At 68.5% G+C, this 112,112-nt stretch carries 107 protein-coding genes (1 of these 107 running past the window's edge); 62 read left to right on the top strand and 45 right to left on the bottom strand.

Going from position 1 to position 112,112, the window contains the following annotated elements:
• The coding region (locus FA743_RS13665) for an EF-Tu C-terminal domain-related protein (protein ID WP_136886666.1) at positions 1–109 on the top strand (109 nt) is incomplete at its 5' end.
• 235 nt (positions 110–344) lie between these two features.
• Here FA743_RS13665 and FA743_RS13670 read toward each other — a convergent pair.
• Positions 345–845 carry a ferritin-like domain-containing protein gene (locus FA743_RS13670; RefSeq protein WP_136886667.1) on the bottom strand — a complete coding sequence of 167 codons (501 nt, stop codon included), beginning with the start codon at positions 843–845 and terminating at the stop codon, positions 345–347.
• A gap of 175 nt (positions 846–1,020) precedes the next feature.
• Here FA743_RS13670 and FA743_RS13675 point away from each other — a divergent pair, with 175 nt between their 5' ends.
• Positions 1,021–2,883 (top strand): ABC transporter ATP-binding protein, encoded by a 1,863-nt coding sequence (locus FA743_RS13675; RefSeq protein WP_136886668.1) that lies wholly within the window; start codon positions 1,021–1,023, stop codon positions 2,881–2,883.
• Between the two features lie 52 nt (positions 2,884–2,935).
• Here the strand turns inward: FA743_RS13675 and FA743_RS20805 are convergent, their stop codons facing one another.
• The 6 genes from FA743_RS20805 to FA743_RS13705 form a co-directional block, all read right to left on the bottom strand.
• Entirely contained in the window at positions 2,936–5,359 is a 2,424-nt protein-coding gene (locus FA743_RS20805; RefSeq protein ID WP_281281783.1) for an OmpA family protein, read from the bottom strand.
• Positions 5,360–5,520: 161 nt separating this feature from the next.
• Complete coding sequence (locus tag FA743_RS13685) at positions 5,521–6,351, bottom strand: ferredoxin--NADP reductase (protein WP_136886669.1); 831 nt, start codon at positions 6,349–6,351, stop codon at positions 5,521–5,523.
• 53 nt (positions 6,352–6,404) lie between these two features.
• On the bottom strand, positions 6,405–6,791 hold the full coding sequence (locus tag FA743_RS13690) for a DUF934 domain-containing protein (protein ID WP_136886670.1): 387 nt from the start codon (positions 6,789–6,791) through the stop codon (positions 6,405–6,407).
• Positions 6,788–7,519, bottom strand: coding sequence for a phosphoadenylyl-sulfate reductase (locus FA743_RS13695; protein WP_136886671.1), 732 nt, complete (start codon positions 7,517–7,519; stop codon positions 6,788–6,790). The genes FA743_RS13690 and FA743_RS13695 overlap by 4 nt, the downstream gene beginning before the upstream one ends.
• On the bottom strand, positions 7,512–9,170 hold the full coding sequence (locus FA743_RS13700; protein ID WP_136886672.1) for a nitrite/sulfite reductase: 1,659 nt from the start codon (positions 9,168–9,170) through the stop codon (positions 7,512–7,514). The genes FA743_RS13695 and FA743_RS13700 overlap by 8 nt, the downstream gene beginning before the upstream one ends.
• Positions 9,163–9,510: a DUF2849 domain-containing protein gene (locus tag FA743_RS13705; RefSeq protein WP_136886673.1), complete on the bottom strand. Its 348-nt coding sequence runs from the start codon at positions 9,508–9,510 to the stop codon at positions 9,163–9,165. Before FA743_RS13705 ends, FA743_RS13700 begins: the two co-directional genes overlap by 8 nt.
• Positions 9,511–9,609: 99 nt before the next feature.
• On the opposite strand from FA743_RS13705, the gene FA743_RS13710 reads away from it, so the two are divergent.
• Positions 9,610–10,125: an Lrp/AsnC family transcriptional regulator gene (locus FA743_RS13710; protein WP_136886674.1), complete on the top strand. Its 516-nt coding sequence runs from the start codon at positions 9,610–9,612 to the stop codon at positions 10,123–10,125.
• Between the two features lie 54 nt (positions 10,126–10,179).
• Here FA743_RS13710 and iscR read toward each other — a convergent pair whose 3' ends face one another.
• Positions 10,180–10,638, bottom strand: a complete 459-nt coding sequence (gene iscR / locus FA743_RS13715; protein ID WP_135312083.1) for a Fe-S cluster assembly transcriptional regulator IscR — start codon at positions 10,636–10,638, stop codon at positions 10,180–10,182.
• A 189-nt stretch (positions 10,639–10,827) separates the two neighbouring features.
• Between iscR and FA743_RS13720 the strand changes: the two genes are divergently transcribed.
• The 9 genes from FA743_RS13720 (at position 10,828) to FA743_RS13760 (ending at position 23,392) form a co-directional block, all read left to right on the top strand.
• Positions 10,828–11,490 (top strand): alpha/beta hydrolase, encoded by a 663-nt coding sequence (locus tag FA743_RS13720; RefSeq protein ID WP_135312084.1) that lies wholly within the window; start codon positions 10,828–10,830, stop codon positions 11,488–11,490.
• Between the two features lie 64 nt (positions 11,491–11,554).
• On the top strand, positions 11,555–12,679 hold the full coding sequence (locus tag FA743_RS13725) for an HD domain-containing protein (RefSeq protein WP_246054966.1): 1,125 nt from the start codon (positions 11,555–11,557) through the stop codon (positions 12,677–12,679).
• Between the two features lie 100 nt (positions 12,680–12,779).
• Positions 12,780–13,991, top strand: a complete 1,212-nt coding sequence (locus FA743_RS13730; RefSeq protein WP_136886675.1) for an NADP-dependent isocitrate dehydrogenase — start codon at positions 12,780–12,782, stop codon at positions 13,989–13,991.
• A 207-nt stretch (positions 13,992–14,198) separates the two neighbouring features.
• A complete protein-coding gene (gene purQ / locus FA743_RS13735; RefSeq protein WP_136886676.1) occupies positions 14,199–14,867 on the top strand; it encodes a phosphoribosylformylglycinamidine synthase subunit PurQ in 669 nt (222 codons plus the stop codon).
• A gap of 80 nt (positions 14,868–14,947) precedes the next feature.
• The gene (locus tag FA743_RS13740; RefSeq protein WP_136886767.1) at positions 14,948–16,723 is read left to right on the top strand and encodes a sensor histidine kinase; all 1,776 of its coding nucleotides are present in this window, start codon (positions 14,948–14,950) and stop codon (positions 16,721–16,723) included.
• A 22-nt stretch (positions 16,724–16,745) separates the two neighbouring features.
• Positions 16,746–18,071, top strand: coding sequence for a sigma-54-dependent transcriptional regulator (locus FA743_RS13745; RefSeq protein ID WP_136886677.1), 1,326 nt, complete (start codon positions 16,746–16,748; stop codon positions 18,069–18,071).
• 527 nt (positions 18,072–18,598) lie between these two features.
• Positions 18,599–19,786 carry an O-succinylhomoserine sulfhydrylase gene (metZ, locus tag FA743_RS13750; protein ID WP_136886678.1) on the top strand — a complete coding sequence of 396 codons (1,188 nt, stop codon included), beginning with the start codon at positions 18,599–18,601 and terminating at the stop codon, positions 19,784–19,786.
• Positions 19,787–19,873: 87 nt separating this feature from the next.
• On the top strand, positions 19,874–20,851 hold the full coding sequence (gene folE2, locus FA743_RS13755) for a GTP cyclohydrolase FolE2 (protein ID WP_136886679.1): 978 nt from the start codon (positions 19,874–19,876) through the stop codon (positions 20,849–20,851).
• A gap of 174 nt (positions 20,852–21,025) precedes the next feature.
• A complete protein-coding gene (locus FA743_RS13760) occupies positions 21,026–23,392 on the top strand; it encodes an ATP-dependent helicase (RefSeq protein WP_136886680.1) in 2,367 nt (788 codons plus the stop codon).
• Here the strand turns inward: FA743_RS13760 and FA743_RS13765 are convergent.
• On the bottom strand, positions 23,356–24,183 hold the full coding sequence (locus tag FA743_RS13765) for an EcsC family protein (RefSeq protein ID WP_136886681.1): 828 nt from the start codon (positions 24,181–24,183) through the stop codon (positions 23,356–23,358). The genes FA743_RS13760 and FA743_RS13765 overlap by 37 nt on opposite strands.
• Positions 24,184–24,235: 52 nt before the next feature.
• Complete coding sequence (locus FA743_RS13770) at positions 24,236–25,156, bottom strand: cation diffusion facilitator family transporter (RefSeq protein WP_136886682.1); 921 nt, start codon at positions 25,154–25,156, stop codon at positions 24,236–24,238.
• Between the two features lie 200 nt (positions 25,157–25,356).
• On the opposite strand from FA743_RS13770, the gene FA743_RS13775 reads away from it, so the two are divergent.
• Genes FA743_RS13775 through FA743_RS13790 form a run of 4 tightly spaced genes read left to right on the top strand, consistent with a single transcriptional unit; the run spans position 25,357 to position 29,473 of the window.
• Entirely contained in the window at positions 25,357–25,635 is a 279-nt protein-coding gene (locus FA743_RS13775; protein ID WP_136886683.1) for a hypothetical protein, read from the top strand.
• 13 nt (positions 25,636–25,648) lie between these two features.
• The gene (locus FA743_RS13780; RefSeq protein ID WP_136886684.1) at positions 25,649–26,215 is read left to right on the top strand and encodes a DUF1523 family protein; all 567 of its coding nucleotides are present in this window, start codon (positions 25,649–25,651) and stop codon (positions 26,213–26,215) included.
• Positions 26,212–27,150, top strand: coding sequence for a deoxyribose-phosphate aldolase (deoC, locus tag FA743_RS13785; RefSeq protein WP_136886685.1), 939 nt, complete (start codon positions 26,212–26,214; stop codon positions 27,148–27,150). The genes FA743_RS13780 and deoC overlap by 4 nt, the downstream gene beginning before the upstream one ends.
• 7 nt (positions 27,151–27,157) lie before the next feature.
• Positions 27,158–29,473 (top strand): aldehyde dehydrogenase family protein, encoded by a 2,316-nt coding sequence (locus FA743_RS13790; RefSeq protein ID WP_136886686.1) that lies wholly within the window; start codon positions 27,158–27,160, stop codon positions 29,471–29,473.
• Between the two features lie 148 nt (positions 29,474–29,621).
• On the opposite strand, the gene FA743_RS13795 is transcribed toward FA743_RS13790, so the two are convergent.
• From FA743_RS13795 to FA743_RS13805, 3 genes are all read right to left on the bottom strand, one after another.
• A complete protein-coding gene (locus tag FA743_RS13795; RefSeq protein ID WP_136886687.1) occupies positions 29,622–30,614 on the bottom strand; it encodes an ABC transporter permease in 993 nt (330 codons plus the stop codon).
• A complete protein-coding gene (locus FA743_RS13800) occupies positions 30,607–31,614 on the bottom strand; it encodes an ABC transporter permease (protein WP_136886688.1) in 1,008 nt (335 codons plus the stop codon). The genes FA743_RS13795 and FA743_RS13800 overlap by 8 nt, the downstream gene beginning before the upstream one ends.
• Before the next feature lie 105 nt (positions 31,615–31,719).
• Positions 31,720–33,423 (bottom strand): peptide ABC transporter substrate-binding protein, encoded by a 1,704-nt coding sequence (locus FA743_RS13805; protein ID WP_136886689.1) that lies wholly within the window; start codon positions 33,421–33,423, stop codon positions 31,720–31,722.
• A 258-nt stretch (positions 33,424–33,681) separates the two neighbouring features.
• Between FA743_RS13805 and FA743_RS13810 the strand changes: the two genes are divergently transcribed.
• From FA743_RS13810 to purU, 4 genes are all read left to right on the top strand, one after another.
• Positions 33,682–35,514 carry an ABC transporter ATP-binding protein gene (locus tag FA743_RS13810; RefSeq protein ID WP_136886690.1) on the top strand — a complete coding sequence of 611 codons (1,833 nt, stop codon included), beginning with the start codon at positions 33,682–33,684 and terminating at the stop codon, positions 35,512–35,514.
• Positions 35,511–36,854 (top strand): NAD(P)/FAD-dependent oxidoreductase, encoded by a 1,344-nt coding sequence (locus tag FA743_RS13815; protein WP_136886691.1) that lies wholly within the window; start codon positions 35,511–35,513, stop codon positions 36,852–36,854. The genes FA743_RS13810 and FA743_RS13815 overlap by 4 nt, the downstream gene beginning before the upstream one ends.
• A 64-nt stretch (positions 36,855–36,918) precedes the next feature.
• Positions 36,919–38,085, top strand: coding sequence for a M20 aminoacylase family protein (locus tag FA743_RS13820; protein WP_136886692.1), 1,167 nt, complete (start codon positions 36,919–36,921; stop codon positions 38,083–38,085).
• Positions 38,086–38,208: 123 nt separating this feature from the next.
• Complete coding sequence (gene purU, locus FA743_RS13825; protein ID WP_136886693.1) at positions 38,209–39,093, top strand: formyltetrahydrofolate deformylase; 885 nt, start codon at positions 38,209–38,211, stop codon at positions 39,091–39,093.
• Positions 39,094–39,102: 9 nt separating this feature from the next.
• On the opposite strand, the gene FA743_RS13830 is transcribed toward purU, so the two are convergent.
• From FA743_RS13830 to FA743_RS13850, 5 genes are all read right to left on the bottom strand, one after another.
• Positions 39,103–40,236, bottom strand: coding sequence for a glycosyltransferase (locus FA743_RS13830; protein WP_169308890.1), 1,134 nt, complete (start codon positions 40,234–40,236; stop codon positions 39,103–39,105).
• Positions 40,237–40,336: 100 nt separating this feature from the next.
• A complete protein-coding gene (locus FA743_RS13835; protein ID WP_136886695.1) occupies positions 40,337–41,413 on the bottom strand; it encodes a BMP family ABC transporter substrate-binding protein in 1,077 nt (358 codons plus the stop codon).
• A gap of 30 nt (positions 41,414–41,443) precedes the next feature.
• Positions 41,444–42,334: an ABC transporter permease gene (locus FA743_RS13840; RefSeq protein WP_136886696.1), complete on the bottom strand. Its 891-nt coding sequence runs from the start codon at positions 42,332–42,334 to the stop codon at positions 41,444–41,446.
• The gene (locus FA743_RS13845; RefSeq protein ID WP_136886697.1) at positions 42,331–43,407 is read right to left on the bottom strand and encodes an ABC transporter permease; all 1,077 of its coding nucleotides are present in this window, start codon (positions 43,405–43,407) and stop codon (positions 42,331–42,333) included. Before FA743_RS13845 ends, FA743_RS13840 begins: the two co-directional genes overlap by 4 nt.
• Positions 43,404–44,924 (bottom strand): ABC transporter ATP-binding protein, encoded by a 1,521-nt coding sequence (locus FA743_RS13850; RefSeq protein WP_136886698.1) that lies wholly within the window; start codon positions 44,922–44,924, stop codon positions 43,404–43,406. The genes FA743_RS13845 and FA743_RS13850 overlap by 4 nt, the downstream gene beginning before the upstream one ends.
• A gap of 93 nt (positions 44,925–45,017) precedes the next feature.
• Here FA743_RS13850 and dnaE point away from each other — a divergent pair, with 93 nt between their 5' ends.
• The 18 genes from dnaE to folD all read left to right on the top strand — a co-directional run bounded on the left by dnaE (position 45,018) and on the right by folD (position 64,623).
• On the top strand, positions 45,018–48,503 hold the full coding sequence (gene dnaE, locus FA743_RS13855; RefSeq protein WP_136886699.1) for a DNA polymerase III subunit alpha: 3,486 nt from the start codon (positions 45,018–45,020) through the stop codon (positions 48,501–48,503).
• 162 nt (positions 48,504–48,665) lie between these two features.
• Positions 48,666–49,175: a crossover junction endodeoxyribonuclease RuvC gene (gene ruvC / locus FA743_RS13860; RefSeq protein ID WP_136886700.1), complete on the top strand. Its 510-nt coding sequence runs from the start codon at positions 48,666–48,668 to the stop codon at positions 49,173–49,175.
• Positions 49,172–49,876, top strand: coding sequence for a Holliday junction branch migration protein RuvA (gene ruvA / locus FA743_RS13865; protein WP_136886701.1), 705 nt, complete (start codon positions 49,172–49,174; stop codon positions 49,874–49,876). The genes ruvC and ruvA overlap by 4 nt, the downstream gene beginning before the upstream one ends.
• A 15-nt stretch (positions 49,877–49,891) precedes the next feature.
• Positions 49,892–50,839 carry a zinc metalloprotease HtpX gene (gene htpX / locus FA743_RS13870; protein WP_136886702.1) on the top strand — a complete coding sequence of 316 codons (948 nt, stop codon included), beginning with the start codon at positions 49,892–49,894 and terminating at the stop codon, positions 50,837–50,839.
• On the top strand, positions 50,836–51,867 hold the full coding sequence (gene ruvB, locus FA743_RS13875) for a Holliday junction branch migration DNA helicase RuvB (RefSeq protein WP_136886703.1): 1,032 nt from the start codon (positions 50,836–50,838) through the stop codon (positions 51,865–51,867). The genes htpX and ruvB overlap by 4 nt, the downstream gene beginning before the upstream one ends.
• A gap of 35 nt (positions 51,868–51,902) precedes the next feature.
• Positions 51,903–52,295: a tol-pal system-associated acyl-CoA thioesterase gene (gene ybgC / locus FA743_RS13880; RefSeq protein WP_136886704.1), complete on the top strand. Its 393-nt coding sequence runs from the start codon at positions 51,903–51,905 to the stop codon at positions 52,293–52,295.
• Positions 52,288–53,016 (top strand): sulfotransferase-like domain-containing protein, encoded by a 729-nt coding sequence (locus FA743_RS13885; protein ID WP_246054967.1) that lies wholly within the window; start codon positions 52,288–52,290, stop codon positions 53,014–53,016. The genes ybgC and FA743_RS13885 overlap by 8 nt, the downstream gene beginning before the upstream one ends.
• Before the next feature lie 114 nt (positions 53,017–53,130).
• Positions 53,131–53,823 carry a protein TolQ gene (gene tolQ / locus FA743_RS13890; RefSeq protein ID WP_135312113.1) on the top strand — a complete coding sequence of 231 codons (693 nt, stop codon included), beginning with the start codon at positions 53,131–53,133 and terminating at the stop codon, positions 53,821–53,823.
• Between the two features lie 4 nt (positions 53,824–53,827).
• On the top strand, positions 53,828–54,292 hold the full coding sequence (gene tolR, locus FA743_RS13895) for a protein TolR (RefSeq protein ID WP_136886705.1): 465 nt from the start codon (positions 53,828–53,830) through the stop codon (positions 54,290–54,292).
• 3 nt (positions 54,293–54,295) lie between these two features.
• Positions 54,296–56,410: a hypothetical protein gene (locus tag FA743_RS13900; RefSeq protein WP_136886706.1), complete on the top strand. Its 2,115-nt coding sequence runs from the start codon at positions 54,296–54,298 to the stop codon at positions 56,408–56,410.
• Between the two features lie 59 nt (positions 56,411–56,469).
• A complete protein-coding gene (gene tolB / locus FA743_RS13905; protein ID WP_136886707.1) occupies positions 56,470–57,789 on the top strand; it encodes a Tol-Pal system beta propeller repeat protein TolB in 1,320 nt (439 codons plus the stop codon).
• Positions 57,790–57,796: 7 nt separating this feature from the next.
• A complete protein-coding gene (gene pal, locus FA743_RS13910) occupies positions 57,797–58,510 on the top strand; it encodes a peptidoglycan-associated lipoprotein Pal (RefSeq protein WP_342774398.1) in 714 nt (237 codons plus the stop codon).
• Positions 58,510–59,418, top strand: a complete 909-nt coding sequence (locus tag FA743_RS13915; RefSeq protein ID WP_136886709.1) for a tol-pal system YbgF family protein — start codon at positions 58,510–58,512, stop codon at positions 59,416–59,418. Before pal ends, FA743_RS13915 begins: the two co-directional genes overlap by 1 nt.
• Positions 59,415–60,641 (top strand): tRNA lysidine(34) synthetase TilS, encoded by a 1,227-nt coding sequence (gene tilS / locus FA743_RS13920; protein ID WP_136886710.1) that lies wholly within the window; start codon positions 59,415–59,417, stop codon positions 60,639–60,641. The genes FA743_RS13915 and tilS overlap by 4 nt, the downstream gene beginning before the upstream one ends.
• A gap of 57 nt (positions 60,642–60,698) precedes the next feature.
• Positions 60,699–62,594, top strand: a complete 1,896-nt coding sequence (ftsH, locus tag FA743_RS13925; protein WP_136886711.1) for an ATP-dependent zinc metalloprotease FtsH — start codon at positions 60,699–60,701, stop codon at positions 62,592–62,594.
• A 349-nt stretch (positions 62,595–62,943) separates the two neighbouring features.
• Entirely contained in the window at positions 62,944–63,402 is a 459-nt protein-coding gene (locus tag FA743_RS13930) for a MarR family winged helix-turn-helix transcriptional regulator (RefSeq protein WP_136886712.1), read from the top strand.
• Positions 63,403–63,448: 46 nt separating this feature from the next.
• Positions 63,449–63,751, top strand: coding sequence for a chorismate mutase (locus FA743_RS13935; RefSeq protein WP_136886713.1), 303 nt, complete (start codon positions 63,449–63,451; stop codon positions 63,749–63,751).
• Positions 63,748–64,623, top strand: a complete 876-nt coding sequence (gene folD / locus FA743_RS13940; protein ID WP_136886714.1) for a bifunctional methylenetetrahydrofolate dehydrogenase/methenyltetrahydrofolate cyclohydrolase FolD — start codon at positions 63,748–63,750, stop codon at positions 64,621–64,623. Before FA743_RS13935 ends, folD begins: the two co-directional genes overlap by 4 nt.
• Here folD and FA743_RS13945 read toward each other — a convergent pair.
• From FA743_RS13945 to tldD, 6 genes are all read right to left on the bottom strand, one after another.
• Complete coding sequence (locus tag FA743_RS13945; protein WP_136886715.1) at positions 64,620–65,192, bottom strand: hypothetical protein; 573 nt, start codon at positions 65,190–65,192, stop codon at positions 64,620–64,622. The genes folD and FA743_RS13945 overlap by 4 nt on opposite strands.
• A gap of 101 nt (positions 65,193–65,293) precedes the next feature.
• Positions 65,294–65,917 (bottom strand): CoA transferase subunit B, encoded by a 624-nt coding sequence (locus tag FA743_RS13950; protein WP_136886716.1) that lies wholly within the window; start codon positions 65,915–65,917, stop codon positions 65,294–65,296.
• Positions 65,918–65,920: 3 nt separating this feature from the next.
• The gene (locus FA743_RS13955; RefSeq protein ID WP_136886717.1) at positions 65,921–66,625 is read right to left on the bottom strand and encodes a CoA transferase subunit A; all 705 of its coding nucleotides are present in this window, start codon (positions 66,623–66,625) and stop codon (positions 65,921–65,923) included.
• Between the two features lie 82 nt (positions 66,626–66,707).
• The gene (gene topA / locus FA743_RS13960; RefSeq protein WP_136886718.1) at positions 66,708–69,470 is read right to left on the bottom strand and encodes a type I DNA topoisomerase; all 2,763 of its coding nucleotides are present in this window, start codon (positions 69,468–69,470) and stop codon (positions 66,708–66,710) included.
• Between the two features lie 162 nt (positions 69,471–69,632).
• A complete protein-coding gene (gene dprA / locus FA743_RS13965; RefSeq protein WP_136886719.1) occupies positions 69,633–70,847 on the bottom strand; it encodes a DNA-processing protein DprA in 1,215 nt (404 codons plus the stop codon).
• A 93-nt stretch (positions 70,848–70,940) separates the two neighbouring features.
• On the bottom strand, positions 70,941–72,362 hold the full coding sequence (gene tldD / locus FA743_RS13970) for a metalloprotease TldD (protein ID WP_136886720.1): 1,422 nt from the start codon (positions 72,360–72,362) through the stop codon (positions 70,941–70,943).
• 225 nt (positions 72,363–72,587) lie between these two features.
• Here tldD and coxB point away from each other — a divergent pair, with 225 nt between their 5' ends.
• The 10 genes from coxB to FA743_RS14020 all read left to right on the top strand — a co-directional run bounded on the left by coxB (position 72,588) and on the right by FA743_RS14020 (position 81,500).
• Positions 72,588–73,478 carry a cytochrome c oxidase subunit II gene (gene coxB / locus FA743_RS13975; protein ID WP_246054968.1) on the top strand — a complete coding sequence of 297 codons (891 nt, stop codon included), beginning with the start codon at positions 72,588–72,590 and terminating at the stop codon, positions 73,476–73,478.
• Between the two features lie 63 nt (positions 73,479–73,541).
• A complete protein-coding gene (gene cyoE / locus FA743_RS13980; RefSeq protein ID WP_136886722.1) occupies positions 73,542–74,459 on the top strand; it encodes a heme o synthase in 918 nt (305 codons plus the stop codon).
• Positions 74,459–74,680 (top strand): hypothetical protein, encoded by a 222-nt coding sequence (locus tag FA743_RS13985; RefSeq protein WP_136886723.1) that lies wholly within the window; start codon positions 74,459–74,461, stop codon positions 74,678–74,680. Before cyoE ends, FA743_RS13985 begins: the two co-directional genes overlap by 1 nt.
• Positions 74,677–75,249 (top strand): cytochrome c oxidase assembly protein, encoded by a 573-nt coding sequence (locus tag FA743_RS13990; RefSeq protein WP_136886724.1) that lies wholly within the window; start codon positions 74,677–74,679, stop codon positions 75,247–75,249. Before FA743_RS13985 ends, FA743_RS13990 begins: the two co-directional genes overlap by 4 nt.
• Positions 75,250–75,281: 32 nt before the next feature.
• Complete coding sequence (locus FA743_RS13995) at positions 75,282–76,109, top strand: cytochrome c oxidase subunit 3 (protein WP_136886725.1); 828 nt, start codon at positions 75,282–75,284, stop codon at positions 76,107–76,109.
• A 79-nt stretch (positions 76,110–76,188) separates the two neighbouring features.
• The gene (locus FA743_RS14000; protein ID WP_136886726.1) at positions 76,189–76,860 is read left to right on the top strand and encodes an SURF1 family protein; all 672 of its coding nucleotides are present in this window, start codon (positions 76,189–76,191) and stop codon (positions 76,858–76,860) included.
• Positions 76,861–76,870: 10 nt separating this feature from the next.
• A complete protein-coding gene (thrC, locus tag FA743_RS14005) occupies positions 76,871–78,247 on the top strand; it encodes a threonine synthase (protein WP_136886727.1) in 1,377 nt (458 codons plus the stop codon).
• Positions 78,244–79,518, top strand: coding sequence for a M16 family metallopeptidase (locus tag FA743_RS14010; protein WP_281281784.1), 1,275 nt, complete (start codon positions 78,244–78,246; stop codon positions 79,516–79,518). Before thrC ends, FA743_RS14010 begins: the two co-directional genes overlap by 4 nt.
• Entirely contained in the window at positions 79,518–80,099 is a 582-nt protein-coding gene (locus FA743_RS14015) for a GNAT family N-acetyltransferase (RefSeq protein WP_136886770.1), read from the top strand. The genes FA743_RS14010 and FA743_RS14015 overlap by 1 nt, the downstream gene beginning before the upstream one ends.
• Positions 80,100–80,102: 3 nt before the next feature.
• A complete protein-coding gene (locus FA743_RS14020) occupies positions 80,103–81,500 on the top strand; it encodes an FAD-binding oxidoreductase (RefSeq protein WP_136886728.1) in 1,398 nt (465 codons plus the stop codon).
• Here FA743_RS14020 and FA743_RS14025 read toward each other — a convergent pair.
• Both FA743_RS14025 and FA743_RS14030 read right to left on the bottom strand, forming a co-directional pair.
• Positions 81,497–82,030 (bottom strand): adenine phosphoribosyltransferase, encoded by a 534-nt coding sequence (locus FA743_RS14025; protein ID WP_136886729.1) that lies wholly within the window; start codon positions 82,028–82,030, stop codon positions 81,497–81,499. The two genes, FA743_RS14020 and FA743_RS14025, sit on opposite strands and share 4 nt — an antisense overlap.
• On the bottom strand, positions 82,027–82,629 hold the full coding sequence (locus tag FA743_RS14030) for a flavin reductase family protein (protein WP_136886730.1): 603 nt from the start codon (positions 82,627–82,629) through the stop codon (positions 82,027–82,029). The genes FA743_RS14025 and FA743_RS14030 overlap by 4 nt, the downstream gene beginning before the upstream one ends.
• A 108-nt stretch (positions 82,630–82,737) precedes the next feature.
• On the opposite strand from FA743_RS14030, the gene FA743_RS14035 reads away from it, so the two are divergent.
• Both FA743_RS14035 and FA743_RS14040 read left to right on the top strand, forming a co-directional pair.
• Positions 82,738–83,301, top strand: coding sequence for a GNAT family N-acetyltransferase (locus FA743_RS14035; protein ID WP_136886731.1), 564 nt, complete (start codon positions 82,738–82,740; stop codon positions 83,299–83,301).
• Positions 83,298–84,083 carry an EcsC family protein gene (locus FA743_RS14040; RefSeq protein ID WP_136886732.1) on the top strand — a complete coding sequence of 262 codons (786 nt, stop codon included), beginning with the start codon at positions 83,298–83,300 and terminating at the stop codon, positions 84,081–84,083. The genes FA743_RS14035 and FA743_RS14040 overlap by 4 nt, the downstream gene beginning before the upstream one ends.
• Before the next feature lie 76 nt (positions 84,084–84,159).
• On the opposite strand, the gene FA743_RS14045 is transcribed toward FA743_RS14040, so the two are convergent.
• A complete protein-coding gene (locus FA743_RS14045) occupies positions 84,160–85,692 on the bottom strand; it encodes an ATP-dependent DNA helicase (RefSeq protein WP_136886733.1) in 1,533 nt (510 codons plus the stop codon).
• Between the two features lie 116 nt (positions 85,693–85,808).
• Between FA743_RS14045 and FA743_RS14050 the strand changes: the two genes are divergently transcribed.
• A complete protein-coding gene (locus FA743_RS14050) occupies positions 85,809–86,015 on the top strand; it encodes a hypothetical protein (RefSeq protein WP_136886734.1) in 207 nt (68 codons plus the stop codon).
• Between the two features lie 150 nt (positions 86,016–86,165).
• Positions 86,166–86,372 (top strand): hypothetical protein, encoded by a 207-nt coding sequence (locus tag FA743_RS14055; RefSeq protein ID WP_136886735.1) that lies wholly within the window; start codon positions 86,166–86,168, stop codon positions 86,370–86,372.
• 57 nt (positions 86,373–86,429) lie between these two features.
• Here the strand turns inward: FA743_RS14055 and ccrA are convergent, their stop codons facing one another.
• The gene (gene ccrA, locus FA743_RS14060) at positions 86,430–87,719 is read right to left on the bottom strand and encodes a crotonyl-CoA carboxylase/reductase (RefSeq protein WP_136886736.1); all 1,290 of its coding nucleotides are present in this window, start codon (positions 87,717–87,719) and stop codon (positions 86,430–86,432) included.
• 209 nt (positions 87,720–87,928) lie between these two features.
• Between ccrA and FA743_RS14065 the strand changes: the two genes are divergently transcribed.
• Together FA743_RS14065 and FA743_RS14070 are read left to right on the top strand one after the other, a co-directional pair.
• On the top strand, positions 87,929–89,887 hold the full coding sequence (locus FA743_RS14065; RefSeq protein ID WP_136886737.1) for a protein meaA: 1,959 nt from the start codon (positions 87,929–87,931) through the stop codon (positions 89,885–89,887).
• A gap of 100 nt (positions 89,888–89,987) precedes the next feature.
• Positions 89,988–90,911 carry an acyltransferase family protein gene (locus tag FA743_RS14070; protein ID WP_136886738.1) on the top strand — a complete coding sequence of 308 codons (924 nt, stop codon included), beginning with the start codon at positions 89,988–89,990 and terminating at the stop codon, positions 90,909–90,911.
• 60 nt (positions 90,912–90,971) lie between these two features.
• Here the strand turns inward: FA743_RS14070 and rpmE are convergent, their stop codons facing one another.
• The 9 genes from rpmE to FA743_RS14115 form a co-directional block, all read right to left on the bottom strand.
• Positions 90,972–91,193, bottom strand: coding sequence for a 50S ribosomal protein L31 (rpmE, locus tag FA743_RS14075; protein WP_136886739.1), 222 nt, complete (start codon positions 91,191–91,193; stop codon positions 90,972–90,974).
• 14 nt (positions 91,194–91,207) lie between these two features.
• Positions 91,208–91,591 carry a 50S ribosomal protein L19 gene (gene rplS / locus FA743_RS14080; RefSeq protein WP_135312149.1) on the bottom strand — a complete coding sequence of 128 codons (384 nt, stop codon included), beginning with the start codon at positions 91,589–91,591 and terminating at the stop codon, positions 91,208–91,210.
• A complete protein-coding gene (trmD, locus tag FA743_RS14085) occupies positions 91,588–92,499 on the bottom strand; it encodes a tRNA (guanosine(37)-N1)-methyltransferase TrmD (protein WP_136886740.1) in 912 nt (303 codons plus the stop codon). Before trmD ends, rplS begins: the two co-directional genes overlap by 4 nt.
• Complete coding sequence (gene rimM, locus FA743_RS14090; protein ID WP_136886741.1) at positions 92,496–93,023, bottom strand: ribosome maturation factor RimM; 528 nt, start codon at positions 93,021–93,023, stop codon at positions 92,496–92,498. The genes trmD and rimM overlap by 4 nt, the downstream gene beginning before the upstream one ends.
• 52 nt (positions 93,024–93,075) lie before the next feature.
• Positions 93,076–93,432 carry a 30S ribosomal protein S16 gene (rpsP, locus tag FA743_RS14095; RefSeq protein WP_136886742.1) on the bottom strand — a complete coding sequence of 119 codons (357 nt, stop codon included), beginning with the start codon at positions 93,430–93,432 and terminating at the stop codon, positions 93,076–93,078.
• Positions 93,433–93,462: 30 nt separating this feature from the next.
• The gene (locus FA743_RS14100; protein ID WP_136886743.1) at positions 93,463–93,759 is read right to left on the bottom strand and encodes a chorismate mutase; all 297 of its coding nucleotides are present in this window, start codon (positions 93,757–93,759) and stop codon (positions 93,463–93,465) included.
• The gene (locus FA743_RS14105) at positions 93,756–94,292 is read right to left on the bottom strand and encodes a GNAT family N-acetyltransferase (RefSeq protein ID WP_136886744.1); all 537 of its coding nucleotides are present in this window, start codon (positions 94,290–94,292) and stop codon (positions 93,756–93,758) included. Before FA743_RS14105 ends, FA743_RS14100 begins: the two co-directional genes overlap by 4 nt.
• 121 nt (positions 94,293–94,413) lie before the next feature.
• Positions 94,414–95,910, bottom strand: a complete 1,497-nt coding sequence (gene ffh, locus FA743_RS14110) for a signal recognition particle protein (protein ID WP_136886745.1) — start codon at positions 95,908–95,910, stop codon at positions 94,414–94,416.
• A gap of 204 nt (positions 95,911–96,114) precedes the next feature.
• Positions 96,115–96,699, bottom strand: coding sequence for an FMN-dependent NADH-azoreductase (locus FA743_RS14115; RefSeq protein ID WP_136886746.1), 585 nt, complete (start codon positions 96,697–96,699; stop codon positions 96,115–96,117).
• A 100-nt stretch (positions 96,700–96,799) separates the two neighbouring features.
• Between FA743_RS14115 and FA743_RS14120 the strand changes: the two genes are divergently transcribed.
• Together FA743_RS14120 and FA743_RS14125 are read left to right on the top strand one after the other, a co-directional pair.
• A complete protein-coding gene (locus FA743_RS14120) occupies positions 96,800–97,642 on the top strand; it encodes a LysR family transcriptional regulator (protein ID WP_136886747.1) in 843 nt (280 codons plus the stop codon).
• A gap of 85 nt (positions 97,643–97,727) precedes the next feature.
• Positions 97,728–98,498, top strand: coding sequence for a division plane positioning ATPase MipZ (locus FA743_RS14125; protein WP_136886748.1), 771 nt, complete (start codon positions 97,728–97,730; stop codon positions 98,496–98,498).
• A gap of 49 nt (positions 98,499–98,547) precedes the next feature.
• Here FA743_RS14125 and FA743_RS14130 read toward each other — a convergent pair whose 3' ends face one another.
• The 8 genes from FA743_RS14130 to FA743_RS20655 form a co-directional block, all read right to left on the bottom strand.
• Positions 98,548–98,784: a YnbE family lipoprotein gene (locus FA743_RS14130; RefSeq protein WP_136886749.1), complete on the bottom strand. Its 237-nt coding sequence runs from the start codon at positions 98,782–98,784 to the stop codon at positions 98,548–98,550.
• Between the two features lie 131 nt (positions 98,785–98,915).
• Positions 98,916–100,301: a pyruvate dehydrogenase complex dihydrolipoamide acetyltransferase gene (locus FA743_RS14135; protein WP_136886750.1), complete on the bottom strand. Its 1,386-nt coding sequence runs from the start codon at positions 100,299–100,301 to the stop codon at positions 98,916–98,918.
• 12 nt (positions 100,302–100,313) lie between these two features.
• Positions 100,314–101,726 (bottom strand): pyruvate dehydrogenase complex E1 component subunit beta, encoded by a 1,413-nt coding sequence (locus tag FA743_RS14140; RefSeq protein ID WP_136886751.1) that lies wholly within the window; start codon positions 101,724–101,726, stop codon positions 100,314–100,316.
• Between the two features lie 14 nt (positions 101,727–101,740).
• Positions 101,741–102,775, bottom strand: a complete 1,035-nt coding sequence (gene pdhA / locus FA743_RS14145; RefSeq protein ID WP_136886752.1) for a pyruvate dehydrogenase (acetyl-transferring) E1 component subunit alpha — start codon at positions 102,773–102,775, stop codon at positions 101,741–101,743.
• A gap of 105 nt (positions 102,776–102,880) precedes the next feature.
• On the bottom strand, positions 102,881–103,174 hold the full coding sequence (locus FA743_RS14150; protein ID WP_136886753.1) for an FtsB family cell division protein: 294 nt from the start codon (positions 103,172–103,174) through the stop codon (positions 102,881–102,883).
• A gap of 68 nt (positions 103,175–103,242) precedes the next feature.
• A complete protein-coding gene (gene rlmJ, locus FA743_RS14155) occupies positions 103,243–104,022 on the bottom strand; it encodes a 23S rRNA (adenine(2030)-N(6))-methyltransferase RlmJ (RefSeq protein ID WP_136886754.1) in 780 nt (259 codons plus the stop codon).
• Positions 104,023–104,066: 44 nt separating this feature from the next.
• On the bottom strand, positions 104,067–104,279 hold the full coding sequence (locus FA743_RS14160) for a hypervirulence associated TUDOR domain-containing protein (RefSeq protein ID WP_136886755.1): 213 nt from the start codon (positions 104,277–104,279) through the stop codon (positions 104,067–104,069).
• A gap of 423 nt (positions 104,280–104,702) precedes the next feature.
• On the bottom strand, positions 104,703–105,062 hold the full coding sequence (locus FA743_RS20655) for a DUF1127 domain-containing protein (protein ID WP_246054969.1): 360 nt from the start codon (positions 105,060–105,062) through the stop codon (positions 104,703–104,705).
• A gap of 207 nt (positions 105,063–105,269) precedes the next feature.
• Here FA743_RS20655 and FA743_RS14170 point away from each other — a divergent pair, with 207 nt between their 5' ends.
• The 6 genes from FA743_RS14170 to FA743_RS14195 all read left to right on the top strand — a co-directional run.
• On the top strand, positions 105,270–106,361 hold the full coding sequence (locus FA743_RS14170) for an Mrp/NBP35 family ATP-binding protein (RefSeq protein ID WP_136886756.1): 1,092 nt from the start codon (positions 105,270–105,272) through the stop codon (positions 106,359–106,361).
• A 609-nt stretch (positions 106,362–106,970) separates the two neighbouring features.
• Positions 106,971–107,483, top strand: coding sequence for a division/cell wall cluster transcriptional repressor MraZ (locus tag FA743_RS20355; protein ID WP_169308891.1), 513 nt, complete (start codon positions 106,971–106,973; stop codon positions 107,481–107,483).
• A 3-nt stretch (positions 107,484–107,486) separates the two neighbouring features.
• Positions 107,487–108,455, top strand: coding sequence for a 16S rRNA (cytosine(1402)-N(4))-methyltransferase RsmH (gene rsmH / locus FA743_RS14180; RefSeq protein ID WP_136886758.1), 969 nt, complete (start codon positions 107,487–107,489; stop codon positions 108,453–108,455).
• The gene (gene ftsL, locus FA743_RS14185; RefSeq protein WP_246054970.1) at positions 108,455–108,805 is read left to right on the top strand and encodes a cell division protein FtsL; all 351 of its coding nucleotides are present in this window, start codon (positions 108,455–108,457) and stop codon (positions 108,803–108,805) included. The genes rsmH and ftsL overlap by 1 nt, the downstream gene beginning before the upstream one ends.
• Entirely contained in the window at positions 108,802–110,634 is a 1,833-nt protein-coding gene (locus FA743_RS14190; RefSeq protein WP_136886760.1) for a peptidoglycan D,D-transpeptidase FtsI family protein, read from the top strand. Before ftsL ends, FA743_RS14190 begins: the two co-directional genes overlap by 4 nt.
• Positions 110,631–112,112 carry the 5' portion of a UDP-N-acetylmuramoyl-L-alanyl-D-glutamate--2,6-diaminopimelate ligase gene (locus FA743_RS14195; protein ID WP_211242280.1) on the top strand. The gene runs 18 nt beyond the window's last position, so only the first 1,482 of its 1,500 coding nucleotides appear in the window; it begins with the start codon at positions 110,631–110,633; its stop codon lies beyond the right edge, outside the window. Before FA743_RS14190 ends, FA743_RS14195 begins: the two co-directional genes overlap by 4 nt.

The raw sequence follows: 112,112 nt of genomic DNA on the forward strand, positions 1-112,112 counted from the left end.
CGAGGTCGAGCTGATCGCCCCGATCGCGATGGAAGAGAAGCTGCGCTTCGCCATCCGCGAAGGCGGCCGCACCGTCGGCGCCGGCGTGGTCTCCAAGATCATCAAGTGATCCGCGCCCGAAAGGGCAGGGCCACATGAACCCACGACAGGGGCCGTCCGAAAGGGCGGCCCCTTCGGTTTGCGGGGGGGGGGGCACAAGCTAACGTGGCAGAGAATGCCGCTGTCGGGACCGGTCCGCCGCGCAAGGACATATCTCGTGCAGGCATGAAAACGCCCGGCAGGATCAACCTGCCGGGCGCTTCTGTCTGTCCACTCAATCTGTCGCGTGGCAGATCCTATTCGGATCAGGCCTCGGCTGCGGCCTTGTTCACGCCGCCTTCGGCGATCTTCGTCATGTGGACGTCGCCATGGCGCGTGCTGTCCAGGCATTCCTGCAGCACGGCCCCGTCGCCGTCCAGACCGAGGCGATTGGCGAAGCTGCGCACGCAGCCATAGCCCGCGATCGCGTAATGGGTCAGGCGCTGGTACTGGGTGATGATCGCTGCGTCGCGCACGTCATCGTCGCCGAACTTGGCGTCGATCGCATGCTTCTTGGCCTCGGTCACCAGACCCTCCATGCCCTTGCAATGCTCGCCCGTGGGATCCTCGCCATGGTCGTTGCACAGCTTGGCCAGCGATTCCATGCCGCGGCCGATGCCCTCGTTGCCGGCGATCAGCGCCTCGGCCAGTTCGCGCGAATGGGCGGCGCGGCCCATCTCGGTGACGATCGGCATCGATTGCTTGCAGGCCGAATAGAGGTCCTTCAGCTGGTCGATATAGAGGTCCTTGAGATTGTCGATGTTCATGTCCGTGCCTTTCGGTTCGTGATCTTGTCCCCAAACGATCCTGCCGGGCCCCTGTTCCGAAATGCGCGCCGCGATCAAGCGACCGTGACCGGCGCTTCCTGGCGGCCGCGCCTTGACAAGACCCGCCCGGCCCCACAGCACTGGCGCCGCAGCTGCATCTCCGAAAGGCTGGACCATGTTTGCCTGGTTCGAACGACGCATCGACCCCTATCCCGATCAGCCGCCGGTGATGCCGCCGCCGGGTCTGTGGCGCTTCGTGATCCATTACAGCCGCGGCTCGATGCCCTGGCTGGTGTTGCTGGCCATTGGCTCGGGGCTGATTGCGCTGATCGAGGTCATGCTGTTCGGCTGGCTGGGCGAGCTGATCGACCGCCTGGCCGACACCCCGCGCGAGGTCTTCTGGGCGCAGGAGGGTGGGCGCATCGCGATGATGGCGCTTGTCCTGCTGGTGGCGATGCCGCTGTTGAACCTGGTCAGCTCGATGATCATGCACCAGTCGCTGATGGGCAACTTCCCGCAGCGCATCCGCTGGCAGGCGCATCGCTGGCTGCTGCGCCAGTCGGTCGGCTATTTCCAGGACGAATTCGCGGGCCGCATCGCGCAACGCCTGATGCAGACCGCGCTGGCCGTGCGCGAGGTCGCGATGAAGATCATGGATGTGGGCAGCTATGTGCTGATCTACTTCCTGGGGGCGATGGTGCTGGCGGCGACGCAGGACTGGCGGCTGGCGGTGCCTTTCCTGCTGTGGGCCGCGGCCTATGGCGCGCTTCTGTGGCATATCGTGCCGCGCCTCGGGCGGGTGGCCGAGGCGCAGGCCGATGCGCGCAGCGCCATGACCGGGCGCATCGTCGACAGCTATACCAATATCGCGACGGTCAAGCTGTTCTCGCATTCCGACCGCGAGGAGCGCTGGATGCATGACGGGATGGACCGCTTCCTGCGCACGGTGCATCGTCAGATGCGGCTGTCGGCCCTGCAGGACATCCTGCTGAACCTGCTCAACGTCTGGCTGGTCGCGGCGGTCGCGGGTCTGGGACTGTGGCTGTGGTCCGAGGACCGGGTGGCGGTCGGCGCGGTGGCCGTCGCCGTGCCGCTGGCCTTGCGGCTGAACAACATGTCGCATTGGATCATGTGGGAATTCGCGGCGCTGTTCGAGAATATCGGCACCGTGCGCGACGGCATCACCTCGCTGGCCCTGCCGCGCGAGGTGCGCGATGCCCCCGATGCAGTCCCGCTGCAGCCCGGGCCGGCCGCGATCCGGTTCGATCGGGTGACCTTCCGCTATCAGGGCGCGCCGGGGGCGCCGGCGATGGCGGTGCTGGACGATCTGACCCTGCATCTGCGCCCGGGCGAGCGGGTCGGTCTGGTGGGCCGGTCGGGGGCGGGGAAATCCACGCTGATCAACCTGCTGCTGCGCTTTCACGACATCGACGAGGGGCGCATCACCATCGACGGGCAGGACATCCGCGCGGTGACGCAGGACAGCCTGCGCGCGGCGATCGGGGTGGTGACGCAGGACAGCTCGCTTCTGCACCGCTCGGTCCGTGACAACATCGCCTATGGCCGCCCCGACGCGACCGAGGCGCAGATCCGGGACGCCCTGAGGATGGCCGAGGCGGATGGCTTCGTGCCCGACCTGTCCGACAGTGCCGGGCGGCGGGGGCTGGAGGCGCATGTGGGTGAGCGCGGCGTCAAGCTGTCGGGTGGCCAGCGCCAGCGTATCGCCATCGCCCGGGTGGCGCTGAAGGATGCGCCGATCCTGATCCTGGACGAGGCGACCAGCGCCTTGGACAGCGAGGTCGAGGCCGCGATCCAGTCCCGGCTGGAGGCGCTGATGCAGGGCAAGACGGTCATCGCCATCGCGCATCGCCTGTCCACCATCGCCGTGATGGACCGGCTGGTGGTGATGGATCGCGGCCGCATCATCGAAGAGGGCAGCCATGGCGAACTGCTGGCCGCCGGGGGCCTCTATGCCCGCCTCTGGCAGCGCCAGTCGGGCGGCTTCCTGATCGCCGACGATCCCGAGGGGGGCGCCTGACGCAAAAAGGCCCCGGCGCGATGCCGGGGCCTTTTTAGGGATCGGGCTGGACTTATTGCGCCAGCAGTTCGGTGATCCGGCGCACCGAGGCGCGGCGGTTCTCGCGGATGTCACCCTCGGCCCGGATGCGCAGGAACTGCTCGCCATAGCCCTGGGTGACCAGATTTTCCGGCGCCACGTCGAAATACTCGGTCAGCGCCAGCGCCACGGTCTCGGCCCGGCGGTCGGAGAGGGCCAAATTGGCTGCGTCCGAGCCGACCGTGTCGGTGTGCCCTTCGATCATGAAGATCTCGCGCGGATTGGCGGCGATCTGTTCCTGGATCACCCGGCCCAGACCTTGCAGCTCCTGCGCCTGCTCGGGACGGATCGCGGCGGATCCGGTATCGAAGGTGATGCCGTTGATGTTCACCGGCGCCACCAAAGCCCGCACCTCGGCGATGTTGCGGATCTGGGACAGGGTGAAGCGACGACCGACGTTCGATTCGCGCTGCAGGGCGGCGCGCAACTCGTCCTCGTTCAGCGGCGCGGTGCCGGTCTGGACGGGAGCGGCGGCGGGCAGCTGGCCCACATCGACGGGCTGGACGTCGGTCGTGTCGTCGATCAGCTGCGTCGTCGTGCCATCGGCCGAGACCAGCGTGCGGCGCAGCACCTGCAGGTTGGCGTCGCGGATGGTGACCACCCGGCTGCCATCCTCGCGCGTCACGATGGTGCGCGACGAGCCGTCGTCGAAGTTCTCGGTCGCCACGGTCGCGCCGGGCTGGCGCAGCAAGGCGACCTCGTCCTTGATGACCTCCTGGCTGCCATCGGCGCGGGTGACGACCACCCGGTCCGGGGCGGACAGGGCCACCTGACGGTTGTTGTTCAGATAGCTGCCGACCGCAACGGCGCCCAGACCCAGCAGCAGAGCGTTGCGCAGGGTGTTGTCGTCATCGTCCTCCTCGCGCGCCTCGGGCTGCTGGCCGGTCGCCCCGGCCAAGGCATCGCGCAGGTTGGTCGCGAAATCCTCGGTCGACGACCGGGCGCTGTCCTCGGTCACCTGCTGTTCAGTCACCTCGCCCGCGCCTTCCTCGGCATTCAGGGCCGCTGCCGTCGAGGGCGTGCTGCCTTGGGCCGCCTCGCGCGAGGCTTCGGTCTCGGGCGCATCCTCTTCGGCGGCGCGCGGGACCATCTGGCCGTCGCTGACGCGGTACATCTGCGCGCCGGCGGGCGCCAGACGCAGGGCGCCCGAGCCATTGGGCTCGACCACGACGCCGCGCGGAGTCATGGCGCGGTCGCCATCGGCGCAGGGAAAGCTGCCACCCGACAGGCAGGTCAGCTGCGAGGTCTCGAGGCCCGCCGCGACTTCCTCGTTCAGCACATTCGCCAGGCCGGGCAGGTTGCCCGCCCGCTCGGCCTGCACACCGCCCGTTCCGATCGTCAGCGCCCCCGTGGCCGGCAGGGCCGCATCGGCCTCCGCGACCGCCTCGGGCGCCGCCGTGTCGGCCTCGGGGACGGCATCTGCAGAGGCTTCGGGGGCAGCTTCCGCGTCCGACCCGGCCCGCAGGGCTTCGGTCAGGGCTTCCAGCCCCGTGGCATCCTCGACGGGCGCGGCGGCCTCGTCGGGGCCGGCCTCGGGCTGCGCGCGTTGCGGATTGCGGGCAGGGGCCTGGCTGGCAGGAGCCTCCGGGGTCGGCGCAGCCTCCGGGGCGTCCTCTGCCGGGGCGTCCTCTGCCGGGGCGTCTTCGGCCGGGGTGTCCTCCGCGGCGCCGCGACCTGCCGGGGCCGGGGTGGGCCGAGTCTCGGATGCGCGATCGGGCGCGGGGGCAGGGGCCGTGTCGGCCTGGGCCTCGGGCCGGGGTTCGGGCGCGGTGCCCTCCGGCGTCTCGGGCCGAGGATCGGGCGTGGGCGTCGTCACGGCCCCGGGGCGCGGGACCGGCGGCACGTCGGCAGGCGCCTCGGGCGCGTCCGGGGTTTCCGCCTCGGCGGCGGGCACCTCGGTTTCGACAGGCGCTTCGGGTTCGGCCGGGGCCTCGGCGGCGGGTTCTTCTGCCGGGGCCTCGGCGGGTGCCTCGGGCTCGGCAGGCGCGGGCTCGGGTTCGGCGGGCTCGGGTTCGACGGGCGCGGGGGCCGCCTCCGGTTCGGCGACCGGCGCCGGCTCGGCCTCGGCAGGGGCTTCCTCGGCAGGGGCTTCCTCTGCGGGCGCCTCTTCTGCGGGCGTATCGGCGTCAGCCTCGGGGGCCGTCTCGCCTGCGGCATCCTCCGCAGGGGCCTCGTCGGCGGTCTCGTCGGTCGTCTCGTCCGCGGTCTCGGTCTCGGCGGGGGGCGGCGCCTCGCCCTCGGGGGCGGTTTCAGGCGCGGTTTCGGCCTGGGCCAGAACCAGCCCGGCGGCACCCTGGAGGCCCGCCTCGGGCAGGCGCGCCTGTGCCATGGACATATGCGGGGCCATGAGCGACAGGCAGGCCGCAAGGGCGGTCGTATTATGGATGATCCGGCGCATGAAGTTCCTCCTGGGGAATCCGTCTTTGGAGGCTTAACAGGAGCTTGCGCCAAGGGTTCCCAAACTTGCCGTGACCATCGCGTGATGGGCGGGCCCGCGCAGACAAAAGGCCACGCCCCAGGACGGGGCGCGGCCTTCATGGTCCGTCCGGACGGGGTCGTCTAGAGGCCTTCGCCGACGAAGGCCTTCTCGACCACGAATTCGCGCGGCTCGGAATTGGCGCCCTCGTGCAGGCCGAAGCCCTCCAGCACCGCCTTGACGTCGACGTTGAAGGCCAGGCTGCCGCAGATCATCGCGCGGTCCGTCTCGGGAGAGATCGGCGGCAGGCCCAGATCGGTCAGCACCTTGCCCGAGGTGAGGTTGTCGGTGATCCGCCCCATGAAGGGCGAAGGCTCGCGCGTCGTCGTCGGATAGTATTTCAGGCGGCTGGCGAAATCCTCGCCGTAAAGCTCGCCCAGCAGCGGATCGTGGCGCAGGTTGTTCACCAGTTCGGCGCCATAGACCAGCTCCTCGCCGGTGCGGCAGGTGTGCATCATGATGACTTGTTCATACCGTTCGTAGGTCTCGGGATCGCGCATCAGCGAGGCGAAGGGCGCGATGCCGGTGCCGGTGGCCAGGAACCACAGCCGCTTGCCGGGCAGCAGCGCGTCCAGGACCAGCGTGCCCACGGGCTTGGGGCGCAGGATGATCTGGTCGCCCGGCTTGATGTGCTGCAGCCGCGAGGTCAGCGGGCCGTCGGGCACGATGATGGAATAGAATTCCAGCTCGTCATCCCAGTTGGGCGAGGCGATGGAATAGGCGCGCAGCAGCGGCTTGCCGTTGTCGCCGGGCAGGCCGATCATCACGAACTCGCCCGAGCGGAACCGCAGGCTGGCGGGCCGGGTCACGCGGAACGAGAACAGGCTGTCGGTCCATTTCGTGACCGAGGTCACGGTCTGGGCGTCGGGGACGGTCACTTTGGCGGCCTCGGTCACGGGCAGATCCAGCGTCATTGGGAATTCCTTCAGTCTTCTAGTCGATGGGGCAGGCGGGCGAAAGGGTCGCCTCAGCCGGCCAGATGCGCCCGATGGTCCCAGGCCTTCCAGTCGGCGCGAGCGCGCCACTGATCCTCGGGCTGGCGGGCGGCGATGTCGGGGGCGACCTCGACCTCGTCGAAGCCCACGCGGCGGGCCATGGCATATTGATCCGCGATCAGGCGCCCGGTGGCGCGCAACCGGCCCTGATAGCCCAGTTCCCGCATCCGCCGGGCGAGGGAGAACCCGCGTCCGTCGTTGAAGGACGGAAAGTCGATGGCCACCAGCGGCAGGTCCAGATGGGCCGCTAGCTCTTCCAGCCCGGTGTCGGGGGACAGGGTGACCGCGGGCGCCTCGGTGACGGGGTGGAAGCCGTCGTCGCGGGCCAGGACGGGTTCGCTGTTCAACTGTTCGTTCATGCCGATACCTGCTTGCGGACCATGCGTCCGCCGATGAAATGGATGCCGCATTCGGATTTGGCCTGCCCGCGCCAGCGCCCCGAGCGAGGATCCTCGCCCGCAGCCACCGGAGAGGTGCAGGGCGCGCAGCCGATCGAGGGATAGCCCTGCGCCACCAGCGGATGCCGGGGCAGGCGGTTCTCGATCATGTAATCCTGCACGTCCTCGGGGCGCCAATGGGCCAGGGGGTTCACGCGCAGCCGGGCGGGCGGTTCGGGCTCGAAGAACTCCAGCGCCGCGCGCTGGCCGTTCTGGAAGCGCTTGCGCCCGGTGATCCAGGCGTCATAGCCCGACAGCACGCGCTCCAGCGGCACCGTCTTGCGAAAGTCGCAGCAGGCGTCGGGATTCGTCTGGTTGAGCGTCCCGTCGGGATCGTTGGCGGCGATCTCGGCGTCAGTGGCGGTGATGGTCTGCACATTGGTCAGCGCCAGCCGCCGCGCCACGTCGCGCTGATAGGCCAGCGTCTCGGGGAACAGCATCTGCGTGTCGATGAACAGCACCGGCAGGCCCGGGGCCACGACACTGACCATATGCAGCAGCACCACCGATTCGGCGCCGAAGGACGACACCAGCGCCACCCGCCCCAGATCGGGGTCGGTGACGGCGCGGCGCAGGACCTCGATCGCCGCGTGATGGCGATAGCGGTCGTTCAGCCGCCCCGCCCGCGTGTCGAGATTGCCGTCAAGCATGGGCCGGGGCCGGATAGAGCGCGGCCTTGAAGGGCGCGGGACCAAGCCGGCGATAGGCGTCGATGAAGCGTTCGGACGCGTCGTCGCGGACCTCGAGATAGGCGCGCAGCAGGCGGTCGATGGCAGGCACCACCTCTTCGGCGGGAAAGCCCGCGCCGGCGCGCTCGCCGATGGCCGGGATGTCATAGGCATCGCCGCCAAGGGTGATCTGATAGTTCTCGACACCGGCGCGATCCAGGCCCAGGATGCCGATATGGCCCAGATGGTGGTGCCCGCAGGCATTGATGCAGCCCGAGATGCGGATGTTGAGATTGCCGATCTCTTCCTCCAGCCCGAGGGCGCGGAAATGGTCGGCGATCTCCTCGGCAATGGGGATGGACCGGGCGGTGGCCAGCGCGCAGTAATCCATGCCGGGGCAGGCGATGATGTCGCTGGTCAGTCCGGCATTGGCGGTGGCCAGCCCGGCCTCGCGCAGCGCCGCGTAGAGCGCGGGCAGGTCGGACTTGTGGACATGCGGGAAGGCGACGTTCTGGTCATGCATGACGCGCAGGTCGTGATGGCCGTAGCGTTCCGCCAGATCGGCCAGCAGGCGCATCTGATCGGCGCTCGCATCGCCCGGCGTCTGGCCCGGCGCCTTGAAGGTCACCACGACGCTGGCATAGCCCTCGACCTTGTGCGGGTGCAGGTTCGTGTCCGACCAGCTGCGGAAGGCGGCATTGGCGGCGCTCTCGGCCTCGAAGCCGTCCACCGGGGCGTTGCGGAACGAGGGCGCGCGGAACCGGTCCTGAAAGATCGCCAGCGCCTCGCGGTCGGCGCCGTTGAAGGCGCGGCGGCGGGCGTGGAATTCTTCCTCGATCTCGGCGCGCATCACGTCGATGCCGCGCTCGTGGACGGTGATCTTGACGCGAGCCTTGTACTTGTTGTCGCGGCGCCCCGAGAGGTTGTAGGTCGCAAGAATCGCCTCGATATAGGGCAGCAGGTCCTCTTCGGGCAGGAAGTCGCGCACGACCTTACCCAGCATCGGCGTGCGGCCCAGGCCGCCGCCGATCCAGACCTCGAAGCCGGTCTTGCCGTCCTGCTCGGTCAGGCGCAGCCCGATGTCATGGGCAGCGATGACGGCACGGTCCTTCTTGCCGCCCGAGATGGCGATCTTGAACTTGCGCGGCAGGAACTGGAATTCCGCATGGTCGGTCGACCAGCTGCGCAGCAGTTCCGCATAGGGGCGCGGATCGACCAGCTCGTCGGCGGCCGCCCCGGCGAAGGCGTCGGTCGTGGTGTTGCGGATCGTGTTGCCGCTGGTCTGGATGGCATGCATGCCAACCTCGGCCAGCGCGTCCAGCATGTCGGGGATGTCCACCAGCTTGGGCCAGTTGAACTGGATGTTCTGGCGGGTGGTCCAGTGCCCGTAACCCTTGTCCCACTTCTCGGCCAGATGGGCGAGCGTGCGCATCTGGTCGGGGCTGATCGTGCCATAGGGAATGGCCACCCGCAGCATGTAGGCATGCAGCTGCAGATAGACGCCGTTCATCAGGCGCAGCGGCTTGAACTCGTCCTCGGTCAGGCTGCCATCCAGACGGCGGGCGACCTGGGCGCGGAACTCGGCGGCGCGATGGCGGACGTAATCGGCTTCGACGGGGCGAATATCAAACATGGGTGCTTTCCGTTTTCTGGGCCCCGGAGATCCGGTCGGCCTGGAGACCATGGAAATAGTTGGAGGGGCCGCGCTGCCGGAATTCCTCGCGGAAATGGACGGGCAGGGGGCCGTCGGGGCCGCGCTTCGCCTCGACCAGATAGGGGCCGACGACGCGATCGGCCTGACCGATCGCCTCCAGCAGGGCCAGATCGGCGATGGCCTCGTCCTCGAAGATCGTGGCGCGCAGGGGGTCGGGGGTCCAGCCGTCGTCGCACATCCAGACGTTGAAGCCTTCGCGCAGGTCGTTGCCGGTGATGACGCCGGGGTGGGCTGCCGTGGGGGTGAAGGCTTTGCTCATGACGGGAACCTCGTGATTTCTGACCTCTATATAGAATTTCCTTCTGGATTCGCGACAGTGCCCGGGCGAAATAAGGAAGGACGAGCCAAGGAGCGTATGATGCAGGAACCGATTTCCCCCGATGCGGGGCCGGGGCAAACGCCTGTCCGCCTGGACGAGGTGGACCGCAAGATCCTGTCCCTGCTGCAGCAGGATGCCAGCCTGTCGCTGGACCAGATCGCGGACCGGGTGGGGGCCTCCAAGACCCCGGTCTGGAACCGGATCCGCAAGCTGCGCGAGGCGGGGGTGATCCGCCGTCAGGTGGCGATCCTGGACCCCGAGGCCCTGGGGCTGGAGGCGTGCTTCTTCGTGCTGATCCGCACCAGCGAGCATGACAAGGACTGGGCGGCGCGGTTCCTCAAGGCGCTGCGTGACCGCCCCGAGGTGGTCGAGGCGCATCGGCTGGCGGGCGACATCGACTATATTCTGAAGGTGCAGGTGCGGAATGCGCGCGCCTATGACCGCTTCTATCAGTCGCTGATCGCCGAGGTGAAGATCCACAACGTCACCGCCCTGCTGTCGATGGAGGAGATCAAGGCGACCAGCGCCCTGCCCATTCCCGAGGCGGCGCGCTGAGAGGAATCAGGGCGCTGATTGCCGGGGTCTTGGCGCCCGGGGCCGGGTGTGCCGTCAGTCGTCGACGACGTTGAGGATCTTGGGCAAGGCCGGGCAGGGCAGCAGCTGGTTCTTGGCCACGTCGGCCAGCGTGTGGTTGTGCAGGAAGACATAGACATGCGCCGACAGGCTTTCCCACAGCCGGTTCGACAGCGTCTGCGCCCGCGATCCCGAGATCCCGCCCGAGGCGCCGGCGCCGATATGCATGGCGCTGACCGTCTCGTCCACGGCCTCGAGGATTTCCGCGACGCGGATTGTCTCGGGCGTGCGGGCCAGCCGGTAGCCGCCGCCCGGTCCGCGCACCGAGGCCACCAGCCCGGCGCGGCGCAGGCGCACGAAGAGCTGCTCGAGATAGGGCAGCGAGATGTCCTGGCGGACCGAGATCTGCGCCAGAGAGGTCAGGTCGTCGCCCTTCGCGATGGCCAGGTCAACCAGCGCGATGATGGCGTAGCGTCCCTTCGTGGACAGTTTCATGGCGCGATTTCCCCCGTTTCGACCGCAGGCGGGCAGCCTGCATTGACGGGCGGCGTCGTCGCGCGCTATGCCCGGCCCGACATGTTTCTTGCCAGAGATGCGCCCGCTGCCCATATACCCTCTAGAAGCCGCGCGGACAGGCGTCAAGAAACCCGCACATTCCGCGCGCAAGCCCCGTGAAGGACGACCATGCCCGAGCTGATTTTCCCCGGCCCCGAGGGCCGTCTTGAAGGCCGTTACCATCCCCAGCCCGGCAAGCCCGACGCCCCCATCGCCATCGTGCTGCATCCCCATCCGCAGTTCGGCGGCACGATGAACAACCGCGTCGTGTACAACCTGCACTATGCGTTCCACCGCATGGGGTTCACCGTGATGCGGTTCAACTTCCGCGGCGTGGGCCGCAGCCAGGGCGAGTTCGACCAGGGCATCGGCGAGCTGTCGGATGCCGCCTCGGCGCTGGATTACCTGCAGGCGATGAACCCGAATTCGAAGCATTGCTGGGTGGCGGGCTTCAGCTTCGGCGCCTGGATCGGGATGCAGCTGCTGATGCGCCGCCCCGAGATCACCGGCTTCATCAGCGTGGCCCCTCCGGCCAACATGTATGATTTCAGCTTCCTGGCGCCCTGCCCCTCCTCGGGGCTGATCGTGAACGGCACCGCCGATCGCGTGGCGCCTCCGAAGGACACGCATACGCTGGTGGGCAAGCTGCGCGAGCAGAAGGGCATCACGGTCACCCATGAGGAAATCGAGGGCGCGGACCATTTCTTCCGCGACGACGAGACTCACATGAAGCCGATGATCGATCTGGTGCAAGGCTATGTCAGGAAGCGCCTGACCGAGACCTCGCGCTGAGGGGGAACAAGCCGGGGCTCTGCCCCGGACCCCGGGATATTTCCGCCAAGATGAAGGGGCAGGCATGCTGGACGGGGCGATGGCCTTTCTGTGCGAGGCGGACCGGCTGAAATCGGTCGCGCGGGCGAATGTCCTGATGGACCTGTCGCGGCCCGAGAACAGCGCCGAGCACAGCTGGCACGTGGCGCTGTATGCGCTGGTTTTCGGGGCCTCGGACCGGGCCATCGCGATGATCCTGCTGCATGATCTGGTCGAGATCGACACCGGCGACCAGCCGATCCATCTGGATCACGACGCCCCCGCCCTGGCCTTGGCCGAGGCGCAGGCCGCGCGGAGGATCTTCGGTCTGGCGCCCAATGGCGCGCGTCTGGCGCGCCTGTGGCAGGATTTCGAGGCGCAGGCCGATGCCTGCGCGCGGGTGGCCAAGCGGATGGATCACGTCCAGCCGATCTTCCAGGTGCTGCAGGCCGCCGTTCCCTTGCCCGATCACGTGACCATCGTGCGGGACAATCTGCAGCATGGCCGGGCGGCGCGGATGGCCGGGGAATGGCCCGAGGTCGCCTCTGCCGTGCGGGCCCTGCTGGACGGCCACCCGCCGGAGCTCGGTGATCTGGCCGGGCAATTGGCCTTTCTGGCCGAAGCGGACCGGCTGAAGTCGGTCAGCCGCGCCTCGATCCTGCTCGATGGCAGCCGGCGCGAGAACAGTGCCGAGCACAGCTGGCATCTGGCGCTCTATGCGCTGGTCCTGGGCGGGCTGGCGGCGCCGGGCGTGGATGTCGGTCGGGTGATCCGCATGCTGCTGATCCATGATCTGGTCGAGATCGACGTGGGCGACGTGCCGCTGCATTCTGCGGGCGGGCAGGCGCATGGCTCGGAGGCGGTGCGTGCGGCAGAGGCCGCCGCGGCGCGGCGGCTGTTCGGCCTGCTGCCCGAGGCGCAGGGGGCCGGGCTGCTGGCGTTGTGGCAGGAGTTCGAGGCGGTGGAGACTCCGGATGCGATCTTCGCCAAGGCGCTGGACCGCTGCCAGCCCGCCGTGCAGAACCTGCGCGGTGGCGGGGCGGGCTGGGTCGAGTACGACGTGACCCTGCCGCAGATCGAGGCGCGTGTCGAGCCTTGGGTCGCCGCCGGATCCCCGGCCCTGTGGGACTGGCTGCAGGCCGGACTGCGGGCGCATTTCGCCGCCGCGTGATCGCGCCACCCGGTTTGGCATACAATCGCATACCGTCTTTTCAACGGGCCTCGTTCAGGCTATGAACGGGGCAACCGAAACCAATGCCAAAGGGGCCCCCATGTCGAAGATCAAGGTCGCAAACCCCGTCGTCGAACTCGACGGCGACGAGATGACGCGGATCATCTGGGACTTCATCAAGCAGAAGCTGATCCTGCCCTATCTGGACATCGATCTGAAATATTACGATCTGGGCATCGAAGAGCGGGACCGCACCGATGACCAGATCACCGTGGATGCCGCCGAGGCGATCAAGCGCTATGGCGTGGGCGTGAAATGCGCCACGATCACCCCCGACGAGCAGCGCGTCGAGGAATTCGGTCTGAAGAAGATGTGGCGCTCGCCCAACGGCACGATCCGCAACATCCTGGGCGGCGTGATCTTCCGCGAGCCGATCATCTGCAAGAACGTGCCGCGGCTGGTGCCGGGCTGGACGCAGCCGATCATCGTCGGTCGCCATGCCTTCGGCGACCAGTACAAGGCCACCGATTTCCGCTTCCCCGGCAAGGGCAAGCTGACGATCCGCTTCGTGGGCGACGACGGCGAGACGATTGAGCACGAGGTCTTCGACGCGCCGTCCTCGGGTGTGGCGATGGCAATGTACAACCTAGACGATTCGATCCGCGATTTCGCCCGCGCGTCGCTGAACTACGGGCTGTCGCGCGGCTACCCGGTCTATCTGTCGACCAAGAACACCATCCTCAAGGCCTATGACGGGCGTTTCAAGGACCTGTTCGCCGAGGTCTACGAGGCCGAGTTCGAGGATCAGTTCAAGAAGGCCGGCATCACCTACGAACACCGCCTGATCGACGACATGGTCGCCAGCGCGATGAAATGGTCGGGCGGCTATGTCTGGGCCTGCAAGAACTACGACGGCGACGTGCAGTCGGATACCGTCGCGCAGGGCTTCGGCTCTCTGGGACTGATGACCTCGGTGCTGATGACGCCGGATGGGAAGATCGTGGAATCCGAGGCCGCGCATGGCACCGTGACCCGCCACTATCGCGAGCACCAGAAGGGCAATGCGACCTCGACGAACTCGATCGCGTCGATCTTTGCCTGGACGGGGGGCCTGAAGCACCGCGCCAAGCTGGACGACAATGCCGAACTGCTGAAGTTCGCGGAGACGCTGGAAAAGGTCACCGTGCAGGCGGTCGAGGATGGCCACATGACCAAGGACCTCGCGCTGCTGGTCGGGCCGGACCAGAAATGGCTGACCACGATGGGCTATCTGGAGAAGGTCGACCAATATCTGAACAAGGCGCTGAACTGAAGCGCATCAAGACCACGAAGGCCGGGCAAACGCCCGGCCTTTTTGCCTCCGGCGGGGATATTTCAGCCAAGATGAAATCCGCGTGCCTTTCATCTTGGCTGAAATATCCCGGGGGGATCGCCGCAAGGCGATGGGGGGCTGGCCCCCCTTTCTTTGCCGGCCAAGCTGCGCTAAGGGCAGGCCATCCCCGTGTGCAGGAGTCCCGCGATGAAAGCCGCCGTCGTCACGTTTCCCGGATCGAATTGCGACCGCGACCTTGCCGTCGCGCTGGAGCGGGCGGGCGCGCAGGTCACGCACGTCTGGCACAAGGACAGCGCGCTGCCCGAAGGGACTGACCTCGTGGGTGTGCCGGGCGGGTTCTCCTTCGGCGACTACCTGCGCTGTGGCGCGATCGCGGCGCAGTCGCCGATCGCCGGCGCCCTGAGGGACCATGCGGCGCGGGGCGGCTATGTGCTGGGCATCTGCAACGGGTTCCAGGTGCTGACCGAGCTGGGGCTGCTGCCCGGCGCGCTGATGCGCAACTCGGGCCTGACCTTCCTCTGCAAGCCCGCCACGCTGCGGGTCGTGACGGCGGACAGCGCCTTCACCTCCGGCTATGCGGCGGGCCAGCAGATCGCGGTGCCCGTGGCGCATCATGACGGCAACTACCAGATCGCCCCCGAGGGGCTGGCGGCTTTGCGCGATCAGGACCGCATCGCCTTCACCTACGGGCCGGGGATCAACGGCTCGGTCGGCGATATCGCGGGCATCCTGTCCGAGAACCGGCGCGTGCTGGGCATGATGCCCCATCCCGAGCGGGCCGCAGACCCGGCGACCGGCGGAACCGACGGGCTGGCGCTGTTCGAGGGCGTCGTCTCGACCCTGGCGCATGCCTGACTTGAGCCGGACGTCACTTCGCCCTAGATTGCCTGATCGGATCTTGCAGGGCGGACCGGTGCGTGACCACTGACGACGACATCGAGGACAGTGCCGAACGCCAGCGCCGCCGGGGGCCGCGACTGGTCAATCCCTGGTGGCTGCGCGCCACCATCGGGCTGATCTTCCTGGCCGCCCTCGGGACCATCTGGACCACCAATGCCTGGCTGACCGACCGCTTCTCGGAAAACACCCGGGTGCGGTCCGAGTTGCGGCTGGCGCTCTACAGCGGCAACCTGATGTCCGAGTTGCAGCGCAACTCGGTCGTGCCCCTGCTGCTGGCGCGCGATCCGGCGCTGATCGGGGCGCTGAACGGCAACGACTTCTCGACCACCTCGGCCCGGCTGATGGCGGCGCAGAAGGAAATCGGCGCGGCCTCGATCCGGCTTCTGGACGCGTCGGGGCGGGTCGTGGGGGCCACCGACCGCTATCAGATCGGCACCAACAGCGTGGCCGCCCCCCAATATGTCGAGGCGCTGCGGTCGCGCGACACGGTCTTCACCGTGTCCGAACTGGCCTCGGGCATCCACGAATTCGCCTATTCGCGGGCAGTCGTCTCGGAGGGGCGGACGCTTGGCGTCATCGTCGTGGGCGCGGACCTGACGCGGCTGGAGCGGTCCTGGGCGGGCATCTCGGATGCGGTGGCGGTCACCGACAGCGAGGGGGTCATCATCCTGTCGACCGAGCCGCGCTGGCGCGGCCTGACCCTGCCCGAGGCGCTGGCGGTGCGCGACGCGCCCTCGGCGATCCGGCGGGCCTTCCAAGTGACGGCCGACTGGACCTCCAGCCCCGCCGACGCCTATGTGCAGGGCCGCGCGGTCATGCAGTCCGAGGCGCGGGTGCCCTTCCGGGGCTGGCGGATGATCAGCTTCACCGCCTATTCCTCGGTGCGCGAGCGCGTGAACGCGATCCTGGCCCTGCAGATCATGGGGTTCGCGATCCTGCTGGCGGGCGCGTTCTGGGTGCTGTCGCGTCGCGCGCGGATCCAGAGCCAGGCCTATATGCGCGAATCGGCGGACCTGCGCGCCCTGAACGCCCGGCTGACGCGCGAGATCGCGGAACGCGAGCGCGTGCAGAAGGAATTGCGCGTGGCCGAGCAGACCATGCAGCAATCCTCGAAACTGGCGGCCCTGGGCGAGATGTCGGCGGGCGTCAGCCACGAGCTGAACCAGCCGCTGGCGGCGATGAAGACCTATCTGGCGGGCGCGCGCCTGCTGCTGCAGCGCGGCCGCCCCGAGGAGGCGCTGTCCAGCTTCCAGCGCATCGACGATCTGATCGATCGGATGGGGGCGATCACCCGGCAGCTGAAATCCTATGCCCGGAAGGGCGGCGAGGCGGTCGAGCCCGTCGATCTGCGCGCCGCCGTCAGCAGCGCGCTGACCATGATGGAGCCGCAGCTGCGCACGCGGCCGATCCGCGTGGTGCGCCAGGTCCCGCGCGAGCGGGTGATGGTCATGGCCGACCGCATCCGGCTGGAGCAGGTGCTGATCAACCTGCTGCGCAACGCCGTCGATGCGGTCAAGGACCGGCGCGAGGGCACGATCGAGATCAGCGTCGAGGCCGGGGCTCACGCCTATGTGTCCGTGCGCGATAACGGACCGGGTGTCTCGGACCTGGAAAAGCTGTTTGAACCCTTCTGGACAACCAAGAAGCCCGGCGAGGGCACGGGGCTGGGGCTGGCGATCTCGTCCACGATCATGGCGGATTTCGGAGGCCGCCTGACCGCCCATAACGAAACCACAGGCGGCGCCGTCTTCCGGGTGGAGCTGCCGCTGCACGTCCCCGGCCAGCCCCGTCAGGCGCTGGCCGCCGAATGATGCAAAACGAGAGGAACAGGGAATGTCCCGCAAGCTGAAGATCGCCATCGTGGATGACGAACCGGACATGCGCGAATCGATCAGCCAGTGGCTGGTCCTGTCGGGCTTCGAGACCGAGACCTTTGCCAGCGCCGAAGACGCGCTGAAGGTCATCGGCGCGGACTGGCCCGGCGTGGTGGTCAGCGACATCCGCATGCCGGGCATGGACGGGATGGCCTTCCTCAAGCGCCTGATGGGGCTGGACAGCAGCCTGCCCGTCATCATGATCACCGGCCATGGCGACGTGCCCATGGCGGTCGAGGCGATGCGGCTTGGCGCCATGGACTTCATGGAAAAGCCCTTCAACCCCGACCGCATGACCCAGCTGGCCAAGAAGGCCACGCAGGCCCGGCGCATGACCCTGGACAACCGCGCGCTGCGCCGCGACCTGTCCGAGGGCCAGCAGGTCATGTCCAAGCTGATCGGCGCCAGCCCGGTCATGGACCGGCTGCGCGAGGACATCCTGGATCTGGGCCAAGCCGACGGCCATGTGCTGATCGACGGCGAGACGGGCACCGGCAAGACGCTGGTGGCCCATGCGCTGCATGCCGTGGGGCCGCGCGCCTCGAAGAAGTTCGTGCCCGTGTCCTGCGCCGCCTATAACGACGAGGCGCTGGCCGCGCGCCTGTTCGGCCCGCTGGAGGAGGGGCTTCCGGCGGTCGAGGAGGCGCGGGCGGGCACGCTGTGCCTTGAGGATATAGAGGCGCTGTCCGAGGCGCTGCAGGCCCGCCTGCTGGCCTTCATCAGCGAGCAGGGGGCGCCTGCCGAGACGCGGATCATCGCCATCTCGAATGCGCGGGGCGAGGGGCGCCGGGCCGAAGATTCGCTGCGTCCCGACCTGTTCTATCGCCTCTCCGCGCTCAAGATCACCCTGCCGCCGCTGCGCGCGCGGGGCGAGGACATCCTGGCGCTGTTCACCCGCATGACCGAGCAGTTCAGCGAGGAATACGGCTGCGAGCCGCCGCAGGTCAGCGCGCAGGAGGCCGCCCAGCTGCTGCAGGCCCCCTGGCCCGGCAATATCCGCCAGCTGATCAACGTGGCCGAACGTGCCGTGCTGCAGAACCGGCGCGGCTCGGGCTCGATCGCCTCGCTGCTGATGGCGGATGGCGACGACAACCAGCAGGCCACCACGACCGAGGGCAAGCCGCTCAAGGAATATGTGGAGAGCTTCGAGAAGATGCTGATCGACAACACCATGCGCCGCCACCGGGGCAGCATCGCCAGCGTCATGGAAGAGCTGTGCCTGCCGCGCCGGACGCTGAACGAGAAGATGGCGAAATACGGGCTGCAGCGCGGCGACTATCTCTAGCGACGCCAAAGGGCCGGGGCCAGTGCGGCCTCGGCCCGGTCATCTGGGTCGGGGTTTCGGATGCGGCGGGCAGGGTGTGTCCACGGCGAAACCCGATGACGACAGCCGGCCAGGGGCGACAGGCGCGCCGCCCCCGGCCTGATTTCGGATCCGGTCAATGATTAACAAGTCAAATCGGTACGCAGCAAGCCAGGCCGCAGGATCCGGTTGGGCATGGTCTTGATTTACACTCCGCAACATGCGGTTAGGACAAAAAAGCACTGATCGTTTCACGTTGGACCGGAAGCAAAGCCTCTCGATCTCGTTAACGATTTAACTCTTATGATGATGCAAATCCAACTGTTCTTTTGGGTAGGTGCAGATATTATCACCTTGAAATCAAGAGTTTTTCTTTCATATCATGCAATTTGTCGGCTGGCCGACAAAAGGGGCGCTGATCTGGCACGATTGTCGCCGCGACGGGGTGGGACTTGCGAAGCGGCCCGGCGGGCAGTAGGCCTTTTCGGGACAACGGAAAGGCAGCCCGCATGAGCGTTTCGTCCGACAAGACCCTTCATCCCCGCACCCAGGCCGTCCATTACGGCACCCGCCGCAGCCAGTATGGCGAGATGGCCGAGGCGATCTTCCTGACGCAGGGCTTCGTCTATCCCGATGCCGCCTCGGCCGAGGCGCGGTTCCAGGGCACCGGCCCGGACGAGTTCATCTATGCCCGCTACGGCAACCCGACCAGCCGCATGTTCGAGGACCGCATCGCCGCGCTGGAGGGGACCGAGGACGCCTTCGCCACCGCCAGCGGCATGGCCGCCGTCAACGGCGCGATGTTCGCCATGTGCAAGCCTGGCGATCATGTGGTGGCGGCGCAGGCGCTGTTCGGATCGTGCCTCTATGTGCTGGACCTGCTGGTGCGCTTCGGCGTCAAGGTCAGCTATGTCGACGGCACCGATCTGGAGCAATGGGCGGCTGCCATCACGCCGGGCACCCGGGCGGTGTTCTTCGAGAGCATCTCGAACCCGACGCTGGAGGTGATCGACATCCGCGCCGTGGCGGATCTGGCCCATGCGGCAGGCGCGACCGTGGTGGTGGACAACGTCTTCGCCACCCCGGTCTTCTCCAAGGCGGTCGAGCAGGGGGCCGACGTGGTCGTCTATTCCGCGACCAAGCATATCGACGGCGGCGGGCGCGCCCTGGCGGGGGTCATCTGCGGCACCAAGCATTTCGTGCGCGAGGTGGCCGAGCCCTATCTGAAGCATACCGGCGGGGCGATCAGCCCGTTCCACGCCTGGATCATGCTGAACGGGCTGCAGACGATGGACCTGCGCGTGCGCGCCCAGGCCGGGACGGCGGCGCAGATCGCCACCGCTCTGCAGGGCCATCCGCGTCTGGAGCGGGTGATCTATCCGGGTCTGGCCGATCATGCCCAGCACGATCTGGCGATGGCGCAGATGGGCTCGGGCGGGACGATGATCGCGATGGAGGTCGCGGGCGGCAAGGAGGCGGCCTTCGCCGTGCTGGACCGGCTGCGGATCATCGCCATCTCGAACAATCTGGGCGATGCGAAATCCATCGCGGTCCACCCCGCGACCACCACCCATTCGCGCCTGTCGGACGAGGACCGGGCCACCCTGGGCATCACCCCGGGGCTGCTGCGCCTGTCGGTGGGGCTGGAGGATGTGCGCGACCTGACTGCGGACCTGCAGGCCGCGCTGGAGGGCTGATCCGGGCCGGGCATCGCATCCTGCCTGCGACGGGCTGACAAAGGCCGTCGCAGGCCCTATATGGGCCCAGTCCGTCCCGGAGGCCCCATGACCGAGATCCGCCCCCTGACCCCCGCCTATCCCGCGCTGGCCCGCGATTACGACGCGGGCTTTCGCGTCGATCCGGCCTACAAGGACGGGCTGCCCGACCTGCAGAACGGCCCGGCCAGCCTGATCGTCGGCGCGCGCGCGGCGATCCAGCATGTCGGTATCTCGAACTTCCGGCTGCCGATCCGCTATCTGACCCGCGACGATGCCCAGGGCGCCGGCGGCGAGATCACGCTGGAGACCAGCGTGACCGGCACCGTCAGCCTGGAGGCCGATCGCAAGGGCATCAACATGTCCCGCATAATGCGGTCCTTTTATGTCCATTCCGACACGCAGTTCAGCCTGTCCGTGCTGGAGGCGGCGCTGGACGACTACAAGACCGACCTGGACGCGCTGGATGCGCGGATCCAGATGCGGTTCTCCTATCCGATGCGGGTGGACAGCCTGCGCTCCGGCCTGTCGGGCTGGCAATATTACGACATCGCGCTGGAGGTGATCGAGGCCGCGGGCACGCGGCTGCGGGTCATGCATCTGGATTACGTCTATTCCTCGACCTGCCCCTGCTCGCTGGAACTGTCCGAACATGCCCGCCAGACCCGGGGCCGGCTGGCCACGCCGCATTCGCAACGCTCCATCGCGCGGATCTCGCTGGTGATGGAGGGGCCTGACCGGCTGTGGTTCGAGGATGCGATCGAACTGTGCCGCCGCGCGGTGCCCACCGAGACGCAGGTGATGGTCAAGCGCGAGGACGAGCAGGCCTTTGCCGAATTGAACGCCGCCCATCCGATTTTCGTCGAGGACGCCGTGCGGGCCTTTGCCGCCCAGCTGATCGCCGATCCGCGCATCGGCGATTTCCGCGTCGTGGCCTCGCACCGGGAATCGCTGCACTCGCATGACGCGGTCAGCCTGCTGACGGGGGGGGCGACCTTCGCGCAGGCCTCGCTGGATCCCGGCACCTTTGCGGGGTTGACCGTCTAGGGGCCCTTTGCGTCCTGCGCCGGCGGGGGGCCGGCCCCCCGCACCCCCCGCCGGGAGGGGCTGCGCGCCCCTCCCGGGCCCACCCGGCGGGATATTTGCGGACCGTTGCAGGAGCGAGAACGGAGGGTGAACGGTGGGCTTTCCCTGCGGGCCGGGGAAGGGTATGGTGGGGGCATGGACCTGACCGACGACCCTGATCGCCCGACCGCCGTTCCCCTGTCGCAGCGCGCCGTCGCCGCGCGGCCCGCCCCCTATCTGGAGGGGCTCAACCCCGCGCAGCGGGCCGCCGTCGAGGTGCTGGACGGGCCGGTGCTGATGCTGGCGGGCGCCGGGACCGGCAAGACCCGGGCGCTGACCACGCGGATCGCGCATCTGCTGATGCTGGGCCGGGCGCGGCCGGGGCAATTGCTGGCGGTGACCTTCACCAACAAGGCCGCGCGCGAGATGAAGACCCGGATCGCGCGTCTGCTGGGGGATACGGTCGAGGGGATGCCTTGGCTTGGCACCTTCCATTCGATCAGCGTCAAGATCCTGCGCCGCCATGCCGAGATGATCGGACGGGACGGGCTGCATCTGAAGCCCAGCTTCACCATCCTGGACACGGACGACCAGATCCGGCTGCTGAAGCAGCTGATCCAAGCCGAGAACATCGACGAGAAGCGCTGGCCCGCGCGGCAGCTGGCGCATCTGATCGACGGCTGGAAGAACCGCTGCATCGGCCCCGGGTCCCTGCCGCGCGGCGAGGGCGAGGCCTTCGACGGGCATGGGGGCAAGCTGTACGCGGCCTATCAGGACCGGCTGCTGACGCTGAACGCGGTCGATTTCGGCGATCTGCTGATGCATTGCGTGACGCTGTTCCAGGCGCATCCCGATGTGCTGCGGCAATGGCAGGAGCGGTTCCGCTATATCCTGGTCGACGAGTATCAGGACACCAACGTGGCGCAATACATGTGGCTGCGTCTGCTGGCGCAGGCGCATCGCAACATCTGCTGCGTGGGCGATGACGACCAGTCGATCTATGGCTGGCGCGGCGCCGAGGTGGGCAACATCCTGCGCTTCGAGAAGGATTTTCCGGGCGCCGAGGTGATCCGGCTGGAGCAGAACTATCGCTCGACCCCGCAGATCCTGGGGGCGGCCTCGGGGCTGATCGCGGCCAATCAGGGGCGCTTGGGCAAGACGCTGTGGACCGATGCCGAGCCCGGAGAGCCGGTGCGCCTGATCGGGCATTGGGACAGCGAGGCCGAGGCGCGCTGGATCGGCGAGGAGATCGAGGCGTTCCAGGGCGGGCACCGCGCGGCCCTGGGCCGGGTGGGCCTGGACGACATCGCCATCCTCGTGCGGGCCAGCCACCAGATGCGGGCCTTCGAGGATCGCTTCATGACCATCGGGCTGCCCTATCGGGTGATCGGGGGCCCGCGCTTCTACGAGCGGCAGGAGATCCGGGATGCGATGGCCTATTTCCGGCTGGTCGTGTCGCCCGACGACGACCTGGCCTTCGAGCGGATCGTGAACACTCCCAAGCGGGGCCTGGGCGACAAGGCGTTGCAGACCATTCAACATGCGGCCCGGCAGAACGGCGTCAACCTGCTGGAAGGCGCGCGGATCGTGGTCGAGGAGAAGCAGTTGGGCGGCAAGGGGCTGGCCAACCTGCGCGATTTCGTGGGGCTGATCGGGCGGTCTCACATGGCGGTGCGCGACGGCGTGGGCCATGTCGAACTGGCCGAGCGGGTGCTGGACGAATCGGGTTACACGACCATGTGGCAGACCGACAAGTCGCCCGACGCGCCGGGGCGGCTGGACAACCTCAAGGAACTGGTCAAGGCGCTGGAGGAATTCGAGAACCTGCAAGGCTTCCTGGAGCATGTCTCGCTTGTCATGGACCGCGACGATGGCGAACAGACCGAGCAGGTCAGCATCATGACCCTGCACGGCGCCAAGGGACTGGAATTTCCCGTGGTCTTCCTGCCGGGCTGGGAGGATGGGCTGTTCCCCAACCAGCGCGCCATGGACGAGCAGGGCACCAAGGGGTTGGAGGAGGAGCGGCGGCTGGCCTATGTCGGCATCACCCGGGCCGAGCGTCTGGCGACGATCACCTTCGCGGGCAACCGGCGCCTTTATGGCCAGTGGCAGAGTGCGCTGCCCTCGCGCTTCATCGACGAGCTGCCCGAGGAGCATGTCGAGGTGCTGACGCCTCCGGGCCTCTATGGCGGCGGCTATGGGGCGGCGATGGCGATGGCCGGGGGCACCCGCATGGAGGAGCGGGTGCAAAAGGCCGACGTCTACAACTCGCCGGGCTGGAAGCGGATGCAGGCGCGGGCGGCGGACCGGCGCGGGCCGGTGCATCGCACGCCCGTCACCATCGACGCGGCCCCCGCCTCGCGGTTCACGGTGGGCGACCGGGTCCTGCATGCCAAGTTCGGCGAGGGCCAGATCATCGGCATTGCCGAGGAAACCCTGACCGTGCAGTTCGAGGCCGGGTTCAAGAACATCAAGGCCGCCTATGTTCAGCCGGCGGGCGGGGGCGACGACGTGCCCTTCTGAACCGCGCGCCGCATCCGGACGCCAAGGCCCCGGGGGGTGGTGCGGGCGCGGGCGAGGGCTTGGGCATATTCGGCGTCCATATCCAGATCGGGATGATCCTGGGCCAGCCGCAACAGGCGGAAATGGATCTGCGCCACGCCCTCGTAGTAATCGACGAAGGCATAGTTGATCGCCGCCCCCGTGACCGCACCCAGCACCGGCACCGCCTGCGCGCCCAGCTTGGTCGTCAGCCGCGCCGCGAATTGCGAGGCGAAGCGCGAGATCAGCGCGGACACCGTCTGGCCATTGGTCAGCAGGCGGTTGGCCAGGAAGGACTTGGCGGCGGCATCTCCATCCTCGCCCGGCTCGCCGAACTGGAACACCGCCAGACATTCCAGCCGCACCATCGGGTCGGTCGTGTCGAAGCCGTGCTGGCGCGCGACCTTCTGGATCGAGTTGAAGATCACCGTGGTCGAGGCGACCAGATCGGGCACGATCCCCGCCAGCCCGAACCAGCCCCCCGCCGCCCCGCTGGCCACCGCCGCCGCGCGATTGGCGATCAGCGGTGCCTGGCGCACGAGGCTGATGCCGTCGCTGCGCCCGGACAGGTCGTAGAGCTGCTTGAAGGCGCTTTCCAGGACCTTCTCCAGCTGGATGGGCGACATGCCCAGAAGGGTGGTCGCGGCGCCCTCGGTCAGGCGGCCCACCGCCTCGACCCCGCGCATCAGCACACCGCGACTGGCCAGCTGGCGGGCGGCGAGGCGGTCAAGCTCGGCGGTCAGGGCGGCCTTGGGGTCCAGCGGCAATGTCATGGGCGGGTCCTTTCCGATGTGCAGACAGATCTGGGGAGGCCGGGGCGCGTCGTCAATCGGCCCATTCGGGATCGGTGGTGAAGGCGATGGTCAGCCAGCGATGGTCGATGTCGCCGCCGATGGCGGTGCCGATCTCGTCGCGGATGGCGTCCCATTCCTCCAGATGCATGGGCGGCCAGCCGGTGGGGACGATGAAATACAACTCGATCTGGCGGCCCCGGCCCACGCGGGCGACATAGGCGCGATGGCCCAGAAAGCCGTAGCGGGCGCAGGTGGCCTCGGCGATGCGGTCGATCTCGGCCTTCATGGCGGGGGGCGTGATCAGCAGGATGTCGGCCAGAGCCTGCCGGATCGTGGGGACGGGCAGGGGGATCACCACCAGACAGACCAGCGCCAGCACCGCCGGGTCGACATAGGGGGACAGCGGCTCCAGCGGGGTGCCCCGGATCGCCCAACCGAAGACGAAGGCCGCCAGCAGCGCCCCCGTCAGCGCCGCCGAGATCGTCCAGCCCTTCACGTCCAGCGCCACGAAGCCCGACTTGATCCTGCGGTTGGCCCGGTGGTTGTGGATCGCCATGCCGACGGCCACGGCCAGCACCAGCGCGGCGTAAAGGATCGCCCGGCCGAAATCCAGATCGCGCCCCCCGGCCAGCAGGCTGCCCACCGCCGTCACCAGCGCATAGATCGCCGCCCCCGACAGCAGCACGCCGCTGAGGCCCAGCACCATCGGCTCCAGATGCCAGAAGCCCATGGTGAAGCGCTGGACCAGCAGCGCCTGGCGCCGCTCCGACAGGCGCGAGGTGATCAGGGTCGAGACCAGCAGCGCCACGGTCGTCATCATCGCGTCGGTCAGCGCATAGATCCCGTCGAAGGTGATCGAGGCCGAGCCCGACAGGATGCCCATGCCGATGCCCGCCAGGGCCACGGCGAAGGTCATCGCGATGGACAGTCTCAGCACGCTCTGTTCGGTCATGGCGGGTCTCCTTGCGGCGCAACACCCGAAGGGGGCGGCCGGTTTCCCGGGGCGCAGATGACGCCGGACCGGCGCCTTGCGCAAGGGCCCCGGGCTGCGGCTTCGGGCGACGGGGCATCTGGCCCCCGCCGCGGCCCCCGTGCTAGACCGATGCCCGAGGGATGCAAGGCGGCGGCGGCCGGGAAGGCGGGGGCTTCAAGGTGGCACTGATCCGGCTGTGGCTGGTCCTGTTCGCGCTGCAGGCCCTGTTCTATGTGCTGCTGCGCCTTTACGTGCGGTCGCAGCAGGTCGAGCGGCTGGAAAACCGGTGGGATGCCCGCCATCCCGACCAGGCCGGGAACGCCGCCGCGCGGCGGGCGTTCGTGGCCAAGGCGATGACCGGGTTCAACCGCAGCCTGCGGGCGCGGCTGACGCTTCTGGTCTTCGTGCTGCCGACGCTGGCCATCCTGGGCATCGTCATCTCGGTCAACTGGCAATAGGAGCTGCCTGTTCATGTATTATCTGCGCGTCGTCATCGGGGTCCTGTTCGGCGTCCTCATCTTTGCCCTGCTGGACTACACGCTGCCCTCGAAGAACACGGTCAGGATCTCCAACACCTACAACCGGCTGACCGAGATCCCGCCCTCGGCAACGATCTTCTGGGCCTCGGACAGCACCGGCACGGTCGAGAACGCCCAAGGCCAGCGCGACGTGCGCTTCATCGACACGGTGCGCCCGGGCGGCAGCGTCTTCGTCTATCGCAACGAGGATACGGGCTGGGTCTGGCCGCCCTATTTCAAATATGACAGCGCCAACCTGCAGGCCGAGGCGACCAACCTGCAATCGGGCACCGCCAGCCCGATCTGGGTCAGCGTGACGGCCTATGGCTGGCGGCTGCCCTGGATGTCGACCTATCCCAACGCCATCTCGATCAACACCGTCGCGGGGCCGGACGACCGGCCGCTGAACTGGGCGGCGATGATCATCTGCGCCGTCCTGCTGGCACTGCTTGTGCTGGTCTGGCGCATGTGGGGGCAGTTCCGCCAGCGCGGGATGCCGCGCCGGGGGGGCCGCGCATGACCAATCCCGGCACCGACCTGCGCCCCGACTGGTTCGAGGGGATCCGCATCAACACTCCCGCCGTGGAACGTCGCGCCGCGACCCTGCCCGCGCGGCGCAGCCTCAAGAAGGACCACCAGGCCGCCTGGCTGCTGAACGCGGTACGCTGCATCGACCTGACCACGCTGGCGGGCGACGACACGCCCGACCGCGTGGCCCGGCTCTGCGCCAAGGCCCGCCAGCCCATCGCGCCCGAGCTGCTGCAGGCCGTGGGCGTCACCGGCCTGACCACCGGCGCGGTCTGCGTCTATCCCACGATGGTCGCCCCCGCCAAGCGCGCCCTGGGGGACAGCGGCATCCCCGTGGCCAGCGTCGCCACCGGCTTTCCGGCAGGGCTGATGCCCCTGGACCTGCGGCTGGCCGAGATCCGCTATGCCGTGGATCAGGGCGCCGACGAGATCGACATCGTCATCACCCGCGCCCATGTCCTGCAGGCTAACTGGATCGCGCTTTACGACGAGCTGCGCGCCATGCGCGAGGCCTGCGGGACCGCGCGGATGAAGGCGATCCTCGCCACCGGCGATCTGAAGTCGCTGGAGAATGTCGCCTGCGCCTCTCATGTCGCCATGCAGGCGGGGGCGGACTGGATCAAGACCTCGACCGGGAAGGAGGGCGTGAACGCCACCCTGGCCGTCAGCCTGGTCATGTGCCGCACGATCCGCGACCACCACGCCCGCACCGGCGTCAAAGTGGGCTTCAAGCCCGCAGGCGGCCTGCGCACCGCCAAGGATGCGATCAGCTGGCAGGTGCTGATGGCCGAGGAGCTGGGCCGCGACTGGCTGGCCCCGGACCTCTTCCGGATCGGCGCCAGCAGCCTGCTGGGCGACATCGAGCGTCAGATCAGCCACCATGTCACGGGCCGCTATGCGGCCTCCCACCGCCTAGCGCCAGCCTGAGGTCCCGATGAGCCGAGTGAGCGAGATCATGGAAACCATGGAATACGGCCCCTCCGTCGAGGACAGCAGCGCGGTGCGCGACTGGCTGGCCGCCCAAGGGCGCTTCGGTCATTTCATCGACGGCGCCTTTACCGATGTCGGCGCGACCTTCGAGACGCGCGACCCGTCGACCGGCGATGTGCTCGCCCGGGTCTCGCAGGGCAGCGAGGCGGATGTGGCCGCCGCCGTCGCGGCTGCCCGCGCTGCCCAGCCCGGATGGGCCGCCCTGTCGGGCACCGAGCGCGCGCGCTATCTGTACGCGCTGGCCCGCCATGTGCAGAAGCGCGAACGCTTCCTGTCGGTGCTGGAGACCCTGGACAATGGCAAGCCGATCCGCGAGGCGCGCGACATCGACGTGCCGCTGGTCGCGCGGCATTTCTACCACCATGCGGGCTGGGCCGAACTGCGCGACAGCCAGTTCCCGGGCCATGCGCCCTTGGGCGTCTGCGGCCAGATCATCCCCTGGAATTTCCCGCTGCTGATGCTGGCCTGGAAGATCGCCCCCGCTTTGGCCGCCGGCAACACGGTCGTGCTGAAGCCTGCCGAATACACGCCCCTGACCGCCCTGGCCTTTGCTGAAATTTGCCAAGAGATCGGCCTGCCCGCGGGCGTCGTCAACATCGTCACCGGCGACGGGGTGACGGGGGCGGCGCTGGTCGCCTCGGAGGTTGACAAGATCGCCTTCACCGGCTCGACCGAGGTGGGACGCGGCATCGCGCTGGCGCTGGCCGGGACGGGGCGCCGCCTGACGCTGGAACTGGGCGGCAAGTCGCCCTTCGTGGTGATGGAGGATGCCGACCTGGACGCCGCCGTCGAGGGCGTGGTGGACAGCATCTGGTTCAACCAGGGCGAGGTCTGCTGCGCCGGCTCGCGCATCCTGGTGGCCGAGGCCGTGGCGCCCCGCTTCGAGGCGCTGCTGCGTGCCCGCATGGCGCGGCTCCGGGTCGGCGCGCCGCTGGACAAGTCCACCGATCTGGGCGCCATCGTCGATCCGGTGCAGAAGGACCGCATCCTGTCGATCTGCCAGGCGGCGGTCGAGGCCGGGGCCGAGCTGGTCGGCGGCCAGCCGCAAGATGGCTGCTTCATCGCGCCGGGCTATCTGCGCAACATCGCCCCCGCCAATCCGGGCATGGTCGAGGAGATCTTCGGCCCCATCGCGACGCTGTCGACCTTTCGCACCGCCGACGAGGCGATCGAGCTGGCCAATGCCACCCGCTATGGGCTGGCGGGCTCGGTCTGGTCGGAAAGTGCGACGGTGGCCACCGATCTGGCGGCGCGGATCAAGGCCGGGGTCATCTGGATCAACGGCGCCAACATGTTCGATGCCGCTGCCTCCTTCGGCGGAATGCGCGACAGCGGCTATAGCCGCGAGGGCGGGCATAGCGGGATGCGGGACTATCTGGCCGGCCCCAAGGTCGCGCCGATGACCACCCCTGCGTCCCCGGCCCCGAAGGCCGCCCCGCCCGCGATCGACCGCACCGCCAAGCTCTATATCGGCGGCGCCCAGAAGCGGCCCGATGGCGGGGCGATGTATGCCGTGCCCGGAGGGCTGGCGCCCCAGGGCAGCCGCAAGGACATCCGCAACGCAGTCGAGGCCGCCGCCAAGGCCGGAAAATGGGCGGCGATGGGCGGTCACGCCCGCGCGCAGGTCCTCTATTTCATCGCCGAGAACCTGGCCGCCCGGCGCGACGAGTTCGCCGCCCGCACCAGCCCCGCCGAGGTCGGGGCCGCTCTGGCCCGCGCTTTCCACTATGCGGCCTGGGCCGACAAGTTCGACGGCCGCACGGTCCAAGCCAAGCCCGGCCATCTGGTGACGGTGATCCCCGAGCCCCATGGCATCATCGGCATCACCTGCCCGGAGAGCCAGCCCCTTGCCGGGTTCCTGTCGCTGGTGCTGCCGGCCATCGCCATGGGCAATGCCGTTGTCGCGATCCCGTCCCCGGGCGATCCTCTGCCGGTCATGGACCTGTGCCAGGTCTTCGACACCTCCGACCTGCCGGGTGGGGTGGTCAATGTCGTGACCGGGGCGGCTGCCGAGCTGTCCCCGCATCTGGCCGGCCACGAGGAGGTCTCGGCCGTCTGGCATGCCGGGGCGGCCGAGGAACTTGCGGCGATCGACCGCGCCGCCAGCCACACCCTGACGCCGGTCTGGCCGGTTCCCGCGCGCGACTGGACGGGACCCCGGGCGCAGGGCGAGACCTTCCTGCACCACGCGACGCGGCAGAAGACGATCTGGCTGCCCTATGGCGCCCTGCCGGCAGGCAGCGGCGGTCAGGCCTACTGAGCGCAGAAAGGGGGCGCTCGCGCCCCCTCTTGGCCTTCGGCCAATTCACCCCCCGAGGATATTTGGGCCAAGATGAAATCCGCACGCATTCATCTTGGCCCAAATATCCCGGGGGGGTCGCCGTCAGGCGACGGGGGGCTGGCCCCCCTCAGCGGCCCCGGATGCGCGGATCCATGGCGTCGCGCAGCCCGTCGCCGATATAGTTGACGCAGAGCACGGTCAGCGAGATCAGCAGGCCCGGAAAGATCACCCGCCAGGGGTAGAGGACCATCTGGTCCACCGCGTCGAAGAGAAGCCGGCCCCAGGTGGGAAAGTCGGGCGGGAACCCGAGGCCGAGGAAGCTGAGCGCGGATTCGGTGATGATCGCGGTGGCGATGCCCAGGGTGGCGGCGACCATGATCGGCGAGAGCACATTGGGCAGGATGTGGCGGGTGATCATCTTGTGCGCCGGCGTGCCGATGGAGCGGGCGGCCAGGATGAACTCGCGCTCCTTCAGGCCCAGCACCTCGCCGCGCACGATGCGGGCCGCCTGCATCCAGCTGGTCGCGCCGATGGCCGTCACGATCAGGAAGAAGATGCCCAGAGCCGGACCGAAGGTCTGCGACAGCGTTTCGCGGAACAGGGTCACCATCAGCAGCAGAAGGGGCAGCAGCGGCAGGGCCAGGAACAGCTCAGTCAGGCGCATCAGCGGGCCGTCCAGCCTGCGGAAATACCCCGACATCACGCCGATCAGGCTGCCCAGGGTGATGGCGATGATCATCGCCGTCAGGCCCACCGCGATCGACACCTGCCCCCCCGCCATCAGCCGCGCCAGAAGATCCCGGCCGAGCTGGTCGGTGCCCAGGGGGTGGGACGCCGAAAAGCCGGAATTGCGGGCGCGGATGTCCACGAAGGTCGGATCGGTGGTCCAGATCAGCGGGCCCACCGACACGAAGAGCAGGATCGACACGAAGATCACCAGCCCCAGCATCGCGCCGCGATGGCTGCGGAACTGGCGCCAGACATCGGACCACTGGCTGCGCGTCGCGTCGGCTGCCGCGGGGGGCACGACGGGCGGGCTGGCGGCCTCGGGGGTGGCCGCGTTGCCGGCGGCGGCATGCAGGGCGCGGACGCGCTCTTCGGGGGTGTTGGTGTCAGTCATAGCGGATCCTCGGGTCCAGCACCCCGTAGAGGATGTCTGCGATCAGGGTGAAGACGACGATCAGGATGGCGAAGATGAAGGTCAGCGTCAGCACCATGGGAATGTCGTTGGCATGGATGGCCGAGATCAGCAGTTGTCCCAGCCCGTTCACGCGGAACACCTGCTCGGTGATGATCGCACCGCCGAAGACCGCCGGCAGGCCGAGCGCGATGACCGTCACCACCGGGATCAGGCTGTTCCTCAGCACGTGCTTCAGCACGACCTTGCGTTCCGACAGGCCCTTGGCCCGCGCGGTGCGCACATAGTCCTGCCCAAGGTTGTCCAGCATGGACGAGCGCATGAAGCGGCTGATCTGCGCCGCGTTGTAGAGCGCCAGCACCGTCACCGGCATCACCATCTGGCGGACCTGCTGCAGGAAGCTGTCCCAGTCATTCACCTCCAGCGTGGTGTTGTAGACGGAGGGGAACCACTGCAGGTTCACCGCGAAGATGATGATCAGCACGACCCCCGTGAAGAAGGTCGGCATCGAGAAGCCGATCATCGAGATGAAGGTGCCGATCTGGTCGAACCAGCTGTATTGCCGATAGGCCGACAGGATGCCGATCGGGATGGCGATCAGGATGCCCACCACATAGGACATGCCCACCACGGTCAGCGTCTGCGGGATGCGCTGCGCGATCACGTCGAAGACCGGGCTGCGCGACTGGAAGCTGATGATGCGCTGCGCGCCCTGGCTGAAATCTGTGCCGAACCAGCGGTCGGTCCAGTAGAGCGGCTCGACCCAGAAGAACTGCTTCAGCCACAGCAGGTAGCGGACGGGCCAGGGCTCGCCCAGGCCCAGGGCGGCGCGCATGCGTTCGCGAACCTCGGGCGGCACGGTCAGGGGCACGTCGCCCAGGGGGTCGCCCGGCGACGCCTCGAGCAGCAGGAAGATCACCAGCGAGATGAACAGCAGGGTTGGAATGGCCAGCAGCAGCCGGCGCAGGGTGAAACTCAGCATGGTGCCTCGATCCGTGGAAATGCGGGCGGGTCCGTCCTTCCGTCACGCGGCTGCGACGACGAAGGAGGCCGCCCCGACCGACAGGCGCCGGGGCGGCGGGACGTCTTACGGCGCGACGCGGGTCCAGTCCGCGATGTTCCAGATCTCGCTGTCCCATGCGTTCAGCTGCACGCCGCCAAGCGCGTTGGCATGGGCCGAGGCGGTGCCGCGATAGACCAGCGGGATGATCGCGTTGCTGTCCTTGGTCAGCATGTCGTTCATCGTGCGGCCCATCTGCGCACGCTCGTCCGCGTCGATGATGCCGTCCAGTTCCGACACCATGCGGTCGTATTCGGGATCGCAGAAGCGGCTGATGCCTTCACCCTGCCACTGGTTGGCGGGCGAGGGGGCCTTGTTGCAGGTGTGCTTGGCCAGATAGGGGGCCGGGTTGTTGCCGTCGAAGTTGTCGGCATACATCTGCACGTCGGCATAGAACTTCTGCAGCGTGTCGGGCGAGCCCGCATCCGAGCCGAAGAAGACCGAGGCATCGACGGTCTTCAGTTCCGTCTCGACGCCGATCTCGGACCACCACTGCTTGATCAGCGCCTGGAAGTCTTGGCGCACGGCGTTGACCGAGGTCTGGAAGACCATGTTCAGCTGCACGCCATCCTTCTCGCGGATGCCGTTGCCGCCCATCGTCCAGCCGGCCTCTTCCAGCAGGGCGTTGGCGCCCTCGATGTCCTGGGTCAGGCAATCCGTGTTGTCCGACGCCCAGGCCGCCGGGGCGGGGACATAGTTGCAGGTCGCCTGACCCGAGGTGCCGTAGCCGATCTCGACCAGCAGCTCGCGGTCGATGGCCATGGACAGGGCCTGCCGCACGGCGGGGTCCGACAGGAAGGGATGCGGATGGGCGGCGGTGGAGCGCTCGCCCTCGGGCAGGGACGAGGAGGGATCGGTCAGGTTCACGTGGATGCGCTCGACCAGGCTGCCGAAGGCGGCCGAGACCTGGCCCAGGCCCGCGGCCTCCATGCCGGCGATGACGTCGGGGGCCAGCTGGGTGTTCCAAGCATAGTCGAACTCGCCCGTTTCCAGGACCGAGCGCGCCGCACCCGCCGCATCGCCGCCGCCCTTGACCAGCACCGTCGCGAAGGCCGGCTTGGCCGGGTCGCGATATTCGGGATTGGCCTCAAGGCTGATCGTATCGTTGGTCAGGAACTGCGTGACGCGGAACGGGCCGGTGCCGATCGGGCCGAAGTTCTGGTCGGTGCAGGTGGGGGCATTGGCGCCCATGCAGTTCTCGAACTGCGCCTTCTGCAGGATCGGCGACTGCGAGCCCACGAAGGCCGAGAACGGATCGGGGCGCGGCGAGGCGAAGGTGATGCGCACGGTCTGCGGATCGACCGCCTCGACGGCGGTGATGCCCTCGAACTTGGCCAGCTGCGAGCAGCCGCCATCGGGGTCCATGCAATAGTCCGCGGTGAAGACCACGTCCTCGGCGGTCAGCGGCGTGCCGTCCGACCAGGTGATGTCGTCGCGCAGCGTCCAGGTGACCGAGGTCATGTCCTCGGAGATGCCGCCGTTCTCCAGCGACGGGATCTCGGTCACGAGGCGCGGATAGATGGCGCCCTCGGCATCGAAGCCGGCCAGCGGTTCCAGCGCCAGGCTGCCGGCGATCACCTCCTTGGTGCCGCCGGACAGGTAGGGGTTCATCGTCGAGGGCGCCTGCCACATGACGATGCCCAGTTGTCCGTCACTGCCGCGCTCGGCATGGGCGGCGGGGGCCATCGCCATGCTTGCGGCGGCGCCCATCAGAACGGTTCTCAGTTTCATTCATCTCTCCTGTTGGTCGAGCGGCCCGCGGGGGGGTCCACGCCACCTCCGGCCATTCTGGGGCCGGTTTTTTGTCTGTCATCCCGGGTGTCCGGGCGGGGTTCGTGTCGTCGTCATCCCTGCGGAATGGCGGCATCATCGAACGAAGCCCGCGCGAAACGCAAGTCCCTTCGCGCGCCGCGCCGGGCGCGGTTTCGCCTTTGACCTCTTCCAGGGCAGCCGCTAGCCTGCCGTCTTGGATCTTTCCGGGGGCCTGCCATGCTGGATGAAAAACCGCTTGTTTCCATTGAGAAACTTCGCGTCGAATTTGAAACGGGCGACGGGATCGTGGTCGGCGTGCGGGATGTCAGCTTCACCATCAAGCCGGGCGAATGCGTCTGCGTGGTGGGCGAATCCGGGTCGGGCAAGTCGGTCAGCTCGCTGTCGCTGATGCGGCTGGTCGAGTTCGGCGGCGGCACCATCGCGGGCGGGCGGCTGATGTTCGAACGGGGTGACGGTCAGGTGGTCGATCTGGCCACCCAGGGCAGCGCCGCGATGCGCACCATCCGCGGCAACCAGATCGGCATGATCTTCCAGGAGCCGATGACCGCGCTGAACCCGGTCTTTACCGTGGGAGATCAACTGGTCGAGGGGCTGATCGCCCATCGTGGCCTGAAGAAACACGAGGCCCGCGCCCGCGCGCTGGAGATCCTGCGCCAGGTCCGCATCCCCGAACCCGAACGCCGGCTGGACCAGTATCCGCACGAGCTGTCGGGCGGCATGCGCCAGCGCGTGGTCATCGCCATCGCCATGGCCTGCGAGCCGCGCCTGCTGATCTGCGACGAGCCCACCACCGCGCTGGACGTGACGATTCAGGCCGAGATTCTGGCGCTGATCGACCGTCTGAAGCGGGAAAAGCAGATTGCCGTTCTTTTCATCACTCATGACATGGCGGTGGTCGCGCAAATGGCAGATCGTGTCGTGGTCATGTATCGCGGCGACAAGGTCGAAGAGGGCTCGGCCGTCGACATCTTCGAGAACCCGCAGATGGATTACACCAAGATGCTGCTGGCCGCCGTGCCGCGCCTTGGGGCAATGACCGGAAAACCCGCGCCCGAGCGGTTGCGCCTGATGAGCGACGGCAGCCAGGGCGCGCCCGAGCCGATCATCGTCAAGGATCCCAAGCCGCTGTTGACGGTGCGGAACCTGACCACGCGCTTTGCCGTCAAAGGCGGCATCCTGCGGCGCACCGTGGCGCGCGTCCATGCGGTCGAGGATGTCAGTTTCACCATCAATTCCGGCGAGACGCTGTCTCTGGTCGGCGAATCAGGCTGCGGGAAATCGACCTGCGGGCGGTCGCTGCTGCGGCTGGTCGAACCCGAGTCGGGCACCGTCGATCTGGGCGGCACCGACATCATCGGGCTGTCGCAGCGCGATCTGCGCCGGGCACGGCGTGACATGCAGATGATCTTCCAGGACCCCTTCGCCAGCCTCGATCCGCATATGAAGCTGTATGACCAGGTGGCCGAGCCGATGGAGAACTACGGCATCGGCAGCAAGTCCGAACGCCAGGACCGGATCGCCGCGCTGTTCGACCGGGTCGAGCTGCCGCGCAGCTACATGCGCCGCTATCCGCACGAGATGTCGGGCGGCCAGCGCCAGCGCATCGCCATCGCCCGCGCGCTGGCGCTGAACCCCAAGCTGATCGTGGCCGACGAGGCCGTGTCGGCGCTGGACGTGTCGGTGCAGGCGCAGGTCCTGAACCTGCTGATGGAGCTGCAGCAGGATCTGGGCATCTCGATGCTGTTCATCAGCCATGACATGGCGGTGGTGGAACGCGTCAGCCATCATGTGGGCGTCATGTATCTGGGCCGCATCGTGGAGATGGGCACCCGCGCGCAGGTCTTCGAGAACCCGCAGCACAGCTATACCCGCCAGCTGATGCTGGCCGTGCCGGTGGCCGATCCGCGCCAGAAGAAGATCAGCGAGGATCTGTCCTTCCGGCCCATCCCCTCGCCCATGCACCCGGTGGACTACGTGGCCCGGCCCTCGGTCTATCGCGAGGTCGCGCCGGGGCACCGGGTGCTGGTCGATCCGGTCACCCATTCATGAGGCCGGCGCCGCCGATCGGTCCCGACACGGCCCCCGTGCACCGGGCCGATCTGCCCGAGGCGGCGGATGTGGTCGTGATCGGCGGCGGCATCGCGGGGGTGACGACGGCGCTTTATCTCGCGCGCGACGGATTGCGGGTGGTGCTGTGCGAGAAGGGCGTGATCGCGGGCGAGCAGTCCAGCCGCAACTGGGGCTGGATCCGAGCGCAGGGCCGCGACGAGGCCGAGATCCCGGTGATGCTGGACGCGCGGCGGCTGTGGTCCTCGCTGGCACAGGAACTGGGCGACCAGTTGGGGCTGGCGACCTGCGGGGTCAGCTTCCTCGCCCCCGACGAGGCCGCGATGGCACGCTACGAGGGCTGGCTGGACATCGCCCGCGCGCATGGGCTGGACAGCCGGGTGATCGGCCGGCAGGCGCTGGCCGACATGCTGCCCCACCGGGCGGGCTGGGCCGGGGCGCTGCAGACCCCCTCGGACATGCGGGCCGAGCCGAGGCAGGCGGTGCCCGCCATCGCCCGGCTGGCTGCCTCCGAGGGCGTGGTGATCCGCGAGCACTGCGCCGTGCGCGCGCTGGACCTGCAGGATGGGCGCGTCGCCGGGGTCGTCACCGAGGCCGGCACGATCCGCACCGACCGGGTGCTGCTGGCGGGGGGCGCGTGGTCGGGGCTGTTCGCCGGCAATGCCGGGCTGGCCCTGCCGCAGCTGTCGGTGCGCGCCACCGTCGCCGCGACCGACGCGCTGCCCGAGTTCTGGTCAGGCGCTGCCACCGATTCCAGATTCGCCTTCCGCCGTCGCACGGATGGCGGCTATACGCTGGCGCCGGGCATGGCGCATGATTTCTGGATCGGCCCGGCGGCGCTGCGCCACATGCGGGCCTATCTGCCGATGATCCGCCGCGACCTGCGCCTGACTCGGCTGCAGGGTGCCGCGCCCAAGGGCTATCCCGATGCCTGGACCACCCGGCGGCGCTGGCGGCCCGACGCGCCCTCGCCCTTCGAGGCGATGCGGGTCCTCTCGCCCGCGCCCAACAGCGCGCGCGTCGTGCGGCTGCAGGACGATTTCGGCGCGGCCTTCCCGCAGATCGGCCGCCCCCGCATCCGCGCGGCCTGGGCCGGGATGATCGACACGCTGCCCGACCAGGTGCCGGTGCTGGACCAGACGCCCCTGGGCGGGTTCTTCATCGCCACGGGCCTCTCGGGCCACGGCTTCGGCATCGGCCCGGGGGTGGGGCGGGTCATGGCCGACATGATGCAGGGCCGATCCTCGGCTCATGATCTGAGCCGTTTCCGCTTTGCCCGTTTTTCGGACGGATCGCCCGTCCGCCTGGGGCCGGACCTGTAAAGCCCGGCCCGCCCTCTTGCAGACCGTGCAGGAAATCGCCACCCTGCGCCCGAAGGAGACCATCATGCCCGTCAAGAACCGCTTTGCCGAACTGCTGCCCGAGATCACCGCCTGGCGCCGCGACTTTCACGAGAATCCCGAACTTCTGTACGAGGTCCACCGGACGGCGGGCCGCGTGGCCCAGCTGCTGCGCGAGTTCGGCTGCGACGAGGTGACGGAGGGCGTGGGGCGCACCGGCGTGGTGGGCGTCATCAAGGGTCGCACGGACAGCACGGGCCGGGTCGTGGGCCTGCGCGCCGACATGGACGCGCTGCCGATCCTGGAACAGACGGGCGTCGACTATGCCTCGAAGACGCCTGGCGCGATGCATGCCTGCGGCCATGACGGGCACACCGCCATGCTGCTGGGCGCGGCCAAGTACCTGGCCGAGACGCGCAATTTCGACGGCACCGCGGTCGTCATCTTCCAGCCCGCCGAAGAGGGCGGCGCGGGCGGCGAGGCGATGGTGCTGGACGGTCTGGTCGACCGCTGGAAGATCGACGAGTTCTACGGCATGCACAACATGCCCGGCATGCCGGTGGGCCAGTTCTCGATCCGGCCCGGCGCGATGATGGCGGCGGCCGACCAGTTCGACATCACCGTGACCGGCAAGGGCGGGCATGCCGCCAAGCCGCATTCCTGCATCGATACCACGCTGACGGCGGCGCAGATCATCGTGGCGCTGCAATCGGTCGTCGCGCGCAACATCGACCCGCTGGACAATGCGGTGATCTCGGTCTGCGTGGTCTCGACGGATTCGACGGCGCACAACGTCATCCCGCAAGTGGTCAAGCTGCGCGGCACCGCCCGCAGCCTGGCGCCCCATGTCCGCGACCAGCTGGAGGAGGGCATCACCCGCGTCGCCACCAACATGGCCGCCGCGATGGGCGCCACTGCCCATGTCGACTACCAGCGCGGCTATCCGGTCACCATGAACGACCCGCAGGCGACGGACTGGGCGGCGGATGTCGCCCGCCAGATCTCGGGCGGGGTGGACATGGACATGCAGCCGATGATGGGGGGCGAGGATTTCAGCTATATGCTGAACGAACGCCCCGGCGCCTATATCTGGGTCGGCAATGGCGACACCGCGATGGTCCACCACCCGGAATACAACTTCAACGACGAGGCGATCCCGGCGGGCTCCAGCTGGTATGCCGGCATGGTCGAGGCGCGTCTGCCGGCCGCCTGATGTCGCAGGCCGCGCCTTGGCGGTCGCGAATGTGATTGCCCTTTTGCGGCAATCGGTCGACATGTCCGGGGGGCGCAGGGCCGAGGTCCTTGCGCCCCCCGGCAATGAAGGGACGACCGACGCATGAAGACCTATACCCTGCGCGTGACCTGCGCCTCGACCCGCGGCATCGTCGCGGCCATCTCGGGCTTTCTGGCCGAGGCCCAGTGCAACATCACCGACAGCGCCCAGTTCGACGACGTGGAGACGGGGCGGTTCTTCATGCGCGTCAGCTTCCGGTCCGAGGGGCCGGCGGGCCTGGACGACCTGCGCGCGGGCTTTGCCCCCATCGCCGCCCGCTTCGGGATGGAGGTCGGGGTCACCGATGATGCGGTCAAGAAGAAGGTGCTGATCATGGTCAGCCGCTTCGGCCATTGCCTGAACGACCTGCTGTATCGCTGGCGCATCGGCGCGCTGCCGATCGAGATCGTGGGCGTCATCTCGAACCACCACGACTATCAGAAGGTCGTGGTGAACCACGACATTCCCTTCCACATGATCCGCGTCGATGCCGCCTCCAAGGCGCAGGCCGAGGCGCAGCAGATGGAGGTCATCGACCAGAGCGGCGCCGAGCTGGTCGTGCTGGCGCGCTACATGCAGGTGCTGTCGGACCGGATGTGCCAGCAGATGTCGGGGCGGATCATCAATATCCACCACTCGTTCCTGCCCAGCTTCAAGGGCGCCAATCCCTACAAGCAGGCCTATGAACGCGGCGTGAAGCTGATCGGGGCGACCAGCCATTACGTCACCGCCGATCTGGACGAGGGCCCAATCATCGAACAGGACACCGTGCGCGTCACCCATGCCCAATCGCCGGGCGATTACGTCAGCCTGGGCCGCGATGTCGAGGCGCAGGTGCTGGCCCGCGCGGTCCATGCGCATATCCATGGGCGGGTGTTCCTGAACGCCGCCAAGACGGTCGTCTTTCCGCCCTCGCCCGGCAGCTATGCCAGCGAGCGGATGGGCTGAGAGGGGGCTTCAGGGCAGGGGCGCAGCCTCGGGCGGGGCGTCCACGCCCTGCTCGGCCAGGACCCGGGCGGCATAATCGGCGGCCATCGGCGCGACGCGGGCATGGACCGGCGTGCGGGCGCAGACGTCCCACCACTGGCGGTAATAGTCCAGATCATGGGGCTTCAGGGTCTGATGCGCGTTCAGCGGCAGGGCGGGCAGGCCGGTGCGGGCCAGATGGTCCAGGACCTGCTGCTGCTGCTCCGAGGTCAGGCGCAGGTGATAGGGCTTGGGGATGCGGCCCGCGAAATGGATCACCGCAGGCGGCAGGGTGCGGTCCCGCCGCCCGGCATCGTGAAAGCGCAGATTGTAGCGGTCATGGGTCTGCGTGTAATCGCTGCCATGGGTCAGCGAGAACAGGCCCTGATCGCCGAAGGACAGGCCGATCTCCTGCGCCCAACGGCCGACCTCGACATAGTGGGCCATGGTCACGCCATCGCGCCGGAACTTGTCCAGGTTGAGGACGATCGCGCCGCTGTTGACGATGCCCCAGGACATGCGCTGCAGCTTTTCGGCCGAGGCGCCGCGCGCATGGGCCTGCCGGGCGGGACGGGAGATCAGCGGCGGGCGATGGGGATATTCACGGCAGGCCACCAGATAGCGGCCGAAGAACGGCTGATGCAGCAGCGGCAGCAGATCGTCGGTGACGATCATGTCCAGAGGGTCCAGATAGATGATCCGCGACATCTCGGGCGGCAGATGCAGATGCGCCGCCAGCCACAGGAAGCGCGCGCCGAAGGGCCGCCCGCCCAGCTTGCTCAGCAGGGCGAAATCCGCCTTTTCGGGCACCCGGACAAGCTGCAGGGTCAGGTTCGGCAGCCCTTCGCAGAAGGCGGTCAGCGAGGCCAGCTTCGCGGGGCCAAGGTCCAGGTAGAACATCCAGAAGGTGATGCGGTCCCGGGGATGGGCCTCGGACAGCGACAGCAGCAGCACCTGCAGCACATCCGCGTCATTGCCCCCGATCGCGGTCATCACGTCCAGCCGGGCGGGGGGGCGATCGCCGCCGTGGCGGCGCTGCTGGACCAGATCCAGCCCCGAGGTCCAGAGGCGCGGCAGAAGGCGATAGGCCCGCTTGGGAAGCGACGAGAGAGGGAAAAGCTTCATGGGAACCGCGGGATGAGGAAAGGGATCGTCGGGGGGCCGATGGCCCGCGCGCGGCGCGGGCCATCGATGGTCGGGGGGTCCGGGCCGGGGTCGGCCGGATCTATTGCGGGATCTGCGCCGTGATGCCCTCGACATAGAAGTTCATCGACTGCAGGTCATCGTCCGAGGCGGTCTCTCCCTCGGCCAGCCAGACCGAGCCGTCGGCCTTGTTCAGCGGGCCGGTGAAGGGGTGGTACTCGCCCGCGCCGATGGCGTCGCGCAGGGCCTCGGCCTCGGCCTTGACCTCGGCGGGGACGGCGTCGGTGATCTCGCCGATCACGACCTCGCCGTCACCGATCCCGGCCCAACTGGCGCCGCTTTCCCAGGTGCCGTCCAGCATCGCGCCGACGCGCTTGATGTAATAGGGCGACCATTCGTCGATGATCGAGGCCACGCGGGGGCTGGGCTTGAAGGCCGCCATGTCGCTGGCTTGGCCAAAGCCGATGGCGCCCGCCTGCTGCGCCTGTGCCAGCGGCGCGGTCGAGTCGGTGTGCTGCAAAATCACGTCCACGCCTTCGGCCAGCAGCGCCGAGGCGGCCTCGGCCTCTTTCGCGGGGTCGAACCAGCTATAGGCCCAGACCACGCGCATCTGCACGTCCGGGTTCACCTTGCGGGCATGGATGAAGCTGGAATTGATCCCCTGGATCACCTCGGGGATCGGGAAGGAGCCGATATAGCCGATGATGTCGGATTCGGTCATCCGGCCCGCGATGGTGCCGATCACGGCGCGGCCCTCGTAGAAGCGCGCGTCATAGGTGGCGACGTTGTCGGAGCGCTTGTAGCCGGTGGCATGTTCGAACTTCACGTCGGGAAACTTGGCCGCGACGTTCATCACCGGATCCATGAAGCCGAAGCTGGTGGCGAAGATGATGTCGTTCCCGGCCAGCGCCAGCTGGGTCAGGGCGCGTTCGGCGTCCGCCCCCTCGGGCACGCTTTCGATGAAGGTGGTCTCGACCCGGTCGCCGTATTCGGCCTCGATCGCCTGGCGGCCCAGATCGTGCTGATAGGTCCAGCCGCCGTCGCCCACCGGGCCCACATAGATGAAGCCGACCTTCAGCGGCTCGTCCTGCGCCAGGGCCGGGGCGGCCAGCGCCATGATCAGCGCCGAGGCGGTGGCCAGAAGTGTTCTGCGTTGCATGTTGTCCCTCTTGCGGTAATCGGCTGCGGTTCAGCGCAGCGCGTGGAAATTTGTGCCAAGCGATCCGGGCGATCCGCCGCCCGCGCGCCTGCTGTATTTCTGGCGGGCCGAGATGATGACCAGCACCAGGATCGTCGCCAGATAGGGTGCCATGGACAAGAGCTGCACCGGCACCGCGACGCCCGCCGCCTGCAGGCGCAGCTGCAGCACGGTGACCCCGCCGAAGAGCCATGCCCCCGCCAGCACGCCCGGCGCGGTCCATTTGGAAAAGACCACGATGGCCAGCGCGATCCAGCCCGCGCCCGCCGTCATGCCTTCCGTCCATTGCAGCACCGTGGCGATCGAGATGTAGGCCCCGCCGACCCCCGCCATGGCACCGCCGAAGGCGATGGCGGCGGTGCGGGTCAGCCGGACGTTGTAGCCGAGCGCATGGGCGGCCTCGTGGTTCTCGCCCACGCCGCGCAGGATCAGGCCCGCGCGGGACCGGTTCAGGAACGCCCAGATCAGCGGCACCATGATCAGCCCCAGCCAGACGATCCAGTTGATGCGCAGCGGGCCCGTGGGCATGGGCGGCGCCTTCACGCCCTCGAAGGGCTTGCCGAACATCGCGGCCAGGCCCAGCCCGAACAGGGTCAGCGCCAGCCCCGAGGCGACCTGGTTGGCCAGAAACAGCTGCGTCAGCCCCGCGAACAGCATCGAGATGACCGCCCCCGCCAAGGCCGCGACCAGGAACCCCAGGAACGGATTGCCGGTGGCATAGGCGGCGGCAAAACCGGCCAGCGCGCCGGTGATCATCATCCCCTCGACGCCCAGGTTCAGCACGCCCGCGCGCTCGGCCACCAGTTCGCCCAGGGCGGCGAACAGGATCGGCGTCGAGGCCGAGATCAGCAGCAGAAAGACGGACAGCGGATCGATCATCATGCGCGCAGCCTCCGCCGGATCCTGAACCGGGTCAGCACGTCGAAGCCCAGAAGGAAGAACAAGAGCATCCCCTGGAACACCTGCACGGTGGCGGCGGGCAGGGACATGGTCAGCTGCGCCAGCTCTCCGCCGATATAGGTCAGCGCCAGCAGCAGCCCGGCCAGCAGGATGCCCACCGGATGCAGCCGGCCCAGAAAGGCCACGATGATCGCGGTGAACCCGTAGCCCGTGCCCAGCTTGTCGGTGACCTGCCCGGCCGGGCCCGCGACCTCGAAGAGGCCCGCCGCCCCCGCCAGCGCCCCCGACAGGCCCAGGCAGAAGGCCACCAGCGTGGTGGGGCTGACGCCGGCGAAGCGCGCGGCGCGGGGCGCGGTGCCTGCGGCGCGGATGTGGAAGCCGCGGATATGGCGGCTCATCAGCACCCAGGTCGCCAGAACGGCCAGGGCGGCGGCGACCACGCCCCAATGCGCGCCGGTGCCCGCGATCAGCTCGGGATTCGCGGCCGACGGGTATTGCTGCAGGTTGCGCGAGCCGGGAAAGCCCATACCCTCGGGGTTGCGCATCGGCCCGAAGGCCATCCAGGCCGCAACGCGCTGCGCCACATAGACCAGCATCAGCGACACCAGAATTTCCGAGGCGCCGAACCAGTTCCGGAGCATCGCGGGGATCATGCCCCAGGCCCAGCCCCCGGCCAGCCCCGCCAGCACCATCAGCGGGAACAGCCACCAGGCCTCCAGCGGATAGAGCGCCAGCGCCACGGCGGCGCCGGTGAGGGCGCCGATGATGTACTGCCCCTCGGCCCCGATGTTCCAGATGCCGGCGCGAAAGCCGATCGCCAGCCCCGACGCAATCAGGATCAGGGGGGCCGCCTTGATCAGCAGCTGCGGGCGCGAATAGGAGGCGGCGGGCCCGAACAGCGGGTCCCAGAAGATCGTGCGGATCGCCGCCACCGGGTCATAGCCCATGATCGCGAACAGCAGCCCGCCCGTGACCATCGTGGCCAGCACGGCCATCACCGGCGTGGCGATCTGCCAGCCGTTCGAGGCGGTTTGCCGGGGCACCAGCAGGATCATGGGCGGGCCTCTTCCATGCCATGCGCGCCGCCCAGCATCAGGCCGATGCGGTCCAGCGTCAGGCCTTCGGTGGGGACGGGGGGCGACAGCCGCCCTTCGTTCAGGGCGCAGAAGCGGTCGGACAGTTCCAAGAGCTCGTCCAGATCCTGGCTGATGACGATGACGCCCGCGCCCTGGCGCGCCAGATCCAGCAGCGACTGGCGGACGGCAGCCGCGGCGCCCGCATCCACGCCCCAGGTCGGCTGGTTGACGACCAGCACGCGGGGGTCCTGCATCACCTCGCGCCCGATCACGAATTTCTGCAGATTGCCCCCCGACAGCGCGCGGGCGGGCACATGCGGCCCCGGGGTGCGCACGTCGAAGCCCTGGATGACGGCCAGCGCATAGTCGCGCGCGGCACCGTGGTCGATCATCCCGCGCCGCACCAGCCCCTTGCGGGCGCCGGCAGTCAGCAGGGTGTTTTCGGTCAGGCTGAAATCGGGCACCGCGGCATGGCCAAGCCGGTCCTCGGGCGCGGTCAGCAGGCCCGCCACGCGGCGCGGCTCGGGGCCCTGGGCGGAGAGGTCGGTGCCCTCCAGCACGACGCTGCCCGGTGCGCTGCGCACCTCGCCCGAGAGGGCGGCCAGCAGCTCCTCCTGCCCGTTGCCCGCGACGCCGCCGATGCCCAGGATCTCGCCCGCGCGCAGGGTCAGCGCGACATCCTTCAACGCCGTCCCTTCGGCATTCGGGGCGGGCTGGCTGAGGGCGGTGACCTGCAACAGAACCTCGCCCGCCTGACGGCCCGAGCGGTCGATGACGCGCATCTGCCCACCGACCATCATCGCCGCCAGATCGCGGGCGGAATGGGCGCGGGGGTCGCAGCTGTCCACGACCTTTCCATGGCGCAGGATCGTGGCGCGGTCGCAATGGGCGCGGATCTCGTCCAGCTTGTGACTGATGTACAGGATCGCGGTGCCGCCCGCCGCCAGCTTGCGCAGCGTGGCGAACAGCAGCTCGGCCTCTTGCGGGGTCAGCACCGATGTCGGCTCGTCCATGATCAGCAGGCGCGGATCCTGCAGCAGGCAGCGGATGATCTCGACCCGCTGGCGCTCGCCCGCCGACAGGGTGACGATGCGCCGCGCCGGGTTCAGGGGCAGGCCGAAGTCGTGGCTGACCTTGGTGATCCGCGCCGACAGCTCGCGCCGGGGGGGCGGGCTCTCCATGCCAAGCGCGATGTTCTCGGCCACGGTCAGCGCGTCGAACAGGCTGAAATGCTGGAACACCATGGCCACGCCCGCCGCACGGGCGGCGCGGGGATCGGCGGGCGCATGGAGGCTGCCCGCCAGCCACATCTGCCCGTCATCGGGACGCACGAGGCCATAGATCATCTTGACCAGCGTGGACTTGCCCGCGCCGTTCTCGCCCAGCAGGGCGTGGATCTCTCCGGCGCGGACGGAAAAGGACACGTCGTCATTGGCGCGCACGCCGGGATAGGACTTGCCGATCCCTTCGGCACGAAAGACGGCGATGTCGGTCAAGTCTGTCCCCTCGTGCGGCGCCCTGCCTGATTGGACGCAAATTGCGGCCCGCGCAATTGCGCTGTGCGGTCAGGCTGCGATACAGATCCCCTTATGGCCGCAAAATCCCCCCGATTCATCCATCTTCGCACACATTCCGAGCATTCTTTGCTGGAAGGTGCCATTCCGATAGGCAAATTGCCCGGACTTGCCGCAGATGCGGGCATGCCGGCGGTCGCGCTGACCGACACGAACAACATGTTCGCGGCCCTGGAATTCAGCGTGAAGGCCCGCGACAAGGGCATCCAGCCAATCGTCGGCTGTCAGGTGACCCTGGCCGCCGAGGCCACCGGCCCGGTCGTCCTGCTGGCGCAGGATCAGGCGGGCTGGCTGAACCTGATGGCGCTGTCCTCGTGCCTCTATCTGCGCGAGGGGGGCGCGCTGCCGCATGTCACGCTGGACGAGCTGTGTGCCCGGTCCGAGGGGCTGATCTGCCTGACCGGCGGGGCGACGGGGCCCCTGGGCCAGCTGGTCGCGCAGGGGCAGGGGCCCAAGGCCGAGGCCCTGGCCGACCGGCTGGCGAACGCCTTCCCGACGCGCCTCTATGTGGAGCTGCAGCGCCATCCGGGCGAGACCGGCCAGCTGATGGCCGCCGAGGCCGCCTCGGAGGCCGGACTGATCGCGCTGGCCTATGCGCGCGACCTGCCGCTCGTGGCCACGAACGATGTCTATTTCCCGAAATCCACCATGTACGAGGCGCATGACGCGCTGATCTGCATCGCGGAAAAGGCCTATGTCGACCAGTCCCAGCCCCGCCGCCGCCTGACGCCCGCGCATTACTTCAAGTCGCCCGAGGAAATGGCGATGCTGTTCGCCGATCTGCCCGAGGCGATCGAGAACACCGTCGAGATCGCCCGCCGCTGCGCCTTCGCGGTCGCCCGCCACGCCCCGATCCTGCCCAAGTTCGCCAATGACGAGGTGGCCGAGCTGCGCCGCCAGGCCCATGCCGGTCTGGCCGAGCGGTTGAAGGTCATCCCCCATTCGGTCACCCCCGAGGACTATACCGCACGGCTGGAGTTCGAGCTGGGCATCATCGAGCAGATGGGGTTTCCCGGCTATTTCCTGATCGTGGCCGATTTCATCCATTGGGCCAAGGAGCAGGGCATCCCGGTGGGACCCGGGCGCGGCTCGGGGGCCGGCAGCCTCGTGGCCTATGCGCTGACCATCACCGATCTGGACCCGCTGCGCTACAACCTGCTGTTCGAGCGGTTCCTGAACCCCGAACGGGTCAGCATGCCCGACTTCGACATCGACTTCTGCATGGACCGGCGCGAGGAGGTCATCCGCTATGTGCAGGGCAAGTACGGGGCCGACAAGGTGGGCCAGATCATCACCTTCGGCGCGCTGCTGTCCAAGGCCGCCGTCCGCGACGTGGGCCGGGTGCTGCAACTGCCCTTCGGCCAGGTCGACCGCCTGTCCAAGATGATCCCGGTCGAGGGGGTGAAGCCCGTCAGCATCGCCAAGGCCCGCGCCGACGAGCCGCGCCTGCGCGAGGCCGCCCGCGAAGAGGTCGTGGGCCGTCTGCTGGATTATGCCGAACAGCTGGAGGGGCTCTATCGCAACGCCTCGACCCATGCGGCGGGGGTGGTGATCGGCGACCGGCCGCTGGATCAGCTGGTGCCGCTCTATCGCGATCCGGCCTCCGACATGCCGGCGACGCAGTTCAACATGAAATGGGTGGAACAGGCCGGTCTGGTCAAGTTCGACTTCCTGGGGCTGAAGACGCTGACGGTGATCCAGAACGCCGTGGACCTGATCAACGGGGCAGGGCGCCCGCTGCATGTCGCCGCCGACGGGCGGCAGTTGTACGACCCGACGCCGGGCACCGAAAACCAGATCAACCTGATCCCGCTGGATGACAAGGCCAGCTACGATCTGTTCGCCTCGGCCCGCACGGTGGCGGTGTTCCAGGTGGAATCCTCGGGCATGATGGACGCGCTGCGCCGCATGAAGCCCACCTGCATCGAGGATATCGTGGCCCTCGTGGCGCTGTATCGCCCCGGTCCGATGGAGAACATCCCGACCTATTGCGAGGTCAAGAACGGGTTGCGCGATCTGGAATCCATCCATCCCTCGATCGACGATATCCTCGCGGAAACGCAGGGCATCATCGTCTATCAGGAACAGGTGATGCAGATCGCGCAGGTCATGGCGGGCTATTCGCTGGGCGGCGCCGATCTGCTGCGCCGGGCGATGGGCAAGAAGATCGCCGCCGAGATGGCCAAGGAACGCCCCAAATTCGTCACCGGCGCGGTGGCCAACGGCGTGCCCGACAAGAAGGCCGGCGAGGTCTTCGACCTGCTGGAGAAATTCGCCAATTACGGCTTCAACAAGTCCCACGCGGCGGCCTATGCCGTGGTCAGCTACCAGACCGCCTGGCTCAAGGCCAACCACCCGGTCGAGTTCATGGCCGCCGTGATGAACTGCGACATCCACCTCACCGACAAGCTGGCCGTCTACAAACGCGAATGCGACCGCATGGGCATCGAGATGGTGCCGCCCTGCGTGAACCGCTCGGCCCCCACCTTCACCACCGGGCCGGGCCGCATCCACTACGCCCTGGGCGCGCTGAAGGGCGTGGGCCTCGAGGCGATGCGCCTGATCCATGACGCGCGCCGCGCGGGCGAGGGGGGCGATCGGCCCTTCCGCGACCTCCACGACCTCGCCCGCCGCGTCGACATGAAGCGCGTGGGCAAGCGCCCGCTGGAAATGCTGGCCCGCGCCGGGGCCTTCGACATCCTCGACGACAACCGCGCCCGGGTGATGAAGTCGCTGGACGCGCTGGTCGCGTGGTCGGCAGCGGTGCAGGACCAGGCGGCCTCCAGCCAGACCTCGCTGTTCGGCGGGGGCGAGGATCTGCCGCCGCCCCGCCCGGCGCTGGCGGGCATCTGGCTGCCCACCGAGAAGCTGGCCGAGGAACACAAGGCCATCGGCTTCTACCTCTCTGGCCATCCGCTGGACGACTACCTGCCCGCATTGCGCCGCAAGAAGGTCCAGACCCTGGCCGAGATCAGCCAGGACGCGCTGCAGGGCCCGCTGGTCGCCCAGATCGCCGGCACCGTGGCGGCCCGGATGGAGCGGAAATCGGCCAAGGGCACGGCCTATGCCTTCGTCAGCCTGTCCGATCCGACCGGGCTCTACGAGGTCACCGTCTTCTCGGACCTGCTGACCGCCTCCCGCGACCGGCTGGAGCCGGGGCAGAACGTCGTGCTGCAGGTCAAGGTCGAACCCTCGGGCGACCAGATCAAGATGCTGGCCAATTCCATCACCGCGCTCGAGGATGCCGTGGCCGATGCCGGCGCGGGCTGCCTCGCGGTCGAGATGCAGGGCGCCGACACCATCCCGCGCCTGGTCGAGGTGCTGACCCGCATCCGCACCGACATCGTCGTGCCGCCCCGCTCGCGCGGCCCGATCCGCCTGCGCCTGCGCGAGGGCGACGACCTGATCGAGATCGAGGTCGCGGGCGACGCCCCCCTGACCACCCCCGCCCGCCAGGCCCTGCGTGCCGTCCCGGGCGTGCTGGATGTCCTCGAGGAGTGATCCCTTTCATCTTGGTTGAAATATCCCACGGGGGTCGCCGGCAGGTCACGCCACTGGTTCAAGGACCAGCCGGCGACGGGGTGTGAAACCCCCGGCCTTGCGGCATCCCCCCTAGGCAGATGTTCGCCCTTCGTGCTAACCCTTGGAAAAAATGAGGGCAGCATGAAGGTCTTGGGCATCGATCCCGGTTTGCGGAACATGGGCTGGGGGGTGATCGAGGTCGATGGCTCCCGCCTCCGCCACGTGGCCAATGGCACGATCCATTCGGACGGCGCCCAGGATCTGGGATCGCGCCTGTCGGTGCTGTTCCGCGGCCTCTGCGCGGTCATCGCCACCCATGCCCCCGACGAGGCGGCGGTCGAGCAGACCTTCGTGAACAAGGACGCGACCGGCACGCTGAAACTGGGTCAGGCGCGCGGCGTGGCCCTGCTGGCCCCGGCCGAGGCCGGAATCTCGGTCGGCGAATATGCCCCCAATGCGGTCAAGAAGACCGTGGTGGGCGTGGGCCATGCCGCCAAGGAACAGGTGCAGCACATGGTCCGCATCCAGCTGCCGGGCGTGATCTTCGACAGCCCGGACGCGGCGGACGCGCTGGCCATCGCCATCTGCCATTCGCGCCACCTGCAGGGCCGGACCCTGCGCGTGGCCAGCCCCAAGCGGGGCGCGGCATGATCGGGCGCATCGCCGGCGTCATCCTGCACCGGGCGCGCGATCAGGTGCTGATCGATGTGCGGGGCGTGGGCTACATCATCCATGTCAGCGAGCGCACGGCGGCGGGCCTGCCCCCGGTGGGGCAGGCGGCGGCGCTCTATACCGAGCTGCTGGTGCGCGAGGACCTGCTGCAGCTCTTCGGCTTTCCGACCATGCTGGAGAAGGAATGGCACCGGCTGCTGACCTCGGTGCAGGGGGTGGGGGCCAAGGTCTCGCTGGCGATCCTCAGCACGCTCGGGCCCGAGGGGCTGGGCCGCGCGATCGCGCTCGGGGACTGGGCCTCGGTCAGGAAGGCCAACGGGGTGGGGCCGAAACTGGCGCAGCGGATCGTGCTGGAACTCAAGGACAAGGCGCCCTCGGTCATGGCGCTTGGCGGCGCGCTGACGGTCGATGCGGGCGCGCTGATGGGGCAGGGCGCGGATGTACCGGGCATCGAGCCCGCCCCCATGGCAGCCCCGGCGCCGGGCGCCGATGCGGCCCCGGCCCCCGCCGCTGCGCATCCCGGTCAGGCGATGGCCGATGCGCTGTCGGCGCTGACCAATCTGGGCTATGGTCCCTCCGAGGCTGCCAGCGCCGTGGCCGAGGCGCAGGCGCGGGAACCGGCGGCGCCCATGCCCGCGTTGATCCGCGCGGCGCTGCGCCTTCTGGCGCCCAAGGACTGAATCGGAGGTCGGAAGATGGCAGGAAACGTCAAGGTCTTCATGCTGATGGCGGCGCTGACGGCGCTGGTGATGGCATTGGGCTGGATGCTGGGCGGTGCGGGCGGCGCGATGATCGCGCTGGTGATTGCGGGCGGCATGAACTTCTTCAGTTACTGGAACAGCGACAAGATGGTCCTGCGCCAGCAGGGCGCGGTGGAACTGGCGCCGGGGCAGGCGGGCGAGCTGTACGAGATGACCGCCGAGCTGGCCCGCCGCGCCGAGCTGCCGATGCCCAAGCTGTACCTGCTGCCGACCGAGCAGCCCAACGCCTTCGCCACCGGACGCAACCCCCAGAATGCCGCCGTGGCGGTGACGCAGGGTCTGGTCTCGGCGCTGAGCCGGGACGAGATCGCGGGCGTCATCGCGCATGAGCTGGCCCATATCAAGCATCGCGACACGCTGACCATGACCATCACGGCCACGATGGCGGGGGCCATCGCGATGATGGGCAACATGATGCTGTTCGCCGGGGGCCGCGAGGGACGCGGCGGCATGATCGGCAGCATCATTGCGATGATCGTGGCGCCGATGGCCGCGATGATGGTGCAGATGGCGATCTCGCGCGCCCGCGAATACGAGGCCGATGCGACCGGCGCCGCGATCTGCGGCCAGCCGCGCGCCTTGGCGCAGGCGCTGCAGCGGATCGCGGCGGCAGCGGGGCGCACCGTGAACGTTCCGGCCGAGAAGAACCCGGCGGCGGCCTCGATGTTCATCATCAACCCGCTGCACGCTTTGCGCGCCGACCGGATGTTCTCGACCCATCCCCCGACCGAGGAACGCATCGCCCGGCTGATGGCGATGGAGGGCGAGGCGGGCTTCGCGCCCGCCGCCGCCCCCTCCGCCGGCGCCACGGCCAGCCGCATCCCCCGCTCCGGTGCCCGCGCGCCCGGCCGTGCCCCCCGGGCCCCCTGGGGTCGCGGATGAGCGCATCCGACCCCGTCCTGCGTCCCGCTCCGCTGGAGGGCGATGCCGAGGACCGGGCCCTGCGCCCGCAGAACCTGTCGGAATTCGTGGGTCAGGCCGAGGCCCGCGCGAACCTCAAGGTTTTCATCGAAAGCGCCAAGATGCGTGGCAAGGCGATGGACCACACGCTGTTCTTCGGGCCTCCGGGCCTGGGCAAGACCACGCTGGCGCAGATCATGGCGCGCGAGCTGGGGGTGAACTTCCGCATGACCTCGGGGCCGGTCATCGCGCGGGCGGGCGATCTGGCGGCGATCCTGACGAACCTCGAATCGCGCGACGTGCTGTTCATCGACGAGATCCACCGCATGAACCCGGCGGTCGAGGAGATCCTCTATCCCGCGATGGAGGATTTCGAGCTGGATCTGGTGATCGGCGACGGCCCGGCCGCCCGCACGGTGCGGATCGAGCTGCAGCCCTTCACGCTGGTCGGCGCCACGACGCGGCTCGGCCTGCTGACCACGCCGCTGCGCGACCGCTTCGGCATTCCGACCCGGCTGGAATTCTACCAGATCCCCGAACTGGACCTGATCGTGCAGCGCGGCGCCCGGCTGATGGGCATCAGCGCCGATCCCGAAGGCACGATGGAGATCGCCCGCCGCGCCCGGGGCACGCCCCGCATCGCGGGCCGCCTGCTGCGCCGGGTCATCGACTTTGCGCTGGTCGAGGGCAACGGACGGCTGACCCGCGAGATCGCCGATATCGCGCTGAACCGGCTTGGCGTGGACGACCTGGGCCTGGATGGGGCCGACCGCCGCTATCTGACCCTGATGGCACAGCATTACGCCGGCGGGCCGGTGGGGGTCGAGACCCTGTCCGCCGCCCTCTCGGAAAGCCGCGACGCGATCGAGGAGGTGATCGAGCCCTATCTGCTGCAGCAGGGCCTGATCGCACGCACCCCGCGCGGACGGCAGTTGGCCTCGCGCGCCTGGCGGCATCTGGGGCTGGACATGCCGGTGGCGGCGGGACAGGCCAGCCTCTTCGACGGCTGATTGCACGGCGCGCAAAACCGCCCTAGCGTGGTGCCATGAGCCATGACCTGACCCTGCGCGTCTATTATGAAGACACCGATCTTGCCGGCATCGTCTATTATGCCAACTATCTGAAATATATCGAGCGCGGGCGGTCGGAATGGCTGCGCGCGCTTGGCATCGACCAGCAGGCGATGCATCGCGACAGCGGCCACGTCTTTGCCGTGCGCCGGATCGAGGCCGATTACCTGCGCCCCGCCCGCTTCGACGATCTGCTGACCGTCAGCACCGAGCTGGCGCAGGCCAGCCCGGCACGGCTGCGGGTGGACCAGCAGGTGCAGCGCGACGGCCAGCTGCTGTTCGCGGCCCGCGTGACCATCGCCTGCCTGGACCGGCAGGGACGGGCGGTCAGGCTGCCCGCGGTGCTGCGGACGGCCATCGATGGCTGAGCGGCGCATCGCCATGTGGTCGGGGCCGCGCAACCTGTCCACCGCGATGATGCGCAGCTTTGCCGCCCGGGGCGACTGCGCCTGCGTGGACGAGCCCTTCTACGCGCATTACCTGCTGCAGACCGGGCTGCCCCATCCGATGCGCGACGCGGTGATCGCCAGCCAGCCCGCCCGCTGGCAGGACGTGCTGGCCGCGCTGACCGTCGCGCCGCTGGACCACTCGGTTCAGTATCAGAAACACATGGTCCAGCACATGCTGCCCGGCATGGACCTGGGCTGGACGGCGGGGCTGACCAATGTCTTCCTGATCCGCGATCCCGACCGGGTCGTGGCCTCGTTCTCGGCCAAGCGGGGCCTGCCCGATCCGGCCGAGCTGGGCTTCGCGCGGCAATGGCAGATGTGGCAGGACATGGCGGCGCGGGGCCCCGCCCCGGTCGTCATCGACAGCGCCGACATCCGCCGCGATCCGGCCCGCGCCCTGCAGGCGCTCTGCGCGGCCATCGACCTGCCTTGGACCCCTGCCATGCTGGCCTGGCCTGCCGGCGCGCAGCCCTGCGACGGGGTCTGGGGGGCGGTCTGGTACGATGCCGTCAACCGCTCGACCGGCTTTGGCGGCCCCGAGGGTCCGCCCCCGCGACTGGAGCCGGCGCTGGCCGCGCTTGCGGCGCGGCTGCGTCCGTCCTACGAGGCGATTGCGTCCCACCGCCTGCGCATTGCGTAAAAGTGACGCCATTGTGTTGCCTTAGGGGATGAAACCTGCCTTGGGAACGCGATAAAAGGCGGCAATGCCGGGTTGCGGGATCGCCGTCCGGCCCATGTTGATGAGGCAGTGAAGATGGAACCCATTCAGGCCGCCGAGGCCATCGATTTTTCTGCCGTGGCGCTGTTCTGGCGCTCGTCGCTGACGGTGCAGGTGGTGATGGTCATGCTGATCGTCGCCTCGTTCTGGTCCTGGGCGATCATCGTGCAGAAGTTCCTGACCTTCGCGCAGGCCCGGCAGGAGGCGTCCAAGTTCGACCGCGCCTTCTGGTCGGGCGAGCCGCTGGACGATCTCTACGACCGCTTGGGCGACCGGCCCAAGGGCGCGTCCGAACGCATCTTCGGCGCCGGGATGACCGAATGGCGCCGCAGCCATCGCGATGACGGGCGGCTGATCCCCGGCGGCATCAGCCGCATCGACCGCGCCATGAACGTGGCCATCCAGCGCGAGGAACAGCGCCTGTTTAGGGGCCTGTCCTTCCTGGCGACCGTGGGCTCGACCGCGCCCTTCATCGGCCTCTTCGGCACGGTCTGGGGCATCAAGACCGCCTTCGAGGGGATCGCCCTGACCCAGGACACCAGCCTGGCCGTCGTGGCCCCGGGCATCGCCGAAGCGCTGCTGGCCACCGCCCTGGGCCTGGTCGCCGCCATCCCGGCGGTCGTCTTCTACAACAAGCTGTCGGGCGATGCCGAGCGCATCACCGGCGGATGGGAGGCGTTCTCGGACGAATTCTCGACGCTGCTGTCGCGCCAGATGGACGAGGGCTGAGGCGATGGCATCCTCGGTCGTCAAGCGGGCCAGCCGCAAGGGACGTCGGCGCAACATGCCGATGTCCGAGATCAACGTCACGCCCTTCGTGGACGTGATGCTGGTGCTGCTGATCATCTTCATGGTGGCCGCGCCGCTGATGACGGCGGGCGTGCCATTGAACCTGCCCGAGACCGCCGCCAGCGCCGTGCCCACCGAACAGGAGGAGCCGCTGGTCATCGCCGTGCCCGCCGAGGGTTCGATGCAGGTCATGGACCAGCCGGTGTCCGACGACCAGATGGTCACCGCCCTGCGCACAGCCCTGGCGGACCGCAGCACCGCCCGCGTGTTCCTGCGCGCCGACGGCACCATCCCCTATAGCCGCGTGGTGCAGATCATGGGCGCGCTGAACGCGGCGGGCATCACCGACATCGTGCTGGTCACCGAGACCGGCGGACCGCGCATGGACGCGGCCGGGACGGGCAACTAGGCCATGGAGGACCGCGAGGGGCGCATCGGCTATTGGGTCTCGGGGGTGGCGCACGGGTCGCTGATCCTCTGGGCGATCCTGGGCGGCGCGCTGTTCCGGCCCCAGCCCGACCATCCGGTGCGCACGACGCAGGTCTCGACCGTCAGCGGCGCCGAGTTCGAGGCGATGGCTGCCGCCGCACGCGGGGCAGGGCCGGTGGGCGCCGAGGCGACCGCGGTGGCCAGCCTGCCAGATCCGGTGGACCCCGACGAGGACGGGGCCGCACGCCCCGTCGATGCCGCGCCCCCGCAGACGGGCCAGGCCGAGGCGCTGCCGGCGCCCGATGCCGCCGAGGCGCAGCCCGACCTGAGCGATTTCGCGCCCACGATGCCCGTCGACGTGGCGACCGACCTGCCCGCGCCAAGCGCCAACCAGACCGCCGGGGCCGAGGCGCCTCCCGCGATGCCCGACACCCCCACAGCACCTCTGGCCGAGGCCCAGCCCACGCAGCCTGCCCAGCCTGCCGCGCCCATGGCGGACGCCCCGGCGGTGCCGGTCGCGCCGCGATCCGTCCTGGCGCTGGACGCCTCGCCCCGCCCGCAGGACCGGCCCGCCGGTCTGGTCGAGGCCTTCAACCGCCGCGTGGCGCAGGCCGAGGCCGAGCAGCAGGCGGCTTTGGTGGCGGAACGTGAGGCCGCCGAGGCGCAGCAGCAGGCCGCCGAAGCCGCACGGCAGCAGGCCGCCAATGCCGCCGCCGAGGCCGAACGTCAGGCCGCTGCTGACGCCGCCGCTGCCGCCGCGGCGGAGCAGGAACTGGCCGCCGAGCGTGAGGCTGCGGCAGAAGCTGAACGCCAAGCTGCCGCCGAGGCGGAGGCCGACGCGGCGCGCCAAGCAGCAGCGGAGGCGGAAGCACAGGCCGAGCGCCAGGCCGCCGCCGATGCGGCAGCGGCTGCCGAGGCCGAACAGCAGGCTGCCGCCGAGGCGGCAGCACAGGCCGCTGCCGACGCCGCGCGCCAGGCTGCAGCGGATGCCGCTGAAGAGGAACGTCAGGCAGCGGCAGAGGCGGAGCGTCAGGCCGCCGCCGACGCGGAAGCGGAGCGCCTTGCCGCCGCAGAGGCAGCAGCCGAAGCCGAACGTCAGGCTGCCGTCGACGCGGAAGCGGAAGCGGAGCGGCTTGCCGCTGCGGAAGCTGCGGCCGAGGCAGAGCGTCAGGCTGCGGAGGCTGCCGAAGCCGAGGCGGAACGTCAGGCGGCAGCCGAGGCCGCCGCTGAAGCCGAACGCCAGGCTGCTGCGGAAGCTGAGGCCGAGGCAGAGCGCCAAGCAGCAGCCGCCGAAGCGGAACGTCAGGCAGAGGCCGAACGCCAAGCTGCGGCTGCCGAGGCGGAGCGTCAGGCAGAAGCCGCGCGCCAAGCGGCAGCTGCCGAAGCGGAACGCCAAGCAGAAGCCGCGCGCCAGGCCGCCGCCGACGCGGAACGTCAGGCCGCCGCCGAAGCTGCTGCGCGGGCCGAGGCCGACCGGCAGGCGCTGGAGGATGCGCTGCGCGAGGCGCAGTCGGGCGGCGGGGGGCAGGACACGGCCTCGACCGGTCAGACCCCGGGCGGCGAGACGCAGACGATCGAGGGGGGCAGCGGCGCTTCGGCGGGGCTCGATCCGCTGGCCGCCGCGCTGGCGGGGGCGATGGCCGGGACCGGCGCCTCGGCGGATCCCGCGAACGATCCCTCGGGCCCGCCTGCGGACATGATGCGCCTGACCCCGGGCCCGATCGATCAGATCCAAACCACGCCGCTGGCCGATCCGGGGGCGGGGCTGCCGATGGGCGATCCGCTGACCCTGTCGGAGCGCGACGGGCTGCGCTTTGCCATCCAGAACTGCTGGAACATGGGCGCGCTGTCGGTCGAGGCCTCGCAGATGACCGTCTCGGTCGGCTTCACGCTGTCGCCCGACGGCCAGCCCGACCAGGACAGCCTGCGCCTTGCCGGCTTTCAGGGCGGCAGCGAGACCGCCGCCCAGCAGGCCTTCGAGGTCGCGCGTCGCGCCATCCTGATGTGCGGGCGTGCAGGCTTCGATCTGCCGGCCTCGAAATACGGGCGCTGGCGCGATGTCGTGGTCGATTTCCGGCCCGGCGGCGTCACGTTCTGAGAGCACGCTTGCGGCGGGCGGCCTTTCGCCCGCTGCCGATGAAAGGTAATGACCACGCCATGTTCCGACCCTCGATCCTTGCTTCCGCCCTCGCCCTGGCCGCAGCCCTGCTGCCGGCCGGACCCCTGCTGGCGCAGGACGCGCCGCTGCGCATCGAGATCACCGACGGCGTGATCGAGCCGATGACCATCGCCATTCCCGCCTTCCACGGCGATGCCGAGATCGCCGCCCGCGTCCGCGCGGTGGTGGCCGAGGATCTGACCGGCACCGGCCTTTTCCGCGAGATCCCCGCCGAGGCGCAGGTCGCGCGGCCCGGCAGCTTTGCCGAGGCGGTCAGCTACGAGGACTGGCGCGCGGTCGACGCACAGGCGCTGGTCTCGGCCGAGGTGCGGCAGATGGGCGAGAACATCAGCGTGCGGTTCCGGCTGTTCGATGTGGTCTCGGGGCAGCCGCAAGGCGACGGGATGCAGTTCGACGCCCGCGCCAGCGACTGGCGCCGCGCCGCGCACAAGATCGCCGACCAGATCTATGCCCGGCTGACCGGCGAGAAGCCCTATTTCGACAGCCGCGTGGCCTTCGTGCAGGAAACCGGCCCCAAGAACGCCCGCATAAAGCGGATCGGGGTGATGGATTACGACGGCGCCAACATCCTGTGGATGACCGACAGCTCGTCTTTGGTGCTGGCGCCCAAGTTCTCGCCGGACGGGCGGCGGCTGCTGTACACCAGCTATGACAGCGGCTTTCCGCAGATCCAGCTGATGGACGTGGCCAGCGTCAGCGCCCGGCCCCTGACGCAGGACGCCTCGACCATGGCCTTCGCGCCGACCTTCAGCCCGGACGGGCGGTGGGTGGCCTATTCGCGCGAGCAGGGCGGCAATACCGACATCTGGCTGATGGACGTGGCGACCGGAGCGCAGCGGCCGCTGACCAATTCGCCCGCCATCGACACCTCGCCCGGCTTCAGCCCGGACGGGCAGCGCGTGGTCTTCGAAAGCGACCGCTCGGGGACGCCGCAGCTGTACATCATGGGGCTGGACGGGGCGGAACCCGTGCGCATCAGCTTTGGCGAGGGGCGCTATGGCACCCCCGCCTGGTCGCCCAAGGGCGACATGGTGGCCTTCACCAAGCAGATCGGCGACCGATTCCATATCGGGGTGATGCGCACCGACGGCTCGTCCGAGCAGATGCTGACCGAATCCTTCCTGGACGAGGGGCCGACCTGGGCGCCCAATGGCCGCGTGGTGATGTTCACGCGTGTCACCCCGGGCGGAAACGGCCAGCCCCGGCTGCATTCGGTGGACATCACCGGGCGCAACATGCGACCGATGAATCTGGACTTTGCCGCCTCGGACCCGTCCTGGGGACCCCTGATGCCATGAGGATGACATGATGAACGCCGCCCCGACATCCGCCAAGACATCCGCCCTGCTGGCTGCCCTTCTGGCTCTGGCGGGTTGTGCCCAGCCCGCGCCGCCCGTGGCGGCCCCCGTCACCGATCCCTATGCCAGCACCGGCAGCGGGGCGGTGTTCCAGGGCGATCTGGCCGGCGGCGTCCTGGGCGCGCAGGCGACCACGCAGTATTTCCAGAGCGCGATCGGCGACACCGTGCGTTTTCCCGCCGACCAGACGACCCTGACGGCGGAGGCGCGAGAGATCCTGGCCCGGCAGGCCGGCTGGCTGTCCCAGCATGCGGGCTTCACCGCCGTCGTGCAGGGCCATGCCGAGGAAACCGGCACGCGCGAATATAACCTGGCTTTGGGTGCCCGCCGGGCCAGCGCGGTGCAGGAATATCTGGTGGCGCAGGGCGTGGCCCCCGACCGCATCCGCACCCTGTCCTTCGGCAAGGAACGCCCCGCCGCCACCTGTTCGGACGAGGGCTGCTATGCGCAGAACCGCCGCGTGGTGACGGTGGTGACAGAAGCCGCGCCCGCGGCCCCGATGGTGGTCTCTGCCGCGCCGCAAGCTGGTGGGGCGCAGACCGGCATCACCCAGACTGCCGCACCCCAAGCCATCGCGCCTCAATCCACCGCACCCCAATCCAACGCACCCCAATCCGCCACGCCCCGGATGGGGACGAGCCCGACCGGGATCGGCATGTGATGCGGCTGGCATCGGCCCTGATCCTGGCCTTGGCGCTGCCCTTCGGGGCCTTGGCGCAGGCGGCGCCCGATGCGGCGACGCTGGCCGACATGCGCCAGCAGGTGACCGAGTTGCGCGGCCAGTTGCAATCGCTGCGCGCCGAGCTGGTCGCCTCGGGCGCCGCCGGGTTCCAGGCGGCGGGCGGGGCCGGGGCCATCGACCGCATGAACGCGATGGAGGCGCAGCTGATGCGCCTGACCAACCAGACCGAACAGCTGCAGAACCGCGTCAACCGCATTGCCGGCGATGGCGAGCGGCGGCTGGCCGATCTGGAATTCCGCCTCTGCGAGGTCGATCCCGCCTGCGATCTGAGCGCGCTGACGGTGCCGCAGGCGCCGACCGGGATGACGCCGGAACTGGCGCCCTCGCAGCCCGCGGCGGATGGGGGCGGCGGGCCTGCCGCGACCGCCGCCGAGCGGTCCGATTTCGACGCCGCCAGTGCGGTGATGGCCAGCGGCGATCATGCCCGTGCGGCGCAGATGTTCGCCGATGTGGCCGAGACCCATGCGGGCGGTCCGCTGACCGCCGAGGCGCTGTTCCTGCGCGGCCAGGCGCTGGACATGGCCGGCCAGCCGCGCGAGGCCGCCACCGCCTGGCTGGAGGGCTTCGCCGCCGATCCCGACGGCGTGCTGGCGGGCGACAGCCTGCTGGGCATCGCCCGGGTGATCGAGGGGCAGGGCGAGGCCACCGCCGCCTGCCTCTATCTGGCCGAGATCCCGGCCCGCTTTCCCGGCAGCCCGCAGGCGCTGGAGGCCGAACAGCAGGTGACCCGGCTTGGCTGCGGCATCACCGATCTGGGCGCGCTGGACCCGCTGCTGGATCCCACGCTGGACCCCGAGGCGGCCGCCGATCTGGCCGAACACCAGTGACGGGCGACCCCGCCGGCCGCATCCTGGCCGCGCTGGACCGGCTGGCCGGAGATCTTCCGGCCCTGGGACTTGCGGTCTCGGGCGGAGGCGATTCGATCGCGATGATGCATGTGGCCGCCGAATGGGCGCGGGGCCGGCGGCTGATGGTGGCCACGGTCGATCACGGCCTGCGCGAGGGCAGCGCCGAGGAGGCCGACGAGGTCGCCCGCGCCGCCCGCGCCCTGGGCCTGCCCCATGCCATCCTGCTGTGGCGCCGCGACACGCAGCAAGGCAACCTGATGGCCCAGGCCCGCGACGCGCGGCTGCGGCTGCTGTCGGGCTGGGCACAGCGCAACGAGCTGCCCGCCGTGGCGCTTGGCCACACCGCCAACGACCTGGCCGAGACGCTGGTCATGCGGCTGGCGCGGGGCTCGGGGATCGACGGGCTGGCGGCCATGGCCGAATGGCGCGACGCCTTCGGGATGCGCTGGCTGCGCCCGATGCTGGGCGCGGGCCGGGCCGATCTGCGCGACTGGCTGAGTGCACGCGGCATCGGCTGGATCGACGATCCCACCAACGACAATGCCGATTACGACCGCGTGCGCGCCCGGCAGGCCATCGCCTCGCTCGGGCTGGACGTGTCGGGGCTGGCGCGGTCCGCCGGGCATATCGGCGATGCCCGCGACGCACTGTCCGCCTATGCCGCGCTGGTCTCGAAAGAGGCCGAGGCCGAGCGGGGCAGCCTGACCCTGTCGCGCGCCGCCCTGCGCGAGGCCCCGCCCGAGATCCGCCGCCGCATCCTGGTCGCCGCCTGCCGGTGGGTCACCGGGGGCGACTATCCGCCGCGCCGCGCGACCCTGCTGCACGCGCTGGAGGCGGTGATGGCGCAGGGGCGGGTGACCTTGGACGGGGCGATGATCTCTCCGACCGCGACCGGGTTGCGGGTCACGCGCGAGGCCGCCGCCGCGCAGCGTGCCGGGGCCACGACCGACAAAATCTGGGACCGCCGCTGGACGATCGGCGGTCTGGCGCCCGGCCAGCATGTCGCGGCGCTTGGCTTCGACGCGCTGTCGCGGCTGCCTTGGCGTGATTCGGGGCTCTTGCGCGACGAGGCGGCGGCCAGCCCCGCGATCTGGCAGGGCGAGGCGCTGGTGGCCCCTTTGCTGCTGCGCGAAGCGGCGGCCTGGACGATTCGGCCCCTGCGGGGCGCGGCAGATTTCCGCAGGCTGGTGAAGGCGCATTGAACCTGCGCGAATAATCCCTATTTTCTGTTCAAACCATATTCCGCCGGAGGACCCTTTTTGGGCAATGCACGCAACTTCGCCTTCTGGGTGGTACTGTTCCTGATGATCCTGGCCCTGTTCAACCTGTTCAGCGACGGGTCGAACACCATGAACAGCCGCCAGATCAGCTATTCCGACTTCATCCAGCGCGTGCAGAACGATCAGGTCACCGCCGTGACGATCGACGGCGAGGATGTCGCGATCACCGGCGTCGACGGCCAGCAATTCGCCACCGTCCGCCCGATGGGCGAGGATATCAGCGACCGGCTGATCCAGCAGGGCGTGGATGTGCGGGTCGTCAAGCAGCAGAGCAGCGGCTTCATGTCGATGCTGGGCGTGTGGCTGCCCTTCATCCTGCTGATCGGGGTCTGGATCTTCTTCATGAACCGCATGCAGGGCGGTGGCAAAGGCGGGGCGATGGGCTTTGGCAAGTCCAAGGCAAAGCTCTTGACCGAAAAGCATGGCCGCGTGACCTTCGACGACGTGGCCGGCATCGATGAGGCCAAGGAAGAGCTGGAAGAGATCGTCGAATTCCTGCGCAACCCGCAGAAGTTCAGCCGCTTGGGCGGCAAGATCCCCAAAGGCGCGCTGCTGGTCGGCCCTCCGGGCACCGGCAAGACGCTCTTGGCCCGTGCCATCGCGGGCGAGGCGGGCGTGCCCTTCTTCACCATCTCGGGGTCCGATTTCGTCGAGATGTTCGTTGGCGTCGGCGCCAGCCGCGTGCGCGACATGTTCGAGCAGGCCAAGAAATCCGCCCCCTGCATCCTCTTCATCGACGAGATCGATGCGGTGGGCCGGGCGCGCGGCGTGGGCATCGGTGGCGGCAATGACGAGCGCGAGCAGACCCTGAACCAGCTTCTGGTCGAGATGGACGGGTTCGAGGCCAATGAAGGCATCATCATCATCGCCGCGACTAACCGCAAGGACGTGCTGGACCCCGCGCTGCTGCGCCCGGGCCGCTTCGACCGCCAGATTCACGTGCCCAACCCCGACATCAAGGGCCGTGAGAAGATTCTCTCCGTCCACTCGCGCAAGGTCCCGGTCGGCCCCGATGTGGACCTGCGCCTGATCGCGCGCGGCACGCCGGGCTTCTCGGGCGCCGACCTGATGAACCTGGTGAACGAGGCGGCGCTGACCGCTGCCCGCATCGGTCGCCGCTTCGTCAGCATGGCCGATTTCGAAAGCGCCAAGGACAAGGTGATGCTGGGGGTCGAACGCCGCAGTCTCGTGCTGACGCCCGAGCAGAAGGAAAAGACCGCCTATCACGAGGCAGGTCATGCCGTCGTCGGCCTGTCGCTGCCCAAATGCGATCCGGTCTACAAGGCGACGATCATCCCGCGCGGCGGGGCCTTGGGCATGGTCGTCAGCCTGCCCGAGATGGACCGCTTGAACTTCCACAAGGACGAGGCCAAGCAGAAGATCACCATGACCATGGCCGGCAAGGCTGCCGAGATCATCAAGTACGGTGAGGAAGGCGTCTCGAACGGCCCCGCGGGCGACATCCAGCAGGCCAGCGCGCTGGCCCGGGCGATGGTCATGCGGTGGGGAATGTCCGACAAGGTCGGCGCGGTGGACTACGCCGAGGCGCATGAGGGCTACAATGGCAGCACCGGCGGCTTCTCGGTCTCGGCGGCGACCAAGGAGCTGATCGAGCAGGAGGTCCGCGACCTGATCGAGGAGGGCTATCAGGAAGCCTATCGAATCCTCATCGAGAAAGAGGTCGAATTCGAGCGCATGGCCCGGGGCCTGCTGGAATACGAGACCCTGACCGGCGAGGAAATCGCCCGCATCCTGCGCGGTGACGCGCTGGACGGCGGCGATGACGACACGCCGCCCAGCCTGATCCCGGCGGTCACGGCGATCCCCAAGACGGGTGCCGCGCCGAGCCCCGGCGGAGATCCCGCCCCGGCCTGAGAAAAAAATCACTGTCTGACAAAGGGAACCCCGGCCTGCGGCCGGGGTTCTTTTGCATATGGCCCCGGGCTTTTCAGCAGGACATCCTGTCTCGGGACCTGTTCAGGCCGTTGGCTGCCATATCCCGCGCAACTTTGTCCCTGCTCGGGGAAGTGATCGTTTTGTTCCGAGTCATTGTTTTCAAAGAAAATTCATCGGGCCTTTGCCCGGCGCAGCGGCGGGCCATGCCGCGCGCTAACATAGACTAAATGGTCCTGATTTTACGTGGAAGTTTCCTGTGCGATACAATATTGCAGACAATGCAACATCGGCCAGTCAGCCTGGCAGCGACCCATTCCGGAACGACCCCATGCCCCAGCAGCCTGCGATGCACGATTCTTCACCTTTTGATTGCACCCTGTGCTTCGAGATCTACGCCGCCAATCTGGCATTTGGTCGCATCTACAAGCCGCTGCTGGATCCCCTGGGCCTGACCTATCCGCAGTTTCTGGTCATGATGACGCTCTGGTCCGGGGATGGCCTCAGCGTTGGCGCGATCGGCGATCAGCTGGGTCTGGACAGCAGCACCCTGACGCCCCTGATCAAGCGGCTCGAGGGGGCCGAACTGGTCACCCGTCGCCGCGATTCGCGCGATGAACGCCGGGTGATCGTTTCGTTGACCGAAAAGGGCGCCCAGCTTGAGGGTCAGTCGGATCAGGTGCTGGCCAGCATCCGCGACGCGACCGGCCTCAGCGCCCGTGAGGCGGAAAAGCTTCACGACTCGATGCGGCAATTGCGCACCCGTCTGGCCGGGGCCCCGCTGGCCTAGGCACGGGGTTGCGATTTCCGTCCTCCCGGTGCATGGGACGGGAACGATGACACGGATCCAGGACATACCCGACATGGCCACCCTGCGCGTCGAGATCGACGCGCTGGATGCCCGGCTGATGGCGCTGATGGCCGAACGCCATGCGCTGATCGACCGTGCCGCGCAGATCAAGTCCGGAAACGGGATGCCCGCCCGGATCGACGCCCGGGTCGAGGAGGTCGTGGCCAATGTCCGCGCCCATGCCCAGGGCCATGGCTTGGATCCCGACCTCTACGACCGGATCTGGCGCCTGCTGATCGAGGCGGCCATCGCCCAGGAAGAGCGCCAGTTGCACAAGGATCGCCCATGACTGCCCAGATCATCGACGGCACGGCCTTCGCGGCCCGGCTGCGCGCCCGCATCGCCGCCCATGTGGCAAAGCTGGCGACTCAGGGCATCACCCCGGGCCTGGCCGTGGTCCTTCTGGGCGAGGACCCCGCCAGCCAGGTCTATGTCCGCTCCAAGGGCCGCATGACGCGCGAGGTCGGCATGGCCTCCTTCGAACATCGCCTGCCCGCCGACACGCCGCAGGACGCGCTGCTGGCGCTGATCGCGCAGCTGAATGCCGATCCGGCGGTGAACGGGATCCTGGTGCAGTTGCCTCTGCCCGCGGGCCTGGACGAGGCGGCGGTCATCAATGCGATCGCGCCCGAGAAGGACGTCGACGGCTTCCACATCCTCAATGTCGGCCGTCTGGCGACCGGACAGAAGGCGATGGTGCCCTGCACGCCGCTTGGCTGCCTGATGCTGCTGCGCGACCATCTGGGCAGCCTGGCGGGCCTCAACGCGGTGGTGATCGGGCGCAGCAACATCGTCGGCAAGCCGATGGCCCAGCTGCTGCTGCGCGACAGCGCGACGGTGACCATCGCGCATTCGCGCACGTCGGACCTGCCCGATCTCTGCCGCCGCGCCGACATCCTGGTGGCCGCCGTGGGACGCCCGAACTTCGTCACCGGAGACTGGATCCGCCCGGGCGCCACGGTGATCGACGTGGGCATCAACCGCACCGAGGCCGGGCTGGTGGGCGATGTCGATCGCGCCTCGGCCCTGCAGGTCGCGGGCGCCCTGACCCCGGTGCCGGGCGGCGTCGGGCCGATGACCATCGCCTGCCTTCTGGCCAATACCCTGACCGCCACGGCCCGCGCGAACGGTCTGCCCGATCCCGAGGGCCTGACCCCCTAGCTCGCCATCCGCGCCGCCAGCCGCAGCGCATGCGCGGGCTGGGTCGTGGCCACCGGCAGCACCGGATCATAGGCCGCCCGGATCACCCCCGCCAGCGCTGCCGAGGGCGCGATCTCGGTCGCGAAGGTCAGCATGGACTGCATCGTCACCCGCTCCGCCAGCCCCCCCGGATGGGCGCCTCCCAAGGCTCCACCCATGTTCAGGAACATCAGGCAGGCGCGGATCCCGCCCTCGGGGTCAAAGCGGAACAGCCGGTAATGATCCGCCCCCTCCCGCGCCAGCCGCTCGGGCAGGCCGGGCACCCCGGTCAGCCGGTCCAGATCCGGCACGCCCTCCAGCTCGGCCCAGTCCTGCACGAAGAACAGCATCAGATTGGCGCCCATCTCGGGATCGGTCTCGGCGAGGGGATGGCGCGCATGGGCATAGCCCGCCCGCAACGCTCCGCGAAAGACGTCCAAGCTCTCCTCGGCCAGCCCGAAGATCACCGGCGCCACCGGACGCCCCCACCGGGCACAGAGAAACCTGCCATCAGAGCTCGTGAACATCGCCTCGATCGCCGCTGCATCCATCCGCCTGCCCTTTCATCTTGGCACAAATATCCTAGGGGGAGTCGTCGGAACGACGACGGGGGGCAAGGCCCCCCGCCGACCCCATCCTCATGGCGCGTTCCTCAGACCAGCGTGGCCTCGGTCGCCGCGCGCAATTCGTCCTCGGTGACGCCCTCGGCCAGCTCCACGATCCTCAGGCCCCCCGGCACCACGTCCAGCACACCCAGATTGGTGATGATCCGGTCGACAACCGCCTTGCCCGTCAGGGGCAGGGTGCATTCGCGCAGGATCTTCGACTCGCCTGCCTTGTTGGTGTGGTCCATGACCACGATCACCCGGCCGACGCCCGCGACCAGATCCATCGCGCCGCCCATGCCCTTGACCAGCTTGCCGGGGATCATCCAGTTGGCCAGATCGCCGTTCTCGGCCACCTCCATGGCGCCCAGGATCGCGGCGGCGATCTTGCCGCCCCGGATCATCCCGAAGCTGGTGGCGCTGTCGAAATACGAGGTGCGGGACAGTTCGGTGATGGTCTGCTTGCCGGCATTGATCAGGTCGGGATCCTCGTCGCCCTCATAGGGGAAGGGGCCCATGCCCAGCATGCCGTTTTCCGACTGCAGCGTGATGTCCTTGTCGCCGACATAATTGGCCACCAGCGTCGGGATGCCGATGCCAAGGTTCACGTACCAGCCGTCTTCAAGTTCCTCGGCCGCGCGGGCGGCCATCTGGTTGCGGTCCCAGGGCATGGTTCAGGCCTCCTCACGCGGGCGGGTGGTGACTTTCTCGATGCGCTTCTCCTGCACCCCTTGGACGATCCGGTGCACATAGATGCCGGGCAGGTGGATCATGTCGGGGTCGAGGCTGCCGCGCGGGACGATCTCCTCGACCTCGGCCACGCAGACCCGGCCGCACATCGCCGCTGGAGGGTTGAAGTTGCGCGCCGTCTTGCGGAACACCAGGTTGCCGGTGTCGTCGGCTTTCCAGGCCTTCACGATAGACAGGTCGGCCACGATTCCGCGCTCCAGGATGTAATCCTGGCCGTCGAAATTCTTGACCTCCTTGCCCTCGGCGATGACGGTGCCGACGCCGGTCTTGGTGTAGAAGCCGGGGATGCCGCTGCCGCCGGCGCGCATGCGCTCGGCCAGGGTGCCTTGGGGGTTGAACTCCAGCTCCAGCTCGCCCGACAGGTACTGGCGCATGAATTCGGCGTTCTCGCCGACATAGCTGCTCAGCATCTTGCGGATCTGGCGCGTGTCCAGCAGCTTGCCCAGACCGAACCCATCCACGCCGCAATTGTTGCTGGCGATGGTCAGATCCTTCACGCCGCTCTCGACCAGCGCATCGATCAGCAGCTCGGGGATGCCGCAGAGGCCGAACCCTCCTGCCGCGATGAACATCCCGTCCTGCAAGAGCCCCTCCAGGGCCTCGCCCGCCGTTCCATAGACCTTCTTCATCGGTCCTCCCGTCCCTCGGATCACTCTGTCGGCCCAAGTTGTCGCCTGCAGCCCCCGCGCTGTCAATCGCAGGGGGTCCTGCTCAGCTCTCGTCGATCAGATCGTCGCCCGATGCATCGGGCGCGGGCGCCTTGGCCGAAGCCCGCTTCGCCGCCGGTTTCTTGGCGGCGGGTTTCTTGGTCGCCGCTTTGGGTGCAGCCTTCTTGGTGGCAGGCTTCTTGGCCGCCGCGGCCGGTTTTTTTGCGGCCGGCTTCTTCGCGCTCTTGCCTGGGGATTTCGCGGCCTTGGCGGCGATCAACTCCAGCGCCTGATCGACGGTCAGATCCTCGGGCGTCACGTCGCGGGGCAGGGTGGCATTCACCTTGGCCCATTTCACGTAAGGCCCGTATTTTCCGCCCATCACCTGGATCGGCCCGCCATCGGGATGCTCGCCCATCTCGCGCAGGGGCGCGGCGGCGGCTCCCCGTCCGCCACGGATCTGCTTGGCGGCCAGAACCTCGACTGCACGGTTCATGCCGATGGTGAAGACCTCGTCCACATCCGCGATATTGGCATATTTCGCGCCATGCTTCACATAGGGGCCGAAGCGCCCGATCCCGGCCTTGATCAGCACGCCATCCTCGGGATGGGGGCCGATCGGGCGAGGCAGGGCCAGAAGCTGCACGGCCTGGTCCAGATCCAGCTTGCCCGCATCCCAGCCCTTGGGGATCGAGGACCGGGGCGGCTTGGGCACCTCTTCGCTGGCCTCGCCGCGCTGGACATAGGGGCCGAAGCGCCCGGTCTTGAGGCTGATCTGGTCGCCCGCATCCTCGCCCAGGACCCGGTCGCCCACCGGCTCCTCGCCATCGGGGGCCGAAAGGGGGCGGGTATAGCGGCAGTCGGGATAGTTCGTGCAACCGATGAAGGCCCCGCCCGACCGCGCCGTCTTGAGGTTCAGCCGGCCCGCATTGCACAGCGGACAGATCCGGGGATCGCCGCCATCCGCACGGGGCGGGTAGAGATGCGGGGCCAGGGCCTCGTCGATCGCCTCCAGCACCTCGGTGATGCGCAGCTCGGTGGTGCCCTCCAGCGCCTTCGAGAAGTCCTTCCAGAACCGCCCCAGCACCTCGCGCCACATCAGGTCGCCCGCGCTGATCTCGTCCAGCTCGTTTTCCAGATTGGCGGTGAAGTCGTGACTGACATAGCGTGGGAAATACTTGATCAGGAACGTCGTGACCAAGCGGCCCTTGTCCTCGGGGATCAGCCGGTTCTTGTCCTTGCGGACATAGTCGCGGTCCTGGATCGTGGTCACGATGCTGGCATAGGTCGAGGGGCGGCCGATGCCCAATTCTTCCATGCGCTTGACCAGCGTCGCTTCGGTGAAGCGCGGTGGGGGCTGGGTGAAATGCTGGCGCGCGGCGGCCTGGGCCTTGTCGTTGACCAGAAGCCCCGGCGCCCCGCGCTGGCCCTGGGGCGCAGGGGTCGCATCGCCGCCCTTGTCGCGGGCGCGGGCGAACTCGTCGTCGAAGGCGGCGGCGACCAGCGTGGCGGCCTCGCCCTCGGTGATCGCCGGCAGGCGGGCGCTGTCCTCGCCATCGTCGTCGTCGCGGCCCTGGTCATAGACCCGCAGGAAGCCGTCGAACAGCATCACCTGGCCGGTGGCGCGCAGGCCGACCTGGGCGTCGGGGCTGGCGATCTCGACCGTGGTGCGCTCCATCCGGGCGGCCTCCATCTGGCTGGCGATGGTGCGCTTCCAGATCAGGTCATAGAGCTTGCGCTGATCGTCGGCCGACAGCGTCAGCCGGTCGGGCGACATCATCATGTCGGTCGGCCGGATGCATTCATGCGCTTCCTGCGCGTTCTTGGCTTTGTTCTTGTACATGCGCGGCGATTTCGGCAGGTATTTCTCGCCGAACTTGGCCTTGATCGCGTCGCGGGCGGCCATCACCGCCTCGGGCGCCATGTCGATGCCGTCGGTCCGCATATAGGTGATCAGCCCGGCCTCGTAGAGCCGCTGCGCCGCAGACATGCAGGCCTTGGCGCCCATGCCCATCTTGCGGCTGGCCTCCTGCTGCAGGGTCGAGGTCATGAAGGGCGGCCAGGGATTGCGGCTGGCGGGCTTGGCCGCGACCGAGGCGACCTTCAGATCGCGGCTGGCCACCGCGCTGAGCGCCATCGCCGCCTGTTCGGCGGTGGCCAGATCGAAGCGGTCCAGCCGCTTGCCGGCCAACGAGACCAGCGTCGCGTCGTATTCCTCTCCGCCCGGAGTGGCGAGGCGGGCATGGACCGACCAGTATTCACGGGCCTTGAAGGCCTCGATCTCCATCTCGCGGTCGACGATCAGGCGCAGGCAGACGGATTGCACGCGGCCCGCCGACTTGGCGCCGGGCAGCTTGCGCCACAGGACCGGCGACAGCTTGAAGCCCACCAGGTAATCCAGCGCGCGGCGCGCCAGATAGGCGTCGACCAGCGGCTGGTCGATCTGGCGGGGCCGGGCCATCGCCTCGGTCACGGCGGTCTTGGTGATCGCGTTGAAGGTCACGCGGCTGACGGCCGCGCCCTTCTTGAGCGAGGTCTGCAGGGCCGCTAGCAGATGCCAGCTGATCGCCTCGCCCTCGCGATCGGGGTCGGTGGCCAGGATCAGGGTCTGGTCGTCCTTGAGCGCGTCCTTGATCGCCTTGAGATGCTTGCGGCTGTCGGCCGCCACCTCCCATTTCATGTCGAAATCCTGGTCGGGATCGACGCTGCCATCCTTGGGGGGCAGGTCGCGGACATGCCCGAAACTGGCCAGGACCCGGTAGTCGCCGCCGAGATATTTCTCGATGGTCTTGGCCTTGGCCGGGGATTCGACGACGACGACGGGCATGTTGACCTCGGACAGATGCAATGGGGCGGCAAGATGGGTGCCGAGGCGCGCCGTGTCAACGGGGGGTGATGTCCCGGGATAATGTCGGGAGGCGGGGCAGGGGGCGCTGCCCCCGTCGCGCAGGGCGCGACTCCCCCGGGATATTTCCGGACCGCCGCAGGATCACGAGAGGGCGAGGCGGCCCCCGGCCAGGCGGGTGACGCGGCCCTGCAGCTCCAGCGAGAGGATCACCGCATTGGCGGTGGCGGCCGGCACGCCCAGGTCGCGGATCAGGTCGTTCTCCTCGGTGGGTGAGGGGGTGAGGCGCGATAGGATGCGGCTTTCCAGATGGATCGGGCCGCCGCCGTCGCGGGACAGCGGGGCGGCGGGACGCCGCGGTGGGGGGGCTGCGGAACGCAGCGGCGGCAGGGCGGCAGGTCTGGCCGCGGCGGGCGGCCGGTCCCCGGCTGCGGCGGCGGGACGCAGATTCGCCAGCGCATCGACCACATCGGCAGCACTGCGCACGAGGGTGGCGCCGTCGCGGATCAGGGCGTTGCAGCCGGCGGCGCGGGCATCCATCGGGTGCCCGGGCACGGCCATCACCTCGCGCCCCTGGTCCAGCGCGTTGCGCGCCGTGATCAGCGTGCCCGAGCGCTGCGCGGCCTCGATCACCACCACCGCCTGCGAGAGGCCCGAGACGATGCGGTTGCGGGTGGGGAAATGCCGGGCGGCGGGTTCGGTGCCCGGCGGCTGTTCGGACAAAAGGACGCCGCGTTCGGCGATCTGCGCAGCCAGGACGGCGTTTTCCGCCGGATAGATCACGTCGACGCCGCCCGCCATCACCGCGATGGTGCCGGTGGGCAGGGCCGCGTCATGGGCGGCGGCATCGATGCCGCGCGCCAGTCCCGCCACGACGGCCAGGCCCGCCTCGCCCAGGCCCGCCGCCATGCCACGCGCCATGCGCATCCCCAGGGACGAGGCATTGCGCGCGCCGATGACCGCGATGATGTCGCGCGACAGCCAGGAGGGATCCCCGCGCAGCCAGAGGACCGGGGGGGCGCCCTCGATCTGGCGCAGGGCCGGGGGATAGGCGGGATCATCGCAGCGCAGCAGCCGCGCCCCCACGCGGCGCCCGGCGGCCAGTTCGGCACTGGCGACTCCTTCGGGGCAGCAGCCGTAATCGGTGATGCCGGCCTGGGCGGCGATGCCCGGAAGCGCGGCCAGTGCCGCCCGGGCCGAGCCATGTTCCGCGATCAGCCGGTGGAAGGTTGCGGGCCCGACCCGGCGCGAGCGGATCAGCCGCAGCACGGTCAGATCATCATCGCCCGTGATGCGGCCAGATCCGGGGCTCGCGACCGGCGGGCGGGGGGTATTGGCTGGGGTCAGTCCGGTATCCATGATGCCTCCGTCCGCGATCTGGCATCAGGGATACTCCGTAGGGGTTAACAACCGGTTAGCGGTGCGGACCCAAGCGCGCCACCGGGGGCCGCGTCAGGCGGCCGAGCCGCCCACCGTCAGCCCGCCGATCATCAGCGTGGGCTGGCCCACGCCCACGGGAACCCATTGCCCCTGCTTGCCGCAATTGCCGATGCCGGGATCCAGCGCCATGTCGTTGCCGATGGCGCGGACCTTCTGCAGGGCCGTGGCGCCGTCGCCGATCAGGGTGGCGCCGCGAATCGGCTCGCCGACCACGCCGTTCTTCACCCGATAGGCCTCGGTGCAGGAGAAGACGAACTTGCCGTTGGTGATGTCCACCTGCCCGCCGCCGAAACCCACCGCATAGATGCCGTCGCGCAGGTCGGCCAGGATCGCCGCCGGATCGGCATCGCCACCCGGCATGTAGGTGTTGGTCATGCGCGGCATCGGCACATGGGCGAAGCTTTCGCGCCGGCCGTTGCCGGTGGGCGCGACGCCCATCAGCCGCGCGTTCTGGCGGTCCTGCATATAGCCCGTCAGGATGCCGTCCTCGATCAGCACGTTGCGGGCGGGGGGCGTGCCCTCGTCGTCGATGTTGATGCTGCCGCGCCGCCCCTCGATCGTGCCGTCGTCGATCACGGTGACACCGGGGGCCGCGACGCGCTGGCCCAGCAGCCCCGCGAAGGCCGAGGCCTTCTTGCGGTTGAAATCGCCCTCCAGCCCGTGGCCCACGGCCTCGTGCAGCAGGATGCCGGGCCAGCCCGGGCCCAGGACCACATCCATCACCCCGGCCGGCGCGGGGACCGAGCGCAGGTTCACCTCGGCGATGCGGACGGCCTCGTGGACCAGGGCCTGCCAATGCTCCGGCGCCATCAGCGGCTCCAGCGCATGGCGCCCGCCGCCGCCGGCGCCGCCGGTCTCGCGGCGGTCGTTGTTCTCCAGGATGACCGCGACACTCAGCCGCGCCATGGGGCGGATGTCGGTGGCCAGCCCGCCCTCGGGGCGCAGGATCGCGACCTCCTGGATGCTGCTGCCCATCGAGACGGTGACCTGCACCACGCGCGGATCCAGCGCCCGGGCATAGGCGTCGATCTCGCGCAGCAGCGCGATGCGCCGCGCGGTGGGAATGTCCGAGGCCGGGTCGATCGCGGGATAGAGCGCCACCGGCTGCATCGAGGGCGGCAGGGCCGCCGTGCCGCCGCCCCGGCCCACGGCCAGACGCGCCGTCTCGGCCGCGCGGCGCAACGCGGGTTCCGAGATCTCGGTCGAATGGGCATAGCCGGTCACCTCGCCCAGGACCGCGCGCAGGCCGAAGCCGCGCCCGGCCATGAAGCTGGAATTGCGCAGCCGCCCGTCATCGAAGACCAGCTGCTCGTGCTGGCTGCGTTCCAGGAACAGTTCTCCGTCATCGGCGCCGTCGACGGCGCCGATGAGGACCTTGAGGGCGCGGTCGCGGTCCAGATCGGCCGAGAAGGGATCGAAGGGCGGACGGCTCATGCGGGTCTCCTGACGGTGAGGGGCGGGGGGCGATCGGCCCCGGGGCAGGCGCGGCAGGGGGTCGCGTTCCCTTCCCGGTCGCGAATGATGTAGGTAAGCCTTGCCCGTGCGGGCCAGATATGGTCATAGAACGGACACTGTGAAAGGAAAAGGGGCAGCCTCCCGGCGGTCCCTGCGGCCCGTGAGGCCGAGCCACTGCAACGGGATGGAATGATGGCAAGAGCGATGATGGGCCGTGCATTCGCGGCAGCGACAGGGTTCGCAACTGCGGGCATGCTGGCCGGGGCGGCGGCGGCGCAGGATGTTCTGGGCGATCTGCCCACGATCGGCAAGCCGATCGCCGGCGGGATGGGGTTCCAGCCCGCCTCGACCGAGCTGGCGCGCGACCAGCAATGGCTGGATCAGTTCGTGCTGATCATCATCGCCTTCGTGACCGCGGTGGTCTGCCTGCTGCTTCTGTATGTCATCGTGCGGTTCAACAGCCGGTCCAACCCGGTGCCGGCCAAGTTCACCCACAACACCACGCTGGAGATCGGCTGGACGCTGGTCCCGGTGCTGATCCTGGTGGCCATCGGGGCCTTCTCGCTGCCGATCCTGTTCCGCAGCCAGGAAATGCCCGACAGCCCGGATCTGGTCATCAAGACGACCGGGCACCAGTGGTACTGGTCCTATGAATATCCCGAGAACGGCATCGCCTTCGATTCGCTGATGCTGCCCGAGGACGAGCTGGCCGAGTTCGGCTATGCCCCCGACGAATACCTGCTGGCGACCGACACCGCCGTGGTGGTGCCCGTGGGCCAGACGGTGCTGCTGCAGGTGACCGCCAGCGACGTGATCCATTCCTGGACCATCCCGGCCTTCGCCGTGAAGCAGGACGCCGTCCCGGGCCGCATCGCCCAAGCCTGGTTCAATGTCGAGCAGGAAGGCGTCTATTTCGGCCAGTGCAGCGAACTGTGCGGCATCAACCATGCCTATATGCCCATCGTCGTGAAGGCGGTCAGCCCCGAGGTCTTCGCGGCCTGGGTGGCCGAGCAGGGCGGCACCCTGGGCGATGAGCCCGCGCCGACCGCCAGCCTTGATGCCGATGCCCGGGTCGATCTGGCCCGCGTGGACTGACCCCGACCAGTGGCCCTTCCGGCATTCTGCCGGCAGGGCCAAGGAACCAGGATTGCAGGCGCGATGACCGATATCAATGCATACGAGACCGCCCCCGAGGCCCAGTTCGGCGACTATGTCGCCCTGCTGAAGCCCCGGGTGATGTCGCTGGTCGTCTTCACGGCCTTTGTCGGTCTGTTCGTGGCCCCCATCGACGTGCATCCCTTCATCGCCTTCTGCTCGGTCCTGTTCATCGCGCTTGGCGGCGGAGCCTCGGGTGCGCTGAACATGTGGTACGACCGCGACATCGATGCGGTGATGAACCGCACCCAATCGCGCCCGATCCCCTCGGGCCGGGTCGAGGGCGGCGAGGCGCTTGGCCTGGGGCTGGTGCTGTCGGTCCTCTCGGTGATGATGCTGGGGCTGGTCGCGAACTGGTTCGCGGCCGGCTTCCTAGCCTTCACCATCTTCTTCTATGCGGTGGTCTATACCGTCTGGCTCAAGCGCTGGACACCGCAGAACATCGTCATCGGCGGGGCGGCGGGCGCCTTTCCCCCGATGATCGGATGGGCCTGCGCCACCGGCGGCATCACGCTGGAATCGCTGCTGATGTTCGCGCTGGTCTTCTTCTGGACCCCGCCCCATTTCTGGGCGCTGGCGCTGTTCATGAAGGAAGACTACCACAAGGCCGGCGTGCCGATGCTGACCGTGACCCATGGTCGTCCGGTCACCCGCCGCCACATCTTCGCCTATACGCTGGTGCTGGCGCCCTTCGCGTTGTGGCTGGGGCTGACCTCGATCGGCGGGCCCCTGTACATGGCGGTGGCGGTGGTGCTGAATGCGGCCTTCATCCATGGCGGCTGGAGGATCCTGCGCCGGTCCGAGGAGCAGGCCGTGGCCGATGGCTACGCGGTCGAGAGGCAGGTGTTCAAGCTGTCGCTCTATTACCTATTCCTGCATTTCCTGGCACTTCTGGTGCAAAGCTGGATCGGAGGCTGGTGATGGCACTCAAGACCGAACACGAAATTCATGGCCGTCGCCGGTCCCGCAACGTGGGGCTGGGGGTGGTGCTGATCGGCTTCGTCGCGCTGGTCTTCGGGCTGACGGTCGTCAAGGTGCAGCAGGGCGGCCTGCTGGAGGCCTATGACCACCAGCCCCGCGTCTCGATGACCCCGGTCGAGCCCGTGGCGCCCCGCACCATCCCGCAGGAGGATCCGCAATGAAACGTCTCAGCCCCGAGGGCCGCACCGTTGCCATGCTGGTGGGTGTGGTCGTGACCATGGGCGCACTGGCCTGGGCGGCGGTGCCCTTCTACAACTGGTTCTGCAAGGTCACCGGCTTCGGCGGCACCACGCAGGTCTCGCAGAGCCTGTCCGAGGAGGTGCTGGACGAGATCGTGACGGTGCGCTTCGACGCGAACACCGATTCGAACCTCGACTGGACTTTCCGGCCCATGCAGACCCGCATGGACCTGAAGATCGGCGAGAGCGGGCTGGCCTTCTACGAGGCGACGAACACCTCGGACCGGCCCCTGACCGGCACGGCCAGCTACAACGTCGCCCCCGAGGTGACGGGCTATTACTTCATCAAGGTCGAATGTTTCTGCTTCACCGAACAGACCCTGCAGCCCGGCGAAAGCATGGAAATGCCCGTCAGCTTCTTTGTCGATCCCGACCTGGTCAAGGACCACGATGCCAGCCATATCCGCGACATCACGCTGTCCTACACCTTTCACCTGACCGAGCCGCGTCGTGCGGCGCTTGACACCGGCCCGGCCGACACCATCAACTGAGACGAAACCGAGGGAGCCGACGGGAATCCGCCATGGCGCATGCAAAGAACCACGACTACCACATTCTTCCGGCCTCGGTCTGGCCGTTCCTCACCGCCGTGGCGGTCTTCGTCATGCTGTTCGGCGCCACCGCCTGGATGACCGGAGAGGTCACCGTGATGGGCGCCCCGATCACCGGCCCGTGGATGTTCGCCATCGGCCTGATCGCGACCTGCTATGTCGCCTTCGCCTGGTGGGCGGACATGGTGCGCGAGGCCGAATCGGGCGACCACACCCCGGTGGTGCGGCTTGGCCTGCAATACGGCTTCATCCTCTTCGTGATGTCCGAGGCGATGCTGTTCGTCACGCTGTTCTGGAACTTCATCAAGCACGCGATGTATCCGATGAGCGAGAACAGCCCCATCACCGATGGCGTCTGGCCGCCCGACGGCATCGAGACCTTCGACCCCTGGCATCTGCCCTTCATCAACACGCTGATCCTGCTTCTGTCGGGCGTCGCGGTCACCTGGGCGCACCATGCCTGGGTCCACGAGGGGGACCGCAAGGTCGCCATCAACGGTCTGGCCATCGCGGTGATCCTGGGGATCATCTTCACCGGCATGCAAGCCTATGAATACAGCCACGCGGCCTTTGGCCTGGCGGACACGGCCTATGCCTCGGCCTTCTACATCGCGACGGGCTTCCACGGTCTGCACGTGGTCATCGGCACGATCTTCCTGGCGGTCTGCCTGCTGCGCTTCCAGCGCGGCCAGATGACCAAGGACCAGCATCTGGGCTTCGAGGCCGCCGCCTGGTACTGGCACTTCGTCGACGTGATCTGGCTGGTGCTCTTCGCCGTGATCTATGTCTGGGGAAGCTGATCCCGCCTTTCGCTGATCGGGACGCGCGGGGGACCTCCTCCGCGCGTTTTTCGTTGTCTCTGCTGCCCGGAGCCCGTCCATGCGCCGCTATCTGTTCCCCCTGATCCTCGGCATCGTCGGCTGCGCCGCACTGATCCAGCTGGGCCTGTGGCAGCTGGAGCGGCGCGACTGGAAGGAGGGGATGCTGGACCAGATCACCGCCGGCATCCAGGCCGAGCCGGTGCCGCTGCCCGCCGAGATCGACCCGTCGATGAAATATCTGCCGGTCACCGTCACCGGCACCACCACCGGGGCCGAGATCGACGTGCTGTCCCACACCCGCGAGCAGGGCGCGGGTTATCAGATCGTCTCGCGCTTCATCACCGATGACGGGCGGGCGATCCTGCTGGACCGGGGCTTCGTGCCGCAGGAGGCGCGGCACAGCGAGCGGCCCCCGGTGCGGCTGCAGGTGACCGGCAACCTGCACTGGCCGCAGGATGCCAGCTCGTCCACCCCCGCGCCGAACCTGGACGAGAACATCTGGTTCGCCCGCGATGTCGAGGCCATGGCGCTGGCGCTGGACACGCTGCCGGTGCTGGTCGTCGCCAGCTACGTCACCGGGGACGCGCAGGGGGCCGAGCCGATCCCGGTCGCCATCGAGGGCATCCCCAACAATCACCTGTCCTATGCCTTCCAGTGGTTCCTGATCGCGGCCACCTGGGCGGTGATGACACTGGCGCTGATCTGGCGTATCAGGCAGCGCAGCTACTGAAGGAATTCCGATGCGTTACGTCTCGACGCGGGGCCAGGCCCCGGTACTGGATTTTGAACAGGCCATGCTGTCGGGGCTGGCACGCGACGGGGGCCTGTATCTGCCCGAGACGATCCCGGTGATCGAGGGCCTGGACCGCCTTGATGGCCTTCCCTACGAGGAGGTCGCCTTCCGCGTCATCCGCCCCTTCACCGGCGACAGCTTCACGGACGCGGAACTGCGCGGCGCCGTTGAGCGGGCCTATGCCCGCATCGCCCATGACGCCCGCGCGCCCTTGGTGCAGCTGGCCCCCGGCCATCACCTGCTGGAGCTGTTCCACGGCCCCACGCTGGCCTTCAAGGATTTCGCGATGCAGCTGATCGCGCAGCTGTTCCAGATCGCGCTGACGCGGTCCGGCGACCGCGTGACCATCGTGGGCGCGACCTCGGGCGATACCGGCTCGGCGGCGATCGAGGCGTTCCGGGGCATCGACAACGTGGACGTCTTCATCATGTATCCGCATGGCCGCGTCAGCGAGGTGCAGCGCCGCCAGATGACCACGCCGCCGGCCGCCAATGTCCATGCGCTTGCCGTGACCGGGCATTTCGACGATTGCCAGGCGCGGCTCAAGGATCTGTTCAACGACCACGCCTTCCGCGACACGGTCGGGCTGGCGGGCGTGAACAGCATCAACTGGGCCCGCGTCATGGCGCAGATCGTCTATTACTTCACCGCAACCGCCTCGCTTGGGATGCGGCCCACGGATTTCTGCGTGCCGACCGGCAATTTCGGCGACATCCTGGCGGGCTCCATCGCGCGCCGCATGGGCCTGCCGATCCGCCGCCTGATCGTGGCCACCAACCAGAACGACATCCTTTACCGCGCGCTGACGCAGGGCGAGTACCGCACCGGCGAGGTCGAGCCCTCGATCAGCCCCTCGATGGACATCCAGGTCAGCTCGAATTTCGAACGCGCGCTGTATCTGGCCTATGGGGGCGATGCGGGCGCGATCCGGCAGCTGATGGACGAGCTGAAGGCAGGCGGCTTCACCATCAGCCAAGGCGCGTTGCAGACGCTGCGCGAGGAATATGCCTCGGGCCGCGTCAGCGAGGACGAGACGCTGGAGACGATCCGCTCGGTCCGCGCGCGCACCGGAGAGATCCTGTGCCCGCACAGCGCCGTGGGTGTCGCCGTGGCCGAGCGCCATCTGGAGCCGGGCGTGCCGATGGTGACGCTGGCCACCGCGCATCCGGCCAAGTTCCCCGATGCGGTCGAGCGCGCCATCGGCCTGCGCCCGGCGCTGCCGCCGCATATGGCGGACCTCTTCGACCTGCCCGAACGCATGACCCGCATTGAAAACGACGCCGAGGCGCTTAAGTCCTTGATTCTTGACCGGAGGACGATTTGAGCCAAGATCCCACATTCCGCCTGACCACCCTGCCCAACGGGCTGCGCATCGTGACCCGCCAGATGCCGGGGCTGCATTCGGCGGCCCTGGGCATCTGGGTCAGTGCGGGCGGCCGCAACGAGCGCGCCGACCAGAACGGCATCGCGCATTTCCTGGAACACATGGCCTTCAAGGGCACTGCCACCCGCAGCGCCCTGCAGATCGCCGAGGCGATCGAGGATGTGGGCGGCTATATCAACGCCTATACCTCGCGCGACGCCACCGCCTATTACGTGCGCGTGCTGGAGGATGATGTCGACCTGGCCTTCGACGTGATCAGCGACATCGTGCTGAACCCGGTCTTCGAGGAGCGCGAGATCGAGGTCGAGCGCGGCGTGATCCTGCAGGAGATCGGGCAGTCGATGGACACGCCCGACGACATCATCTTCGACTGGCTGCAAGAGGCCGCCTATCCCGACCAGCCGATGGGCCGCACCATCCTGGGCCCCGCCGAACGCATCAGCGCCTTCGGGCGGGCCGATCTGGCGGGCTTCGTGACCGAGAATTACGGCCCCGGCCAGATGGTCGTGGCGGCGGCGGGCGCGGTCGATCACGACCGCATCCTGCGGCTGGCCGAGAAGGTGCTGGGCCATATCGCGCCCCGCCCCCAGGGCGCCCGCGAGGAAGCCCGCTGGCAGGGCCTCGAGACGCGCACCGTCAAGCCGCTGGAGCAGGCGCATTTCGCGCTGGCGCTGGAGGGGCCGGGCTATCTGGCGCCCGATTTCTACGCGGCCCAGATCTTCTCCTCGGCGCTTGGGGGCGGCATGTCGTCCCGGCTGTTCCAGAAGATCCGCGAGGAACGCGGGCTGTGCTACACGATCTTCGCGCAGTCGGGTTTCCATGACGATACCGGCATGCTGACCATCTATGCGGGCACCGGGGCCGAGGATCTGGCCGATCTGGCCACCCTGACCATCGACGAGATCAAGCGCGCGACCGAGGACATGTCCGAGGCCGAGATCGCCCGCGCGAAAGCTCAGCTCCGCGCGGGCCTGCTGATGGGCCTGGAAAGCCCCTCGGGACAGGCCGAGCGCATGGCGCGCAGCCTGGCGATCTGGGGCAGGGTGCCCGACCCCGCCGAGGTGGCCGAGCGCATCGCCGCCGTGACCGCCGCCGATGTGCGCGCCCATGCCGAGCGGCTGCTGGCCACCGCCCGGCCCGCGCTGGCGCTCTACGGTCCGGTCGAGGGTGCACCCTCGCGCGAGGCCTTGGCCGAAAGACTGGCCGCATGATCCTGGCGCGGCGCCGTCCGTTCCGGCTGGATGCGGAACGGATCGTGCTGCGCCTGCCCCAGCATTCCGACTTCAATGCCTGGTCCGGGCTGCGCCATGACAGCCGCGCCTTCCTGACCCCGTGGGAGCCGGTCTGGTCCCCCGACCACCTGTCGCGGAAAAGCTTCACCAACCGCGTCTATTGGGCGGCGCGCTCGGCCCGGGCGGGGACGGCCTTCCCGCTGTTCGTGCTGGACCGCAACGAGCGGCTGCTCGGGGCGATCACGCTGGACAATGTCCGGCGTGGTCCTGCACAATCGGGCACCATCGGCTACTGGATCGGGCAATCCTTCGCCCGGCAGGGCTACATGCGCGAGGCCATCGGGGTTCTGGTGCATCACGCCTTCACGGGCCTGGATCTCAGCCGGGTCGAGGCCGCCTGCCTGCCCGAGAACGCCGCCTCGCGCGGGGTGCTTGAGAAATCGGGCTTCAAATACGAGGGCGTGGCGCAAAGCTATCTGCAGATCGGCGGGCGCTGGCGCAACCATGTCCTCTATGCCAACCTGCGCCATGACCGGCGCGGCAAGACCGAGGTGCGCTGAGCCATGCTGACCCCCGCCGACGCCGCCCTCGCCGCCCGCCTGCCGCAGGGCGTGCTGCGCGATCCCGGCCCCGCCTATACCGAGGAGCCGAGGGGTCGCCTGACGGGCCAGGTAGGGCTGGTGGCCGCCCCCCGCGACGTGCAGGAATGCGCCGCCATCATCCGCGCCTGCGCGGCGGCGCGCGTGCCGGTCGTCCCGCGCGGCGGCGGGACCGGGCTGGTCGGCGGCCAGATCATGTCGGAGGGCCCCGCGCCGCTGATCCTGTCGCTGGAACGCATGACCGCGATCCGCGACGTCTTTCCCGACGAGGGCGTGATGATCGCCGAGGCGGGCGTCACCCTGCAGGCCGCGCGCATGGCCGCTGCTGGGGTGGACCGGCAGTTCCCGCTGTCGCTGGCCTCGCAGGGCAGCGCGCAGATCGGCGGCGTTCTGGCGACCAATGCCGGCGGCGTCAACGTCCTGCGCTATGGCAATGCCCGCGCGCTGTGCCTGGGGATCGAGGCCGTGCTGCCCTCGGGCGAGGTGATGCACGATCTGAAGCGCCTGCGGAAGGACAATACAGGCTACGACCTTCGCGATTTGCTGATCGGGGCCGAGGGAACGTTGGGCATCATCACCGCCGCGTCGCTGGTGCTGGCCCCGGTGCCCGCAGAGCAGGGCGTGGCGCTGCTGGTGGTCGACAGCCCCGCCGCCGCGCTGCAGCTTCTGTCCCTGGCGCAGGCGCGCCTGTCGGGGGGCGTGACGGCGTTCGAGCTGATCTCGGGCATCAGCCTGCGGTTCCTGGACGCGGCCTTCCCCGACATGCGCCAGCCCTTCGCCGAGCGCCCTGATTGGCTGGTGCTGGTCGAGGTCGGCCTTCCCGCCGGCCTGCCCGCCGATGCCGCGCTGGAGGGGCTGTTCACCCAAGGGTTGGAGGCCGGGCTGGTCCATGACGGGGTGATCGCGCAATCGGGCCAGCAGGCCGCCGATCTTTGGGCCCTGCGCGAACATATCCCGCTGGCCAACCGCCATGTCGGCGCGATCGCCAGCCATGACATCAGCCTGCCGCTGTCGCAGGTGGCGGGCTTCATCACGGATGCAGATGCGATGCTAGCCGGGCGTGGCGACATGCGGGTGAACTGCTTCGGCCATCTGGGCGACGGCAACCTGCATTACAATCTGTTCCCCGCCGCCGGTCGCCAGCGCGAGGACTACGACGACATCCGCCGCGACCTGTCGCAGGGCATCCACGAGATGGTCATGGCGCGCGGCGGTTCGTTCTCGGCCGAGCATGGGGTGGGTCGGCTGAAGGTCGCGGATCTGGCCCGGTGGGGCGATCCGGCCCGCCTGACCGCCATGCGCGCCATCAAGGGGGCGCTGGACCCCCTTGGCATCATGAACCCCGGCGCGGTGCTGGCCTAGTCGCCCTCGAATGCGCAGAGCGCGTGGACGGGCATGTCCAGGCCCTCCAGCACTGCCCGTCCGCCCAGATCGGGCAGGTCGATGACGAAGGCGCAGCCGATCACCTCGGCCCCCAGCCTGCGGCACAGCTTGATCGAGGCCGCCGCCGTGCCCCCGGTGGCCAGCAGATCGTCCACGATCAGCACCTTTTCCCCCGGGCGCAGGGCGTCGTCATGGATCTCCATGATCGCCTCGCCATATTCCAGCGTATAGGCTTCGCTGATGACGGTGCCGGGCAGCTTGCCCTTCTTGCGGATCGGCACGAAGCCGGTGGACAGCTGATGGGCCACCGCGCCCCCCAGGATGAAGCCCCGCGCCTCCAGCCCCACGACCTTGTCGATCCGCATGCCCGCATAGGCGTGCAAGATCTGGTCGACCGCCATGCGGAAGCCGCGCGCATCGGCGAACAGCGTCGTCACGTCGCGAAAGATGATCCCCTCATGCGGGAAATCGTGGATGGAGCGGACATAGTCCCTGACGCTACGGCTCATTCCGGGCGGTCCATCTGGAACAGCTCGGTCACGGTGGCGTAATCCTTGTAGCCCAAGCGCGCGATCCAGCCGCCCGCCGCGCGCGGATCGAAGCGTCCGTCGATCACGCAATCGTCACGCATGTGGATCCCCGTCACCACGCCGAAGACGGCAAAGTTCGCCTCGCCCGCCAGGGGCACGATCTGCGTCATCCGGCATTCCAGCGCCGCTGCCGCCCCGGCCACGCGCGGGCAGTCGATGGTCGTGCAACCGGCGGCCTCGATCCCCGCTGCGCCGAACTCGCTGGTCCCCGCCGGCAGGGGCGCCGACGAGGCGTTGACCGCGTCGCGCAGGTCGCCGGTTGCGATGTTGACGCAGAACACCCCGGTCTCGATGATCTGGGCGACGCTGTCCTTGGTGCCCTGCCGGTCGCGCTTGGCCCCGGTCGAGGCGAACATCACCTGCGGCGGCACATAGGCGACCGCATTGAAGAAGGAATAGGGCGCCAGATTGTCCCCCTGCGCCCCCCGGGTCGAGATCCAGCCGATCGGACGGGGGGCGACGATGGCGTTGAAGGGATTGTGGGGCAGGCCGTGTCCGGCTTCGGGGCGATAGAACATGGGCGGCCTCCTTTGGCGTTGCGGCGCCAACCTGCCACCGCTTTTCGCGCGGCGCAATGTTCCGCCTGTCGCAAACCCGTGCTAAGTCGCCGCCGACAAGGAGGCGCAATGTACGAGATCTGCCCCGAACTGCCCGAGGATACGCCCGAGGTCGAGGCGCTCTATGATCTGTGCTTCGCGCCGGGGCGGACGGCGCTGTCCTCGTACCGTCTGCGCGACGGGGTGCCGCGCGTGGCCCGGCTGTGCCTGGTGCTGCGCGATCCATCACACGTGCTGATGGCGGCGATCCGCTACTGGCCCGCGCGGGTGGCGGGGCGACGGATCCTGCTGCTGGGTCCGGTCGCCGTCCATCCCACCGCGCAGGGCGAGGGCCTGGGCGGGTTGCTGATGCGCGACAGCCTGGCCCGGGCGCGGACGATGGGGTTCGCGCGGGTGCTGCTGGTGGGCGACGCGCCCTATTATTCACGCTTCGGCTTCCAGCGGCTGGACGGGGTCGAGATGCCGCCCCCCACCAATCCCGATCGCGTCCTGGGGCTGGAACTTCGCCCCGGCGCTTGGGTTGACGTGACTGGACCGGTCCAGCGCGAACCGGAACCGCCCCGCCCTGTTCCGACCGCGCCGGACCGAACGGCCTGTATTCAGGTCGACCCTCCGAAAGACCCCGCCTCATGACCGACAGCCGCCATCTGATCCTGCCGCCGATCACCGATCCGCTGCTGCATGCGCAGATCGACCGGCTCGCTCGCCGCCATCTGGAGGCCGCCGGAACCGGCATGCAACTGATGGCCCGCATCGGCGCAAGCGCCGAGGGGCTGATCGAGCGCCTGCCCGCCTTCGTCCGCAACCGGCTGGACGGTGTCACCCGCGCGGCCCTGACGCGCGCCTTCGGAGCGGCCAGCCGGTCGCGCCGGGTGGTCCGCGACCGGGGCGACCTGTTCAACCGCCTAGCTTCGACGGTCAGCGGTGCGGCGGGGGGCGTGGGCGGCTTCGCGGGCGCCCTGGTCGAGCTGCCCTTCACCGTGACGCTGCTGCTGCGCGCCATGCTGGACATCGCGGTCGAACACGGGCTCGACCCGGACAGCGACGAGGTCCAGCAGGAATGCCTGCGCATCTTCGCCGCCGCAGGGCCGATGGCCGACGATGACGCGACCGATCTGGGGCTTCTGGCCGCGCGCATGTCGGTCACCGGCCAGACCGTGCAGGGGCTGATCAGCAAGGTCGCGCCCCGGCTGTCGATCTCGCTCGGCCAGAAGATGGCCGCCCAGGCCGCCCCGGTCCTGGGCGCTGTGGTCGGCGCCTCGATCAACTACACCTTCGCCCGCTACTATCAGGAGGTCGCCCGCGTCCATTTCGGGATCATGCGGCTTTCGCAGGAAACCGGCCTGCCGCGCGAGGCCCTGACCGAGGCCCTGCGCCTGTCGATCCAGCGCCAGTCCCCGCCCGCCCGGACCTGAGCCCGGCTCGCCCCTTCATCTTGGCGGAAATATCCTCGGGGGTCCGGGGGCAGACAGCCCCCGGCCTTGGCCGGACTCACGCTTCTTCGGCATCCAGCGCCAAGGGTGCCACCGGCGCGATCAGATCGTCTGTCGTCAGCGGCCCCGCAGGCCGTGCCAACCGCGACTTGGTCACCCAGTAGAGCCGCTCCTGCGCGCGGGTGATCGCCACATAGGTCAGGCGCTTCCACAGCGGCACGCCCGCCTCGGACCGATTCGACCAGGCGGCGGCGGCGATGTCGGGGCCGAAGACCTGCACCTCGGGCCATTGGCTGCCCTGCGCCTTGTGGATGGTCACCGCCGCCCCGTGCAGGAAGGCCGCGCCCATGCGGGCGGCGAAGGGGATGAAGGGCTCCTCGGCATCGGGCATCTCGATCTTGACGATGCTGGCCGCCGACAGGCGCGGATCCTCGGCGCCGATCACATGCAGGCGCGAGAAGCCCGGTTTGCGGCCCGGGCCCAGATAGACGACCTGCGCGCCCTTGATCAGGCCGCGCGCCTCCAGATCGATGCGCTTCTTGCGATGCTTGACGGGCAGCTCCAGCCCGTCGCAGACCAGCGGCTCGCCCGGCAGCAGCGCATCGCCCGGCGCGCCGAAGGCGGTGCGGAAGGCATGGATCAGCCGGATCCGCGTCGCATTGCGCCAGACCAGCACCGGGCTGCGGGCCATCAGGTCGCTTTCCACCCGCTCCGCCCAGACCACCCGGTCGTCCTTGCGGGCGGCCTCGCGGACCAGCCGCTCGAAAGCGTGAAAGCCCAGCTGGTCGTCGGCCAGCGCGTGGGCCAGGTCCAGAATCGGGCTGTCGTCGGCCTGCCGGTGGATGCGGCTCAGCATCAGGCGCTGCGGGGCGGCCAGCTTGTCAAAGACCATCTCTCCGGACAGGCCCACCGGGGCCAGCTGCGCCGGATCCCCGAACAGGACCAGCACCGGAAAGATCTCGCGCAGGTCCTCGAACTGCTTCTCGTCCAGCATCGAGGCCTCGTCGACCAGCCCGACATCCAGCCCTTCCTCGCGCCGCGTCCAGCCCTTGATGAAATCCGACCCGCGCAACCCCGCCGTGGCCAGCGCGCCGGGGATCGAGGCATGGATGTCATAGAAGGCCTTGGCCTTGTCCAGCGCCGCGTCGGGCAGCGCGTCGGTCACCGGACGCTCGCCGGCACCGGTCAGCCATTCGGCGATCTTCTCGTATTCCGGATCGTAGAGGGGCGTATAGAGGATGCGGTGGATCGTCGTCGCGGGCACGCCGCGCATGCGCAGCACGAAGGCCGCCTTGTTGGTGGGCGCCAGGATCGCCACGCTGCGCCGGTCCTTGCGGCGCCGGCCCTCGTAATCGGGGCTGATCAGCTCGACCCCGGCACCCAGCAGGGCCTTGGTGATCTGCGACAGCATCAACGTCTTGCCGGAGCCGGCCTTGCCGATCACGGCCATCACCCGACCTTTGCCCGACTGGGGCGGATGCAGTTCTTCTGCGATGATGTCGATGCCGGCCGCGCTGAATGTCTCGGTCAGCGCGTCCCATGCATCGGCCTGATCGGGCGAAAGGGTCGGGGCGGGGGCGGGGTGTGTCATGATCGACCCTTAGCCTGCCTTGCGCGGCAAGGCAAAGCGCCGTGCAACTTTTCCCGCCCGCCCTGCGTGTGTCCCGATGTCCGCGCGCGGCGGGCCGCTCTCGAAGGAATGTCGCGATGATCGAACTGTTCTTCGTTGCCTGCCTGTTGACCGACCCCGAGACCTGCACAGACCACAGCCTGCTGTTCGAAGAGCAGAACGGCCTGTTCACCTGCATGCTGCAGGGCCAGAACGAACTGGCCCGATGGAGCGAGACTCACCCGACCGTGCAGGTCCGCGAGTGGAAATGCCGCTATGCGGACCAGGACGAGCGCAAGGCCTGAATTGCTGCAGCGCAGCGCAAAGGCCGCGCAATCTGCCCGACCGGTGGGCATCCCGCCGGAGACGGCCCCCGTCGGCTGCGGAAGGATTCGGTCGACCGCGCCGGATATGAGATGATGACGGACGGGGAGGGCAAACGGATGGTGTTGCCCATGATCGAACTGCTTTTCGTCGTCTGCCTGTCCAGCGAACCCGCCAGCTGCCGCGACCGCAGCCTTCTGTTCACCGAAGAGATCGGTCTGATGGGCTGCATGATGGGCGCCCAGACCCAGCTGGCCAAATGGGTCGAGACCCACCCGCAAGAGCGTATCGCCAGCTGGCGCTGCAAGCCCGCCGGATCGCCCGAGCGCGCGGCCTGAACAACCCTGATGAAAAGGCCCGGCCTTCCCGGGCCGGGCCTCCTCATGCGACGCGCCTCAGCGGCGACCGGCGTCCAGCGCATCCTCGAAGGTGCGCAGGCCCGGGACGGGGGATTGCACCAGGACGGACATGTTGCCCGGCTTGTGCTGGTTCTTGTACATCTTCATATGCGCCGCCGGAATGTCGGCCCAGGGAAAGACCTCGGACATGCAGGGGTCCAGGCGACGTTCCAGCATCAGCTGGTTGGCGGCGCTGGCCTGCTTGAGATGCGCGAAATGCGATCCTTGCACGCGCTTCTGGTGCATCCACAGATAGCGCACGTCGAAGGTGCAGTTGAACCCGGTGGTGCCGGCGCAGATGACGATCATGCCGCCCTTCTTGCAGACCAGGGTCGAGACGGGGAAGGTCGCCTCGCCCGGATGCTCGAAGACGATGTCGACATTGTTGCCCTTGCCGGTGATGTCCCAGATGGCCTTGCCGAACTTGCGCGCCTCGGTGAACCACTCCTTGTATTCGGGGGTGTTCACGGTGGGCAGCTGGCCCCAGCAGCGGAATTCCTTGCGGTTGATGACACCTTTCGCGCCCAAGCCCATGACGAAGTCGCGCTTGTCCTCTTCGCTGATGACGCCGATGGCATTGCCGCCCGCCGCGTTGATCAGCTGGATGGCATAGGACCCCAGGCCCCCCGAGGCGCCCCAGACCAGCACGTTCATGCCGGGCTTCAGCTCATGCGGCTCATGGCCGAACAGCATGCGATAGGCGGTGGCCAGGGTCAGGGTGTAGCAGGCCGATTCCTCCCAGGTCAGGTGGGTGGGGCGGGGCATCAGCTGCTGGGCCTGCACGCGGGTGAACTGGGCGAAGCTGCCATCCGGCGTCTCGTAGCCCCAGATCCGCTGCGTGGGCGAGAACATCGGGTCGCCGCCGTTGCAATGCTCGTCGTCGCCGTCATCCTGGTTGCAATGGATCACGACCTCGTCGCCGACCTTCCAGCGCTTGACCTTGTCGCCCACCGCCCACACGATCCCAGAGGCATCCGAGCCCGCGATGTGATGGTCCGCGCCGTGCCCGTCGAAGGGGCTGATCGGCTGGCCGAGGCCCGCCCAGATGCCGTTGTAGTTGACCCCCGCGGCCATCACCAGCACCAGCACCTCGTTGCTGTCGATGGACGGCGTCTCAACCACCTCCAGCTGCATCGCGGTGTCGGGTTCGCCGTGACGTTCCCGGCGGATCGTCCAGGCATGCATCTGCGCGGGGACATGGCCCAGGGGCGGCATTTCGCCCACGTCATACAGATCCTTGACGGGTGCGTCATAGGGGGCGATCGGGGTCGGGGCGTCGAGGGCCATCTGCGTCTCCTGTCCAGTGCTGCGGTGCGGAATCACCGCGCCGATTTGCCCCGTTCTACGATTCGCAAAGCAACAATGCAACTATAAGAGATGATAAATCGAAATATTATGTCGTATAAGACAGATCCGTGCCGCGCTGCGGCGAATTGACGGCGCAGCTATGTGTCTGTATTCAGATCGACAAGGACATAATCTTTCGAGGATCCGTGATGGCCGACAAGGACAAGCCCTGGCTGTTCCGCACCTATGCGGGCCATTCCACGGCGGCGAAATCGAATGCGCTCTATCGCACCAACCTGTCCAAGGGGCAGACCGGCCTGTCGGTGGCCTTCGACCTGCCGACCCAGACCGGCTATGACAGCGACCACCTTCTGGCCCGGGGCGAGGTGGGCAAGGTCGGCGTGCCCGTCTGCCATCTGGGCGACATGCGCACGCTGTTCGACCAGATCCCGCTGGACCGGATGAACACCTCGATGACGATCAACGCGACGGCACCGTGGCTGCTGTCGCTGTACATCGCCGTGGCCGAGGAACAGGGCGCCGATGTCAGCCAGCTTCAGGGCACGGTGCAGAACGACCTGATCAAGGAATACCTGTCGCGCGGCACCTATATCTGCCCGCCCAAGCCATCGCTGGCGATGATCACCGATGTCGCCGCCTACACGCGCGAACACCTGCCGCGCTGGAACCCGATGAACGTCTGCAGCTATCACCTGCAGGAGGCCGGGGCGACGCCCGAGCAGGAGCTGTCCTATGCGCTGGCCACCGCCATCGCCGTGCTGGACGACCTGAAGGGCAAGGTGCCCGCCGACAGCTTCCCCGAGATGGTCGGGCGCATCAGCTTCTTCGTCAATGCCGGCATCCGCTTCGTGACCGAGCTGTGCAAGATGCGCGCCTTCACCGAGCTGTGGGACGAGATCACCCGCGACCGCTATGGCATCATCGACGAGAAATACCGCCGCTTCCGCTATGGCGTGCAGGTCAACAGCCTGGGCCTGACCGAGCAGCAGCCCGAGAACAACGTCTATCGCATCCTGCTGGAGATGCTGGCGGTGACGCTGTCCAAAAGCGCCCGCGCCCGCGCCGTGCAATTGCCCGCCTGGAACGAGGCGCTTGGCCTGCCGCGCCCCTGGGACCAGCAATGGTCGCTGCGGATGCAGCAGATCCTGGCCTACGAGACCGACCTGCTGGAATATGGCGACCTGTTCGACGGCAACCCGGTGATCGCCGCCAAGGTCGAGGATCTCAAGCAGGGCGCGCGGAACGAGCTGGCGCTGCTGGACCAGATGGGCGGGGCGATCGCGGCCATCGACCACATGAAGGCGCGGCTGGTCGAATCGAATGCCGCCCGGCTTGGCCGGATCGAGACGAACGAGACGATCGTCGTCGGCGTGAACCGCTGGCAGCAGGCCGAACCCTCGCCCCTGACCGCAGGCGACGGCGGGATCATGACCGTCGATCCGGCGGTGGAACAGGACCAGATCGACCGCCTGCAAGCCTGGCGCGACGCGCGGGATGCCGGGGCGGTGCGCCGCGCGCTGGAGGATCTGCGCGAGGCGGCGCGCACCGGGGGCAACGTCATGCCCGCCTCGATCGCGGCAGCGCGGGCCGGGGTCACGACGGGCGAATGGGCCGGGGTCATGCGCGAGGTGCATGGCGAATATCGCGGCCCGACCGGCGTCTCGTCCAGCCCGTCGAACCGGACCGAGGGTCTGGAACAGATCCGCGAGGCCGTGGATGCGGTCAGCGTGCGGCTGGGGCGGCGGCTGAAGTTCCTAGTGGGCAAGCCCGGGCTGGACGGCCATTCCAACGGGGCCGAGCAGATCGCCTTCCGCGCCCGCGATTGCGGCATGGACATCACCTACGAGGGCATCCGCCTGACCCCCGAGGACATCGTCCGCCGCGCCCGCGAGGAAGAGGCGCATGTCTTGGGCCTGTCGATCCTGTCGGGCAGCCATATGCCGCTGATCGAGGATCTGATGGCACGGATGCAGGCCGAGGGGTTGTCCCATATCCCGGTGATCGTCGGCGGCATCATCCCCGACGACGATGCCCGGCGCCTGACCGAGATGGGGGTGGCGCGGGTCTATACGCCCAAGGACTTCCAGCTGAACACCATCATGCTGGACATCGTGGAGCTGGTCGAGCCGGGGGCAGCGGCCGCCTGACGATTGGCAGAGCGGCGCTTTATTTGGTAAGCGGACGGCGCCGGGGTGAACCCGGCTGCGTGCAGGCCGTTGGGCTGCTTGGACAATCAAGGCTGCCTTCATGACCGACCAGACCCGGCGCGCCAGCGCCATCGACCCGTTGCGCCTGCTGCTGGCGCTCAGCGTCATCGCCCTGCATGCCGGATTTCCCGAGGCCGCCCCGGCGCTGGTCAAGCAGGGGCTGTTCAACGGCCTCTATCGGCTGGCAGTGCCGGTCTTCGCGCTGATTTCGGGCTACTTCTTCCTGTCGCCGCTGCGCTCGGGGCGGGCAGGCGCCTATCTGCGGCGCATCGCGGCCCTGTATCTGCTGTGGATGGCAATCTATCTGCCGATCTATGGGCCGGATTTCTCGGGGCCCGGCCATGTGCTGCAGACGCTGGTCTTCGGCTATTTCCACCTGTGGTTCCTGCCGGGGCTTCTGGTCTCGGCCGCGTTGGTCTGGGCGCTGCGGGCGCCGGGGCGGATCGCGGTGGTGGCCGGGCTGATGGCGGCTGTCGGGCTGGTGCTGCAATATCTGGTGCTGTCCGGGGCGGTCCAGATGCAGCTGGACCATTACCGCAACGGGCTGTTCACGATCTTTCCGTTCTTCGCCACGGGCCTGCTGCTGGCCCAGGGCTGGGGCGCGCGGCTGACCCGTCTGGCGCTGCCTCTGGCCGGGCTTTCGCTGCTGGCAGTCATCGGCGAAAGCCTGATTTGGTACCGCATCGCGGGGGGCGGATGGGGCATCGACATGATGGTCTCGCTGCTGCTGGCGGCGCCGCTGCTGTTTCTGGCGGCGCGGCAGCTGCAGGGCGGGTGGGACGGCAAGCGGCTGGCCAGCGTGGCGGCCTTCGTCTACTTCTCGCATATCCTGATGATGATCACCGCCAGCCGGTTCGGGCTGGAGGGCGACACCAAGGCCCTCGTAGTCATGGGCCTTTGCCTGGGGATCGCGCTGTGGCTGAGCGTCGGCGAGCGGCGCCGGGTGCTGGCCTTCTTCACCTGACCCCCGAATGCGGAACGCCGCCCCGAAGGACGGCGTTCGCGGTGTCGATGTCGGCAGGGATCAGAAACCCAGGCCGGCGTATTTCGACTTGAACTTGGACACGCGGCCACCGGCATCCATCAGGCGGCCCGAGCCGCCGGTCCAGGCCGGGTGCGAGGTCGGATCGATGTCCAGCGACATGGAATCGCCCTCGGCGCCCCAGGTGGAGCGCGTCGAATAGGTCGTTCCGTCCGTCATCTTGACCGAGATCAGGTGATAATCGGGGTGAATCTCTTTTTTCATGGCGTGACCTCTGCTCAGGCTTTCGCGTCCGACAGCGGACGATAATTGGTCTTCTCGACGATGCGGGCGGATTTGCCGCGACGGTCGCGCAGGTAGTACAGCTTGGCGCGACGGACCTTGCCACGGCGCACGACCTCGATCGCGGCGATGTTGGTCGCATACAGCGGGAAGACGCGTTCCACGCCCTCGCCGAAGCTGATCTTGCGCACCGTGAAGCTGGCCGCGATGCCGCTGCCGCCCTTGCGCGAGATGCAGACGCCCTCGTAGTTCTGGACGCGGGTGCGGGTGCCCTCGGTCACCTTGTAGCCGACGCGGATCGTGTCGCCGGCCCGGAAATCGGGGATGGTCTTGCCGAGCTCTGCGATCTGCTCGGCTTCGAGTTGTGCGATCAGGTTCATCGCTTGGGTTCCTTGTCATGCTCGCGGTATATCCGCGATTGGTCTGATGCGCCCGAGCGCTGTCGGTCCTTAGCCGGGTCCACATGCGTGTCCGCATATGCCCGCCACAGATCGGGGCGGCGTTGCTTTGTCAGCCCTTCGGCCTCACCGGACCGCCATGTCGCGATGGCTGCATGATTGCCCGACAACAGCACGGGCGGGATCTCGCGGCCATCCCAGAGGGCGGGCTTGGTGAACTGCGGCGCTTCCAGAAGACCCCGGTTGCCGATGGAAAAGGATTCCTCGGCCAGGGAATCATGATTGCCCAGCACGCGCGGTATAAGCCGGACCGTCGCGTCGATCAAGACCTGAGCGGCGATCTCTCCTCCGGTCAGGACATAATCTCCGATGCTGACCTCCTCGACCTGATGGGCGTCCAGCACGCGCTGGTCGATCCCCTCGAAGCGGCCGCAGATCAGCGTGACGCCGGGGCCTGCCGCCAGTTCGCGGGCCCGGGCTTGGGTCAGGGGCCTGCCGCGCGGCGACATGTAGATGACGGGCAGGGGCTGGCCGCGCCCGGCCTCGCGCAGGGCCGCGTCCATCACGTCGGCCCGGATCACCATCCCCGCGCCGCCCCCCGCCGGCGTGTCGTCGACATTGCGGTGCTTGCCCATGCCGAACTCGCGCAGCGGGATGGTCTGCAGGTTCCACAGCCCCTGCGCCAGCGCCTTGCCGGTCAGCGACAGGCCCAGGATGCCGGGGAAGGCCTCGGGGAACAGCGTGATGATCCGCGCGGTCCAGGCGCCTTGGACCTGCGGCTCGGCCATCAGCTCGCGCGGCTTCAGGCTGGGGCGGATGGACAGCCGGCCATGGGACTTCGGGCCCGTCGCGGGGGATTGGGGCCCGTCCGGGGGGGCCGGATCGGTCATTCTTCGCCCGAGCCGGGAGGATCGGCCTCGCCCGAGCCGGGCGGATCCGCCACGATGCGGCGCGCGGCCAGATCGACGGTGGGCACAACGGCGCGGGTGAAAGGCAGCATCAGGATCTGGGCGCCGCCCACGATCTCGATGATGTCGCCGGCGCCGTGATCGTAGAGCGCGCGCACCCGGCCCAAGGGCTTGCCGCCGGTATCGACGACATCCAGCCCGATCAGGTCGGCATGGTAGAATTCATCGTCGGGCAGCGAGGGCAGGGCCGCGCGCGGTGCCCAGAGGGTCACGCCGCGCAGCGCGTCGGCATCCTCCTTGGAGGCGACGCCCCTGATCCGAGCGCCCAAGGCGCCCGAGACCTCGCGGGTCAGCGAGATCTCGAACCGGCGCGTGCCGTCTTCCGAGGTCAACGGCGTGTAGGTCGCGATGTCGGCCGGGTCCGAGCAGAAGCTTTTCAGCCGCACCTCGCCATGGACCCCGAAGGCTCCGGCGATTGCGCCGACGCAGATGCGGTCGTCCGTCATGTCACACCTTTGCGAAAGGGTCCGGCGGGGGGCGACCCCCCGCCAGCGGGGATCACTCGGCTTCGGCGGGAACTGCGGCCTTCTTGGCACGCTCGTCGGCGCGGGCCTTGGCTTTCTTGCCGGGCTCGGCCTTCTTCATGTTCTTGCGCTCGGCCTTGTCCTTGACGCCGGCGGCTTCCAGGAAGCGCGAGACGCGGTCGGTCGGCTGCGCGCCCTGGCTCAGCCAGTACTGCACGCGCTCGAGGTCCATCTTGACGCGCTCTTCGCTGTCCTTCGCCAGAAGCGGGTTGTAGGTGCCCAGCTTCTCGATGAAGCGGCCGTCGCGGGGCATGCGCGAATCGGAGGCCACGATGGCATAGTGCGGGCGTTTCTTGCTGCCACCACGGGCAAGGCGGATCTTCATGGACATGGGGTCGTCTCCTTGGGTTTTGGGGTCCGGTCAGGACTGGTATTGTTCGTGATGCCGGATGACTTCGGCGATCACGAAGGTCAGGAACTTGCGCGCGAAGGCCGGATCGAGATCGGCCTCGCGCGCGAGGCGTTCCAGCCGCTCGATCTGCTGCGCTTCGCGCGAGGGATCGGACGGCGGAAGGTCGTGCCGGGCCTTGAGGCGGCCGACGGACTGGGTGTGCTTGAACCGCTCGGCCAGGGTATAGACCAGGATGGCATCCAGCCGGTCGATGCTGGCGCGATGTTCGGCCAGCAGATCGGCGGCACGGGCGGGGGCGTCGGTCATGCGGCCTCCGGGGCGGGATGGCGGTAGACGACGCAGGGCGTGTCGAACTCGGGCTGCGGGGCCAGCCGGTCCCGGATCGCACCGAGCCGTTCGGCCAGCGCGATCGAGCGGGCGTTGTCGGGGTGGATGTAGCTGACCGCCGTGGTCCAGCCGAGCGTCGCGAAGGCATGGCCACGCGCGGCGCGGGCGGCCTCGGCGACCAGCCCCCGGCCCTCGGCGGCCCCCGACCAGGCGGTCCAGCCCAGCTCGCCCTCGGGCCAGCCCTCGGGGAACCACGGGCCGGTCATGCCCAGGGGCGTGTCGTCGCCCTTGAGCGTGAAGACGAACATTCCGAAACCGCGCATGGCCCAATGCCCGATGACATGGCCGAAGGCGCGCCAGGAGGTTCCGGTCTTCTGATCCGCGCCGCCGCCGATGAAGCGGGCGCGGTCGGAATGGTGAAAGCTGCGCCAATGCGGCCAGTCGCTGCCCTGCGGCGCGCGCAGGGTCAGGCGGTCGGTGGTCAGGATGGGGGTGGGGTCGAGGCGGATCATCGGGTGTCTCGCTTGGATGGCGTCGGAGCGGGGGCTGTCTGCCCCCGCACCCCCGAGGATATTTTCCCCAAGATGAAAGGACAGGGCTGCCGCGCGGGCAGGAGGGAGGAGGTCGGGCGGGTCATTTCTTGCCAAAGAGCCCGCCGAGGCCGCCGGGCAGGCCCGCGCGACCAAGCTGGCCGCCCAGGCCCTTGGGGTCCGAGAGCATCTTCTGCGCCTCGGCCATCTTGGCAGGGTCGAGATTGTCCATGTCGGGCAACCCGCCGCCCTTGCCGGTCATGGCGCGCATGGCCTGCTTCATCATGCCGCCCTTGCCCATCTTGCCCAGCTTCTTCATCGTGTCGGCCATCTGCTTCTGCATCTTCAGCAGCTTGTTGAGGTCCGAGACCTCCATGCCGGCGCCTGCGGCGATGCGCTTCTTGCGGCTGGCCTGCAAGAGGTCGGGATTGGCGCGCTCGCGCTTGGTCATCGAGTTGATCAGCGCGATCTGGTGACGGACGACCTTGTCGTCATAGCCTGCGGATTCGGCCTGCTTGGCCATCTTGGCCATGCCGGGCATCATGCCCATCACGGACTGCATGCCGCCCATCTTCTGCATCTGTTCCAGCTGGCCGCGCAGGTCGTTCATGTTGAACAGGCCCTTCTGGAAGCGCTTCATCATGCGCTCGGCCTGCTCGACCTCCAGCACCTGCTGCGCCTTCTCGACCAGGGCCACGATGTCGCCCATGCCCAGGATGCGGCCCGCGACGCGTTCGGCGTCGAAGGTTTCCAGCGCGTCCATCTTTTCGCCCAAACCTACGAAGCGGATCGGCTTGCCGGTGACCGCCCGCATCGACAGCGCCGCGCCGCCGCGCCCGTCGCCGTCCATGCGCGTCAGCACGACGCCGGTGACGCCGACCTTGGCGTCGAATTCGGTGGCGACGTTGACGGCATCCTGACCGGTCAGGCCGTCGACGACCAGCAGCGTCTCGCGCGGGCTGGCGATGTCGCGGACCTGCTGGACCTGCGCCATCAGCGCCTCGTCGATATGCAGCCGGCCCGCCGTGTCCAGCAGCACCACGTCATAGCCGCCAAGGGACGCCTGCGTCTTGGCGCGCTGCGCGATCTGCACCGCCGTCTGGCCCATGACGATGGGCAGCGTGTCGACGCCGATCTGCTGGCCGAGGATCGCCAGCTGCTCCATCGCGGCGGGGCGGTTGGTGTCGAGAGACGCCATCAGAACGCGCTTTTTCTCGCGGTCCTTCAGGCGCAGGGCCAGTTTCGCGGTGGTGGTGGTCTTGCCCGAGCCCTGCAGGCCGACCATCAGGATGGCCGAGGGCGGGTTGTCGATGCGCAGCGCCTCGGGGGCGTCCTCGCCCTGCAGCACGCGGATCAGCTCGTCATGGACGATCTTGACGACCTGCTGGCCGGGGCTGACGGATTTGGTGACCGCCGCGCCCGTCGCCTTGGCGGTGACCGCCTTGACGAAGTTGCGCGCGACCGGCAGCGAGACATCGGCCTCCAGCAGGGCCACGCGGACCTCGCGCATGGCGGCGGTGACGTCATCCTCGGACAGGGCGCCCTGCTTGGTCAGCCGGTCGAAGACGCCGCCCAAACGGTCGGAAAGGTTCTCGAACATGGCCGGGCCTCCTGCTGGCGCCAAAACGATGATGCCCCCGTGGGCGCAACGCGCTGACGGGGGGCGATCCCCGTGTCGGACGGGGACCGGAAGACGGTGCTTCCGGGAATTGGGCAAGGATATACGCGGAACGGCGGTCCGTGTCAACGCGGGTTGCGCCCTGACCGGGACGACCCTCGGGCCGTCCCGGTCAGGGTGCAGGGATCAGGCCGCGATCTGGTCCAGCACGGCCTGGGCGCGGGCCATGCCGGCCTCGCGGTCGAAGGCCAGGCCGTCTGCGGGCACGAAGGTCACGTCGGTGATGCCCATGAAGCCCAGCATGTGGCGCAGGTAGCCCGAGGCATAGTCCAGATCCGAGCCCATGGGCGTGCCGGCGGCGGTATAGGCGACGATGGCGCGCTTGCCGGTCAGCAGGCCCTCGGGGCCGTCGGCGGTATAGCGGAAGGTGACGCCAGCGCGGGCGATCTGGTCCAGCCAGTTCTTCAGCTGCGCGGGGATCGCGAAATTGTAGACGGGCAGGCCGATCACCAGCACATCCGCCGCCTGAACCTCGGCCAGCAGCGCGTCCGAGGTGGCGATGCGGTCCTGCTGCGCGGGGGTGGGGGTCTCGGTGCCGACGCGCACGGCCTGGAACCAGGTCGTGTCGATGGCGGGCACGCCCTCGTTCAGGTCGCGATAGGTGACGGTGGGGCTGCCTTGGGCGGTCAGGCGGGCCATGATGTCGGCGGTCAGCTGACGCGAGACCGAGGCATCGGCGGTGATGGCGCTGTCGAGGTGAAGGATGTGCATGGCAGGCTCCGATTGCTGAATTCTGGGCTTGTCCCCATTTATGTCTATGCACCTGCGAACGAAAGGGTGATAACCGCGCAGTCTTTGTGCGGGGATGCACATGCAAATCGAATCTTGGGATGATATCCGCGTGGCCCTTGCGGTCGCGCGGACCGGAACGGTCAGCGGGGCCGCCGCCGAGTTGGGCGTCCACCATGCCACCGTCATCCGGCGCATCGACGCGCTGGAGACCGCCCTGCGCGCCCGGCTGTTCCAGCGCCACACGCGCGGCTATGCGCTGACCGAGGCGGGACGGACCCTGCTGGCGGCGGCGGGGGCGGCGGACGAGCGGTTCTCGCAGATGGCCACGCAGATCGCAGGCGCAGGCGAGCGGATCGAGGGCGACCTGATCGTGACCTCGCTGCTGGAGTTGACGGATCTGGTGATGCCGCGTCTGATCGGGCTGATGACGCGCCATCCGGGCCTGCGCCTGACCTATGCCACCGATGCGCGCCTGTTCCGGCTGGATGCGGGCGAGGCACATGTCGCGATCCGGGGCGGCCCCAAGCCCACCGAGGCCGATTACGTCGTCAGCGCCATGACGCGCGCGCCGCAGGTGCTGTATGCCTCGGCAGCCTATCTGGACCGCCACGGGCCGGTCACCGATCCGCGCGACCATCGCTTTGCCCTGCCGGGGCCGGATGCGCGGGGGGCGCCGCTGATGCGCTGGCTGCAGGACCGCATCAGCCCCGACAACATCCTGCTGGTCGCTGCCGAGACCGACGCGCGCGAGGCGGTGATCCGGGCCGGTCTGGCCATCGGCGCCCTGCCCGAGGGCCGGGCCCATGGGCTGGTCCCGGCGCTGAGCCTGCCCGAATGGGATTCGCATCTGTGGCTGGTCACCCATGTCGATCTGCACCGCACCCCCAAGGTGCAGGCGGTGCTGGCAGCCCTGCGCGGCTGAGGTCAGGGGGCCCGGCCTGCGGCGGGTTTCCTTTGGCAAGGGCTGTCGCTAGGTTTTCGCCACGGAACGGGGCAGGGGGCGGCCAGTGGCGCATATCATCGTCGTGGGAAACGAGAAGGGCGGCTCGGGCAAGTCCACCACCTCGATGCATGTGGCGACGGCCCTCGCCCGGATGGGCCACCGGGTCGGGGGCCTGGATCTGGACCTGCGCCAGCGCAGCTTCGGCCGCTATCTGGAGAACCGGGCGGCCTTCCGCGCGCGGGCGGCGATCGACCTGCCGATGCCGGCCCTGGGGATGCCCGCGGAGGGGCCGGATCCGCTGACACCCGCCCTGCGGCAACTGGAACGGGATTGCGACTTCATCCTGCTGGATTGCCCGGGATCGCATACCCGGCTGAGCCAGATGGCCCATGCCATCGCGGACACGCTGATCACGCCCCTGAACGACAGCTTCGTCGACTTCGATCTGCTGGCCCGCATGTCGCCCGAGGGCGAGGTGCTGGGCCCGTCGATCTATGCCGAGATGGTCTGGGGCGCCCGGCAGATGCGAGCGCAGGCGGGGGCGGGGGCGATCGACTGGCTGGTGCTGCGCAACCGGCTTGGCAGCCAGCAGATGCACAACAAGCGCAAGGTGGGCGGGGCCTTGGCCGAGTTGTCCCGCCGCATCGGATTTCGCGTGGCGCCGGGATTTTCCGAACGCGTGGTCTTTCGCGAGCTGTTCCCGCGCGGGCTGACGCTGCTGGACCTGAAGGATGTCGGAACCGAGACGACGAGCATGTCCCATATCGCCGCACGGCAGGAACTGCGCGACCTGGTCGCGGAACTGCACCTGCCCGGGGTCGTGGTCAATTTCTGAGCGGGAACGAGACCGGCCCCATGCCATGGGACGGGACCGGTCGGGGGCATCAGGCGCCGGACTTGCGGCGCAGGCCTTCCTGGCGGCAGATCGAGACCGCTTCGGCCTCGTCCAGGGCTTCGGGATAGGACAGCGGCTTGTCCCACATCACCAGATCAGGGGAGTAGAGCTGGCAGGTGACGGGACCGTCCGGTGTCGCCACCTCGACGGGCGGCGTTTCGTATTGTTGGCTGCAGGCGGTCAGGGATCCGACAGCGACAGCCAGAAGAGCGAATTTGTAAGACATGAGCAACCTTCGCATCCGAGGGACCAGAGTGAAGATGGCCCGCTTGGGAACGGAGGGTTGCCAGACGGCCATCACCGGCAAAGCTAGAAAGCTTTGCCGGTGATGTCCATAACGCGTTGTTTCTAAACGGTTTAGGCCAGCATCCCGATCGGGTTCTCCAGATGGCTGACGATGGCCTCCAGCAGCTGCGCGCCCAGGGCGCCGTCGATGACGCGGTGGTCGACCGACAGCGTCATGGACATGACGTTGCGGACCACCACCTCGCCGCCCTCGACGACCGGCGTGGGGATGCCCGCGCCCACGGCCAGGATGGCGCCATGCGGCGGGTTGATGACGGCATCGAAGTTCTCGATCCCGAACATGCCCAGGTTGCTGATCGCGAAGCTGCCACCCTGATATTCATGGGGGGCCAGCTTCTTGGTCTTGGCCCGGCCCGCCAGATCCTTCATCTGCGCCGACAGCGCGGACAGGGACTTCTGGTGGGCGTCCTTCAGGACGGGCGTGAACAGCCCGCCCTCGATGGCCACGGCCACCGCCACGTCCGAGGGCTTCAGCTTGAGGATGCGATCCCCGGCCCAGACCGCATTCGCGTCGGGCACCTGCTGAAGCGCCAGCGCGCAGGCCTTGATGATGAAGTCGTTGACCGACAGCTTGACGCCGCGCGCCTCCAGCTGCTTGTTCAGCGTCCCGCGGAAGGCCATCAGCGCGTCCAGCTTGGCCGAGCGGCGCAGGTAGAAATGCGGGATGGTCTGCTTGGCCTCGGACAGGCGGGCCGCGATGGTGCGGCGCATGCCGTCCAGCTGAACCTCCTCGGTCTCGCGGTCGGCATACATCTTGAGCACGGTCTCGGTCGACAGGCCCTTGGGGGCCGCTGCGGCAGCCGGGGCAGGGGCGGCGGGAGCCGCTGCCGCTGCCGGAGCGTCGGCCTTGGCCTCGGCCGGTTTGGCGCCGGGCTTGGCCGCCTCGACATCGGCCTTGACGATGCGGCCATGCGGGCCGCTGCCGGTGATGGCTGACAGATCCAGCCCCTTGTCCGCCGCGATGCGGCGCGCGAGGGGCGAGGCGAAGATGCGCTGGCCGTCCTTCGACGGGGCAGGGGCCGCGGCCTTGTCGTCCGCATCCTTGCCGCCCGCATCCTTGACAGAGCCTTCGCCCGCCACGGGGGCGCCGATCGGGCCGCCATAGCCCTTTTCCGCGGGTCCGGGTTCCGCGCCCGCATCAGCGGGCTTGGCGTCAGGCTTGGGTGCCGGCGCCTCGGCGGCCGAGGCATCCTCGCCCTCCTCCAGCAGGACGGCGATGGGGGTGTTGACCTTCACCCCCGACTGGCCCTCGGCGATCAGGATCTTGCCCATCACGCCCTCGTCCACGGCCTCGAACTCCATCGTGGCCTTGTCGGTCTCGATCTCGGCCAGGATGTCGCCCGACTTGACCGCATCGCCTTCCTTGACCAGCCATTTGGCCAGCGTGCCTTCCTCCATCGTGGGGGAGAGGGCGGGCATCAGGATTTCCGTAGGCATCGCACAGCTCCCTTACTTGTAGGTGACTTTTTTCACGGCTTCGACGATCTCGGCGGGCGTGATCAGCGCGTGCTTTTCCAGATTGGCGGCATAGGGCATCGGCACGTCTTTGCCGGTGCAGCAGATGACCGGCGCGTCCAGATAGTCGAACGCGTTCTCCATCAGATAGGCCGAGATGTGGTTGCCGATGGCGCCCACGGGGAAGCCCTCCTCGACGGTCACGCAGCGGTTGGTGCGCTTGACCGAGGTCAGGATGGCGTCGTAGTCCAGCGGCCGCAGGGTGCGCAGGTCGATCACCTCGGCCTCGATCCCCTCTTCGGCCAGCTTGGCCGCCGCCTCCAGCGCATGGGCCACGCCGATGCCGAAGCTGACCAGCGTCACGTCATCGCCCGCGCGCACGGTGTTGGCCTTGCCGAAGGGGATGGTGAAGTCCGGCAGGTCCGGCACCTCGAAGCTGCGCCCGTAGAGGATCTCGTTTTCCAGGAAGATCACCGGGTTGTTGTCGCGGATGGCCTGTTTCATCAGGCCCTTCGCGTCGGCGGCCGAATAGGGCATCACGACCTTGAGGCCGGGAATGGCCGAATACCACGCGGCATAGTCCTGGCTGTGCTGCGCGCCCACGCGGGCGGCGGCGCCGTTCGGACCCCGGAAGACGATCGGGCAGCCCATCTGGCCCCCCGACATGTACAGCGTCTTGGCGGCCGAGTTGATGATGTGGTCGATGCCCTGCATGGCGAAGTTGAAGGTCATGAACTCGACGATCGGGCGCAGGCCGGCCAGCGCGGCGCCAGTGCCGATGCCGGCAAAGCCCATCTCGCTGATCGGCGTGTCGACCACCCGGCGATGGCCGAACTTGGCCAGCATGCCCTGGGTGATCTTGTAGGCACCTTCGTATTCGCCGACCTCCTCGCCCATCAGGAACACGGTCTCGTCGCGCTCCATCTCTTCAGTCATGGCCTCGCGCAGGGCTTCCCGCACGGTCATGGTCTTCATCTTGGTGCCTTCGGGCCAGTCCGGGCTGCGCGGCGCGGGCTGAGGGGTCTTCACCTCCTCGATGGCCGACTTGCCGGGCTGGGCGCCCTCGTCCTTCTTGGGCGCCTCGGTCTCGGGCGTCTTGGCTTCGGCGGGCTTTGCCTCGGCCTTTGCCTCGGCCTTGGGGGCGGGGGCTGCGTCGGCATCCTCGCCCTCTTCGACCAGAACGGCGATGGGGGTGTTCACGGCGACGCCCTGGGTGCCCTCGGCCACCAGGATCTTGCCCATGATTCCCTCATCGACGGCCTCGAACTCCATCGTGGCCTTGTCGGTCTCGATCTCGGCCAGGATGTCGCCGGACTTGACCTCGTCGCCTTCCTTCTTCAGCCATTTGGCCAGGGTGCCCTCCTCCATCGTGGGGGACAGGGCGGGCATCAGGATTTCAATTGCCATGTGTCGGGGCCCCCTCAGGCGTGTTCTTCGGCGCTGCCCTGCGGCAGTTCGTCGGCATAGATGTCGGTCCACAGCTCCTCGAGCGCAGGCTCGGGGCTGTTCTTCGCGAACTCGGCCGAATCGTTGACGATCTCCTTGATCTCCTTGTCCAGAGCCTTGAGTTCCTCGTCGGTCGCGTGGCTTCCGGTCAGCAGCAGGTCGCGGATGTTCTCGATCGGGTCGCGCTCGTCACGCATCTTCTGCACCTCCTCGCGGGTCCGGTACTTGGCCGGGTCCGACATCGAGTGGCCGCGATAGCGATAGGTCATGACTTCCAAGATATAGGGGCCCTTGCCCGCGCGGCAGTGGGCCACGGCCTTCTCGCCGGCGGCCTTGACGGCCAGAACGTCCATGCCGTCGACCTGCTCGCCGGGGATGCCGAAGGCCTCGCCCCGGTCGAAGAAGGTCTTGGACTTGGTCGAGCGGCTGACCGACATGCCCATGGCATACTGGTTGTTCTCGATCACGAAGATGACGGGCAGGTCCCACAGCTCGGCCATGTTGTAGGTCTCGTAGACCTGGCCTTGGTTCGCGGCGCCGTCGCCGAAATAGGTGAAGGTGACGTTGTCATTGCCCAGATACTTGTCGGCAAAGGCCAGGCCCGCGCCAAGCGGCACCTGCGCCGCCACGATGCCGTGGCCGCCGTAGAAATGCTTTTCGCGGCTGAACATGTGCATGCTGCCGCCCTTGCCCTTGGAATAGCCGTCCTCGCGGCCGGTCAGCTCGGCCATGACGCCGCGCGCCTCCATCCCGCAGGCCAGCATGTGGCCGTGGTCGCGATAGCTGGTGATGCGCTTGTCGCCTTCCTTGGCGCAGGCCTCGAGGCCCACCACCACGGCCTCCTGGCCGATATAGAGGTGGCAGAAGCCGCCGATCAGGCCCATGCCGTACAGCTGGCCGGCCTTTTCCTCGAATCGGCGGATCAGCAGCATGTCGCGGTAATATTGAAGCAGCTCGTCCTTGGAGACGTTCGACGGCGCCTCCGAGATGGGGCTTGGTTTCTTGGCCATGCGGCACATCCTCCTGGAAGCGTGGTCGGATAGTTCAGCGTTAAACTATCCGTAGCGCATCGCTGCGAGGCGTGCAATCCCGCCGGAAACGCGCCCGGAGCGGCCCTAGCGCAGCAGCACCTCGTCGGCGCGCAGAAGCCCCAGGACCTCGCGGGCGCGTTCGTCCAGCAGGTCCAGATCCAGATAGGCGTCGGAGAGGCGGCGGGTCAGGTTCTGCATCTGCGCCACCTCGTCGCGCAGGGCGTCGCGCTGCGCGGCCAGCTCAGCCGTCTCGGCCTCGATCTGGATGCGGCGCAGGATGCCCGAGGGGCCCTGCACCGCCGCATAGGAAAAATACAGCCCCAGAAGGACGGTCAGGACCAGAAAGACGGTGGCGCCGATGGACAGGCGTTGGGGCATGGGCAGTTCCTTGTCACGGCGAAGATCATGCCACAGCGCGGGATCGGGGAAAATCCCCTCTGTCAGGGTCAGGCGCGGTCGCGATAGGTCCGTTCCAGCGCCCGGGCCTGATCGGCCAGACCCCAGGGCGCATTGAGGATCCACATGCCCGACCCGATCATCGCATGGCCGGGCCGCGCGGGGGGGAAGGCCACTTCCGAGATCAGCGCCTCGGGGAAGTCGGTGGCCAGCTGCGCGGTCATGCCGAAATGCCGGTGATCGGTCAGGATCGGATACCACAGCGCGATGACACCCACGTTCCATTTGCGCGCGATCAGCCCGATCTGGCGCGGGATCGCGACATAGTCGGTCTTGACCTCGTAGCTGGGGTCGATCAGCAGCATCCCCCGGCGCGGATCGGGCGGGCAGATGGCCTGCGCCATCTGGAAGCCGTCCTGCTGGTGCAGGGCCGCGAACCCCGCCACGCGGCGCAAAGCGGCGAATTCGGCGGGATGCAGCTCGGCCAGATGCGCGCGGTCGTCATAGCGCAGGAAATGGTCCGCGATCAGGGGCGATCCGGGATAGACCTGCGACCCCCGGCTGGCGCGGATGGCGGCCAGCGCCCGGATCAGTGGATGATCATCGGGCAGCCATACTTCGGCCAGCGCGCGATCGATGCCCTGCGCGGCCTCGCCCGTCTTCTGCGCCTCGGGGGCGGTCAGGTCATAGAGGCCGCGCCCGGCATGGGTTTCCAGATAGGACAGCGGCTTGTTCTTGCGCGTCAGGTAGTCCATCGCCGCCGCCAGCAGCGCGTGCTTATGCAAGTCGGCCAGGTTCCCGGCATGATAGGCGTGTTGATAACTGAGCATCCCGCTCCCTTAGCGCGCGCCTGCGGGCGGGGGAAGGGATCAGTTCAGTCAGCGCGGCGCAGTTCGGACTTGCCCTTCAGCACCTGATCGCCGTCCTCTTGTTCGATCAGGTAGGCGGGATCGTCCTTGCTGGCCTTGCGGGTGATGTTGCTGCCCTTGATCGTCTTCTCGACGTCCTCGGTGAAGATCTCGGCGATCTTGCCTGTGGCGGTGCTGCCCGACCAATCCCATTCGACCCGGGTTCCCTTGCGCAACATGATCTGCCCTCCGACGGCTCGTGTCGGGGCAAATGCGCGGCGGGGCAGGGTGGTTCCAAGGGGGAAGAAGGCGCGGCGACCTCCAGGGAGGAGGAGGGAGGTCGCCGCTGAACGCTGGCCCAGGGAGGAGGGAGGGGCCGCGTTTGGGGTGCGGTCCTGGCCAGGGAGGAGGAGGGCCGGACCGCCAACGCCGGGTTCCAGGGAGGAGGAGGGAACCGGGCGCAACCGTGTGCCGCGAATGAGACGGCTATGAGAGTGCGGCGACCTCCAGGGAGGAGGAGAGAGGTCGCCGCCTTGACGCGCGGATCCGGGGAGGAGGTCGGTTCCGGCGCAGTTTGGGGCAGCATCCCTCAGGGAGGAGGAGAAAGGGATGCCGCCAGATCCAGGCCCTCGGGAGGAGGTAAGGGCCGGGAATGGGAATTCTTAAGAGGCCGAGCCCCAGGCCGCTTCGTGGGCCAGGCGGGTGATCATCGAACGGCTGATGCCCAGATCATCAAGATCGCGGGTGGTCAGCGCGTTGAGTTCACGCACGGTCTGGCGGTACACGGCGCGGCGGGCGCGGTTTTCCTGCATCCGCTGGATCGCGGTCAGCAGGCGTCCACGCAGGCCGGCTTCGGCGGTGGTGCTGCGTGCTTGGGCGATAACAGCCATGGTGGTATCCTTTCGGTTCATCTCGTCTGCGCCGTTCCCGGATTGGCCCGGCGTTTCGTTGGATTGAAGATGGACCTGCCAGGGCCTTTGCACAACGGATTGTTTCGGAATGCTGCCATGCAGCAATTGCATGACTGAGGCTGACCTATCGCCCTCCTCGGCACTGATAACTTGTCATAAAATTGAAACGATACATCCGTTAGCGGTCACGCCGCAGACGCAAAAATCCCCTGTTTTGAAGGCGTTTCGGGGGGTTCCGGCATGGATTGTCGCAGGGGGTGTTGAGCGCCCGGGATCTATGCTTCATGCTGCCGGACACACAAGACACAGGTTGGTCACATGTCCCTTTCGCGCGAAACGGTCCTTACGGCACTCTCGGATATCCCTCTTCCGCAGGGGGGAACACTGGGTCAGGCCGATCTGATCCGGGCCCTGTCGATCGACGAGGGCACCGTACGATTCGTCCTCGAGGTCGAGAATGCGGCCACGGCCACGGCCCTTCAGCCGGTCGAGGCCGAGGCGAAGGCGCGTCTGGAGCGTCTGCCGGGCGTGACCAAGGTGCAGATCGTGATGACCGCCTCGGCCAATGCGCCGCCGCCCAAGGCGGTGTCGGGGCAGGGGGCGGCGCCGTCCCTGAAGATCGGCGGCCATGCCAAGCCGCAGGCCGGCCCGCAGGCGATCCCCGGCGTGCGCCATATCGTGGCCATCGGCTCGGGCAAGGGCGGCGTGGGCAAATCCACCGTCACCTCGAACCTGGCGGTGGCGCTGGCGCGGGCGGGGCGCAAGGTTGGGTTGCTGGACGCCGATATCTACGGCCCCTCGCAGCCGCGCATGATGGGGGTGTCGGGGCGCCCTGCCAGCCCGGACGGGCAGCGCATCGATCCGCTGCACGCGCATGGCGTCACCGTCATGTCCATCGGCCTGATGCTGAAGGAGGGCGAGGCGCTGGTCTGGCGCGGCCCGATGCTGATGGGCGCGTTGCAGCAGCTGCTGCAGCAGGTGAACTGGGGCGAGCTGGACGTGCTGCTGATCGACCTGCCGCCCGGCACCGGTGACGTGCAGCTGAGCCTGTGCCAGAAGGCCCCGGTCACCGGCGCCATCATCGTGTCCACCCCGCAGGACGTGGCGCTGCTGGATGCGCGCCGCGCCATCGACATGTTCACCAAGCTCAAGACCCCGGTCCTGGGGCTGATCGAGAACATGTCCACCTATATCTGCCCCAAATGCGGTCACGAGGAGCATCTGTTCGGCCATGGCGGCGTCGCCGCCGAGGCCGAGACCCTGGGTCTGCCGTTCTTCGGAGAGTTGCCGCTGCAGTTGGAAGTTCGCCTTGCGGGTGATTCGGGGAAACCCGCCGCCCTGGGCGACGGAAGCGTCGCGCAGGCCTATGCGCGGCTGGCCGAGCGGCTGATTCAGGGCGGAATCGCCTGATCCGGGAATTTCTGGGACATCTGGGAATGCATGGGCGCGAGAGGCCGAAAGACCTCTCGTTTGCGTGATCTGTCGTGAAGATGACACCAATGTTTTAGGGTACTGCCGCCAATTTGGACTTGCTCCACCCGGAACTGTGCTGATTTCGCCGCAGAAATCGAAATATCCGCCTCTGTGACCTGCTTCCAGATCTGGTGTTGTTTCTGAGCAACGCCACCATTTGTGGCAGGCAAATCGATCTTAATCGACGCGTTCTCGATTCGACCATGTGCAGGATCCCGCGCGGAATGCAGCCCATCCACCATAAATGCCGTTGCTTCCCATGAATTCCCATGGCACAACGAGATCACGAAAACGGGCAGCAAATGGGGCGATCAAGACCCCGCTAAGGCGAAGCAGAACTTCATACAGGCAACCGTTTTCCAACATAGCCGACCCGCGCGTGCGAGCAGCACCTCCCCCAGGTGGCGCGTGAAGGGTCGGCAACCACCCCGCAAAGGGGCCCGGGTAACGGGAACGAGGGCGGCGGATCGGGCAGTGGCAGCGGCCCGATCCGCCCTTTCTCTTTCGGACCCCCCGAAAGAGCAGGACAGTGAGGGCGGGTGCCAGGTGGCGCGGAAGTTCAGAGGCACCGAAAGCGTCAAGGTCGATGGCAAGGGGCGCATGTCGATCCCGGCCCGCCTGCGCCGCGTCTTCGATGCCGGTGACCCGTCCTTTGCCGGGGCCAATACCGGTCGCACCCAGGTCGTCGCCGTCTATGGCCCCGACTGGTGGAACTGGATCGAGCTGTATTCCATCGAGGCCATCGAACAGATCGACGAGCAGATCGACCGCCTGACCCGCGGCAGCCAGGAACGCCGCTGGCTGGAGCTGCTGATGAACGGACAATCCACCGATCTTGAAATCGACCGCGAGGGCCGCCTGGTCCTGCCCGCCAAGCTGCGCGAGAAGCTGGGCTTTGCCGAGGGCACGGAAACGGTCTTCGAATCGCGCGGCGATTACGTGCAGGTCTATCACCCCGACTCCCGTCCCAAGGATGTCGAGGCGCTGGAGGATTTCGCCGCCAGCAAGGGCCCCGAATTCGATCCCCGCGCCTTCCTGCACCAGACGGACGGGATCTGACCGATGGCCGGTCCGCATATCCCCGTCCTGCTGGCTCCCCTGTTGCGCGCCGTCGCCCCGGTGACCGGCACCTGGCTGGACGGCACCTTCGGCGCGGGCGGCTATGCGCGCGGGCTGCTGGAGGCCGGGGCCGATCTGGTGATCGGCGTCGATCGCGATCCTGCCGTCGTCGCCATGGCCGAAGGTTGGCGCGCGCCCTATGGCGACCGACTGCGGCTGGTCGAGGGGACGTTTTCCGACATGGACCGCCTGGCGGGGCAGATGCTGGACGGGGTCGTGCTGGATCTGGGCGTCAGCTCGATGCAGCTGGATCAGGCCGAGCGCGGCTTCTCGTTCATGCGCGACGGGCCCCTGGACATGCGGATGGGCGGCGACGTGCCCTCGGCCGCCGATCTGCTGAACACTGCCGAGGAGGGGGTGATCGCGGATGTGCTGTATCATTACGGCGAGGAGCGCGCCTCGCGCCGCATCGCCAAGGCCATCGTCGCGGCCCGTCCGCTGACGCGCACCGCCCAGTTGGCCGAGATCGTGGCGGGCTGCCTGCCGCGCCCCAAGCCGGGCCAAAGCCATCCGGCCACGCGCAGCTTCCAGGCTATCCGCATCTGGGTGAATGACGAGTTCGGTCAGCTGGTCGCGGGGCTGTCGGCGGCGGAACGCGCGCTGAAGCCCGGCGGGCAGCTGGCGGTGGTCAGCTTTCATTCGCTCGAGGACCGGATCGTGAAACGCTTCATGCAGGCGCGCTCGGATCAGGGGGGCGGCGGCAACCGCTATGCGCCGGTGCAGGACGTGCTGGAACCGGGCTTCACCCTGCCGTTCCGCCGCGCCATCGGCCCGGACCCCGACGAGCTGTCGGGCAACCCGCGCGCCCGCTCGGCGCTGCTGCGCGTGGGCATCCGCACCGAGGCCCCGGCGGGCACGGTCGAGGCCAAGGCGCTGGCGATGCCGCGCCTGCCCGGACAGGAGCGCGGCTGATGCGGTCGCTGACCTATCTGGGCTGCGTGCTGGTGGTCATGGGTCTGGCCTTCTGGGCCTATCGCGAGAATTACGCGACCCAGGCCTCGATGGGCCAGATGTCCCAGGTCCAGCGCGAGATCGCGGGCCTGCGCGAGGAACTGGGCGTGCTGAGGGCCGAATGGGCCTTCCTGAACCGCCCCGACCGGCTGAGCCAGCTGGTCGACTTGAACTTCGACCGGCTGCAGCTTGTCCCGGTCGAGACCGGCCAGATGCTGGATCTGGAGCATGTTGATTATCCCAAGCCGCCCCCGCCGCCCGATCCGCTGACCGACCCCCAACCCGAACTCTCCGAGGAACCAACGCCATGATCCGCACCCCCCTGCGCCCCCTGGCCCGCATTCTTCGCGCCCGTGACCGTGGCGAGAATCCCGACGAGATCGAGGCCGAGAACCGCCGCCTGCGCCACGAGAAGATCCAGGACCGCGCCCGGCGCCGGGCCGAGGGACGGCTGGTGGTGATGGCGGGCTGCTTCCTTCTGGCCTTCGGCACCGTGGCGGCGCGCATGGGGACGCTGGCCTCCAGCGCGGCGGCCGAGCCGCAGGGGCAGGTCCTGTCCGCGCAGATCATCTCGCAGCGGGCCGACATCATCGACCGGCGCGGCCATGTGCTGGCCACGAACCTGCTGACCCATTCGGTCTATGCCCATCCGCACCAGATGGTCGACCCGGTGGGCACCGCGCAGGGGCTGGCGCGGATCTTCCCCGATCTGGAGGTCGAGCGGCTGACCCGCGACTTCACCGGCGACCGCAAGTTCATGTGGATCAAGCGCAAGATCAGCCCCGAGCAGATGCAGGCCGTCCATGATCTGGGCGAGCCCGGCCTGCTGTTCGGCCCGCGCGAGATGCGGATCTATCCCAATGGTGACATCGCCAGCCATGTGCTGGGCGGCTCGGGCTTTGGCAACGAGGGCGTCAGCAGCGCCGAGGTGATCGGCATCGCCGGCGTGGAAAAGGCCTTCGACGCCTGGCTGCGTGATCCCGCCAACGAGGGCGCGCCTCTGGCCCTGTCCATCGACCTGACCCTGCAGCAGGCGATGGAGGACGTGCTGTCCTCGGGCATGAACGTCATGAATGCCAAGGGTGCCACCGGCATCCTGATGGAGGTCAAGACCGGCGAGATCGTGGCGATGGCCAGCCTGCCCGATTTCGACCCCAACGACCGCCCGCGCCCGCTGCTGACCGGCGAGCCCTCGGACAGCCCGCTGTTCAACCGCGCGGTGCAGGGCCAGTACGAGCTGGGCTCGACCTTCAAGATCTTCCCGGTCGCGCAGGCGCTGGATCTGGGGCTGGTCAACCCGGCCTCGGGGATCAACGCGGCGGCCCCCATGCGGATCGGGCGCTTCCTGATCAACGACTTCCACAATTACGGCAAGGAGCTGAGCGTCACGGACGTGATCGTGAAATCCTCGAACGTGGCGACGGTGCGGATCGCGCAGATGATCGGCCCCGACCGGCAGAAGGATTTCCTGGAGAAGCTGGGCCTGTTCGCCCCGACCCCCATCGAGATGGTCGAGGCGCCCACCGGCCAGCCGCTGGTGCCCACCCGCTGGCCCGCCGTGACCTCGGCCACGGTCAGCTTCGGCCACGGGCTGGCGGCCAGCCCGCTGCATCTGGCGGTGGCCTATGCGACCATCGCCAATGGCGGCAAGCGAGTGACGCCGACCCTGATCCACGGCCGCCAGCGCCCCGAGGGCGAGCAGGTCCTGTCGCCCCGCGCCGCCGCGATGTCGGTGGACATGCTGCGCCAGGTGGTCACGCGCGGCACCGCGCGCCAGGCCGAGGTGCCGGGCTATGAGGTGGCGGGCAAGACCGGCACCGCCGACAAGCCCCGCTCCTCGGGCGGCTATTACAAGAACAAGGTCATCGCGACCTTCGCCTCGGTCTTCCCGGCCAGCGATCCGAAATACGTGCTGATCGTGGCGCTGGACGAGCCGACCGCGCAGATCGGCAACGGTCAGGAAAGCCGCACGGCCGGCTATACCGCCGTGCCGGTCGCCGCCGAGCTGATCCGCCGTGTGGGCCCCCTGCTGGGGCTGGATCCGGTGACCGACGAAAACCTGCCGACGATCGCCGCCCGCTTCGAACCGCGTGTTGAACCTGTGCAAGGGCCTGAGATAAAGCTCGTCGCAAATCAATGACGGGTGAGACTGTGGACAAGGATCTGGTGACGCTGGCGCAGCTGGGGCTGCGCGCGCCGGGCGGGCGCGACCCCGCGATCACGGGGCTGTCGCTGGACAGCCGCACGGTCAAGCCCGGCCATCTGTTCGCGGCGCTGCCCGGATCGGCGGTTCATGGCGGCGAGTTCATCCAATATGCGCTGCGCATGCAGGCCGCCGCCATCCTGACCGACCGGCAGGGGGCGCAGATCGCCGCCGAGCTGTTGGCGGACTGGGACGGCGCGTTGGTCGTGGCCGAGGATCCGCGCGCGGCTTTCGCAAGTGCTGCCGCGTTGTGGTTTCGCGACCAGCCCGACCACGTCGTGGCGGTGACCGGCACCAGCGGCAAGACCAGCGTGGCCAGCTTTGCCCGCCAGATCTGGCAGGCGCTCGGCCACAAGGCGATCAGCCTGGGCACGATGGGGGTCGAGGGCGATCACCAGGCCAAGCTGGCCCATACGACGCCCGATCCCCTGACCCTGCACGGCGTGCTGGCGGATGCCGTGGGCGCGGGCGTGACCCATGCCGCGATGGAGGCCTCCAGCCACGGGCTGGACCAGCGCCGGCTGGACGGGGTGCGGCTGGAGGCCGGGGCCTTCACCAATTTCAGCCAGGATCATCTGGATTACCACGCGGATTTCGACGCTTATTTCGCGGCCAAGGCGCTGCTGTTCAACCGCGTGCTGGAGGACGGCGCCAGCGCCGTCATCAACATCGACAGCCCGCGCGGCCGGCAGATGGCCGATATCGCCAAGGATCGCGGGCTGGCGCTGACCACGGTCGGGCAGGGCGAGCAGGCGATGCTGCGCATCCTGGGCCAGCGCTATGACGCGACCGGGCAGGATCTGCGCTTTTCGGTGATGGGCCAGCCCTATCTGGTGCGGCTGGCGCTGATCGGCGGGTTCCAGGCCGAGAACGTGCTGGCCGCGATGGGCCTGGCGCTGGCCACCGGCGACGCGGCCGAGGACATCCTGCGCGTGCTGCCGCATCTGACCACCGTGCGGGGCCGCATGCAGCTGGCCGCGCAGCGCGAGAACGGGGCGGCGGTCTTTGTCGACTATGCCCACAAGCCCGGCGCGGTGACGGCGGCGCTGGAGTCGCTGCGTCCCCATGTGATGGGCCGCATCGTCTGCATCATCGGCGCCGGCGGCGACCGCGACCGGGGCAAGCGTCCGCTGATGGGGCAGGCGGCCCGCGCCCATGCCGACCAGATCATCGTGACCGACGACAACCCCCGCACCGAGGACCCCGCCCTGATCCGCGCCGCCGTGATGGAGGGCGCCGGACCCGAGGCGACCGAGGTGGCCGACCGCGCCGAGGCGATCCTGCGCGGTGTCGATGCGCTGCAGCCGGGCGATGCGCTGCTGATCTGCGGCAAGGGCCACGAGACCGGCCAGGTCGTGGGCCAGGATGTCTACCCCTTCGACGATGCCGAACAGGCCTCAGTCGCCGTGGCGGCG

The sequence above is a fragment of the Paracoccus gahaiensis genome (assembly GCF_005048225.1).
Lineage (GTDB): Bacteria > Pseudomonadota > Alphaproteobacteria > Rhodobacterales > Rhodobacteraceae > Paracoccus > Paracoccus gahaiensis.

Excerpts from the sequence above, each read along its gene's own strand:
- FA743_RS13670 (WP_136886667.1), bottom strand. The coding sequence starts at position 845 with ATGAACATCGACAATCTCAAGGACCTCTATATCGACCAGCTGAAGGAC.
- FA743_RS13675 (WP_136886668.1), top strand. The coding sequence starts at position 1,021 with ATGTTTGCCTGGTTCGAACGACGCATCGACCCCTATCCCGATCAGCCG.
- FA743_RS20805 (WP_281281783.1), bottom strand. The coding sequence starts at position 5,359 with ATGCGCCGGATCATCCATAATACGACCGCCCTTGCGGCCTGCCTGTCG.
- FA743_RS13685 (WP_136886669.1), bottom strand. The coding sequence starts at position 6,351 with ATGACGCTGGATCTGCCCGTGACCGAGGCCGCCAAAGTGACCGTCCCC.
- FA743_RS13690 (WP_136886670.1), bottom strand. The coding sequence starts at position 6,791 with ATGAACGAACAGTTGAACAGCGAACCCGTCCTGGCCCGCGACGACGGC.
- FA743_RS13695 (WP_136886671.1), bottom strand. The coding sequence starts at position 7,519 with ATGCTTGACGGCAATCTCGACACGCGGGCGGGGCGGCTGAACGACCGC.
- FA743_RS13700 (WP_136886672.1), bottom strand. The coding sequence starts at position 9,170 with ATGTTTGATATTCGCCCCGTCGAAGCCGATTACGTCCGCCATCGCGCC.
- FA743_RS13705 (WP_136886673.1), bottom strand. The coding sequence starts at position 9,510 with ATGAGCAAAGCCTTCACCCCCACGGCAGCCCACCCCGGCGTCATCACC.
- FA743_RS13710 (WP_136886674.1), top strand. The coding sequence starts at position 9,610 with ATGCAGGAACCGATTTCCCCCGATGCGGGGCCGGGGCAAACGCCTGTC.
- iscR (WP_135312083.1), bottom strand. The coding sequence starts at position 10,638 with ATGAAACTGTCCACGAAGGGACGCTACGCCATCATCGCGCTGGTTGAC.
- FA743_RS13720 (WP_135312084.1), top strand. The coding sequence starts at position 10,828 with ATGCCCGAGCTGATTTTCCCCGGCCCCGAGGGCCGTCTTGAAGGCCGT.
- FA743_RS13725 (WP_246054966.1), top strand. The coding sequence starts at position 11,555 with ATGCTGGACGGGGCGATGGCCTTTCTGTGCGAGGCGGACCGGCTGAAA.
- FA743_RS13730 (WP_136886675.1), top strand. The coding sequence starts at position 12,780 with ATGTCGAAGATCAAGGTCGCAAACCCCGTCGTCGAACTCGACGGCGAC.
- purQ (WP_136886676.1), top strand. The coding sequence starts at position 14,199 with ATGAAAGCCGCCGTCGTCACGTTTCCCGGATCGAATTGCGACCGCGAC.
- FA743_RS13745 (WP_136886677.1), top strand. The coding sequence starts at position 16,746 with ATGTCCCGCAAGCTGAAGATCGCCATCGTGGATGACGAACCGGACATG.
- metZ (WP_136886678.1), top strand. The coding sequence starts at position 18,599 with ATGAGCGTTTCGTCCGACAAGACCCTTCATCCCCGCACCCAGGCCGTC.
- folE2 (WP_136886679.1), top strand. The coding sequence starts at position 19,874 with ATGACCGAGATCCGCCCCCTGACCCCCGCCTATCCCGCGCTGGCCCGC.
- FA743_RS13760 (WP_136886680.1), top strand. The coding sequence starts at position 21,026 with ATGGACCTGACCGACGACCCTGATCGCCCGACCGCCGTTCCCCTGTCG.
- FA743_RS13765 (WP_136886681.1), bottom strand. The coding sequence starts at position 24,183 with ATGACATTGCCGCTGGACCCCAAGGCCGCCCTGACCGCCGAGCTTGAC.
- FA743_RS13770 (WP_136886682.1), bottom strand. The coding sequence starts at position 25,156 with ATGACCGAACAGAGCGTGCTGAGACTGTCCATCGCGATGACCTTCGCC.
- FA743_RS13780 (WP_136886684.1), top strand. The coding sequence starts at position 25,649 with ATGTATTATCTGCGCGTCGTCATCGGGGTCCTGTTCGGCGTCCTCATC.
- deoC (WP_136886685.1), top strand. The coding sequence starts at position 26,212 with ATGACCAATCCCGGCACCGACCTGCGCCCCGACTGGTTCGAGGGGATC.
- FA743_RS13790 (WP_136886686.1), top strand. The coding sequence starts at position 27,158 with ATGAGCCGAGTGAGCGAGATCATGGAAACCATGGAATACGGCCCCTCC.
- FA743_RS13795 (WP_136886687.1), bottom strand. The coding sequence starts at position 30,614 with ATGACTGACACCAACACCCCCGAAGAGCGCGTCCGCGCCCTGCATGCC.
- FA743_RS13800 (WP_136886688.1), bottom strand. The coding sequence starts at position 31,614 with ATGCTGAGTTTCACCCTGCGCCGGCTGCTGCTGGCCATTCCAACCCTG.
- FA743_RS13805 (WP_136886689.1), bottom strand. The coding sequence starts at position 33,423 with ATGAAACTGAGAACCGTTCTGATGGGCGCCGCCGCAAGCATGGCGATG.
- FA743_RS13810 (WP_136886690.1), top strand. The coding sequence starts at position 33,682 with ATGCTGGATGAAAAACCGCTTGTTTCCATTGAGAAACTTCGCGTCGAA.
- FA743_RS13815 (WP_136886691.1), top strand. The coding sequence starts at position 35,511 with ATGAGGCCGGCGCCGCCGATCGGTCCCGACACGGCCCCCGTGCACCGG.
- FA743_RS13820 (WP_136886692.1), top strand. The coding sequence starts at position 36,919 with ATGCCCGTCAAGAACCGCTTTGCCGAACTGCTGCCCGAGATCACCGCC.
- purU (WP_136886693.1), top strand. The coding sequence starts at position 38,209 with ATGAAGACCTATACCCTGCGCGTGACCTGCGCCTCGACCCGCGGCATC.
- FA743_RS13830 (WP_169308890.1), bottom strand. The coding sequence starts at position 40,236 with ATGAAGCTTTTCCCTCTCTCGTCGCTTCCCAAGCGGGCCTATCGCCTT.
- FA743_RS13835 (WP_136886695.1), bottom strand. The coding sequence starts at position 41,413 with ATGCAACGCAGAACACTTCTGGCCACCGCCTCGGCGCTGATCATGGCG.
- FA743_RS13840 (WP_136886696.1), bottom strand. The coding sequence starts at position 42,334 with ATGATGATCGATCCGCTGTCCGTCTTTCTGCTGCTGATCTCGGCCTCG.
- FA743_RS13845 (WP_136886697.1), bottom strand. The coding sequence starts at position 43,407 with ATGATCCTGCTGGTGCCCCGGCAAACCGCCTCGAACGGCTGGCAGATC.
- dnaE (WP_136886699.1), top strand. The coding sequence starts at position 45,018 with ATGGCCGCAAAATCCCCCCGATTCATCCATCTTCGCACACATTCCGAG.
- ruvC (WP_136886700.1), top strand. The coding sequence starts at position 48,666 with ATGAAGGTCTTGGGCATCGATCCCGGTTTGCGGAACATGGGCTGGGGG.
- ruvA (WP_136886701.1), top strand. The coding sequence starts at position 49,172 with ATGATCGGGCGCATCGCCGGCGTCATCCTGCACCGGGCGCGCGATCAG.
- htpX (WP_136886702.1), top strand. The coding sequence starts at position 49,892 with ATGGCAGGAAACGTCAAGGTCTTCATGCTGATGGCGGCGCTGACGGCG.
- ruvB (WP_136886703.1), top strand. The coding sequence starts at position 50,836 with ATGAGCGCATCCGACCCCGTCCTGCGTCCCGCTCCGCTGGAGGGCGAT.
- ybgC (WP_136886704.1), top strand. The coding sequence starts at position 51,903 with ATGAGCCATGACCTGACCCTGCGCGTCTATTATGAAGACACCGATCTT.
- FA743_RS13885 (WP_246054967.1), top strand. The coding sequence starts at position 52,288 with ATGGCTGAGCGGCGCATCGCCATGTGGTCGGGGCCGCGCAACCTGTCC.
- tolQ (WP_135312113.1), top strand. The coding sequence starts at position 53,131 with ATGGAACCCATTCAGGCCGCCGAGGCCATCGATTTTTCTGCCGTGGCG.
- tolR (WP_136886705.1), top strand. The coding sequence starts at position 53,828 with ATGGCATCCTCGGTCGTCAAGCGGGCCAGCCGCAAGGGACGTCGGCGC.
- FA743_RS13900 (WP_136886706.1), top strand. The coding sequence starts at position 54,296 with ATGGAGGACCGCGAGGGGCGCATCGGCTATTGGGTCTCGGGGGTGGCG.
- tolB (WP_136886707.1), top strand. The coding sequence starts at position 56,470 with ATGTTCCGACCCTCGATCCTTGCTTCCGCCCTCGCCCTGGCCGCAGCC.
- pal (WP_342774398.1), top strand. The coding sequence starts at position 57,797 with ATGATGAACGCCGCCCCGACATCCGCCAAGACATCCGCCCTGCTGGCT.
- FA743_RS13915 (WP_136886709.1), top strand. The coding sequence starts at position 58,510 with ATGCGGCTGGCATCGGCCCTGATCCTGGCCTTGGCGCTGCCCTTCGGG.
- FA743_RS13930 (WP_136886712.1), top strand. The coding sequence starts at position 62,944 with ATGCCCCAGCAGCCTGCGATGCACGATTCTTCACCTTTTGATTGCACC.
- FA743_RS13935 (WP_136886713.1), top strand. The coding sequence starts at position 63,449 with ATGACACGGATCCAGGACATACCCGACATGGCCACCCTGCGCGTCGAG.
- folD (WP_136886714.1), top strand. The coding sequence starts at position 63,748 with ATGACTGCCCAGATCATCGACGGCACGGCCTTCGCGGCCCGGCTGCGC.
- FA743_RS13945 (WP_136886715.1), bottom strand. The coding sequence starts at position 65,192 with ATGGATGCAGCGGCGATCGAGGCGATGTTCACGAGCTCTGATGGCAGG.
- FA743_RS13950 (WP_136886716.1), bottom strand. The coding sequence starts at position 65,917 with ATGCCCTGGGACCGCAACCAGATGGCCGCCCGCGCGGCCGAGGAACTT.
- FA743_RS13955 (WP_136886717.1), bottom strand. The coding sequence starts at position 66,625 with ATGAAGAAGGTCTATGGAACGGCGGGCGAGGCCCTGGAGGGGCTCTTG.
- topA (WP_136886718.1), bottom strand. The coding sequence starts at position 69,470 with ATGCCCGTCGTCGTCGTCGAATCCCCGGCCAAGGCCAAGACCATCGAG.
- dprA (WP_136886719.1), bottom strand. The coding sequence starts at position 70,847 with ATGGATACCGGACTGACCCCAGCCAATACCCCCCGCCCGCCGGTCGCG.
- tldD (WP_136886720.1), bottom strand. The coding sequence starts at position 72,362 with ATGAGCCGTCCGCCCTTCGATCCCTTCTCGGCCGATCTGGACCGCGAC.
- coxB (WP_246054968.1), top strand. The coding sequence starts at position 72,588 with ATGATGGGCCGTGCATTCGCGGCAGCGACAGGGTTCGCAACTGCGGGC.
- cyoE (WP_136886722.1), top strand. The coding sequence starts at position 73,542 with ATGACCGATATCAATGCATACGAGACCGCCCCCGAGGCCCAGTTCGGC.
- FA743_RS13985 (WP_136886723.1), top strand. The coding sequence starts at position 74,459 with ATGGCACTCAAGACCGAACACGAAATTCATGGCCGTCGCCGGTCCCGC.
- FA743_RS13990 (WP_136886724.1), top strand. The coding sequence starts at position 74,677 with ATGAAACGTCTCAGCCCCGAGGGCCGCACCGTTGCCATGCTGGTGGGT.
- FA743_RS13995 (WP_136886725.1), top strand. The coding sequence starts at position 75,282 with ATGGCGCATGCAAAGAACCACGACTACCACATTCTTCCGGCCTCGGTC.
- FA743_RS14000 (WP_136886726.1), top strand. The coding sequence starts at position 76,189 with ATGCGCCGCTATCTGTTCCCCCTGATCCTCGGCATCGTCGGCTGCGCC.
- thrC (WP_136886727.1), top strand. The coding sequence starts at position 76,871 with ATGCGTTACGTCTCGACGCGGGGCCAGGCCCCGGTACTGGATTTTGAA.
- FA743_RS14020 (WP_136886728.1), top strand. The coding sequence starts at position 80,103 with ATGCTGACCCCCGCCGACGCCGCCCTCGCCGCCCGCCTGCCGCAGGGC.
- FA743_RS14025 (WP_136886729.1), bottom strand. The coding sequence starts at position 82,030 with ATGAGCCGTAGCGTCAGGGACTATGTCCGCTCCATCCACGATTTCCCG.
- FA743_RS14030 (WP_136886730.1), bottom strand. The coding sequence starts at position 82,629 with ATGTTCTATCGCCCCGAAGCCGGACACGGCCTGCCCCACAATCCCTTC.
- FA743_RS14035 (WP_136886731.1), top strand. The coding sequence starts at position 82,738 with ATGTACGAGATCTGCCCCGAACTGCCCGAGGATACGCCCGAGGTCGAG.
- FA743_RS14040 (WP_136886732.1), top strand. The coding sequence starts at position 83,298 with ATGACCGACAGCCGCCATCTGATCCTGCCGCCGATCACCGATCCGCTG.
- FA743_RS14045 (WP_136886733.1), bottom strand. The coding sequence starts at position 85,692 with ATGACACACCCCGCCCCCGCCCCGACCCTTTCGCCCGATCAGGCCGAT.
- FA743_RS14050 (WP_136886734.1), top strand. The coding sequence starts at position 85,809 with ATGATCGAACTGTTCTTCGTTGCCTGCCTGTTGACCGACCCCGAGACC.
- FA743_RS14055 (WP_136886735.1), top strand. The coding sequence starts at position 86,166 with ATGATCGAACTGCTTTTCGTCGTCTGCCTGTCCAGCGAACCCGCCAGC.
- ccrA (WP_136886736.1), bottom strand. The coding sequence starts at position 87,719 with ATGGCCCTCGACGCCCCGACCCCGATCGCCCCCTATGACGCACCCGTC.
- FA743_RS14065 (WP_136886737.1), top strand. The coding sequence starts at position 87,929 with ATGGCCGACAAGGACAAGCCCTGGCTGTTCCGCACCTATGCGGGCCAT.
- FA743_RS14070 (WP_136886738.1), top strand. The coding sequence starts at position 89,988 with ATGACCGACCAGACCCGGCGCGCCAGCGCCATCGACCCGTTGCGCCTG.
- rpmE (WP_136886739.1), bottom strand. The coding sequence starts at position 91,193 with ATGAAAAAAGAGATTCACCCCGATTATCACCTGATCTCGGTCAAGATG.
- rplS (WP_135312149.1), bottom strand. The coding sequence starts at position 91,591 with ATGAACCTGATCGCACAACTCGAAGCCGAGCAGATCGCAGAGCTCGGC.
- trmD (WP_136886740.1), bottom strand. The coding sequence starts at position 92,499 with ATGACCGATCCGGCCCCCCCGGACGGGCCCCAATCCCCCGCGACGGGC.
- rimM (WP_136886741.1), bottom strand. The coding sequence starts at position 93,023 with ATGACGGACGACCGCATCTGCGTCGGCGCAATCGCCGGAGCCTTCGGG.
- rpsP (WP_136886742.1), bottom strand. The coding sequence starts at position 93,432 with ATGTCCATGAAGATCCGCCTTGCCCGTGGTGGCAGCAAGAAACGCCCG.
- FA743_RS14100 (WP_136886743.1), bottom strand. The coding sequence starts at position 93,759 with ATGACCGACGCCCCCGCCCGTGCCGCCGATCTGCTGGCCGAACATCGC.
- FA743_RS14105 (WP_136886744.1), bottom strand. The coding sequence starts at position 94,292 with ATGATCCGCCTCGACCCCACCCCCATCCTGACCACCGACCGCCTGACC.
- ffh (WP_136886745.1), bottom strand. The coding sequence starts at position 95,910 with ATGTTCGAGAACCTTTCCGACCGTTTGGGCGGCGTCTTCGACCGGCTG.
- FA743_RS14115 (WP_136886746.1), bottom strand. The coding sequence starts at position 96,699 with ATGCACATCCTTCACCTCGACAGCGCCATCACCGCCGATGCCTCGGTC.
- FA743_RS14120 (WP_136886747.1), top strand. The coding sequence starts at position 96,800 with ATGCAAATCGAATCTTGGGATGATATCCGCGTGGCCCTTGCGGTCGCG.
- FA743_RS14130 (WP_136886749.1), bottom strand. The coding sequence starts at position 98,784 with ATGTCTTACAAATTCGCTCTTCTGGCTGTCGCTGTCGGATCCCTGACC.
- FA743_RS14135 (WP_136886750.1), bottom strand. The coding sequence starts at position 100,301 with ATGCCTACGGAAATCCTGATGCCCGCCCTCTCCCCCACGATGGAGGAA.
- FA743_RS14140 (WP_136886751.1), bottom strand. The coding sequence starts at position 101,726 with ATGGCAATTGAAATCCTGATGCCCGCCCTGTCCCCCACGATGGAGGAG.
- pdhA (WP_136886752.1), bottom strand. The coding sequence starts at position 102,775 with ATGGCCAAGAAACCAAGCCCCATCTCGGAGGCGCCGTCGAACGTCTCC.
- FA743_RS14150 (WP_136886753.1), bottom strand. The coding sequence starts at position 103,174 with ATGCCCCAACGCCTGTCCATCGGCGCCACCGTCTTTCTGGTCCTGACC.
- rlmJ (WP_136886754.1), bottom strand. The coding sequence starts at position 104,022 with ATGCTCAGTTATCAACACGCCTATCATGCCGGGAACCTGGCCGACTTG.
- FA743_RS14160 (WP_136886755.1), bottom strand. The coding sequence starts at position 104,279 with ATGTTGCGCAAGGGAACCCGGGTCGAATGGGATTGGTCGGGCAGCACC.
- FA743_RS20655 (WP_246054969.1), bottom strand. The coding sequence starts at position 105,062 with ATGCAATTGCTGCATGGCAGCATTCCGAAACAATCCGTTGTGCAAAGG.
- FA743_RS14170 (WP_136886756.1), top strand. The coding sequence starts at position 105,270 with ATGTCCCTTTCGCGCGAAACGGTCCTTACGGCACTCTCGGATATCCCT.
- rsmH (WP_136886758.1), top strand. The coding sequence starts at position 107,487 with ATGGCCGGTCCGCATATCCCCGTCCTGCTGGCTCCCCTGTTGCGCGCC.
- ftsL (WP_246054970.1), top strand. The coding sequence starts at position 108,455 with ATGCGGTCGCTGACCTATCTGGGCTGCGTGCTGGTGGTCATGGGTCTG.
- FA743_RS14190 (WP_136886760.1), top strand. The coding sequence starts at position 108,802 with ATGATCCGCACCCCCCTGCGCCCCCTGGCCCGCATTCTTCGCGCCCGT.